98 protein-coding genes, 1 tRNA gene, 2 rRNA genes and 7 pseudogenes (1 of these 108 cut by a window edge) are annotated in these 110,000 nt (G+C 58.7%); 65 read left to right on the top strand and 43 right to left on the bottom strand.

Going from position 1 to position 110,000, the window contains the following annotated elements; genetic code table 11:
• Window positions 1-200 precede the first annotated feature (200 nt).
• The 5 genes from OEG84_RS13275 to OEG84_RS13255 all read left to right on the top strand — a co-directional run bounded on the left by OEG84_RS13275 (window position 201) and on the right by OEG84_RS13255 (window position 4,330).
• Window positions 201-2,998: ribosomal RNA gene (locus tag OEG84_RS13275) — 23S ribosomal RNA — on the top strand.
• 134 nt (window positions 2,999-3,132) lie between these two features.
• Window positions 3,133-3,247 (top strand): 5S ribosomal RNA (gene rrf / locus OEG84_RS13270).
• A gap of 207 nt (window positions 3,248-3,454) precedes the next feature.
• Window positions 3,455-3,531 (top strand) — tRNA-Met (locus OEG84_RS13265).
• Window positions 3,532-3,733: 202 nt separating this feature from the next.
• Window positions 3,734-4,057 carry a hypothetical protein gene (locus tag OEG84_RS13260; protein ID WP_267654102.1) on the top strand — a complete coding sequence of 108 codons (324 nt, stop codon included), beginning with the start codon at window positions 3,734-3,736 and terminating at the stop codon, window positions 4,055-4,057.
• Between the two features lie 3 nt (window positions 4,058-4,060).
• A complete protein-coding gene (locus OEG84_RS13255; RefSeq protein WP_267654101.1) occupies window positions 4,061-4,330 on the top strand; it encodes a hypothetical protein in 270 nt (89 codons plus the stop codon).
• Here OEG84_RS13255 and OEG84_RS13250 read toward each other — a convergent pair.
• Window positions 4,268-4,807: pseudogene (locus OEG84_RS13250) on the bottom strand (recombinase family protein); the annotation flags it as partial. The gene OEG84_RS13255 and the pseudogene OEG84_RS13250 overlap by 63 nt on opposite strands.
• A gap of 128 nt (window positions 4,808-4,935) precedes the next feature.
• Here OEG84_RS13250 and OEG84_RS13245 point away from each other — a divergent pair.
• The 3 genes and pseudogenes from OEG84_RS13245 (at window position 4,936) to OEG84_RS13240 (ending at window position 6,737) form a co-directional block, all read left to right on the top strand.
• Window positions 4,936-6,062, top strand: a protein-coding gene (locus OEG84_RS13245; protein WP_267652815.1) for an IS3 family transposase whose coding sequence is annotated in 2 segments (ribosomal slippage) — window positions 4,936-5,200 and window positions 5,200-6,062 — 1,128 coding nt in all. Because the reading frame shifts where the segments join, the coding sequence is not laid out codon by codon here.
• Between the two features lie 49 nt (window positions 6,063-6,111).
• Window positions 6,112-6,279, top strand: a pseudogene (locus OEG84_RS25535) (class II D-tagatose-bisphosphate aldolase non-catalytic subunit); the annotation flags it as partial.
• A 188-nt stretch (window positions 6,280-6,467) separates the two neighbouring features.
• On the top strand, window positions 6,468-6,737 hold the full coding sequence (locus OEG84_RS13240) for a hypothetical protein (RefSeq protein ID WP_267654188.1): 270 nt from the start codon (window positions 6,468-6,470) through the stop codon (window positions 6,735-6,737).
• Here OEG84_RS13240 and OEG84_RS13235 read toward each other — a convergent pair.
• A protein-coding gene (locus tag OEG84_RS13235) for an IS3 family transposase (RefSeq protein ID WP_267652815.1) occupies window positions 6,734-7,860 on the bottom strand; the annotation gives its coding sequence in 2 pieces (ribosomal slippage) (window positions 6,734-7,596 and window positions 7,596-7,860; 1,128 coding nt in all). The two genes, OEG84_RS13240 and OEG84_RS13235, sit on opposite strands and share 4 nt — an antisense overlap.
• Window positions 7,861-7,926: 66 nt before the next feature.
• On the opposite strand from OEG84_RS13235, the pseudogene OEG84_RS13230 reads away from it, so the two are divergent.
• Window positions 7,927-8,715, top strand: a pseudogene (locus tag OEG84_RS13230) (IS110 family RNA-guided transposase); the annotation flags it as partial.
• 313 nt (window positions 8,716-9,028) lie between these two features.
• Here OEG84_RS13230 and OEG84_RS13225 read toward each other — a convergent pair.
• Window positions 9,029-9,484: pseudogene (locus OEG84_RS13225) on the bottom strand (DDE-type integrase/transposase/recombinase); the annotation flags it as partial.
• A 336-nt stretch (window positions 9,485-9,820) separates the two neighbouring features.
• Window positions 9,821-10,111: a hypothetical protein gene (locus OEG84_RS13220; RefSeq protein ID WP_267656316.1), complete on the bottom strand. Its 291-nt coding sequence runs from the start codon at window positions 10,109-10,111 to the stop codon at window positions 9,821-9,823.
• Here OEG84_RS13220 and OEG84_RS13215 point away from each other — a divergent pair.
• Window positions 10,077-11,209, top strand: a pseudogene (locus OEG84_RS13215) (IS3 family transposase). The gene OEG84_RS13220 and the pseudogene OEG84_RS13215 overlap by 35 nt on opposite strands.
• Window positions 11,210-11,233: 24 nt before the next feature.
• Here OEG84_RS13215 and OEG84_RS13210 read toward each other — a convergent pair.
• Genes OEG84_RS13210 through OEG84_RS13200 form a run of 3 tightly spaced genes read right to left on the bottom strand, consistent with a single transcriptional unit; the run spans window position 11,234 to window position 14,800 of the window.
• Window positions 11,234-12,304, bottom strand: a complete 1,071-nt coding sequence (locus OEG84_RS13210; protein WP_267654186.1) for an ABC transporter ATP-binding protein — start codon at window positions 12,302-12,304, stop codon at window positions 11,234-11,236.
• Between the two features lie 55 nt (window positions 12,305-12,359).
• Entirely contained in the window at window positions 12,360-13,268 is a 909-nt protein-coding gene (locus tag OEG84_RS13205; RefSeq protein WP_267654185.1) for an amidohydrolase family protein, read from the bottom strand.
• Between the two features lie 2 nt (window positions 13,269-13,270).
• Window positions 13,271-14,800 carry a hypothetical protein gene (locus OEG84_RS13200; RefSeq protein WP_267654184.1) on the bottom strand — a complete coding sequence of 510 codons (1,530 nt, stop codon included), beginning with the start codon at window positions 14,798-14,800 and terminating at the stop codon, window positions 13,271-13,273.
• Window positions 14,801-15,126: 326 nt separating this feature from the next.
• Between OEG84_RS13200 and OEG84_RS13195 the strand changes: the two genes are divergently transcribed.
• The 5 genes from OEG84_RS13195 to OEG84_RS13175 all read left to right on the top strand — a co-directional run bounded on the left by OEG84_RS13195 (window position 15,127) and on the right by OEG84_RS13175 (window position 19,678).
• Window positions 15,127-16,071, top strand: a complete 945-nt coding sequence (locus tag OEG84_RS13195) for a Gfo/Idh/MocA family protein (RefSeq protein ID WP_267654183.1) — start codon at window positions 15,127-15,129, stop codon at window positions 16,069-16,071.
• Between the two features lie 119 nt (window positions 16,072-16,190).
• Window positions 16,191-17,483: an ABC transporter substrate-binding protein gene (locus OEG84_RS13190; RefSeq protein ID WP_267654182.1), complete on the top strand. Its 1,293-nt coding sequence runs from the start codon at window positions 16,191-16,193 to the stop codon at window positions 17,481-17,483.
• Window positions 17,484-17,553: 70 nt separating this feature from the next.
• Window positions 17,554-18,471, top strand: coding sequence for a carbohydrate ABC transporter permease (locus OEG84_RS13185; protein WP_267654181.1), 918 nt, complete (start codon window positions 17,554-17,556; stop codon window positions 18,469-18,471).
• Window positions 18,468-19,331, top strand: coding sequence for a carbohydrate ABC transporter permease (locus OEG84_RS13180; RefSeq protein WP_267654180.1), 864 nt, complete (start codon window positions 18,468-18,470; stop codon window positions 19,329-19,331). Before OEG84_RS13185 ends, OEG84_RS13180 begins: the two co-directional genes overlap by 4 nt.
• Window positions 19,328-19,678, top strand: coding sequence for an L-rhamnose mutarotase (locus OEG84_RS13175; protein WP_267654179.1), 351 nt, complete (start codon window positions 19,328-19,330; stop codon window positions 19,676-19,678). Before OEG84_RS13180 ends, OEG84_RS13175 begins: the two co-directional genes overlap by 4 nt.
• Before the next feature lie 11 nt (window positions 19,679-19,689).
• Here the strand turns inward: OEG84_RS13175 and OEG84_RS13170 are convergent, their stop codons facing one another.
• Both OEG84_RS13170 and OEG84_RS13165 read right to left on the bottom strand, forming a co-directional pair.
• Complete coding sequence (locus OEG84_RS13170) at window positions 19,690-20,094, bottom strand: IclR family transcriptional regulator domain-containing protein (RefSeq protein ID WP_267654178.1); 405 nt, start codon at window positions 20,092-20,094, stop codon at window positions 19,690-19,692.
• Window positions 19,983-20,567, bottom strand: a complete 585-nt coding sequence (locus tag OEG84_RS13165; RefSeq protein WP_267654177.1) for a helix-turn-helix domain-containing protein — start codon at window positions 20,565-20,567, stop codon at window positions 19,983-19,985. Before OEG84_RS13165 ends, OEG84_RS13170 begins: the two co-directional genes overlap by 112 nt.
• 118 nt (window positions 20,568-20,685) lie before the next feature.
• Here OEG84_RS13165 and OEG84_RS13160 point away from each other — a divergent pair, with 118 nt between their 5' ends.
• A complete protein-coding gene (locus OEG84_RS13160; RefSeq protein WP_267654176.1) occupies window positions 20,686-21,705 on the top strand; it encodes a succinylglutamate desuccinylase/aspartoacylase family protein in 1,020 nt (339 codons plus the stop codon).
• A complete protein-coding gene (locus OEG84_RS13155) occupies window positions 21,702-22,643 on the top strand; it encodes a threonine ammonia-lyase (protein WP_267654175.1) in 942 nt (313 codons plus the stop codon). Before OEG84_RS13160 ends, OEG84_RS13155 begins: the two co-directional genes overlap by 4 nt.
• A gap of 219 nt (window positions 22,644-22,862) precedes the next feature.
• Here OEG84_RS13155 and OEG84_RS13150 read toward each other — a convergent pair whose 3' ends face one another.
• The 3 genes from OEG84_RS13150 to OEG84_RS13140 all read right to left on the bottom strand — a co-directional run bounded on the left by OEG84_RS13150 (window position 22,863) and on the right by OEG84_RS13140 (window position 25,386).
• Complete coding sequence (locus tag OEG84_RS13150; RefSeq protein ID WP_425602850.1) at window positions 22,863-23,783, bottom strand: ribokinase; 921 nt, start codon at window positions 23,781-23,783, stop codon at window positions 22,863-22,865.
• Window positions 23,784-23,793: 10 nt separating this feature from the next.
• Entirely contained in the window at window positions 23,794-24,246 is a 453-nt protein-coding gene (locus tag OEG84_RS13145) for an RbsD/FucU family protein (protein ID WP_267654174.1), read from the bottom strand.
• Window positions 24,247-24,321: 75 nt separating this feature from the next.
• Window positions 24,322-25,386 (bottom strand): ABC transporter ATP-binding protein, encoded by a 1,065-nt coding sequence (locus OEG84_RS13140; RefSeq protein WP_267654173.1) that lies wholly within the window; start codon window positions 25,384-25,386, stop codon window positions 24,322-24,324.
• A 245-nt stretch (window positions 25,387-25,631) separates the two neighbouring features.
• On the opposite strand from OEG84_RS13140, the gene OEG84_RS13135 reads away from it, so the two are divergent.
• The 3 genes from OEG84_RS13135 to OEG84_RS13125 all read left to right on the top strand — a co-directional run bounded on the left by OEG84_RS13135 (window position 25,632) and on the right by OEG84_RS13125 (window position 29,396).
• Entirely contained in the window at window positions 25,632-27,293 is a 1,662-nt protein-coding gene (locus tag OEG84_RS13135) for a twin-arginine translocation signal domain-containing protein (protein WP_267654172.1), read from the top strand.
• Between the two features lie 63 nt (window positions 27,294-27,356).
• Complete coding sequence (locus tag OEG84_RS13130; protein ID WP_267654171.1) at window positions 27,357-28,463, top strand: carbohydrate ABC transporter permease; 1,107 nt, start codon at window positions 27,357-27,359, stop codon at window positions 28,461-28,463.
• A gap of 15 nt (window positions 28,464-28,478) precedes the next feature.
• Window positions 28,479-29,396, top strand: coding sequence for a carbohydrate ABC transporter permease (locus OEG84_RS13125; RefSeq protein ID WP_267654170.1), 918 nt, complete (start codon window positions 28,479-28,481; stop codon window positions 29,394-29,396).
• A gap of 40 nt (window positions 29,397-29,436) precedes the next feature.
• On the opposite strand, the gene OEG84_RS13120 is transcribed toward OEG84_RS13125, so the two are convergent.
• A complete protein-coding gene (locus tag OEG84_RS13120) occupies window positions 29,437-29,982 on the bottom strand; it encodes an SIS domain-containing protein (protein ID WP_267654169.1) in 546 nt (181 codons plus the stop codon).
• Window positions 29,983-30,415: 433 nt separating this feature from the next.
• Between OEG84_RS13120 and OEG84_RS13110 the strand changes: the two genes are divergently transcribed.
• Window positions 30,416-31,444, top strand: coding sequence for an aldo/keto reductase (locus OEG84_RS13110; protein WP_267656180.1), 1,029 nt, complete (start codon window positions 30,416-30,418; stop codon window positions 31,442-31,444).
• Window positions 31,445-31,457: 13 nt separating this feature from the next.
• Window positions 31,458-32,297, top strand: a complete 840-nt coding sequence (locus OEG84_RS13105; RefSeq protein ID WP_267654168.1) for an amidohydrolase family protein — start codon at window positions 31,458-31,460, stop codon at window positions 32,295-32,297.
• On the opposite strand, the gene OEG84_RS13100 is transcribed toward OEG84_RS13105, so the two are convergent.
• From OEG84_RS13100 to OEG84_RS13090, 3 genes are read right to left on the bottom strand one after another with little or no spacing between them, the layout of a single operon-like run.
• On the bottom strand, window positions 32,279-33,184 hold the full coding sequence (locus OEG84_RS13100) for a ribokinase (RefSeq protein ID WP_267654167.1): 906 nt from the start codon (window positions 33,182-33,184) through the stop codon (window positions 32,279-32,281). The two genes, OEG84_RS13105 and OEG84_RS13100, sit on opposite strands and share 19 nt — an antisense overlap.
• Window positions 33,181-34,164, bottom strand: a complete 984-nt coding sequence (locus OEG84_RS13095) for a TIM barrel protein (protein ID WP_267654166.1) — start codon at window positions 34,162-34,164, stop codon at window positions 33,181-33,183. Before OEG84_RS13095 ends, OEG84_RS13100 begins: the two co-directional genes overlap by 4 nt.
• Before the next feature lie 16 nt (window positions 34,165-34,180).
• Window positions 34,181-34,915, bottom strand: coding sequence for a GntR family transcriptional regulator (locus OEG84_RS13090; protein ID WP_267654165.1), 735 nt, complete (start codon window positions 34,913-34,915; stop codon window positions 34,181-34,183).
• A gap of 82 nt (window positions 34,916-34,997) precedes the next feature.
• Here OEG84_RS13090 and OEG84_RS13085 point away from each other — a divergent pair, with 82 nt between their 5' ends.
• Window positions 34,998-36,524: a UxaA family hydrolase gene (locus tag OEG84_RS13085; RefSeq protein ID WP_267654164.1), complete on the top strand. Its 1,527-nt coding sequence runs from the start codon at window positions 34,998-35,000 to the stop codon at window positions 36,522-36,524.
• 179 nt (window positions 36,525-36,703) lie between these two features.
• Window positions 36,704-36,862, top strand: a complete 159-nt coding sequence (locus OEG84_RS13080; protein WP_267654163.1) for a hypothetical protein — start codon at window positions 36,704-36,706, stop codon at window positions 36,860-36,862.
• Window positions 36,863-37,677: 815 nt separating this feature from the next.
• Here OEG84_RS13080 and OEG84_RS13075 read toward each other — a convergent pair.
• The 13 genes from OEG84_RS13075 to OEG84_RS13015 all read right to left on the bottom strand — a co-directional run bounded on the left by OEG84_RS13075 (window position 37,678) and on the right by OEG84_RS13015 (window position 53,573).
• Window positions 37,678-39,135, bottom strand: a complete 1,458-nt coding sequence (locus tag OEG84_RS13075) for an NAD-dependent succinate-semialdehyde dehydrogenase (protein WP_324288204.1) — start codon at window positions 39,133-39,135, stop codon at window positions 37,678-37,680.
• Between the two features lie 32 nt (window positions 39,136-39,167).
• Window positions 39,168-40,325: an iron-containing alcohol dehydrogenase gene (locus tag OEG84_RS13070; RefSeq protein WP_267654162.1), complete on the bottom strand. Its 1,158-nt coding sequence runs from the start codon at window positions 40,323-40,325 to the stop codon at window positions 39,168-39,170.
• Window positions 40,326-40,356: 31 nt separating this feature from the next.
• Window positions 40,357-42,306 (bottom strand): sodium:solute symporter family transporter, encoded by a 1,950-nt coding sequence (locus OEG84_RS13065; protein WP_267654161.1) that lies wholly within the window; start codon window positions 42,304-42,306, stop codon window positions 40,357-40,359.
• On the bottom strand, window positions 42,303-42,728 hold the full coding sequence (locus tag OEG84_RS13060; RefSeq protein WP_267654160.1) for a hypothetical protein: 426 nt from the start codon (window positions 42,726-42,728) through the stop codon (window positions 42,303-42,305). Before OEG84_RS13060 ends, OEG84_RS13065 begins: the two co-directional genes overlap by 4 nt.
• 56 nt (window positions 42,729-42,784) lie before the next feature.
• Window positions 42,785-44,470, bottom strand: a complete 1,686-nt coding sequence (locus OEG84_RS13055) for a flotillin family protein (RefSeq protein WP_267654159.1) — start codon at window positions 44,468-44,470, stop codon at window positions 42,785-42,787.
• 57 nt (window positions 44,471-44,527) lie between these two features.
• Complete coding sequence (locus tag OEG84_RS13050) at window positions 44,528-45,229, bottom strand: bacteriorhodopsin (RefSeq protein ID WP_267654158.1); 702 nt, start codon at window positions 45,227-45,229, stop codon at window positions 44,528-44,530.
• 50 nt (window positions 45,230-45,279) lie between these two features.
• Window positions 45,280-46,647, bottom strand: a complete 1,368-nt coding sequence (locus tag OEG84_RS13045; protein ID WP_267654157.1) for an ABC transporter permease — start codon at window positions 46,645-46,647, stop codon at window positions 45,280-45,282.
• On the bottom strand, window positions 46,644-48,077 hold the full coding sequence (locus tag OEG84_RS13040; RefSeq protein ID WP_267654156.1) for an ABC transporter permease: 1,434 nt from the start codon (window positions 48,075-48,077) through the stop codon (window positions 46,644-46,646). Before OEG84_RS13040 ends, OEG84_RS13045 begins: the two co-directional genes overlap by 4 nt.
• A complete protein-coding gene (locus tag OEG84_RS13035; RefSeq protein WP_267654155.1) occupies window positions 48,074-49,891 on the bottom strand; it encodes a sugar ABC transporter ATP-binding protein in 1,818 nt (605 codons plus the stop codon). Before OEG84_RS13035 ends, OEG84_RS13040 begins: the two co-directional genes overlap by 4 nt.
• Before the next feature lie 65 nt (window positions 49,892-49,956).
• A complete protein-coding gene (locus tag OEG84_RS13030; RefSeq protein ID WP_267654154.1) occupies window positions 49,957-51,132 on the bottom strand; it encodes an ABC transporter substrate-binding protein in 1,176 nt (391 codons plus the stop codon).
• A 152-nt stretch (window positions 51,133-51,284) separates the two neighbouring features.
• Entirely contained in the window at window positions 51,285-52,055 is a 771-nt protein-coding gene (attM, locus tag OEG84_RS13025) for an AttM family quorum-quenching N-acyl homoserine lactonase (protein WP_267656178.1), read from the bottom strand.
• A 221-nt stretch (window positions 52,056-52,276) separates the two neighbouring features.
• Entirely contained in the window at window positions 52,277-53,125 is an 849-nt protein-coding gene (locus tag OEG84_RS13020; protein WP_267654153.1) for an alpha/beta fold hydrolase, read from the bottom strand.
• A gap of 58 nt (window positions 53,126-53,183) precedes the next feature.
• A complete protein-coding gene (locus OEG84_RS13015) occupies window positions 53,184-53,573 on the bottom strand; it encodes a hypothetical protein (RefSeq protein WP_267654152.1) in 390 nt (129 codons plus the stop codon).
• A 197-nt stretch (window positions 53,574-53,770) separates the two neighbouring features.
• Here OEG84_RS13015 and OEG84_RS13010 point away from each other — a divergent pair, with 197 nt between their 5' ends.
• Window positions 53,771-54,553: an IclR family transcriptional regulator gene (locus OEG84_RS13010; protein WP_267654151.1), complete on the top strand. Its 783-nt coding sequence runs from the start codon at window positions 53,771-53,773 to the stop codon at window positions 54,551-54,553.
• A 346-nt stretch (window positions 54,554-54,899) separates the two neighbouring features.
• Here the strand turns inward: OEG84_RS13010 and OEG84_RS13005 are convergent, their stop codons facing one another.
• Window positions 54,900-55,607, bottom strand: a complete 708-nt coding sequence (locus OEG84_RS13005; RefSeq protein WP_267654150.1) for a GntR family transcriptional regulator — start codon at window positions 55,605-55,607, stop codon at window positions 54,900-54,902.
• A gap of 192 nt (window positions 55,608-55,799) precedes the next feature.
• On the opposite strand from OEG84_RS13005, the gene OEG84_RS13000 reads away from it, so the two are divergent.
• The 11 genes and pseudogenes from OEG84_RS13000 (at window position 55,800) to OEG84_RS12950 (ending at window position 66,368) form a co-directional block, all read left to right on the top strand.
• Complete coding sequence (locus tag OEG84_RS13000; RefSeq protein WP_324288203.1) at window positions 55,800-57,092, top strand: extracellular solute-binding protein; 1,293 nt, start codon at window positions 55,800-55,802, stop codon at window positions 57,090-57,092.
• A 37-nt stretch (window positions 57,093-57,129) separates the two neighbouring features.
• A complete protein-coding gene (locus OEG84_RS12995; protein WP_267654149.1) occupies window positions 57,130-58,077 on the top strand; it encodes a carbohydrate ABC transporter permease in 948 nt (315 codons plus the stop codon).
• Window positions 58,074-58,895 (top strand): carbohydrate ABC transporter permease, encoded by an 822-nt coding sequence (locus tag OEG84_RS12990; RefSeq protein ID WP_267654148.1) that lies wholly within the window; start codon window positions 58,074-58,076, stop codon window positions 58,893-58,895. The genes OEG84_RS12995 and OEG84_RS12990 overlap by 4 nt, the downstream gene beginning before the upstream one ends.
• Window positions 58,892-59,905, top strand: a complete 1,014-nt coding sequence (locus OEG84_RS12985) for a carbohydrate kinase family protein (protein ID WP_267654147.1) — start codon at window positions 58,892-58,894, stop codon at window positions 59,903-59,905. Before OEG84_RS12990 ends, OEG84_RS12985 begins: the two co-directional genes overlap by 4 nt.
• Window positions 59,906-59,926: 21 nt before the next feature.
• On the top strand, window positions 59,927-60,487 hold the full coding sequence (locus tag OEG84_RS12980; RefSeq protein ID WP_267654146.1) for a TIGR00725 family protein: 561 nt from the start codon (window positions 59,927-59,929) through the stop codon (window positions 60,485-60,487).
• A 50-nt stretch (window positions 60,488-60,537) separates the two neighbouring features.
• The gene (locus tag OEG84_RS12975; RefSeq protein WP_267654145.1) at window positions 60,538-61,317 is read left to right on the top strand and encodes an aspartate/glutamate racemase family protein; all 780 of its coding nucleotides are present in this window, start codon (window positions 60,538-60,540) and stop codon (window positions 61,315-61,317) included.
• A 68-nt stretch (window positions 61,318-61,385) separates the two neighbouring features.
• Window positions 61,386-62,471 carry an ABC transporter ATP-binding protein gene (locus OEG84_RS12970; RefSeq protein ID WP_267654144.1) on the top strand — a complete coding sequence of 362 codons (1,086 nt, stop codon included), beginning with the start codon at window positions 61,386-61,388 and terminating at the stop codon, window positions 62,469-62,471.
• Window positions 62,468-63,175 (top strand): annotated as a pseudogene (locus tag OEG84_RS12965) (maleate cis-trans isomerase family protein); the annotation flags it as partial. The gene OEG84_RS12970 and the pseudogene OEG84_RS12965, both read left to right, overlap by 4 nt.
• Window positions 63,176-63,289: 114 nt before the next feature.
• Window positions 63,290-64,681 (top strand): dihydropyrimidinase, encoded by a 1,392-nt coding sequence (gene hydA / locus OEG84_RS12960; RefSeq protein ID WP_267656176.1) that lies wholly within the window; start codon window positions 63,290-63,292, stop codon window positions 64,679-64,681.
• Between the two features lie 11 nt (window positions 64,682-64,692).
• Window positions 64,693-65,598: a polysaccharide deacetylase family protein gene (locus OEG84_RS12955; RefSeq protein WP_267654143.1), complete on the top strand. Its 906-nt coding sequence runs from the start codon at window positions 64,693-64,695 to the stop codon at window positions 65,596-65,598.
• A complete protein-coding gene (locus OEG84_RS12950; protein ID WP_267654142.1) occupies window positions 65,595-66,368 on the top strand; it encodes an aspartate/glutamate racemase family protein in 774 nt (257 codons plus the stop codon). The genes OEG84_RS12955 and OEG84_RS12950 overlap by 4 nt, the downstream gene beginning before the upstream one ends.
• A 103-nt stretch (window positions 66,369-66,471) precedes the next feature.
• Here OEG84_RS12950 and OEG84_RS12945 read toward each other — a convergent pair whose 3' ends face one another.
• The 8 genes from OEG84_RS12945 to OEG84_RS12910 all read right to left on the bottom strand — a co-directional run bounded on the left by OEG84_RS12945 (window position 66,472) and on the right by OEG84_RS12910 (window position 76,217).
• The gene (locus OEG84_RS12945; RefSeq protein ID WP_267654141.1) at window positions 66,472-67,230 is read right to left on the bottom strand and encodes an SDR family oxidoreductase; all 759 of its coding nucleotides are present in this window, start codon (window positions 67,228-67,230) and stop codon (window positions 66,472-66,474) included.
• A 95-nt stretch (window positions 67,231-67,325) separates the two neighbouring features.
• Entirely contained in the window at window positions 67,326-68,756 is a 1,431-nt protein-coding gene (locus OEG84_RS12940) for an NAD-dependent succinate-semialdehyde dehydrogenase (RefSeq protein ID WP_267654140.1), read from the bottom strand.
• A gap of 12 nt (window positions 68,757-68,768) precedes the next feature.
• A complete protein-coding gene (locus OEG84_RS12935) occupies window positions 68,769-70,142 on the bottom strand; it encodes a biotin/lipoyl-containing protein (protein WP_267654139.1) in 1,374 nt (457 codons plus the stop codon).
• A complete protein-coding gene (locus OEG84_RS12930) occupies window positions 70,132-71,127 on the bottom strand; it encodes an alpha-ketoacid dehydrogenase subunit beta (protein WP_267654138.1) in 996 nt (331 codons plus the stop codon). The genes OEG84_RS12935 and OEG84_RS12930 overlap by 11 nt, the downstream gene beginning before the upstream one ends.
• Window positions 71,128-71,137: 10 nt before the next feature.
• Window positions 71,138-72,124: a thiamine pyrophosphate-dependent dehydrogenase E1 component subunit alpha gene (locus tag OEG84_RS12925; protein WP_267654137.1), complete on the bottom strand. Its 987-nt coding sequence runs from the start codon at window positions 72,122-72,124 to the stop codon at window positions 71,138-71,140.
• A gap of 65 nt (window positions 72,125-72,189) precedes the next feature.
• On the bottom strand, window positions 72,190-73,452 hold the full coding sequence (locus tag OEG84_RS12920; RefSeq protein ID WP_324288257.1) for a M24 family metallopeptidase: 1,263 nt from the start codon (window positions 73,450-73,452) through the stop codon (window positions 72,190-72,192).
• A 98-nt stretch (window positions 73,453-73,550) separates the two neighbouring features.
• Window positions 73,551-74,360, bottom strand: coding sequence for an SDR family NAD(P)-dependent oxidoreductase (locus OEG84_RS12915; protein ID WP_267654135.1), 810 nt, complete (start codon window positions 74,358-74,360; stop codon window positions 73,551-73,553).
• Between the two features lie 15 nt (window positions 74,361-74,375).
• The gene (locus OEG84_RS12910; protein WP_267654134.1) at window positions 74,376-76,217 is read right to left on the bottom strand and encodes an ABC transporter substrate-binding protein; all 1,842 of its coding nucleotides are present in this window, start codon (window positions 76,215-76,217) and stop codon (window positions 74,376-74,378) included.
• Window positions 76,218-76,458: 241 nt separating this feature from the next.
• Between OEG84_RS12910 and OEG84_RS12905 the strand changes: the two genes are divergently transcribed.
• The 7 genes from OEG84_RS12905 to OEG84_RS12875 all read left to right on the top strand — a co-directional run bounded on the left by OEG84_RS12905 (window position 76,459) and on the right by OEG84_RS12875 (window position 83,415).
• Window positions 76,459-77,376, top strand: coding sequence for a sugar ABC transporter substrate-binding protein (locus OEG84_RS12905; protein ID WP_267654133.1), 918 nt, complete (start codon window positions 76,459-76,461; stop codon window positions 77,374-77,376).
• Window positions 77,377-77,457: 81 nt separating this feature from the next.
• Window positions 77,458-78,255 (top strand): SDR family NAD(P)-dependent oxidoreductase, encoded by a 798-nt coding sequence (locus tag OEG84_RS12900; RefSeq protein WP_267654132.1) that lies wholly within the window; start codon window positions 77,458-77,460, stop codon window positions 78,253-78,255.
• Window positions 78,256-78,338: 83 nt separating this feature from the next.
• A complete protein-coding gene (locus OEG84_RS12895; RefSeq protein ID WP_267654131.1) occupies window positions 78,339-79,313 on the top strand; it encodes an ABC transporter permease in 975 nt (324 codons plus the stop codon).
• 10 nt (window positions 79,314-79,323) lie between these two features.
• On the top strand, window positions 79,324-80,325 hold the full coding sequence (locus tag OEG84_RS12890) for an ABC transporter permease (RefSeq protein ID WP_267654130.1): 1,002 nt from the start codon (window positions 79,324-79,326) through the stop codon (window positions 80,323-80,325).
• Window positions 80,326-80,378: 53 nt separating this feature from the next.
• Complete coding sequence (locus tag OEG84_RS12885; protein ID WP_267654129.1) at window positions 80,379-81,839, top strand: sugar ABC transporter ATP-binding protein; 1,461 nt, start codon at window positions 80,379-80,381, stop codon at window positions 81,837-81,839.
• A gap of 2 nt (window positions 81,840-81,841) precedes the next feature.
• The gene (locus OEG84_RS12880; RefSeq protein ID WP_267656175.1) at window positions 81,842-82,714 is read left to right on the top strand and encodes an NAD(P)-dependent oxidoreductase; all 873 of its coding nucleotides are present in this window, start codon (window positions 81,842-81,844) and stop codon (window positions 82,712-82,714) included.
• The gene (locus tag OEG84_RS12875) at window positions 82,711-83,415 is read left to right on the top strand and encodes a ThuA domain-containing protein (RefSeq protein ID WP_267654128.1); all 705 of its coding nucleotides are present in this window, start codon (window positions 82,711-82,713) and stop codon (window positions 83,413-83,415) included. Before OEG84_RS12880 ends, OEG84_RS12875 begins: the two co-directional genes overlap by 4 nt.
• An 89-nt stretch (window positions 83,416-83,504) precedes the next feature.
• Here OEG84_RS12875 and OEG84_RS12870 read toward each other — a convergent pair whose 3' ends face one another.
• The 4 genes and pseudogenes from OEG84_RS12870 to OEG84_RS12855 form a co-directional block, all read right to left on the bottom strand.
• Window positions 83,505-84,497, bottom strand: coding sequence for an aldo/keto reductase (locus OEG84_RS12870; RefSeq protein WP_267654127.1), 993 nt, complete (start codon window positions 84,495-84,497; stop codon window positions 83,505-83,507).
• A gap of 161 nt (window positions 84,498-84,658) precedes the next feature.
• Window positions 84,659-86,028, bottom strand: a pseudogene (locus OEG84_RS12865) (aminotransferase).
• Between the two features lie 23 nt (window positions 86,029-86,051).
• Window positions 86,052-87,536, bottom strand: coding sequence for an NAD-dependent succinate-semialdehyde dehydrogenase (locus OEG84_RS12860; protein ID WP_267654126.1), 1,485 nt, complete (start codon window positions 87,534-87,536; stop codon window positions 86,052-86,054).
• A gap of 115 nt (window positions 87,537-87,651) precedes the next feature.
• On the bottom strand, window positions 87,652-88,152 hold the full coding sequence (locus tag OEG84_RS12855; RefSeq protein ID WP_267654125.1) for an Lrp/AsnC family transcriptional regulator: 501 nt from the start codon (window positions 88,150-88,152) through the stop codon (window positions 87,652-87,654).
• A 64-nt stretch (window positions 88,153-88,216) separates the two neighbouring features.
• On the opposite strand from OEG84_RS12855, the gene ehuR reads away from it, so the two are divergent.
• The 10 genes from ehuR to doeB all read left to right on the top strand — a co-directional run bounded on the left by ehuR (window position 88,217) and on the right by doeB (window position 98,414).
• A complete protein-coding gene (ehuR, locus tag OEG84_RS12850) occupies window positions 88,217-89,605 on the top strand; it encodes a MocR-like ectoine utilization transcription factor EhuR (RefSeq protein ID WP_267654124.1) in 1,389 nt (462 codons plus the stop codon).
• A 310-nt stretch (window positions 89,606-89,915) separates the two neighbouring features.
• On the top strand, window positions 89,916-90,935 hold the full coding sequence (locus OEG84_RS12845) for a TRAP transporter substrate-binding protein (protein WP_267654123.1): 1,020 nt from the start codon (window positions 89,916-89,918) through the stop codon (window positions 90,933-90,935).
• An 85-nt stretch (window positions 90,936-91,020) separates the two neighbouring features.
• Window positions 91,021-91,599: a TRAP transporter small permease gene (locus OEG84_RS12840; protein ID WP_267654122.1), complete on the top strand. Its 579-nt coding sequence runs from the start codon at window positions 91,021-91,023 to the stop codon at window positions 91,597-91,599.
• 11 nt (window positions 91,600-91,610) lie between these two features.
• Complete coding sequence (locus OEG84_RS12835) at window positions 91,611-92,894, top strand: TRAP transporter large permease (RefSeq protein ID WP_267654121.1); 1,284 nt, start codon at window positions 91,611-91,613, stop codon at window positions 92,892-92,894.
• A 12-nt stretch (window positions 92,895-92,906) separates the two neighbouring features.
• Complete coding sequence (locus tag OEG84_RS12830) at window positions 92,907-93,344, top strand: universal stress protein (protein ID WP_267654120.1); 438 nt, start codon at window positions 92,907-92,909, stop codon at window positions 93,342-93,344.
• A 58-nt stretch (window positions 93,345-93,402) separates the two neighbouring features.
• The gene (locus OEG84_RS12825) at window positions 93,403-94,200 is read left to right on the top strand and encodes an aspartate racemase/maleate isomerase family protein (protein ID WP_267654119.1); all 798 of its coding nucleotides are present in this window, start codon (window positions 93,403-93,405) and stop codon (window positions 94,198-94,200) included.
• Window positions 94,197-95,198 carry a hydroxyectoine utilization dehydratase EutB gene (eutB, locus tag OEG84_RS12820; RefSeq protein WP_267654118.1) on the top strand — a complete coding sequence of 334 codons (1,002 nt, stop codon included), beginning with the start codon at window positions 94,197-94,199 and terminating at the stop codon, window positions 95,196-95,198. Before OEG84_RS12825 ends, eutB begins: the two co-directional genes overlap by 4 nt.
• A 1-nt stretch (window position 95,199) precedes the next feature.
• Window positions 95,200-96,192: an ectoine utilization protein EutC gene (gene eutC / locus OEG84_RS12815; RefSeq protein WP_267654117.1), complete on the top strand. Its 993-nt coding sequence runs from the start codon at window positions 95,200-95,202 to the stop codon at window positions 96,190-96,192.
• A 29-nt stretch (window positions 96,193-96,221) separates the two neighbouring features.
• Window positions 96,222-97,409, top strand: a complete 1,188-nt coding sequence (gene doeA, locus OEG84_RS12810) for an ectoine hydrolase DoeA (RefSeq protein WP_267654116.1) — start codon at window positions 96,222-96,224, stop codon at window positions 97,407-97,409.
• A 6-nt stretch (window positions 97,410-97,415) separates the two neighbouring features.
• Window positions 97,416-98,414 (top strand): N(2)-acetyl-L-2,4-diaminobutanoate deacetylase DoeB, encoded by a 999-nt coding sequence (gene doeB, locus OEG84_RS12805; RefSeq protein ID WP_267654115.1) that lies wholly within the window; start codon window positions 97,416-97,418, stop codon window positions 98,412-98,414.
• Between the two features lie 159 nt (window positions 98,415-98,573).
• Here doeB and OEG84_RS12800 read toward each other — a convergent pair whose 3' ends face one another.
• Entirely contained in the window at window positions 98,574-98,780 is a 207-nt protein-coding gene (locus OEG84_RS12800) for a heavy-metal-associated domain-containing protein (protein WP_267654114.1), read from the bottom strand.
• 154 nt (window positions 98,781-98,934) lie between these two features.
• Here OEG84_RS12800 and OEG84_RS12795 point away from each other — a divergent pair, with 154 nt between their 5' ends.
• From OEG84_RS12795 to OEG84_RS12740, 12 genes are all read left to right on the top strand, one after another.
• Window positions 98,935-101,451, top strand: a complete 2,517-nt coding sequence (locus tag OEG84_RS12795; protein WP_267654113.1) for a heavy metal translocating P-type ATPase — start codon at window positions 98,935-98,937, stop codon at window positions 101,449-101,451.
• Between the two features lie 285 nt (window positions 101,452-101,736).
• The gene (locus OEG84_RS12790; protein ID WP_267654112.1) at window positions 101,737-102,663 is read left to right on the top strand and encodes a J domain-containing protein; all 927 of its coding nucleotides are present in this window, start codon (window positions 101,737-101,739) and stop codon (window positions 102,661-102,663) included.
• Complete coding sequence (locus tag OEG84_RS12785; RefSeq protein ID WP_267654111.1) at window positions 102,660-102,998, top strand: chaperone modulator CbpM; 339 nt, start codon at window positions 102,660-102,662, stop codon at window positions 102,996-102,998. Before OEG84_RS12790 ends, OEG84_RS12785 begins: the two co-directional genes overlap by 4 nt.
• Window positions 102,999-103,593: 595 nt before the next feature.
• A complete protein-coding gene (locus OEG84_RS12780; RefSeq protein ID WP_267654110.1) occupies window positions 103,594-104,364 on the top strand; it encodes an SDR family NAD(P)-dependent oxidoreductase in 771 nt (256 codons plus the stop codon).
• A gap of 46 nt (window positions 104,365-104,410) precedes the next feature.
• Window positions 104,411-105,811 carry a F0F1 ATP synthase subunit beta gene (gene atpD, locus OEG84_RS12775; protein ID WP_267656174.1) on the top strand — a complete coding sequence of 467 codons (1,401 nt, stop codon included), beginning with the start codon at window positions 104,411-104,413 and terminating at the stop codon, window positions 105,809-105,811.
• 2 nt (window positions 105,812-105,813) lie between these two features.
• On the top strand, window positions 105,814-106,218 hold the full coding sequence (locus OEG84_RS12770) for an ATPase (protein WP_267656173.1): 405 nt from the start codon (window positions 105,814-105,816) through the stop codon (window positions 106,216-106,218).
• On the top strand, window positions 106,215-106,541 hold the full coding sequence (locus OEG84_RS12765; RefSeq protein ID WP_267654109.1) for an AtpZ/AtpI family protein: 327 nt from the start codon (window positions 106,215-106,217) through the stop codon (window positions 106,539-106,541). Before OEG84_RS12770 ends, OEG84_RS12765 begins: the two co-directional genes overlap by 4 nt.
• A gap of 2 nt (window positions 106,542-106,543) precedes the next feature.
• Window positions 106,544-106,837, top strand: coding sequence for an N-ATPase subunit AtpR (locus OEG84_RS12760; RefSeq protein ID WP_267654108.1), 294 nt, complete (start codon window positions 106,544-106,546; stop codon window positions 106,835-106,837).
• Entirely contained in the window at window positions 106,837-107,538 is a 702-nt protein-coding gene (locus tag OEG84_RS12755) for a F0F1 ATP synthase subunit A (RefSeq protein ID WP_267654107.1), read from the top strand. The genes OEG84_RS12760 and OEG84_RS12755 overlap by 1 nt, the downstream gene beginning before the upstream one ends.
• Window positions 107,535-107,825: a F0F1 ATP synthase subunit C gene (locus OEG84_RS12750; protein WP_267654106.1), complete on the top strand. Its 291-nt coding sequence runs from the start codon at window positions 107,535-107,537 to the stop codon at window positions 107,823-107,825. The genes OEG84_RS12755 and OEG84_RS12750 overlap by 4 nt, the downstream gene beginning before the upstream one ends.
• Before the next feature lie 2 nt (window positions 107,826-107,827).
• Window positions 107,828-108,595 carry a F0F1 ATP synthase subunit B family protein gene (locus OEG84_RS12745; RefSeq protein WP_267654105.1) on the top strand — a complete coding sequence of 256 codons (768 nt, stop codon included), beginning with the start codon at window positions 107,828-107,830 and terminating at the stop codon, window positions 108,593-108,595.
• On the top strand, window positions 108,585-110,000 hold the 5' portion of the coding sequence (locus tag OEG84_RS12740) for a F0F1 ATP synthase subunit alpha (protein WP_267654104.1). Its footprint extends 114 nt past the window's final position; only the first 1,416 of its 1,530 coding nucleotides appear in the window; it begins with the start codon at window positions 108,585-108,587; the stop codon falls past the right edge of the window. The genes OEG84_RS12745 and OEG84_RS12740 overlap by 11 nt, the downstream gene beginning before the upstream one ends.

Raw genomic sequence — 110,000 nt, 5'->3', positions numbered from 1 at the left:
ATAATAGGCTGGTCCGAACACGTCGATGACATCTGACATGACCTGAGCCGTAAAAGGTGGCTCTGGTTTTTTTGAATGGCTTTGATCCTTGCAAGGGTCCGGGCCATTCGGTGCTTCCATTCAAGTGGAAGCAGGGTGGTTTTGGTTTGCCGCAAGGTTTGCCAAATAAGCCAAATGGGATGGGCATTGGCAATGAGAACGATCAAGCGTTAAAAGGGCATTCGGTGGATGCCTTGGCATGCACAGGCGATGAAGGACGTGATACGCTGCGATAAGCGTTGGGGAGCTGCGAATAAGCTTTGATCCGACGATTTCCGAATGGGGAAACCCACCTTAGATGCCTAGAAAATCAGAATTGTCAGCAATGGCAATTGTGGTTTCTAGGTATCGTTACAAGGTATCTTATCCTGAATACATAGGGGTAAGAAGCGAACGCGGGGAACTGAAACATCTAAGTACCCGTAGGAAAGGACATCAACCGAGACTCCGTCAGTAGCGGCGAGCGAACGCGGACCAGGCCAGTGGCATTGGTAAGTAAAGTGGAACGATCTGGAAAGGTCGGCCGTAGCGGGTGATAGCCCCGTACACGTAATCCTTATCATTGTCCTAGAGTAAGGCGGGACACGTGAAATCCTGTCTGAACGTGGGGGGACCACCCTCCAAGCCTAAGTACTCGTGCATGACCGATAGCGAACAAGTACCGTGAGGGAAAGGTGAAAAGCACCCCGACAAGGGGAGTGAAATAGTTCCTGAAACCGGATGCCTACAAGCAGTCGGAGGGCGAAAGCCTGACGGCGTACCTTTTGTATAATGGGTCAACGACTTAGTGCATCAAGCAAGCTTAAGCCGATAGGTGTAGGCGCAGCGAAAGCGAGTCTTAATAGGGCGATTAGTTTGTTGCATTAGACCCGAAACCGAGTGATCTAGCCATGAGCAGGTTGAAGGTTGGGTAACACCAACTGGAGGACCGAACCCATATCTGTTGCAATAGATCGGGATGACTTGTGGTTAGGGGTGAAAGGCCAATCAAACTCGGAGATAGCTGGTTCTCCGCGAAAACTATTTAGGTAGTGCGTCGACCGAATACCCTCGGGGGTAGAGCACTGGATGGGCTATGGGGACTCACCGTCTTACTGATCCTAACCAAACTCCGAATACCGAGGAGTACTAGTCGGCAGACACACGGCGGGTGCTAACGTCCGTCGTGAAGAGGGAAACAACCCTGACCTCCATCTAAGGTCCCCAAGTCATGGCTAAGTGGGAAAGGATGTGAGACTCCCAAAACAACCAGGATGTTGGCTTAGAAGCAGCCATCATTTAAAGAAAGCGTAACAGCTCACTGGTCTAATTAAGGGGTCTTGCGCCGAAAATGTACCGGGGCTAAAGCCATGCACCGAAGCTGAGGATGTGCAGTTTACTGCACGTGGTAGCGGAGCGTTCTGTAAGTCTGTGAAGGGAGACCCGTGAGGGCTCCTGGAGATATCAGAAGTGCGAATGTTGACATGAGTAACGATAAAGGGAGTGAGAGACTCCCTCGCCGAAAGACCAAGGGTTCCTGCTTAAAGTTAATCTGAGCAGGGTTAGCCGGCCCCTAAGGCGAGGCCGAAAGGCGTAGTCGATGGGAACCACGTTAATATTCGTGGGCCTGGTGGTAGTGACGGATCTCGTGTGTTGTATCTCCTTATTGGATTGGAGGTGCAGCGAAGAGGTTCCAGGAAATAGCTCCACCGTATAGACCGTACCCGAAACCGACACAGGTGGTCAGGTAGAGAATACCAAGGCGCTTGAGAGAACTGCGTTGAAGGAACTCGGCAAATTGCACGCGTAACTTCGGAAGAAGCGTGACCCTTGTTTACGCAAGTAGATGAGGGTGGCACAGACCAGGGGGTAGCGACTGTTTATCAAAAACACAGGGCTCTGCGAAGTCGCAAGACGACGTATAGGGCCTGACGCCTGCCCGGTGCTGGAAGGTTAAGAGGAGAGGTGCAAGCTTTGAATCGAAGCCCCAGTAAACGGCGGCCGTAACTATAACGGTCCTAAGGTAGCGAAATTCCTTGTCGGGTAAGTTCCGACCTGCACGAATGGCGTAACGACTTCCCCGCTGTCTCCAACGCAGACTCAGTGAAATTGAATTCCCCGTGAAGATGCGGGGTTCCTGCGGTCAGACGGAAAGACCCCGTGCACCTTTACTATAGCTTTACACTGGCATTCGCCAAGGCATGTGTAGGATAGGTGGTAGGCTTTGAAGCATGGGCGCCAGCTCGTGTGGAGCCATCCTTGAAATACCACCCTTATCTTCGTGGATGTCTAACCGCGGTCCGTTATCCGGATCCGGGACAGTGTATGGTGGGTAGTTTGACTGGGGCGGTCGCCTCCGAAAGAGTAACGGAGGCGCGCGATGGTAGGCTCAGACCGGTCGGAAATCGGTCGTCGAGTGCAATGGCATAAGCCTGCCTGACTGCGAGACTGACAAGTCGAGCAGAGACGAAAGTCGGTCATAGTGATCCGGTGGTCCCGCGTGGAAGGGCCATCGCTCAACGGATAAAAGGTACGCCGGGGATAACAGGCTGATGACCCCCAAGAGTCCATATCGACGGGGTTGTTTGGCACCTCGATGTCGGCTCATCGCATCCTGGGGCTGGAGCAGGTCCCAAGGGTTTGGCTGTTCGCCAATTAAAGCGGTACGTGAGCTGGGTTCAGAACGTCGTGAGACAGTTCGGTCCCTATCTGCCGTGGGTGTAGGAATATTGATAGGATCTGTCCCTAGTACGAGAGGACCGGGATGGACGTATCTCTGGTGGACCTGTTGTCGTGCCAACGGCATAGCAGGGTAGCTATATACGGAATGGATAACCGCTGAAGGCATCTAAGCGGGAAACCAACCTAAAAACGAGTATTCCCTGAGAGTCGTGGAAGACTACCACGTTGATAGGCTGGGTGTGGAAGCGCAGTAATGTGTGAAGCTTACCAGTACTAATAGCTCGATCGGCTTGATCGTTCTCATTGCTTGTGCTCATCGAAACAAACTTCGGTGTGCCAGCGATTGTGTTCATAAGACTAAAGGGACTAGCCTCCCGCCAGCTTCTCAATCAACTTGCACATGTAGCCATGTGCAATGTTGCGCTTTGCCGACCTGGTGGTCATGGCGGGGCGGCTGCACCCGTTCCCATTCCGAACACGGCCGTGAAACGCCCCTGCGCCGATGGTACTTCGTCTTAAGACGCGGGAGAGTAGGTCGCTGCCAGGTCTGCAAAGCGCAACACATATCTTCTCAAACTTACGAAACTTGGAACTGCCGCGGGTCGCATTCGCGGCCCGTTTTTTGCTTTTATGCCTCGAGCAACATTCGCTCAAGGCTTGTCGCGGGGTGGAGCAGCCCCAGCCGAACCGCAGAGGCAAAGCCTCGAGGATCGGCGAACAAAAGACCGGGCATGCCCGGAAGCTCAAAATTTATCGCGGGGTGGAGCAGCCCGGTAGCTCGTCAGGCTCATAACCTGAAGGTCGCAGGTTCAAATCCTGCCCCCGCAACCACTGAAACTTGTAAGTCCTGCCATTCTCGGCGCTTACCCTCAAGTTCCTCCGCACACAGCGCGAGGAACTTTTTGCGTTTGGGATCCGTGTCAAGAACGCCCTTGTCGATCAGGTTGTGGAACTCGTACTCCTGAGCCGTCCGGAATTCCGCTTCCATCGCCTTGATCGTGTCCATCGTTGCCAGAATGCTCACGATTGCACCATGGACGAAGAGTTCAATGCCGTTGCCGTTCTCGGCCGGCCCTATCACCACTTGTTGGACCAACCCGCGGATCATGGTGATGAACGGCTGCTTGGTCTCGGCATCTGCATGCTCGCGCATATAGTACATCACCGCATTAATAACCCGTTGGACGACTTCCGGCGTCACATCGTCAGCCAGGTTGATCGGCTTGGTGGTCCTGGCCACTTCCAGTTCCTGCTTCAGGTCCGTGATTTTGCCTTCAAGCTCATCGACCATATCGTCGAGGCTGGCAATGACGGGACGGTTGGCCTGGATGCGATCGGTGATCTGCTTGAGGACTGATTTTTGTTCCTGCTGCTTTGCAACGATCTTTTGTTCGAGTGCAGGGATGCTGGTCCCCGCCTTCGCCTGTCGGGCTGCCAGGCTCTGTTTGGTGGCAGTTATGACGGTCTCGATATTGACCAGATTCCAGAGGGCATTGGGGATACAGGTCAGCACACGGTCTTCAAGTTCCTGCCTGCTGATCGTCTTGGAATTGGTGCAGATGCCTCCGTCGAGGCTGTCGAGGGGCAGCTTCTTGCCGCGGTTTGTGCAGCTGTAGCGATCCTTCCCTGAAATAGCATAGGGACCGCCGCAGTGGGCGCAGCGCAGAATACCGCTCAGCAGATAGCTTGGCCGATGTGTCCGGTTCAGCTTGTTCGTTGTCGTTGACTCGTAATTGTCCCGGACAGCCACCTGGCGCTGCTTGACCCTGTCCCAGAGCGCATCGTCAATGATCCTGAGCTCTGGTTTGTCGACAACGACCCAGGTGGTCTCAGCGTTCATCCGGGCTTCGCGTTTCTCGGTCTTGGGGTTCTTGTGAAAGTTGCGCCGGTTGAAGATGGTGCGGCCGCGATAGCTCTCGTTGTTCAAAATTCCGGTACCTCGATTCACATGCCCACGGATGGCGGTATCGCGCCATTTGTAGCCGCGAGGACCGGGTACTTCTCTTCGGTTAAGTTCCTGGGCGATCTGAATAGGGGACCGCCCATTTGCATATTCCCTAAATATCTCCTGGATGATGGAGGCCTGATCGGTATCGATCTCGCGCATGCCGGGGATACGATCACCCTTGGCATCGTATTGCTGACCAACACGGTATCCATTAGCCATCCTGGAGTTGCCCCCTGAAAGTGGTCCACCAACTGGGATAGATTATCCCTCAAATTGGAGGATCAGCGATGGCTGGAAAACGAGAGAAGCCGGAAGAGATTGTATCGAAGCTTCGGCAGGTTGAAGTTCTGCAAGGGCAAGGTGCGACGATTGCTGACGCGGTGCGCCAGATCGGCGTGACACAGCAGACGTTTTATCGATGGCGGAAGCTCTATGGCGGGATGCAGCGATCTCAACTCACTCGGCTGAAAGAGCTGGAGAAGGAGAACCAGCGGCTTCGGCGGGCGGTGTCTGACCTGACACTGGACAAACTCATCCTGACCGAGGCGGCAAAGGGAAACTTCTAAGCCCTTCGCGTCGGCGCAAGTGCATCGACCATGTGCGGCGGGAGCTCGGCGTATCAGAACGCCGCGCCTGCCGCACGCTCGGACAACACCGATCCACACAGCGCAAGGTGCCACAGGGCCGGGCAGATGAAGAACGGCTGACCGATGATATCATCGAACTGGCCGACAAGTACGGGCGCTATGGGTATCGCATGGTCACCGGTCTGCTGAACAACGCGGGCTGGCAGGTAAACCATAAGCGGGTTGAGCGCATCTGGCGGCGTGAAGGGCTGAAAGTGCCACAAAAGCAGAAGAAAAAGGGGCGGCTTTGGCTGAACGACGGATCATGTGTGCGTCTCAGACCGGAACGGCCAAACCACGTCTGGTCCTACGACTTCGTCCAGGATCGAACCGCTGACGGCCGCGTCTATCGGACGCTGAATATCATCGACGAATACACCAGGGAGGCACTCATGATCCGCGTGGACCGCAAGCTCAACTCAACGGACGTGCTGGATGCTCTGACAGACCTATTCATCCTGCGCGACCCGCCGGAATACATTCGGTCGGACAATGGGCCGGAATTTATCGCCCAGAAAGTGCGGGATTGGATTGCAGCTGTTGGAGCCAAGACGGCCTACATAGAGCCAGGCTCACCATGGGAGAACGGATACTGCGAAAGCTTCAACGCCCGGTTCCGCGACGAGCTGCTGAACGGCGAAATCTTCTACAGCCTAAGGGAGGCGCAAATCCTGATCGAGCAATGGCGTATCCACTACAACACCGTCAGGCCGCATAGCGCTCTGGGCTACCGCCCGCCCGCGCCGGAAAGCATTGTCCCGATGGACCAGACGCCCATGATGCACTAACAATCAAACCGGACCACCTGATGGGGGCACGCCACAGGCACTTGGAGACAGGCATCTGCCTGAGCCATTGATCAGCCAATTCCTGCCCCGGATGTATGATGATGTGTCTGCCAACCGCCTAACTCCGACGGCACGCAACCTCACCATCGCCGCGATCCGTAAAGCGCTTTTGCCCTATTCCAAGGCAAGTAGGATCGACCACCTGCCTTCTGAATGACCGCATCTAATCCGATTTGAAATGTGGTCTGTGAGCAGAATACTCTTTAGGCGAGCTCTCGGGTTGATCTTTTGGCTTGTAAGGTGCGGTTCCCGTGGGACATCTTGAACTGATGCGGTGGATGCCCCCACCCAGCGGCATCGGGTATACCAAGACGGTTCTATATTCACCGAGCGGAGGGCGCATCAATGACATCGAAGATCAGCATTCTGGCAATCGACTTAGCAAAAGGCAGCTTTCAGGCTTGTGCGGTCGGATCTGATGGGAGGGTACTGTATAATCGGGCACTGTCTCGGAACCGGTTGGCGACGCTTCTGGGCGAGCAGCCGGCCTGTGTAGTCGCGATGGAGGCATGCGCCACGTCGCATCACTGGGGCCGGATGGCGCAGTCTCACGGTCATGAAGTGCGTCTGGTGCCTGTGGCGTGCCCCCATCAGGTGGTCCGGTTTGATTATTAGTGCATCATGGGCGTCTGGTCCATCGGGACAATGCTTTCCGGCGCGGGCGGGCGGTAGCCCAGAGCGCTATGCGGCCTGACGGTGTTGTAGTGGATACGCCATTGCTCGATCAGGATTTGCGCCTCCCTTAGGCTGTAGAAGATTTCGCCGTTCAGCAGCTCGTCGCGGAACCGGGCGTTGAAGCTTTCGCAGTATCCGTTCTCCCATGGTGAGCCTGGCTCTATGTAGGCCGTCTTGGCTCCAACAGCTGCAATCCAATCCCGCACTTTCTGGGCGATAAATTCCGGCCCATTGTCCGACCGAATGTATTCCGGCGGGTCGCGCAGGATGAATAGGTCTGTCAGAGCATCCAGCACGTCCGTTGAGTTGAGCTTGCGGTCCACGCGGATCATGAGTGCCTCCCTGGTGTATTCGTCGATGATATTCAGCGTCCGATAGACGCGGCCGTCAGCGGTTCGATCCTGGACGAAGTCGTAGGACCAGACGTGGTTTGGCCGTTCCGGTCTGAGACGCACACATGATCCGTCGTTCAGCCAAAGCCGCCCCTTTTTCTTCTGCTTTTGTGGCACTTTCAGCCCTTCACGCCGCCAGATGCGCTCAACCCGCTTATGGTTTACCTGCCAGCCCGCGTTGTTCAGCAGACCGGTGACCATGCGATACCCATAGCGCCCGTACTTGTCGGCCAGTTCGATGATATCATCGGTCAGCCGTTCTTCATCTGCCCGGCCCTGTGGCACCTTGCGCTGTGTGGATCGGTGTTGTCCGAGCGTGCGGCAGGCGCGGCGTTCTGATACGCCGAGCTCCCGCCGCACATGGTCGATGCACTTGCGCCGACGCGAAGGGCTTAGAAGTTTCCCTTTGCCGCCTCGGTCAGGATGAGTTTGTCCAGTGTCAGGTCAGACACCGCCCGCCGAAGCCGCTGGTTCTCCTTCTCCAGCTCTTTCAGCCGAGTGAGTTGAGATCGCTGCATCCCGCCATAGAGCTTCCGCCATCGATAAAACGTCTGCTGTGTCACGCCGATCTGGCGCACCGCGTCAGCAATCGTCGCACCTTGCCCTTGCAGAACTTCAACCTGCCGAAGCTTCGATACAATCTCTTCCGGCTTCTCTCGTTTTCCAGCCATCGCTGATCCTCCAATTTGAGGGATAATCTATCCCAGTTGGTGGACCACTTTCAGGGGGCAACTCCACCTGCGGCGTATGTGAAACCGTTCGTCAAGCGCCAGAAGAATGACCGCGCGGACGCGGAGGCTATCGCAGAGGCGGCCATGCGCCCGACCATGCGTTTCGTGGCAGTGAAGAGTGCCGAAACCCAAGGCCGTGCTGTGGCGTTCCGCACCCATCAATGCTTGGTCCGGCAGCGCACGCAGCTCATCAACGCGCTCCGCGGACATCTGGCCGAATTCGGGCTGGTGGCGCCGAAGGGACCGGCGAGCCTGAAACTACTCGAGAATGCGTTGGCGGACGAGAGCAGCGACCTGCCTGACCCGGTTCGTGAGATGGGGGCGGTTTATCTCGAGCAGATCGCGCGGCTGACCGACGTGATCGAACGGCTGGCAAACGAGTTGGAAGATGCATCGAAGACAGATTGTGAGTTGCGGCGGCTTTGCACCATCCCCGGGATCGGCCCCGTGACGGCAGGCGCCGTGGCGGCGTTTGCGCCCGACCTCGACACTTTTGACAGTGGGCGGAACTTTGCGGCCTGGCTCGGCCTGGTGCCACGGCAGAGGTCCACGGGGGGCAAGGCCAGGCTGGGGTCGGTCAGCAAGATGGGGCAGACCGACATCCGCCGACTGCTAATCGTCGGAGCGATGAGCGTGATCCGCTGGGTCGTCCGAAAGGGTGGCAGTTCGAATCGCTGGCTCGCTGCTCTCGTAGCACGCAAGCCAAGGATGGTCGCGGCCGTTGCGCTGGCGAATAAGATGGCCCGAATGATCTGGGCCATGTCGACCAAGCAAGAGAATTATCGAATGGCGTGACCTGAAACCGAGAAGGGAAAAGGCACGACATGGCCGCAAGGCCGGGGTGAGCGATCGACGAGGAGTACGCGACACGGACTTCGAAGTTCAAGGCAGGGAAATTCAGACCCGGGGCTCGAGCGCTTGCAGCTCTCTGAACCGATGTGAACCCAGCTTTCCGAACAGCATACCGGCCCGTGGCGTCATCGAAGGCCACAACCTGAGGCCTGACACACGTCCGATCGAAGACCCCGCCGAAAAATCGAAGATAAAGCTTGCCAAACAGGGGGCATCCACACACGCCCCGGGTGTGCTGGAGGCCATTTCGTTTAAGCTATGCGGCCATAGCTGCTTCGTCCAGCATGGCGTAATATCGTTCTTCAGCTTCGGCTGGCGGTATATTCCCGATGGGCTGCAGAAGTCGTCGGTGGTTGAACCAGTCGACCCATTCCAGGGTGGCGAATTCCACCGTCTCGAAGCTCCTCTATCGTCCACGTCGATGGATGACCTCGGCCTTGTAGAGACTGTTGATCGTTTCGGCGAGGGCATTGTCGTAACTGTAGCCGACACTTCCGACAGAAGGTTCGATACCAGCTTCCGCCAACCGCTCGGAATACCGAATGGACACGTATTGGACACCTCGATCCGAGTGATGCGCGAGGCCGCCACCATGAGCGGGACGCCGATCATGAAGCGCCTGCTCCAGAGCGTCGAGGACAAAGCCTGCATGTGCCGTCCTGCTCGCCCGCCAGACAACTATGCGGCGAGCGAAGACGTCGATGACAGACGCCTGATTGAGGCCTTTACCGCCGCTGATCGCCCTGTCGGTGCGTGTGATTGGACCTGCCTTGCGGCGTTGGCGTCATCTGGCGCTCTCATCGGAACCATGAGAGCATTTCAGAGAGTGTTTCAATCGTTCGGCGCTGCAGAATTACAAGTCTCTGTACAATCAGGCCCCCGCAACCAAATTTTACTTCGATACATTCAAAACAATGTCGCTGGCGCAAACGCTTCGCGTCCGCTGGCGAGGTAGCTCCTCGCGCTATGCACCATAAGCTGAAGGTCGCAGGTTCAAATCCTGCCCTCGCAAAACGAAATCATGAAGAATTGTCCCAAATCAACGCCCTCACGGGCGTTTTTTGCGTTCCCATACCAACGCCAAGAAACGGCTGGTCATCACGGCGCGGTGCTTGAACGCTTGAGCAATCCGAAACTCCATGTTTATGTCCTTGATCGGGCCGATTGTGACACGAATGCTCGCGTTGGCAACATGGACGTAGTGTTCAACGCCGCTGCCGACCTTTGCCGGCACGATCACGACTGATCCGTGCCTCTCAAACGTGCGCGATTCGGTAGTCCGTTCCGGCTGAAGAAGACGGACGATGAAGCGATCGCGGTTCGATGAAGAACAGATCATTCATTGCCTGGAAGGCGATTGCGCAGCAATCTGCCAAGAGCGGGCATTCCGAAGGAGCATCAAGCCGGGCTTGGTGCGAAGGAGCTATGCCGAAAACACGGTGTCAGAGACGCGACTTTCTATAAGTGGCGTGCGAAGTTAGCCTGCATGGAAGTGTCGGGCGCCAAGAAACTGAAGGCGCTGGAGGCCGAGAATACCAAGCTTAGAAAGCTGCTGGCTGAGCAGATGATGGACGTGTTCACTCTCAAGGAAATTCTGGGAAAACTTCTCAGGCCTGGTGCGCGGCGGCGCGCCATTACACAGAGGGAATATTGACAGCGACGCGCCTGCGCTTTGGTTGGGCTCGACCCGTGCGTTTATCGACGGTCGTCAACGCCATCGGACGATGCTGAACTGCGGGCGCGACTGAAGGAGCTCCCATCAGAGCGGCGACGGTTTGGCTACCAGCGTCTGCATGTCCTGCTGCGGGGTGAGGACTGGAAGAAACGGTCTTGCCTCTACAAGGAGGAAGGGCTGACCGTGCGCAAACGTGGCGGCAGGAAGCGCGCCTTGGGCACCAGAGTACCGATGGCAGTCCCGCAGGGGCCAAATCAGCGCTGGAGCCTGGACTTTGTATATGACAGTCTGGCCAGCGGACGTCGGTTCCGCATCCTGAACGTGATTGATGACTTCAGTCGGGAATGCCTGGCCGCTGTTGTCGATACGTCCCTGTCAGGCATTAGGGTCGCACGCGAACTGGACCAAATCGCCGAGATGCGGGGCTACCCCTGCATGTTGGTCAGTGACAATGGGACAGAGCTGGCCTCGAACGCGATCCTGAAATAGCAGGAGGACCGTAAAGTCGAATGGCACTACATCGCGCCGGGCAAGCCAAGCCCATGCAGAACGGATTCGTTGAAACATTCAATGGCCGGATGCGCGACGAATTTTTCAACGAACACCTGTTCAACAACCTACGTCATGCCCGCAACCTGGTGGCGGAATGGCGCGCCGACTTCAACTATCACCGCCCCGCACTCAAGCCTCGTGGGTCTGACACCACGGCAATGTGCTAACCGGTCAAACGAAGACAAAAACCTCAACCGAGATAACTTATAAACGGGGGCTCCATGGGGGGCTCAATCACGTCACTGATTGATCGGGTCGAATGTTCGCACCGGTCGCAGCGTCAAAAAGATGGCACATCGATGGGTCCGGGCGAACGGTGATGGTCTCGCCCGGGATGAATGAGCGCCGTTCGCGTAGGGTAAGAATCACAGGCTGCCCGGCGAGACGGATCATCACCTGCGTTTCGGCTCCGGTGGGTTCTACCGCCAGCACGTCGACCTCGATCCCCGCGGGATCGAGCACGAAATGTTCCGGCCTCAGGCCGAGAACAATGTCGCCGGAAACCTGGTTGCGCAGATCCCCAAGCTTGATCGTGGTGCCGTCGGCGGCGGTGAAAAGCCCATCGGCAACCGTGCCTTCGATCATGTTCATCGCCGGAGAGCCGATGAACCCCGCCACGAACAGATTTGCCGGGTGGTCGTAAAGCTCAAGCGGGGTGCCGATCTGTTCGATGCGGCCGTCATTCATCACCACAATTCGGTCTGCCATGGTCATCGCTTCGACCTGATCGTGGGTGACATAGACTGTGGTTGTCTTTAGTCGAGCGTGGTTCTGTTTGACTTCAAAACGCATCTGCACCCGCAGTTTGGCATCGAGATTGGAGAGCGGTTCGTCGAACAGATATACTGCCGGATCGCGCACGATGGCGCGTCCCATGGCAACGCGCTGGCGCTGTCCTCCCGAAAGCTGTTTCGGCATCCGGTCAAGATAGGGGGTCAAGCCCAGTATTTCGGCGACCCGAGCGATCCGATCATCGCGGTCCTTGCGCGGGATCTTCTTCAGCCGCAGCGCGTAATCCATATTTTGTGCCACAGTCATGTGAGGATAAAGCGCATAGGACTGGAACACCATGGCGATGTCGCGATCTTTGGGGGCCAGCTCGTTGATGATCTCACCTTCAATGGAAATGGTGCCGCCGTTAATTTCCTCAAGTCCGGCAATCATTCGCAGCAATGTAGATTTGCCACAGCCCGATGGCCCGACCAACACCAGAAACTCGCCATCGGTAATGTCGATGGAAACACCCTTGAGGACATCCTGCCCGCCATAGTGCTTCCTGACATCGCTGATCGTTAAAACGCCCATGAAATCGCCCCGTCTGCTCTATGGTGGGTCTGGTGAATGTGCATTGGCAATGCTCTCAGGTTGGAATGCGGTAAAACTGTGCGGCATTGCCGGCAAACAACGCATGTTGTTCGGTCCCGGATAACCCGGCAAAGGTCCGGAGAAAATTGTCGTAGGTTTGCTGGAAACTTGCATGGAAAGTGACGACCGGATGGTCGCTGCCCAGCATGCAGCGGGAAATACCAAAAGCGTCGAGGCAGGTCAGCGCAACCGAGGACAGGCTTTCGGCATTCCAGTCCGGGTCATAGGCCACCAGATCCGAAATCTTAAGCACGACATTTGGGACCTCTGCCAAAAGTTTCAGGCCGTTTGCCCAATGGGCCATGCCCTCCGGGCTGCGGTCAAAAGGGGATCCGCAATGGTTGATGGCGAAGCGCTGGTCTGGGAAATTTCGCACCAGATCCAGCGCATCCTCGATCTGCCAGGGCGACATCAACAGATCAAACGACAGATCAAGGGGGGCGAGCCGCGCCAGGCCCGCGCGCCAACTCGGATCGGCCATCCGGTGACGATCAGTGACTGCCGATCGGGTCGGGTCAGGATGCCAACTGACAATGTCGCGGATGCCAACCACCCGCTCGCGGCCGGCGAGCGCTTCAAGATATGGCTCGACCCCGGCGTGGCCCAGATCGGCAAAGGCCACATAGCGCGCGGCGATGCCATCAGGACGGGACAGGGCATCAAGCCAGTCGGTCTCGCCCATCGGATCGGCGGGATCCCAGTTTGCCTCGATATGCACGCTGGCCACCACGTCAAACCCTTCGACTGCCCCCAGGTAATCCTGGGGCAGACATGATTGCCCCAGCACCGGGTCATTTTTGCCGCGCAACCAAGGGTGACGGTCCAGCGTTCGATCCCAAAAGTGATGGTGGGAATCGATGATCGGACCGGTGTAACGTCCCTTGTCGTCCACAAGCGCGGCCATGATCAGTGGCCCATGTAGCGGCGTTGGGTGATCCGCTCGATCAGCGTCAGCCAGCGCCGGGCGGTTTCAGGCGGCGCATTGGTTATCTCGGCCAACGCATTTTCGGCAAGCGTGTCGAGCCGGGCCAGCGGAAGTTGCGCATTGGCGTCAATTTCTTCGGCGATGGCGATGAAGCGATCCGCCTGTTCGCGCGAGTCAAACAACGGTGCGACGTCGCGATCAAGGAATTCTTCCCAACTCAGCGTAGGGTCCCAGCCAAAGCGCGAAAATGCCAGATATCCGATCTCGGTGGTGGCGTTATAGGCAGATACTTCGCCCCAGATCGTCAGGCCCTTCATGCCCATGGCATGACCGCGCTGGCACATGTCGGCAAAGCTGCGGGCATTGAAAGCATAACGTTCGGTCCGACCGTCGCCGTTCCATTGGCAGGCAAATTGGCACCGCAACACGTTGGGTTGAGTTGGCAGAGAGGCAACAAATTCGGCTGTCACCGTGTCACGCAACCGTGCCCAATATGTACGGTTTGCCGTGTGTTGATAGATCGCGCCGGGCGGCAATTTCGCCTGTTCGCTGGCTGCGACAGGTTCGACCAGATTGTCCCATTGCATCTCGCAATAGATCCAAAGATCGGGCTTTGCCGCCTTGGCCGCGCGGTAAAGACGTGGAAAGTTTGCGGCCATGTCGGAATGGGACCAGCTGTCGCCGTATTCGTCCTCGCGGCGGGCAGCCTCGGCTTCATTGGCGCGGCGCGCGACGCATCGATCACAATCGCAAACGCCGTAATCACCGCTTTCGATGTTGATACCACCGATATCAAAGGTTTCGGCCAGCCAGGTTACCGCTTGTTCCATCCATTCCATGGTTTCGGGTGCACTTGGGCAGGCGGTCATGGTGTAATCGGAATGGGGAAAGTTCAGCGGAAAATCGAGATCGGCGATCTGAAAACCGATGTCGCGGCTCATCTTTGCCGTATGTTCGGGATTGCTCTTTAGCCAGGTGGACAGGTTAAAGCGGTGGTTGCCTTCCCAATACACCCCGCCATAGGCGCCGATGGCGATGCCCGGAATGATGCGCACACCCCGTTCCCGCCCATATCGGCACAACTCGTGCGCGGCCTCGATACCGCCGTGACTGTCGCGCAGAAAACCGTAAATAACGACGCCGCCAATCCGGTTCGCAGAACAGAAATCCACCAGGCGCTTGTAATCGGCCAGAAAGCCGCCCGGCGGCTTTTGATAGGGATTGAATACACCGATTTCCTGGTGGCCGATCTGGGACAGTTCCCAGTTTGTCGAGTGATCCCATGTCCAAAAGCTGAGATAGGGCATGCCGGGACCATCGGAAATCGGCGCGTCGCCCAGTTGGCTCAGGTTCAAGTCGGGGCCACAGCGTTTCAAGAGCTCTTGCGCAGCATAGATCACGCCAGAAAATGGTCCCCCGCGAAGTTCGACCCCGTCGGCAACCGGGGTGATGGTGAAATGCCCCTCTGCCAATTCCGGATCGTCAATCAGATGCACCGTCAGGGTGTCCAAGACCCCCGGTGCTGACCCTTCTTGCAGAATTCGCGCAGCGTGTACGTGAAGGGGTGCGCCATTGATTGCCATGCCGTTTTCTCCCTTGGTCTGAATGGTGTCAGTAGACCGGAATGAATATCAAATATCAATAGTTGTTTTCGCTAATGATAATATGTTAGCGTCGAGTGCGAAACAGGAGCGGCCTGACCATGACGCAATTTTCTGATGAGCTTGCTGCACTGCGACAATCGTGGCCGATGCCGTCGCAGCCCCGACCGATCACCATTATCGGGTGTGGCGGGATTGTGCGTGACGGGCATCTTCCGGCCTACCGCAAAACGGGTTTGCCGGTTGCCGGTGTTTTTGATGTGAACCGCGACGTTGCCGATGACTTGGCACGCGATTTCTCAGTGCCTGTGGTGCATGACACATTGGACAGTGCGCTGGCAGCTTGCGGGACCACAGGCGTTTTCGACCTGGCGCTGCCGCCTGCCGTCCTTCTGGATACCGTCAAGCGTCTGCCCAAGGGCGCGACCGCGTTGCTGCAAAAGCCGCTGGGCCCCGATGGCGATGCCGCGCGTGAAATCGTTGCCGCCCTAAAGGCGCGTGACATCACTGCGGCAACCAATTTTCAGTTACGCTTTACCCCGTCCATGCTGGCCATCGAAGACGCTATTCGCAAAGGCCTGTTTGGCGAGGTTGTCGATGTTGATGTGCATCTTGCTGTCTATATGCCTTGGGAGTTGTGGTCGTTTATCCCTCATATGAAAGCGGTCGAAATGCCGCTGCATTCGATTCATTATCTTGATTGGATAAGAGGACTTCTGGGCGAGCCCGACAGCATCTTTGCCAAAGCGGTCAAGCATCCACGCTATCCCGATTTGGCGGACGCGCGCTCGAGCATCATCCTCGACTACGGGGATCGGGTGCGCTGCGCGTTGTCGCTGAACCACACTTACAACTTCGGCCCCGAACATATCGACGCGACAATCCGTGTCGAAGGGACAAGGGGCGCGGCGCATCTGACGGTTGGGTATCTGATCGATTATGTCCAGCCGGTTCCGGAGCGGCTGGAGATTGTGACTGAGGGCAATAGCTGGACACATCTGCCTCTGGCGGGTGAGCGGATGCCAGACTCCTTCGCCTATGTCATGGCCAATCTTCAGCGATTTGCGGCAGGCGAAGATGACTGTCTGGTCACTGACGTCACCGATTCAATGCGAACAATGTTGCTTGTGGATGCCGGCCTTGAATCCAGCCGCAAAGGAGGGGTGAGGCCGAAGTCCTGACGACCCCGGGCACAAAACAAGCCCGCAAAAACAATAAGAACATCAGCCAATTTCGAACCGCTATTGGGCGGCCGAATAAACGGGCGCGGAATGCGCATATCTGATTTGGAGGGAAAGAAATGAACACTAAGCAAAAACGGATCTCGCGCCGCATCGGTGCATTTGTCACGGGGGCTGCCGTGTCGCTATTGCTGTCGTCGGCCACATTTGCTGCTGATGTGACAACAATCAAGGTTTTGAACTGGCAACCGGGCGGACCGGAGTACTGGGCTGCGCTCGTCGAAGCGTTCGAGACAAAGCATCCCGACATCAAGGTTGAATTGGAAACTGTGCCGTTCGACCGCTATGCCGAGGTGCAAGGACCCTATATCGCAACCCGCAGTGGCCCTGACGTGATGGAGCAGAATGCCGGGCTCGAACTGTTTGACCGGCGCATGGGCTATATCGAACTGTCCGACGATGTGTTGGCGGCGGGTGATGATCTGTTGGGGCGTGTTGGCGGCTGCCTGGGCTATGACCTGTCAAACGCCTGTTACGGCCTGCCTTTCGGTTTGCAAGGCAACGTCATGTATTACAACAAGCAGGTTCTGAGCGCGGCCGGACTTGATCCGGAAAATCCGCCCACCACCTGGGAAGACTTTGGGGCTGCCTGCGACGCGATCAATGCCATCGATAAGACCTGTCTTGCGCTGGGGATGACCGGGCCATTCCCCGCCTATTGGTCCTTCCCCGAAATCGCGCGCAACTTCCTGACCGAAGATGACATTCGCGCCGTACTGGCCGGTGACATGCCCTGGACAGACCCCAAGATGGTGAGCATTTTGACCGCCATGGCGGAAATTCCTCAGAAGGGTTGGTCAAATTCCAACGCCCCGTCAATTTCGATGCTGCCCGACGCAACGGACATTTTCGCCAGCGGCAATGCAGGATTTGCCGGGACCATCATTGCCGATGCGGTAAACTGGGCCGCCTTCGGTGAAGCTTTGGGCGATGAAAATCTGGGCGCGATGCGTTGGCCCGCCATCGTTCCTGAGGCACCTCTTGCCAAAAGTTTCAGTGGCGTTGAAAGCAGCGTTTTCGGGGTGACATCCTGGAGTGAAAAACCAGAGGCGGCGGCGGAATTTGTCAAATTCATTGCCGGGGTCGAAAACGGCAATCTGTTGACCAGTTTGGGCGGTGGTATTCCCCTTAACTCAAAGGTTGACCCGGCGCTGTTTCCGAAATCCGAAGCGTTGAGTCAAATTCGGGAAATCATTGCAAAGCCGACGATTCATGTGGGCGTGCTGTTGAGCGGTCAAGAGGTTGATGCGCTGGCTCGAGGTTGGCAGGAGGTCGCGCTTGGCCGTTTGACTGTCGAAGATTGGGTCGGGCGGATGCAGGTGGCCCTCGAAGACAGCCCTGGCAAAAACTGAAGCCTGAGCGGGGCGTATCCGAGATGCGCCCCGCCAATTCGCCAGGTCGAGTTATATGGAAAGCCCGCACATGAATCTTCGTCGATCAGAAAATCCCAAACGCCGCGGGTCCCGACAGGCGGGTATCTGGCTGATCGCGCTTCTTGTGGCTCCGGCGATTATCCTTGCCGTCACGTTCAAATTGGTGCCGCTGATCCGCGTTGTATGGATGAGCTTTCAAAAAACACAGGGCTTTTACGAGCCGAGCTTTGCGGGCTTGGCAAACTACGAGGCCATTTTCCGCGATCCGATGTTTATCACGTCGTTTCGCAATGCCTTTATGGTGTTTCTCAGCCTGCCGGTTTGGGTATTCCTGCCGTTGATCATCGCGATCCTGCTGTTTCAGCGCACGCCGGGCTGGAAGGCGTTTCGCGCGATCTATTTCCTGCCGTATATGATCGCACCAGTCGTGGTCGGGATCATGTTTCGCCAAATCCTGGCCCCGGACGGCCCGTTGAATGCGATGCTGATTGGGGCCGGGCTTGAGGGCTTTGCTATCGAATGGCTGAACGGGCCGAACAGCGCGCTGTTTGCTCTGACGGCCGTCGCCCTGTGGAGCTTTTTTGGTCTGGGTGTACTGACCTATCTGGCCGGATTGTCCACTGTTTCCCAGGAGGTGATCGAAGCCGCCCGTCTCGACGGAGCCGGTTTTTGGCGGCTTTTGTTCAATTTTGCGCTGCCGTTGCTAAAGCCAGTTGTCGGCTATTGGACCGTGCTGTGCATGTCGGGCATGCTGATTTGGATGTTCCCGCTGGTTTACGCCATGACGCGTGGCGGGCCGGGCAGTGCCACGATGTTGCCCGAGTATCTGGTGTTCATCACCACGTTCGAATTCCTCAACCGGGGCAAGGGCGCGGCAATCGGTATGGCGCTTTTCATCTTTGTCGCGGTGATTTCGACCTTTGTTGTGCGCCAGATGTATCGGGATGGCCGGGGGAAATCGCAATGAGCACAATGATGACGGTACGCCGGCGCGCCAGGGCGCGCGCCCGTTCAACATTCGTGCGCTGGTTGGTGACGGGCGCTTTGGTGGTGGTCGCCGTGGCCGCGCTTTACCCACTGTTGTTCACGGTTGTGAACTCGTTCAAATCCCGCAGCGGATATGCGCAAAACCCGCTTGGCCTGCCGGATGCGATCAGTCTGGAAAACTATATCGCCACGTTCAGCCGGATGAACGTGCCTCGTCTGTTGTTGAACAGCATCGTCACCACCGGGGGTGGATTGATCCTGTCGACCATTGCTGCGTTGTTGATAGCCTATGCGGTCACAAAATTGCGGATCAAGGGCGGAAATCTTTTGTTTCTGTTTGTCATTTCGATGCTGGTGATTCCCAGTCAGGTGATCATCTATCCGCTCTATGCCACGATCCTCGATCTGGGGTTCGGCAATTCCTATGCCGGGCTGATCCTGGCCTATGCCTCGTTTGGTCTGCCGATCAGCACCTATTTGCTGGTGGCCTATTTTCGCGCCATTCCTGATGAATTGATCGAAGCCGCGCGTCTGGATGGGGCGGGTGAATTGCGTATCCTGTTTCAGATCCTGCTGCCGGTGTCCGCCCCGGCTGTGGCCGCGCTGTCGATCCTCAATTTCGTCTGGATGTGGAATGATTTGTTGCTGCCGCTTGTCATCATGGGCGGATCTGACAACACCACGCTGATGGTCGGCGTGGCGCTGTTGTCGGGGCAATATGACATCTCGATCCCGCTAATCAGTGCGGGGATGATCATCGCCCTTTTGCCGGTACTGATTGTTTATTTCCTGTTTCAACGGCAGATCCTGAGCGGTGCCATTTCAGGAGCGGTAAAATGAACGCAGCACCGGAGGAACCTCTTGTCTTTATGTACCGGCTGAAGCCCGGCATGGGCGCTGAATATGATCGCGCGCATCGGGCGGTCTGGCCAGAAATACTGGCTTTGCTGGATGCAGCAGGCATTTATGACTATCGCATATGGCGGCGCGGTGATCTCGTCGTGAGTGCGATGCGCACCGTAAAGGGGTTCGATTACGCCAGCCGCGTTACCGCCACAAGTGAGGTTCAGTCCCGCTGGACGGCTTCGTTGGCGCATGTGTTTGAGCAAATCAGTGACGAAGACGGCACGCCGCTTTGGCTGGATTTGGTCTTTGCCCACAGGCCACAAGAGGAGCCGGGCCCATGACGATCCTTCGCCTAGCCGATCCGATCGGGGGGACGTTTGGCTGCAATACGGGCGAGGGGAAAGGTTGGCTCTGCCAGGCGACCGCCCAGCAACTCGGTGATTGTCTGCGCAGCACCAAAGGCTGCCTGACAGGCGGCATCGAAATCCACCAGTTGCCGCGCCGCCTGAAGGAACGGCATGGTCAGCGCCGCCGTGGCAAAGCCGCTGTGATCAATAAGCGGGAAGCTGACATCGGTGATGCCCTGCAAACCTTCACCGGTCACCATTTCGTATCCACGGGCATGAATCCTTTCGGTACGACGGATCAACGCCTCGGCATCTTCAGCCGACTGGTTCTGGCGCAGCTCGTCAAGGATCCACGCCTTGGTCTCCGGCGACTGAAACGCCACCAGCAATCTTCCCGACGCGGTGGCCATCGCCGGATTCTTCGTACCAACGCGCAGTCGAAATCCGAGGGGGCGGGGCTGTCGACCTGGGCAACGACGCGGATATCTGTTTTGTCGAGAATGGCGATGTGCATGGCCTGATCTGCGGCAACAGAGGCGGCATTCATAATCGGCGTCGCCAGATCCACCAGACGCGCCAGCGGCGGATAGCGATGGGCGAGGTCAAATACCCGGTTCGAGAGATAAAAACCGTCTTCTCCTGTGTGCCTCTGAATATAACCGCGCCGCTCCAGAACCATGACCACACGATAGACCTCTTGCAGCGAACGGCCCAAGAGTTGCGCAATTTCACTCTGGTTGACGCCCCGCGAAAGGCCGGCCAAAAGCTCCAGAACATCCAATCCCTTTTCAAGGGCGGGCGCCTCATAAGAGCGTTTTTCAACTTTCTTGGGTGGTTTTTTGACGGGCGGGGCTTTGGCGGTCGGTATCTGTTTCGACGGCACGGGAACATACTCCTGATAGATATTATCAAATATAAAAATATACTTTTACATACAAAATCAATGGTTCGCAAGTGCCACACCGCGAAGGCATTCCATGAAAATCACAGTGAGCGATACAATGACTGAGACACACAAGAAGCAACTTTATCACGTCACGGTTGATTTCGACCGGGACGGAAAACAGATCGGAACCTTTCAGGTGCCGCTTTCGGTTCATGATGACGCTTGGGGAGTGATTCCGGTGCCTGTGGCGGTGATCAAAAACGGAGAGGGCCCGACTGTAATCCTCGAAGGAGGCAATCACGGCGATGAATACGAAGGACCGATCGCCCTTGGCGAGTTGATCCGCGATATCGACGTGGCCGATGTTGCCGGGCGGTTGATAATTATACCTGCGATCAACCAGCCCGCAGTGTTGGCAGCGCAACGCACTTCGCCCATCGACGGGATCAACATGAACCGGGTGTTCCCGGGAGACGCCTTGGGCAGCGCGACCGAACAAATTGCGGCCTTCGTCAATGATGTGCTGTTCCCCATGGGTGACGTGTTTATCGATCTTCATTCGGGTGGATCGTCGCTGAATATCATCCCCAGTGCCGTGATCGAGCCCGGGCTCACGCCCGAACAACATGCCGCCAATGTCAAGGCCGCTTCTGTCTTTGGCACCCCGCTTGCGGTGGTGATCGACAATCGCGGTGATCCGCGCACCGCCACCGCGTCGGCCGCTCGGGCCGGGATGACGGTGATCGGCACCGAGATGGGCGGCGCCGGGACCACGTCAATCGAGGCGCTCGCGCTTTGCCGTCGCGGCATTCGAAATGTTCTGGCCAGCGTCGGTGTGTTGCCGCAACGAATGGCAACGCCGGTACCAGCCCCCAAACTCTACACGCTGTCGCCGCTTGCCCATTTGATCACCGAAGACGACGGTGTGTTCGAAGCGCTGCATCCCCTTGGCACCGAAGTTTCGGCTGGGGACGTTGCGGGACGCGTTCACTTTCTGACCCAACCGGCGCGGTCGCCAGTCGAATTGCGCTATCGGACCAGTGGCATTGTTTATGCACGCCGGCAGCCGGGCAGGGTGCGCCCGGGCAATTGCTGCATCGTCGTCGCATCGCCCCACACGGAGGTTCAATCATGATTTCACTGGATGACATTCGCGCCGCAGCACAGCGCATCGCCCCACATATCAGGCACACACCCGTTATAGAGTTGACGGCGGTCCCCGATCCCGTGACCGAGGCGCAATTATTTCTCAAGCTCGAAAACCTGCAATGCACCGGATCGTTCAAGGCCCGCGGCGCGACCAACAAACTTCTCAGCCAGCCACCCGGCGCAGTGTCCAAAGGGATCGTCACGGCCTCAGGGGGCAATCATGGTTTGGCTGTGGCCCGGGCGGCACGCTCGGCTGGGGTCCCAGCAACCGTTTATGTCACCGAAAGCGCCACCGAGGAGAAGCGCGAAAAGCTGCGCCGCAGCGGTGCAGAGGTTAAGGTGCTGGGCAAAATCTGGAATGAGGCCAACGAAGCTGCGCTGGAGCAGGCTGAACGCACCGGTGCCGCCTATTTCCATCCTTTCGCCGACCCCATGGTGGTCGCTGGACAAGGCACAGTAGCGCTGGAATTTCTTGACGCTGTGCCGAACCTAGACACCGTTATTGTGGCAATTGGTGGCGGCGGGCTGATCTCCGGCATGTCGGTGGCGCTCAAGGCGCTCAACCCCGCTATCCGCATCATCGGGATCGAGCCGGAAGGATCGCCGACGCTCAAGGCCAGCCTGGATGCCGGACGGGTTGTGCGGCTTGAAAGCGTGACCAGCAAGGTGGCGACCATGAGTTGCGGTGAAACCGACCCGGGGGTTTTTGCGCTGGTGCGCGATAACGTTGATGAAATCGTGCTGATTTCCGATGCCGAAATGGAAGACGCGGCCGCCTGGCTTTGGTTCGAACTGGGCATTGCCGCAGATTTGAGCGGGGCTTCGGCCATTGCAGCCCTTCGATCGGGGAAAATATCTCTCCCCGCTGATGCAAGAGCTGGCGCATTGGTGTGTGGTGCCGGGTTGGACGGTGTCGCGCTCTAAAACTGCGAGGCGCGGGATGCCAGCGCGCTGCAGATCACCGTCCTTCCGGAGTTCGTCGAGAATTCCGCTGAATGCGGTGATCTGCAGCGGCCTGCCTGTCAACCGCTCGGTGTTCCGGTCTGTCACCAACTCCGGACTGGATGAAACCGGGTAGGGCGTCGCCGCGACCGGGGCCCAAATGATAAATCTCCGGGCTTCGTTGTTAATCGGCGCCGGGTATCATTGGCGCTGCAGAAGTGCGTTTATCTCTGTTAGCGAAGGCATCGAGGGTGCCGTGCCGGACCGGGTCACCGAAATCGAGGCTGTGGCGCAGCCGAACCTGACGGCAGTCACCGGGTCCAAGCCGGTGGCCAGCGCTGCGGCGAAGCCACCGTTGAAGGCGTCTCCGGCACCGGCGGTTTCTACTACCGGACCGGTATCGAAGGCCGCGACGTGAACGCTTTGTCCGCCGGCATGATAGAGCGCGCCCTTTTCTCCCAGCGTGATGACCACCGCCCGGGCGCCCATGCGGGACAGTTCCACCGCAGCCCTGGTGGCGTCCTCGAGGCTGGTCACAGCGATGCCGGTCAGCGCCTCGGCTTCGGTTTCGTTCGGGGTCACGTAGTCGCACAGCGCCAGCATGCCGTCGGGCAAGGTGGCTGCAGGCGCCGGATTGAGGATGGTTGTTGCACCGCCTTCGCGGGCGATTTGCAGGGCGTGCATCGCCGCATCCATCGGCTGTTCAAGCTGGGTGACGAACACTGCGGCATTGCTGATCAGCTCGGCGCGCGCATCAACGTCTGCCGGGGATATCGAACCGGCCACGCCGGGGCAGACAATGATCGCGTTGTTGCCGGTTCCCGCCTCGACAAAAATGTAGGCAGCGCCGGTGTAGCCGTCTTCATGCTGAGTGATCGCTGGTGTCACGCCCGCATCGGCCCAGGTCTTGAGCGCCATCTCGGCGAACGTGTCGCGCCCAAGCCGGGTGATGAAATGAGTCTCCACCCCAGCTCTGGCCGAAGCCACAGCCTGGTTGGACCCCTTGCCGCCGGGCCCGAGCGCAAACCCCTCGCCCATGATGGTCTCGCCCATTTGCGGCGCGCGCGCCGCGCGGTAGGCCGTGTCGGCAACGAAAACGCCCAGAATGACGACTCTTGTCACGATGTTCCCCTTACTCTTCCGGCGGGATAACGCCTTTGCGGAACATGAAGCAGCCGTAGAACCGTCGTTCACCGGTCTGGATCACTGCGTAGGCTTGCTTGGCCATGTCGTAGAAGGCGAAGCGTTCGATGCCGACCATCGATCGCGACTGACCTTCGGCTGCATCGATCGCCTTCTGCACTTCGGCCTGCACCGGGGGCACCTCGCCGGGATTGCCGACGATCTCCATGCGGCCGGCAAAATCGTCGACGAAGGTGTCGAGCGGCAGCACCGACAAGATGGCTTCAGCAGCTTCCCCGGCGGTCAGGTTGTCCATGCGCAGGAGATCGCCGGTCACCGTTTGGCGGGCGATGGAATCGGACGGAAAATTGGTGTCGGCGATGATCAGCGTATCGCCATGGCCCATGGCGCGAAGTGCATAGAGCACCTCTGCGTTCAATCGCGGGTCCAGTCCCTTGAGCATGCGATCCTCCTTCGTGTGGTTTTGTCAGGCACGTTATCCTGCGTCACCGTTTCGTCGGTTTACGGCGAGGCCTGGTCAATCCAGCCGTAGCCCTGTCTCCGCGTCAAACATGTGCACCATGTCGGGGTGTGGTTTTAACCGGATCACATCGCCCGGCCGGAAGGCGTGGCGTTCTTTGAATACGGCGATGATCTCCCGACCCGCGGCCCGGAGCACGACATGGGTTTCGGATCCTGTGGGTTCGACCACTGCGACCTTGGCCTCAAAGCCTGCCTCATCCAGTTCGAGATGTTCCGGTCGGATGCCGAAAACCACCTTGCGACCCTGCTCCATTCCGGTGCGCTCCGGCGCTGCCAGTGATACGCCCTGAGCTTCCACTGTCAGAGATCCGCCGTTGCCGTCGACGAGGCCTTCGATCAGGTTCATCGATGGTGACCCGATGAAGCCGGCGACAAACACATTGGCTGGCCGATCATATAGCTCCAGCGGCGCACCTTGCTGCGAAATATGGCCGTCACGCATGACCACGATCTGGTCGGCCATGGTCATGGCTTCGATCTGGTCGTGAGTTACATAGACGGTGGTGGTCGACAGCCGCTGGTGCAATTCGCGTATTTCGGCGCGCATCTGCACCCTGAGTTTGGCGTCAAGATTAGACAGTGGTTCGTCAAACAGGAATACCTGCGGTTCGCGCACGATCGCCCGCCCCATGGCAACACGCTGGCGCTGCCCACCTGAAAGCTCTCGCGGGAAACGCGCCAGATAGGGCTGGAGGCCAAGAATCTCCGCTGCTTTGGCGACCCGTTCATCGATTTCCGCTTTTGGCATGTTCTGCATCTTCAGGGCAAAACCCATATTGGCGGCCACTGATTTGTGCGGATAAAGCGCGTAGTTCTGAAACACCATTGCGATGTTGCGCTCAGCCGGCGGCAGGTTGTTGACTACCCGTCCGCCGATACTGATCGTGCCTGCGGTAACGCCCTCGAGCCCGGCAATCATCCTGAGCAGTGTTGACTTGCCGCACCCTGATGGACCGACCAGGACCACGAACCGACCATCGGGAATATCGATATCCACGCCGTGGATAACTTCCAACGATCCATAGGCCTTGTAGAGTTTTTCGATCCTGACGTCCGCCATACCGCCCCCATTGTTTTTTCACGCCTTCCGCAAGTGGTAGCGCACGAAAAAGGCGCTGTCCATGTTGTAGGCATGCTAACATGTTAGATACTTGACAGCTTGGCTGAAGGCTGAAATGTTTTCAATTCTGTCCGGTGAACCGGACCTGGCCGTTGGGGAAAATTGGCGATCAACGACCTGATAAGGTCGGTCGACCTTCCTTGACCGGACCGCCGGAGGAGGCGGGTAACATTGGGAGGTGTTTCATGAAAGTAGAACTGTTTGAACACGCGGTGCGGGTGGCTCTGAGCCGCCGCCGTCTGCTGCAAGGTGCAGCTGCTGTCGGCGGTCTTGCCGCAGTCGGTGGTATTGGCACCAAACACGCCGCCGCACAGGATGATGTGCGCGCTGCAATCCTGAAGATTCCCGGCGTTGGCGCCGGCTCGCCCACAGACGCCGATTGGCAGAAGGTTGGTGAAATGTGCCTGGCGGGGACCAAGGCCACTGTAGCCGAAGGCGAATTCGCAGGTGTTGAACTGACCTTCATGGGGCTCAATAACCAGAACCTGCATAACTTCCTGTTTCGTGGTTTCTTGAAGCCCTGGGAAGCCTACACCGGTGCGAAAATCAACTGGATCGATCTGGCGCAGGCCGATTACAATGCCCGTCTGCAGCAGTCGATCGCCACAGGAACCGTCGATTTCGATATTATCGAGATGGGCTCGCCGTTCGAAGGCGATGTCTGTGGCAAGGGGTTGGCCTCGGAAATGCCCGATTGGGTCAAAACCCTGATCGATATGGACGACTATGTGAGCTACCTCAAGGCGCCTGTCGGTACCTGGGATGGCAAGACCTATCGGATCTCCATCGACGGCGATTGCCACACCTTCGCTTACCGCAAGGATTACTACGAGAACGAGGAGTTCGCCGCAGCCTGGAAAGAATCGGGCGGCGAGGGCGAGTGGAGTGCTCCCAAGACCTGGAAAGATGTGCAGGCGCATTCCAAGTTCCTGGCGGGCAAGAAAGACCCGCTCACCGGACTTGATGCACATGGCTACCTTGATCCGCTGAAGGGGTGGGGCGGCTTTGGCTTCTACTTCCTCGAAGATCGCGCCACCGCCTATGCCAAGCATCCCGACGACCCGGCTTGGCTGTTTGATGCAGACACCATGAAGCCGCGCGTTAACAATCCGGCCTTCGTACGCGCCATTCAGGAAGTCATGGACCTGATCGCTGTTCCGGGAGCTTACCCTGCCGATCAGATCAACGCTGATCCAGGGACAACAGCGTTCTCGCAGTTTCTCGCAGGCACCGGCTCGATGCTGACCTGGTGGGGCGATGTGGGATCATCCGCACGCACGTCAGACACCTCGGTTGTTGGCGATGTTGTCAGCTTCAGCACTTTGCCGGGCTCGGATGAGGTGTACAATTCCAAGACTGGCGAATGGGAACAAAGGGCCAATGAGGCACCCAACATGGCCTATATCGGCTGGGGTGTGTATGTCATGGCCAGAGTTGATGGCGACGAAAAGAAGCACAAGGCTGCCTGGTCGGCTGCCGCGCATCTCGGTGGCAAGGATCTTTCGCTCTGGACTTCGGCCTATCCGTCAGGCTTTCAGCCATACCGCAACAGCCACTTCAACTACGAGGAATGGGAAGCTGCCGGTTATGACCGGGCCTACATCGAGGATTACCTCGGTTCCAACGCCGACAGCTACAATCATGAAAACTCGGCGATTGAACCGCGCATTCCTGGTATTTTCCAGTACTACTCGGTGGCCGAGGATGAACTGGCGAAGGGTTTTGCCGGACAATATGGTTCGGCTCAGGAAACCGCGGATGCCATTGCGGCTGCATGGGAGAAGATCACCGACCAGATTGGGCGGGAAAGTCAGATCGCACTCTACAAAGCCTCATTGGGCATGTAATCCAGTCACGGCCCCGGCGGGTTATTCCGCCGGGGCCATCCTCAAGTCCGGGATGCGCAGAATTTGGCCGAGCAAGGCGATTTCCTTCACGTTGTCACCTCTGATAATCTCTCCGCTCGAAGGGTGGCGTTTGGCCGAGCCTTGATCTGGGGATCGGCGGGGATACTGGCTCTCGTCGCGATTGCGCAGACTCTTCAGGAAACCGGTCAAGCCAGTTTCGGCTTTTCCAGTTGGCGGCCAACGCTCTACGCGTACGTGCTGTGGGCGATTGCGCTGTGCTGGGGGCAGGTCCTGATGCGCGGCGAACAAGGCAAGCGCGTGCTGTTTGTCCTGCCGGCAGCGCTTTTCGTGATTTCCATGGTCGTGTTCCCGCTGCTGTTCGGGCTGGTGATTGCGTTCTCTGACTGGAACCTGTCGTCACCGACAGGTCGCACCTTCAATGGCCTCGATAACATTCGCCAGATGTGGACCGACAGCTTCTATTGGAACGCACTCGGCAACATGGTTCGCTACACGCTGGCGATTGTCGTCGAATATGCCATTGCGTTCGGACTGGCGCTGCTACTCAATTCTCAAATTCGCGCCCGCAAATTCTTCCGCGTCGCATTCCTGATGCCGCTGATGCTGTCACCTGTGGCCGTCAGCTGGATGGTCGGAAAGTCGATGATGGAAATCCGTTTCGGTCCGCTGGCGCGGTTGGCCCGCCAACTGGGCTGGGACTCGCCGTCGTTTTTCGGTTCGCCCGAAATGGCCCGTTTCACCATCATGGTGATGGACGCCTGGACCTATATTCCGTTCATGATGATCATGATTCTGGCCGGCCTTCAGGCGATCCCCAAGGACATTCAGGAGGCCGCCAAGGTTGATGGCGCGCGTGCCTGGCGCGGGTTCTGGGAAGTCACATTTCCCTTGATGCTGCCGGTCTCGATCACCGTGATCCTGATCCGCATCATCTTCAAGCTCAAGCTCGCCGACATTATCATCAACGTGACTTCCGGCGGTCCGGGCGGGGCCACTGACAGTGTCACCAGCTTCATCTTCCGGGAATACCGCGATCGCTCCAATGTCGGCTACGGCACATTGCTGGCGATGGTCTATCTGGTGGTCATCGTGATTGCGATCACGATTCTCATGAAGCTTACCGACCGCTGGGCGCGGCCGCGTTATTGATCGGGGAAGCGACAAATGAGCCAGCAGATTTTCCATGACAGCCCTGATGATTTCGCCCACAAGGCGAAATGGTTCTCAGGCCGTTTTGCGGTCTATGCCGCGTTGATCCTGTGGACAATCATCTGTCTGTTCCCGATCTACTGGACGATCACCACCTCGTTCAAGATGGCGCCCGACGTGATGCGGGGACATCTCGTTCCGTTCTGGGACTTTCAGCCGAAATGGCTTGGCTGGCGATCGCTCGGGTTTTCGCCGGATACGATCTGGGCCGAATCCACGGTGCGTGAGGAATTCGTCAAGCGCTTCTACAATTCGGTGATTACCTCGTTGTCGGCTTCGGCGCTGGCAGTGTTTCTGGGCTCACTCGCAGCCTATGGGCTGTCGCGGTTTTCCTATCGCTTCGGCTTCATGCGCAATTCGGACATCTCGTTCTTTTTCCTCAGCCAGTTGATCCTGCCGCCGGTGGTGTTGGCGCTGCCTTTCCTGGTGCTCTACAAATCGCTGGCGCTGCTTGATACCCGCATCGGCTTGATCCTGCTTTACACGCTCACCGTGCTGCCGATCGTCATCTGGATCATGCGCGACCAGTTTGCCGGCATTCCCAAGGAACTTGAAGAAGCTGCGCTGGTCGACGGACTGTCGATCTGGGGCGCTTTTGCCACCATCGTGTTGCCGATTGCGCTACCCGGCATGGTCGCCGCTTTCATTTTGTCGCTGGTACTGACCTGGAATGAATATTTCTTTGCCGCCCTTTTGACCTCGACCCATGCCAACACGCTTCCGGTGATGGTGGCGAGCCAGACGGGGAGCCAGGGTATCAGCTGGTGGTCGATGGCGGCGCTGTCCTTTGCCGCGATCCTGCCGCTTATTGTCATCGGCATCCTGCTTGAACGTTACATTATCAAGGGAATGGCTGCAGGTGCGGTGAAGTAGATCGCGATCTGAAAACTGTTACGACCAGCCGCTACCGGCATCACTCCATGTTGGTATGCCGCGCCCGCATGCTCCGTGTGTTTTCTCCAAGTTTTTCCTTGAGCATGAGCACCATGATTTCAAACAGCACAAACAGCGCCCCCTCGTAAACTGATCCCATCGGCAGGATCGAGGTGCTGCCAACGTCTCTGGCCATGGTTTGCGCAGGAATGGTGAGCACCTGATCTGCAAGCCTGGCGGTCTCGCAGTCCGGTTCGGCCGTCAGGAACAGAATTTTTGCTCCAGCCCCCTTCGCCACGCCGATCAGGGCAGTTACGGTTGAAAGTTCGCCTGGGCCCGCCGAGCACAAGAACAGATCACCCTGCCCGAGCGGTGGCGTGGCCATGGACCCCTGCATCGAGGCACTGAGCCCGAGATGGAACAACCGCATTGTCAAACCCTGGACCTGCAGGCCCTCGCGGCCGCATCCATATGAGACAATCGTGCCAGCTGAAGCGATCAGATCGACGGCGCGATCAATCTCGCCCGGATCAATGGCGTCGACTACCGATCCAATTTCCGAAAGAGCGTCTCGAAAATTACTCATGTTGCTGTTCCAGTTGGGTCATTACGTTCTTGTTTTGCTCATAGAGTTTCAAAAGCAGCAGATATTGCCGTTCTGTCAACGCCGATGCAAAACCAGGCACGGTTATGGCCTGGCGAAAAAAGCTAGCATTTGTTTGCGATTCATCCGTTTGGCAAGAACCGTTTCGTTATTCTTATCAACGCCATGATCCTGGAAAACGCTCGTGGCCAAATCGAGGCCAATTGTCGTGGACTTCATTTGGGACGCTGCTTTAACAGCGCTCACTGTATGGGGCCACCCGGATGTATCGTTCCGATCACCGGCTTGGCGGGACCTGAAATGTGCATGAAACGGTCTAGTGCAGTCCCCCATTTGCCGCGCTGTTAAAAACAGGGCTATGCGGTTGCGTGGCAATTATACTAACATGTTAGCAGGCGAGGTGGTGCAGATGCAATTGAAGACACGACATTGGGACCGGATCGGAAATGGTGGGCTGACGTTCACCGAACTGGGCTTTGGCACCGCACCATTAGGTAATCTCTACAGGGCGATCAGCGATGATGATGCCCATGCGGTGCTGACCCGCGCCTGGGATTTGGGGACGCGCTATTTTGACACCGCGCCGCTCTACGGACTTGGCCTTTCAGAAACCCGGTTGAACCGGTTCCTGCGCGACAAGCCGCGCGATGATTACGTGTTGTCGACCAAGGTCGGACGCCTGCTCACGCGCTGCGAGAGAGGAGAAGAACGCGATTTAATCGGCAAGTTTTTCGATGTTCCTGCACGCAGGGAGGTATTTGATTACACCTATGACGGGGTGATGCGCTCGCTCGAGTTTTCGCTCGCGCGCCTGGGTGTTGACAGGATCGACATCCTGTTCGCCCATGACCTCGACATCTTCACTCATGGCAGTCAGGCAGCACTCGATGCCAAGCTCAATGAAATGATGGCGGGCGGCTACAAGGCGCTGATGTCCTTGCGTGAGCAAGGTGTGATCAAGGCTTTTGGCGCAGGAGTCAACGAGTGGCAATCCTGCCAATGGTTGACAGAGCATGGCGATTTCGACCTGTTTCTCCTGGCGGGCCGCTACACACTGCTTGAACAAGAGGCGCTTGATAGCTTTCTGCCGCTGGCGGAAAATCGCGGCATCGGCATTGTTATTGGCGGACCCTACAATTCCGGGATTCTGGCTACCGGGCCAAAGCCCGGCGCCTTTTACAATTACGATCCTGCACCGCAGCACATTCTCGATCAGGTCGCCAAAATCGAGGCGATATGCAAGCGTCACGGTGTCCGCATGGTCGATGCGGCATTCCGGTTTCCACTGCATCATCCAGCGGTGGTCTCGGTTATTCCCGGCGGACAGGGCGTCGCGGAAGTCGAGGCCAATTTCACGGCAGCCACTACCGAAATCCCGTCCGCGCTTTGGGCGGACTTGAAAGCCGAACGCTTGATCCGTGATGACGCTCCGGTCCCCGCATGAGGAGGTTATCCGTTTGAAAATCGACGCGCACCATCATCTCTGGAACCCCAGCCGCGGCGACTATGACTGGATGCCGATGGACAACGAGACATTGGCGCGGAGCTATGCGCCGCCTGATCTCGCGCCGCATTTGCGAACCCATGGCATCGACGCCACGGTGCTGGTTCAGGCTGCGGCCACGATACATGAAACCGAGTACATGCTTGGATTGGCTGACGCGACGCCCTTTGTCGCCGGTGTCGTCGGCTGGGTGGATTTCGAAAACCCGTCGGATGTCGAAACGCTTAGCCGACTCTCCAGGCATCCGAAGTTCAAGGGTATTCGTCCGATGATCCAGGACATTCCAGATGATGACTGGATGCTCCGGGACGATGTACAATGGGGATTTGGTGCCGTCTGTGATCTTGATTTGACTTTCGATGCGCTGGGCTTTCCCCGGCATCTGGCCAATTTTCTGACCATTCTCAAACGTTATCCGGACATGCGGGTGGTCGTTGACCACTGCATGAAGCCGCAGATCAGGGATCATTCCGAGGCGAATTTCCGCTTCTGGGCCGATGGCATGACGCGGATCGCAACGGAGACAAAGGCCTGCTGCAAGTTCTCCGCACTCGTTTCCGAGGCCAGTCCTGACTGGACCGTCGAGCACCTCAGGCCCTATGCCGACCATGTGTTCAAGGTCTTTGGTCCATCCAGGGTGATGTGGGGTTCGGATTGGCCGGTTTGTCGTCTGGCTGCGAGCTACCAGGATTGGCACGCGGCCGCGGAAGTACTTACTGAGAATCTGAACACCGAGCAGCGAGCAGAGATCTTTGGCGGCACTGCCGCACGATTTTACCGGATTGGCGGTTGAGCGATTAGGGCTTCCACGCATTGCCGGGTGATGGCTTTTCGCTTGTCGATATCTGTCGAAACATGAAGTGCGGCGGCTGCCTGTCCGAAGCAGGCCGCCAGAGCAAGGCTCTTGCCTGCGTCACGGGCAGCGGCCAGTGCGCCTAAGAACGCGTCGCCTGCGCCATGGGTCGACACCACTTGAACCGGGTGACCGTGCTGCAGAATGGCAGTCCCGGCCGCGTATAGTGCCAATCCGTCGCCACCCAGCGTGATAATCACCGTTTTCGGGCCGAGTTTCGACAGCGATTGCGCTGCAGAAATGGGATCGAGCTTCTCCTCGTCTGTTTCCAGCATGCCGGCGGCTTCGACACGGTTGACCACCAGCACGTCGATCAGAGCCAAAAGGCTGGCGCCAATTGGCCGGGCTGGCGCCGCGTTGAGCACCACTTCCGCGCCGCCGTTCCTTGCGCTTTGTGCGACGATGTAATTGATCTCCTCGGGGATCTCGTTCTGCAGCAATATGATCTTCGCATCGTCGGGGATAGAGATCCGGTTCGGATCAATGCCGAGGTTTGCGGCGGAAACGATCACGGCGCCGTAGCCGCCTCCCGGTTCAACGATGGCAACACTCATTCCTGACGGGCCGGGCTCGCGCTGCACCTGGCTGGAATCGACGCCGATACGGTTCAAGCTCTCAAGCAAGGCGACGCCAGATGCATCATCGCCAATCCGGCCGGCAAATGTTGTCCGGGCGCCCATCTGCGCCGCTGCCACCGCCTGATTGCCGCCTTTGCCGCCCATGGCGTATTTGACCGCTTCGCCTGCGACGGTCTCGTCAAGCCGTGGCAGATGCGGCGCGTTGACAATCACGTCGTAATGCAATGCCCCGCAGACGAAGACGCTCACTTGCCCGCGCCGTAAAGTGCGTCCGCGACAATACCAAGAGAGACTGTTGCGTCCTGTCGGGCAATGGCCTCGGCTAGCTCGGCATTATCCACCAGCCTTGACGCTATCCTTCTCAGCCGTTCGGCCATCATGATGTTGGCGCGCGCCTCGGCAGTCGGATCAAGTCCACCATGATCCGGAAAGGTGTCGAAATAGATCACTCCCTCATATCCCATGCGCTCGAGCTCAACGAACAGTTCGACCGTCTGCACCGGGTGGACCGACCCCACCATCAGACCATCATCGCGCTTGCCATAGCCATCATTGAGATGGACGCCCAAAAGGCGCGAGTGCCGCCCGGTCAATCGCGCCGAATGTGCGGGGATTTCGTCTGCGTAGAGTACGTGGGCGAAGTCCAGCGTCACGCCGAGATTGGCCCGTTCCGCCTCACGGGTGGCCAGCAGCGTCGTGCCGATATCCGGCATCAGCGCATAGGCGCGCGGCTCGTTGGGTTTGTACTCGATGGCGATGTCGATATCTGGATTATGATCGGCCACCTGCTTTAGCGCCGCAATCGTATCGTCCCACATGCGCATGTAATTGCCCTGGAACGAATAGTCGACGCCGTCCTGGCCCATCCATAATGTCATCAATCGACCGCCCATTGCGGCCAGCGCGTCAAGCCCGCGCTTTGTGATATCGAGTGCTGCCTGACGCACTTTCGGGTCTGGATTGGTGAACGCGCCGAGGCGGAATCCGGGGTCGGTGTAGTAGCGCATGGCAAGTCCGTTAAGTGCCAGGCCATTGCTGGTGAGGATCTGTGACAGCTCAGCCGCTGTGTGATCGGCGAAATGGTCGGGATAATTCAGATCTGCGGCGCCAAGGCCTTCGACTTGCGCCGCGCGGGCAATCATGTCCGCAGCAGTCGGGTTGCCTGGTAGGCCGGTCTTGAAAGCATTGAGCCTGGCGGCGTAGCGGTGTCGATTCGACAGATCGGGCATGGCAGGCCTTTCGGAGTCAGTGATTGGCAAACAGCTCGGGACGCTCGTGAACCAGAGGCTCAAGGAACTTGATGAGCTGTCGCAGATGGTGTCGGGTTGCCTCTCGCGCGGCGTGCGGGTCTCGCGCTTCCAGCGCGGCAATGATCGCTTTGTGCTCGGCAAGGGTTGCCTGCATGCGCCCCGGCGATGGCAGATTGAGCCGGCGTGCGCGGTTGACATGCACCCAGGAGGTTTCGGCCAGAAATGCCAGTCGTCGGTAGCCGGTAAATGACAGGATTAGTTCATGCATTTGGGCGTCCATCTCGTAGAAGCCGGCAATATCCTCGTCCCTGACCAAAGCTTCCTGAATGCGCAGGTTTCGCCGCAGTAGCACCAGTTGCTCTTCGGTGATGCTGGTTGCTACGGTTTCAATCGCGGCCAGTTCCAGCGCCTCGCGCAGGAAGGCCCCTTCGTGGATTTCCGCCATCGAAAACCGGGTCACATAGGTCCCGGCTTGTGGAACGATATCGACCAGGCCTTCGCTGGCCAGGCGCGTCATGGCTTCGGTAACCGGAGAGCGCGAGACACCCAACTCCTCGCAGATTTCCGACTTGCGCATCCGCTCACCCGGGCGGAACGCCAGCGACAGGATCGCCTGCTTGAGCGACGCGTAGACTTTCTGGGCCAGCGAGCCAGGCAGGCTATCCAGGGATTGCAGCGGCGGACGGGGAGGGATTACGTCTTGCAGGATACCATCCTTATCTAGTAGCATTCTAACATGTTAGAGAATGCCTTCTTCCTGTCAAGCCGATGCCCGGCCGCATGACTTGGGCTTTATACGCACGGACCTATCCATGACAACCGATCTCCCTCAGACAATTCGTCTCAACCCGCACGACAATGTGATCATCGCGTTGAAGGATCTGGCCAGCGGCGCGGCGGTGTCCGGACTCGATGTCCCCCTCGTGGAATTCGTGGCACGTGGACACAAGATTGCATCACGACCAATCGCCGAAGGCGAGAAGGTCATCCGCTATGGCCAGACTATCGGGGTGGCGAGTCACGCCATCGGCGCTGGCGCGCACGTTCATGTGCACAATCTCGGCATGGGCGGCCACACCGAGGCGCAGGAATTTTCAACTGAGGTCCGGCCGCTTCCTGTTCCAGCCGAAAAACGTCATTTCATGGGCTATCACCGTGCCGATGGCAGCGTCGGCACCCGCAACTATCTAGGCATCCTCACCTCGGTGAATTGCTCCGGATCGGTGGCGCGCTTCATTGCCGAAGCTGTGGAGAAGCAGGGCTGGCTCGATCAGTTCGACAACGTCGATGGCGTGGTGCCGATCGTCCACGGCACCGGCTGCGGCATGTCGGGAAACGATGAAGGATATGACACCCTGTTCCGGACGTTGCAGGGCTATGCCCGCAATCCGAACTTTGCTGGCATTCTGTTGCTCGGGCTGGGCTGCGAAGTCATGCAGGTTCCCGATCTGGTCGGCCGCGGCCGCATGCGCGCCGATGGCAATGTCCGTTACATGACGATCCAGCATTCCGGCGGCACCCGCAAGTCGATTGAACGCGGCGTCGAGCAGCTCAAGGAAATGGCCGCCGAGGCCAACAGGATCACACGTGCTCCCGCAGGGCTTGAGCATCTGATGATCGGCCTGCAATGTGGGGGATCTGACGGTTATTCCGGCATCACCGCCAACCCGGCGCTGGGCGCTGCGTCTGATCTGCTGGTCTCTCATGGCGGCACCACCATCCTATCGGAAACCTCGGAAATCTACGGCGCCGAGCATCTGTTGACCCGCCGTGCGGTGACACCCGAAGTCGGCGCCAAGATTGTCGAGCGCATTCGCTGGTGGGAGGATTACACCGCCCGCAATGGCGGCGAGATGGATAACAATCCCTCGCCCGGCAACAAGAAGGGCGGCCTGACCACGATCCTTGAAAAATCATTGGGCGCAGTGGCCAAAGGCGGCACGGCGCCGCTGACCCAGGTCTATAAATTTGCCGAACTGGTGACCGAGCGCGGCTTCGTGTTCATGGATTCTCCCGGTTACGACCCCTGCTCGGTGACCGGGCAAATTGCTTCCGGCGCCAATCTGATTGCCTTTACCACCGGTCGTGGATCGGTATCGGGCTACAAGCCGACGCCGTGCATCAAGCTGGCCACCAATTCGGAAATGTATGGCCGCATGTCCGAAGACATGGACATCAATTGCGGTGACATCATCACGGACGCTGTCAGTCTCGAAGACAAGGGCCGCGAGATTTTTGAGCTGTTCCTGCGCGTCGCTTCCGGCGAGGAAACCAAAAGCGAAGAGCTCGGATTCGGCGGTGCCGAATTCGTGCCCTGGCAAATGGGTGCGGTGATGTGATCACCATTCATGAAGTATTGAACCGGTAAGGTCGCAGTTATCTTGATCTGGTTGCACCCGCTACGCTGTCATCGGAGCCGACAACCACGGTGAAGCGGCCTTTAGCACTCTGCAATCCAACCGTCGATCTCAGCTTCAATCCGTCGTTGGTGATCATCACATAGACCGGCATCGACGAATTGGATGAGGTTAATGGTGACAATCGCGCTGAACTGCTCGATGGCAGCTTCATCGAGATCACCTTCGATTATCAAATTGATGGCAAGGCCACACTCAAATCCAAGTCACATACTTGGGAGGGGCCACGGACGGGGCAGGCGCTGAACTCCGACGAATGAACCTTGAACTGGTGCTCGTGCCGGAGGAGTGCGACACCTTCCGACAGGCAAAAGCGACTTTCGCGCGAGATGCCCTCCATGGGTTACGTAAACATCGTCTGCCGACAATTCACCTCACACTGGCAAGCCCAGAGGTGTCTGTCCGTGCATGCTCAATCGACCTGGTCTTCAGCCCCGCCGCTACCAGCTTACCGCAACCTCATACGGTCACGCTTTGGAATACGCGTTCAGCCTCTGGGCCGATAACGCTGCCGAAATGGAGCCCTGGCCCACTGATCACCAGTACCTCGAATGCCGCGGTAAATAACGTGGCAATACCACCTTCAAAATGCCGTACTTCGTTGCAAGTCTCCCTGCAATCAGGCCTTCGCAACCAAATCCAAAAAAACCGCATGGTTCAGCCTAGCGGGGCGTTCTGCGTATCCCGATACGGCGCCTTCTCCATACCTCGGTGGGGCGGGATACAAGCATCACTCCATAAGCTACGTCTTTCTCTGCAGCTTTAATCTTCGCGTTGGTTCAGCAGAACGCTGATTACCATTTCGCGTCCCGCCCGTCTGAACTCCCCGGGGATCGGACAGTGACGGAAATTGCGATCTGACGTCTGCTGATCTCCAGAAAAGAGGAGGTTAGAACATGCCAAAACGCCGAACCATGGAGCGGGCTTCAAGGCGCGCGTTGGGCCAGAGACAGTTAAGGATGAGCGCAAGGTGTCGGAAGAGGTGAGGCGGGGGGCTCTATCATGTCCATCTTCTCAACTCGCTCTCAGACCCGCGACAGTGACGGAATGTTCTGCATGAAAAATGGCCACCGTCTTAGTCCTCGACACTCATGCAGAGATACTTGATTTCGAGGAACTCATCGATACCGTATTTTGATCCCTCGCGGCCAAGACCGGACGATTTGATGCCGCCGAAGGGGGCTTCGGCCGTCGAGATCAGCCCGGTGTTGATGCCGACCATGCCGCATTCGAGGCCTTCGGCGACCTTCCAGACGCGGGCGAGGTCGCGGCTGAAGAAATAGGCGGCCAGGCCGAATTCGGTATCGTTGGCGAGCGCAATCGCTTCGTCGACCGTGTCAAATTCTATGATCGGTGCGACCGGGCCAAAAGTTTCTTCGGTGAGGATCTTCATCCCGGCCTTCACACCGGTCAGCACCGTCGGCTCGTAGAAATTGCCGCCGACATTGGAGCGGTTTCCGCCGGTCAGTACCCGGGCGCCCTTTGAGACCGCGTCCTGAACATGATCCTCTACTTTGGCGAGACCGGCCTCGTCGATCATCGGGCCGATGCTTATGCCGTCCCGGGCGCCATCACCTACCTTCAACCTGGCCGTGGCCTCGGACAGTTTGGCCGAGAACGCTTCGAGCACACCGCGCTGCACAAAGATGCGGTTGGCGCAGACGCAGGTCTGGCCGGAATTGCGGTATTTGGCGATCAATGCGCCTTCGACTGCCTTGTCTAGATTGGCATCGTCGAAAACGATGAACGGCGCATTGCCACCAAGCTCCAGCGACAGTTTCTTGATGTCATGGGCGCATTGCCGCATCAGGATCCGGCCGACTTCGGTCGAGCCGGTAAATGTGAGCTTGCGCACCTTCGGATTGGTGCACAGCTCCAGCCCCATGCCCTTGGAATCGGAGCCGGTAACGATGCTGAAGATGCCCTTGGGAATACCGGCTCTTTCGCCCAGCACAGCCATCGCCAGCGCTGACAGCGGCGTTTTTTCCGCCGGCCGTCCGACGAATGCGCAGCCTGCCGCCAATGCCGGGGCGACCTTGCGGGCAATCATTGCATTGGGAAAATTCCACGGTGTGATCGAGCCGACAACGCCGATCGGTTGTTTGAGCACGATTATCCGTTTGTCGCCCTGGTGGCCGGGGATGACGTCGCCATAGACCCGGCGGCCTTCCTCGGCGAACCACTGGATGAAGCTGGCGCCATAGGCGATTTCACCACGCGCCTCCGCAAGTGGTTTTCCCATCTCGGCAGTCAGAATCCGGGCCAGATCCTCGGTGTTATCGAGCATCAGTTCCTGCCATTTGAGCAGGATTGTGCAACGCTCCTTTGCGGTCCGCGCCGCCCACTCTTTCTGTGCTGCATAGGCCGCATCAATGGCAAGGCGCATGTCGTCCGCGCCAAGATCGGCAACACGGGTGAATTCTTCACCCGTGGCCGGATTTAAAACCGGAAAACTGCGCACGCCTGCCTTCCATTCGCCTGCCACATAGGCGCGATGTTCCATCAGGCTCGGGTCCGACAATTGAAGCGTCATGGTGGTTCCTCTCAGCTCTGGGAGCTCAATTATCAGTAGGCGGCGCTGTAGATCGCCAGTGCATCCGCTTCGCTGACTTCGCGCGGATTGTTGACCAGGAGCCGGGTCTGGTTCATGGCATCCGAGGCAAGGCGCGGCAGGAAATCCTTCGGGATGTTCATGGCGCTGAGGGTTTGTTGCAAACCGCAAGCAGCCGACAGTTCCGCCAGCCGGTCACAGAACGCAGCAGCGCGCTCCTGGCCTTCGTATCTCGCCAGTTCGGGAAATGCGTAGGGCGCCATCTCCGCATAGGGCTGAGGCGCTGTGGCAGTGTTGAAGCGCAAGACATGCGGCAGCACCAGCGCGTTGGATAGACCATGCGGAATGTGGAAATGCCCGCCCAGCGGATAGGCCAGAGCGTGGACTGCTGCCACCGGTGAATTGGCAAAGGCCTGGCCTGCCAGCATCGATCCGAGCAGCATGTCTGATCGGGCGGCGATGTCATGGCCCTCATGCACGGCCTTGAGCACGGAACGGCCCATCAGGGTGAGTGCCTGGGTTGCCAGCATTCGCGACAATGGATTATTGTTGGCGCTGGCCGAAGCATAGGATTCGATGGCGTGCACCATCGCATCGATTCCGGTTGCGGCGGTGATGTGGGGCGGCAGCCCGAGCGTCAGTTCCGGATCGAGCAGGGCCACATCCGGCAGTATCACCGGAGAGACCACGCCCATCTTTTCGTTGGTGCCGGTGGTGACGATGGAAATCGGCGTGACTTCCGAACCGGTGCCCGCCGTTGTCGGCACCAGGATCAACGGCAACCGCGGCCCCTTGACGTTGCCGACGCCGTACATCGATTTGAGCGTTTCCTTGCCCAACACCAGTACCGATACCAGCTTGGCCACATCCATCGACGAGCCGCCGCCAAGTCCGATGATGCCGTCGACGGAAGCGCCTCTGGCTTGCTCGACGGCTGCAAGGATGACCGCCTCGGGTGGATCCGCCTGCACATCGGAATACATCTCGACGGCAATGTCGGCCGCCTCAAGCACCGCCAGCGCCTTTTCAACAATCCCCGTTCGCATCATGCCGGGATCGGTGATCAGCATCACCCGTGCGCCCATCTGGGCTTTCGCAAGCTCACCAAGCCTGCCCAATTGGCCTGCCCCGAACTGGATGCTTTTTGAGGTGTTGAAGATGAAAGGCGTCACGGTACTCTCCCTGTTCTCGGCAATAGGTTGTTCAGCCGCCGAAGCTGAATGCGACAAGGACAATCAGAACGAAGGCCAGCGCGCCGGTCACGATCAGTTTGCGCAGTCTTTCGCGTTCGATCGAAGACTGGTCGCGTTTGAGTTTTCTCCTCGGCTCGTAAGCCGCAATTTCCAGCATATGGGGACTGGCCATTTCCATTTTGTAAGACAGGAACCAGACTATCCCAACACCCAAGGCCCAGAACAAAAGCGCCCAGGCCCAGATCGACGGCATGCCCACCGCCCACTCTCCACCCGACGCATCAATTGCGCCGAAAGCGGAATTACTGAATACCAACCCGGGCCCGACCGCAAGGAAAAGCCAGGCCAGAACGACCGACCATGCTACCGCACCGAGTGCCCTTGCGCGCGACCCGATACGCAAGGTGCTGGCCACAAAACGCCGCGCCTCCTGCGCCTCTTCACCAAAGGCATTTCGATTGGTGATGGCCGAAATAATGAGCACAGCGGTGAGGTTGGCGGCCATGCCCCAGGCCGCTGAGTGGATCGTCCAGGGCCAGCGCCCCCAGGGCAATTCCAACCCCAAAAATGACAGGACCTGATAGCCCAGCGGTTCAGTAAGCAGCACGCCGGCGATGCCGAAACCTACCCCAGTGGCTGCTGCTGACCGGGTGATCCAGCGTAGCCATGTTATGCCCAGCAATGGGGTCCAGAGCTGAAACGACAGCGGCAAGGCCAACGCGGCAAGTGCGGACAAGGTCACCGGTGCCAGTGACTGCATCAGCACTGACAACAGCGTCAACAGACCGATTACAATTCGGGTCAGATTGACCGTCGCCATGCGCGAAAGCCCACTGTGGAAATAGGGCTTGTACACATGACGCACGAGGCTTTCACCTGCGGTCAGCAACCCCAGGCCGGCAAGCAGTTGCACGCCGGCGATGGCGCCGAGAAACAGCCAGGCCATGAACCAGGGTGAATCAGTCTGCAACTGCGCCAGCATGCCACCCAGCGACATATTCGCATCGACAAGGCCGGCAGCGCCGATGATAGCTATTCCAAAAACGATGATGCCGCCCACTACACCGGCCATCACCCAGGTCTGGCCGGCAGCGAAGCCGTTTGCATTGCGGGTCGACATAACGATTTTAGCGGTGAGCGGACTGGCCTGAAAGCCCATGAAGGCCAGCGCCAAGCCGAAGCTGGTCAACGCTGTTTCTGCATGTCCGGAGACCGCGCCGCGCCCGAGACCCGCAGAAAACTGGATCACGCCGGACACCATGAACAGCCCGGCGCCGTCCGGCCCCTCAGCCAGCGCCTGCAGCCCATCATTTAGATGAGTAAATCCACCGGTGCTGATCAGCACGAACCCTGCCAATCCCACCACGCCGGTCAAGGCTAGCACGGTTTGAATGACGCCAAAATACCCGACAGCGCGCATGCCGCCGATGCCGACATAGGCAAACAGCACGGCGCCCAGAAACAACCCGGCGATCAATTGCGATATCATGCCGCCGCTCAGTGCGGCGATGATTTCCGACAGGGCGCGCAACTGCAATCCGGCGAAACCAACAGCAAACAAGACCGCAACTGCAGTCGAAACCACCACCAGGAAGTCGCTGTCGAAATAGCTGCGGAACAACTCGGTCTGTGACGAGAGCCGCAAACGCTGACCGATAAACCACATGCGCTTGAAGAACAGAACACCGGGCAAGGCCAACAGGATCCCGCCTTGCAAGATGCCGGGCTGTGTAAAGCCGCGAACCGAAATCTCGGTGCTTCCGCCGAGCAGAAACCAGCCGGACAGGCTGGCGCCCGCAAGTATGATGGCTGAGATCCACGGGGAGAGCGTATGGCCGGCGGAGAAATAAGTCTCGTAATTACGGTTCTCTAGCGCGGCGACGCGTGTCCAGAACAACATCACCGCGACGTAGAACAGAGCGAACAGCGGCAGCCAGATCATGTTTCCGGCATCAGTCATCGACTGCCATCTCCGCTGACCGAAGTCTTGACGTGGAAACGTGAGAAAGCGCCGCGAAGTCCGTGACGCGTCGACAAATAGGCGATGAAGCCCACCACAAGCACGGCGAAAAGGGTCAAGCCGGAATAGTAGTCGACCATCGACATCCCACCAGAGAACACGCCGGCAATAAATGTGAATGTCAGGACTCCGAACAGACCGATCCCGAGCGCAGTTTCACCGGACCTGAACCCCTGCTGATACAAACCATTGACGATGATATGAGCGACAAAGCCAGCCACGATGAATGCTGTTCCCAAAAGAGTAATGAGGTAGGAATTCCGCTTGAAGCCCTCAAGCAGAAATGCGAGCCCGCCAAATCCAAGCACCGCCCAGATTGAAAAGACGAGCAGATCGCGTTCTGTGTTCGGCTTGGCCGACATGGCGGACTCTCCGGTGAGGCGGGCACCCGGGAGCACAGGCCCCCGGGAAATGCGGTTTACTTATCGGCTGGACGTTTGCCGGACTTGGCTTTTGGTTCTGCCTCCGGGGCATTGGGCTCGGAATAGACCACCTTGGACAGATCCTGCAGTGTGTGTGAGCGGTGGATTGAATCTCCGCTCATCCCGATTTCGCCCAGCAGCTGATCGACGAAGGGCGCCTGTGAACGGTAGCGCAGGGCCGAAGAAACCACCTGCTCGGCAAGGTTTCCGTCGCGCGGACCCGCCCCGTCCGGCCCGGGTCCGTCGCCGCCATGGCTCATGTTGCCCGACAGGCCGGGAAGGCCATCGACATGGAGGATCTTGATGCCTTCGATCTTCTCCATAGGCTTGACGCTCTCGCGGATGATGGCCGGCAGGCTTTCCACCAACGCCTTGTGCAAGCCGCTCTTCCTGCTGGCGTCCGAGCGCATGTTTTCTGCAGCATTGAGTTTCTCCTTGCCGGCAGCTTCCACGCGGTAGCGTTCTTCCAGTGCGGAGACGGCGATACGGTCGGCATCGGCGCGATCCTTGGATGCGATCTTGTCGGCCTCGGCAAGGATCTTGATCCTGGTTGCCTCGGATTCCGCAGCCTTTGAGGCTTCGATCAATTCGACCACCTTCTGACGGTTGGCAATTTCGGTGTCGCGAATGGTCTGGACCCGTTCTTGCGCTTCGACCATCTGTGCACGCGCGGTTTCTGCACCGGTCTGTGCTTCCGAGCGCTCCTTCGACTTGACGGAGACAGCAATTTCGCGCGCCTGTTCCTCCAGTTCGAGCGTTTCCCGGCGCTTGATTTCAAGCCGCTCGATCTCGCGCTCCATATCGATCCGCGTGCGCTCGACGGATTCACGCTCTTTGAGCTTGATTGCCTCGATCTCGCGTTCGCGGCCGGCTGTTTCGGTGGCAATCTCGGAACGGCGCTGCGCCCGCTGGATGGCAACTTCGGCTTCGTGGTCGAGGCGGGCATATTCGGTATCGCGCTGAATCTCGAGCGATCGCTTTTCGGCCTCGAGGTTCTTGGTGCGCATGGCTATCTGGGTGTCTTTCTCGATGTCGTTGCGCTTCTTCTTGCGGCTCTCGATCTGTTCGGTCAGGATCGTCAGGCCCTCGGCATCGAAGGTGTTGGAAGGATCAAACAGCTTGATGTCGGTCTGGTCGAGCGACGTCAGCGAGACCGATTCCAGTTCGAGACCATCAAGCTCGAGGCTTTCGGCCACCTCTTTCTTGACCTCTTTGACGAATTCCTGGCGGTGCTCGTGGATGTGCTCCAGCGTCATCTTGGCCGCAGCACCACCCATGGCATCGACGAACCGGCCCTGGATCAGGTCCTTGAGTTGCTCGGCCTTCATGGTGCGGTTGCCGAGCGATCGCGCAGCGGTCGCCACCGCCTCGTTGTTGGGGGCAACACGGACATAGAATTCCACGGTCAGCTCAACCCGCATGCGGTCCTTGGTGATCAGAGATTTTTCCCGCGCCCGGGTAACTTCCAGCCGCAGCGTGTTCATGTTGACTTCGGTCAGGTCGTGCAGGATCGGCAACACCATGGCGCCGCCGCCCATGACCACTTTCTCGCCGCCAAAACCGGTTCTGACAAACGAGACATCCTTGGTCGAACGACGGTACAGCCAATGCAGCAGATATGCGCATACGGCGATAACAATCGCAGCAAGGATAATAATGGCGATGATATCTGCACCCATCATTGGAGTGTTCCTTCACTATTCGTCAGATTGGCGGGCTTGCGTAAGGCGCAAATGAAATCAGGCATCGTCGGGCCTTTCGCTGTCGAGGACTGCGGTGGCCAGAATGGCGAGGCCGAAGGCCATGCGATTGAGGAAATCGGCCAGATTATAGGCAACACTCAGGGCGCCATCATCGACATAGCCGCCGAAGGACGTGATGAAATTGCCCAGCGGGTAGATGGCCCAGCCGACCGTTACGATCAGCCGCAGCCAGAAATAGCCGCGTTGCATCGGCTCGCGCAGGGATCCGCGAATGATTTCGTCCATCTGACCGAAGAACAGTTCACCCAGAATGTAGAGCCAGAACACCAGGCCGATAAGGAAGGCGAGTGTGGCGTGCATAAAACCGGCCTCGCCGAGATAGCGCACGAACACCATCAGCACCGATACAACCACCAGTCGCCAGAACAAGCCGACGCTGAGCCTTCCGGCCTGGCTGGCCATGAAATAGAGTGCCAGAATCTGGAGAGGCATGGAGATAGTCCAGCCGACATAGTGATAGACAATCGGCACATTGCCAGCCGTTGCCCAGGCCGTGCGGGCCTCATGCAGGGCGCCAACGCCAATCAGGGCCGCTACCGCACACAAGGACACGGCGATCTTCCAGCCACGCCCCACCCAGGCCGTTCCCAGCAGCAACAGCACCGACGTCGCCGCCAACCCGTAAAGGGCTACTGAATAGCTCGCGGCGGTCAGATCTGTAGTCTCGAACACTGCCATTTTAGGCTCTCCCTACGAGTAGTATCTTGTGTGTCATTGCCCAGGCGTCCTCATATCTGCGTCCTGATGTGCGGTGAGCGGGCGTAAAGCGCGACCATCGGGAGGATCAGCAGCCCGAAAATGAATTGCTGCCATTCGAAATCGAGACCGATGCCGATGAGAAACGAAGACAGGACCTGCAGAACCAGCACGCCAATCACGGTGAAGCCGTAACCTCCCTGGCCGCCAAGCAGCGATGTGCCTCCGACCACGACAGCCGCCAGCGTGAGGAAAAGATACTGGTCTCCCACTCCGATGAACCCGCCACCGCTCCATCCCAGCAGAAGCCCACCGGTAAGTGCTGCGAAGAAGCCGGAAATCGCATACATCATGACCCAGTACTTCAACTCCGAGATCATCACCCGCTTGGCAGATGTCCGATTGACGCCGAGCGCGTAGAGATAACGGCCGTAGACCGAATAGCGCATGCCGATGGTCAGGATCACGATGATCCCCACCCAGATTACAATCACCGGCGGCAGCGGAATTCCGAACGTCTCGCCGTTCATTGCCGCCAGATTCGACAGCCATCCAGGTACCGTGCCGAAGACATTGCCGCCATAAGCAGTGCCGATCGAGGTCAGTATCTGCACGCCACCCGAAATGGCAAAGCCGGTGCCCAAGGTGACGATCAACGCCTGTCCTTGCAGCCGGTAACTCAGAAGACCATTGATCACCCCGAGCAAGACGCCAATGGCGAGCACGATGATCACTGCAAGCCACGGCGGAACCCCGAGGCTGATGAGATAGAGCAGTCCGACATTGGCCGCGCCGATGATAAAGGGGATCGAAAGGTCGAGCCCGCCCAGGAGCGCCACCAGCGTCTGCCCGACCGAGGCTATGCCCAAAAACGCCGCGAACAACAGCATCGACTTGATGTTCATCGTCGAGGCAAAGCCATCAATGTTCATCGCGCCAATCGAGAACAATCCTGAAAGCACCATGATGCCGATGAAGGCAGAGCGGTTTTCCTGGAATTGACGCCCCAGTGTCCGGGTGATGACAATAATGCTGAGCAGGATCAGCAGCGAGATGACATTCCAGACATTGAAGAAATTTTCAATCGTCAGCGACAACACAAGGAACAGCAGCAGGATCGCAACCAGCCCGATCAGTGCCGGACGGAATTGCAGCCAGACCCGCCGAATTTCGCTGGGGCCTTCCGCGTTTTCCGGTTGCGCTTCGATGAATTGGCCCAGCACATAACGCCAGCCCCAGACAAAGGCTGCCAAAGTTGCAATCGCCGAGAGGATGATGATTTGCACCGAGGTGCCCTGCATGAAGCCGAAGATGACCCCGATAACGGTGAGGATGATCCCGACCACCAGACCGATGATCTTTGCAGGCAAACCGAGAGGCTGAGTGGAGGCGGAATTCATTCTACTGCCTCCGTTGCAGGCGACAGGGCGAGGCCGTCAGGATGGCGCATCATGTAGGCGCCAAGCACCACCAGCGCCAGCACCACCACCGCGACCACAGGAGCCAGGCTGCGCTTTTCAGACATCGAGAACGCAAGCCGCAAGAAAACCGCAATCACCACCATCAACAGCACGAACAGGATCACCGGTGTGGCCTCGGCGCGCAAGGCACGTTCCTGCGGGTTGGGAGCGGCAACTTCGAGCGGTGCGACATAGAGCAGTTCTGGCTCGATCGGCTCGAGCATCTGGGACACAATCACCGGTTCGGTTGTTTCGCTTTGCTGAGGCGTTGCTGCGCCGGATTGATAATCGAATGTCGCATGCAGGATCACGCCAAGCGCAACCACCGAAAGCGCCACAAAATACAGCAGCGGAGAGAAATTGCGCAGATGCCGCTGGATGAAGGGAATGATCAACGTCAGGAGCAACGAAACGACCAGGATCGTGCCATAGGCAAGATTGGTGACAAAACTCTGTACCGCGCCGAAGTTGAAGGTCGCCAGCACGAAGGTGATCAAATAGAGATTGATCGCCCCCAGGAACGAGCCGAACACCCCGCCGCGCCCGCCGGCCAGCGACGCGCCACCAAGAACCAGCGCGGTGACCGCGATCAGCGTGTAGGTGGTTCCCTGCGATGGGTCACCCGATGAAATTAGTGCTGTGAACGCGATGGCTGCCAGACCGGCAAAGCACCCGGAGATCAAATGCGCCCCGATCCTGACCACATAGATGGGAACGCCACTGGTGTAGGCCGCGCGCTCATCCGATCCCATCAGCCGCAGATGGGTGAAGAAAGCCGTCTGGGTGAACAGCATCCAGCCAAGCGAGGCCAGCACCAGAATCAGCAGAACCGGCGAGAAAATCGAGGTGCCGAGCCCCCAATCCGCCATCCATTGCGGGGCAACGCCGCCGGGGCGAGGCAGGATCACAAGATTGAGGCCTGAAAGCGCCAGATAGCCCGACAGCGAGACGATGATCGGCTGTACCCGGACATAGATGACGATCAAGGCAAATATCAACTGATAGGCCGCCCCCACCGCGATGGCATAGGCGAAGACAGCGATCGGGTTCTCCAGAACACCGGCGCCATGAAGTTGGATCAGTGTCACATTGACAAAGCCGATAAGCGGTCCCACCGACAGATCGACGGTTCCACGCCCTGAAATCACCACCGCCATAAGCGCATAAGTGGCCAGGATAAGCGGCGTCGCCACGATAATGGCGCTTCCGATACCGGCGCTGGTGACAAGGCTGGGCGAACGCAGCACGGCCAGACCAAGCAACAGGAAAAACAGGCTGATCGGCACCAGCAAGAAAGGGTTGGACCTCCCGCCGCGGGATGGCTCATCCGTGGAAGCTGCGGCTTCGGGCAAGGGGATGGCCTGGCTCACAGCTTTACCTGCCTTGGCTGAAGTGTATCGGCAGCGAACTCGATGATCTTGATTGGGCGACCTGCGGCCTGGTTCTTGACCGGCGTATCGGTGCGGGGGGGATCAGCAGCAGCGATATCAGCCTTGGGTGCCTGATCCTTGCCGGGTTTGAGCGCGTCGGGGACGACAACGGTGACCCGCACGCCGTCCGCCGATATCGAGGCATCCGACGAACCGGAAGCAATGCGGCCAGGAACCAGCCCATACTCGGTTCCCAGCCCCTGTCCGTCTGTCTGCCCGAACATCGCCTCGAGAATTGTTTTGGGATCAAGCCGGCGGCCATCAAAGGCGTCAAACGGCGCGCCGTCGCGAAAGACGATCACCCGGGTGGCAAATCCCAGAAATTCTTCAAGCTCCGACGACATGTAGATTACGGATTTTCCGTCGCTGGCGAAGCTGCGCAGGTGCTTGTAGAGCTCCGCCTTGGCCCCCACATCGATGCCGCGCGCCGGATCATTGAGAACGATGACATCGGGGCGCATGGCAAAGCCGCGCCCAATCAGCACCTTCTGCTGGTTGCCGCCCGACAGCGAGGTAATCTTGTCATCCCGCATGCCGAACTTGATCATCAGATTGTCGACTTCGCGCTTGAAGATAGCACCCAGCGCTTCGCGATCGATAATGCCGAGAATTCCGGCACGCTTCTTTTCCCGGTAGAGTGGCATGACCATGTTTTCGAAGATCGACAATGACGCAAAAATGCCTTCCTTCTTGCGGTCGCCGGAAACATAGGTGATGCGATGGGCAACCGCTTCAGCCTGATTGCGCACCACATGCAACTCACCATGGTGGTCGCGAACCTGGATCAGGCCGTGAGCCGCTTCCTGCACGCCGGCCAGCACTCGAACGAAACCATCCTGGCCCTGTCCATCGAGGCCTGCGACGCCGACAATCTCGCCACGGCGCAGTTCAAAATCGAACTGACGGCCTTCCGGCCAGATCGCCAGATTACTGGCCTGCAAGGCAACAGTGTTATCGGCGGGCTGTGGGGCCTGAAGCGCGTGATGGGCATCCCCCTGATCTTCACCGGTCATCAGCGCAAGCAGGTTCTTTTCAGTGATCTCATGCTTTTCGAGAACGCCGACATCGCGCCCATCACGCAGCACGGTGGCACGGTCGGAGATGCGGATCAGTTCGGCAATCCGGTGGGTGACGATAAGTACCGTGGTTCCGCCGTCGCGAAGCGCGCGCATCTTGGCAAACAACCGCTCGGTACTGTCGAAATCGAGCGCGGCAGAGCTTTCGTCGAGAATTAGGATTTTAGGCTCGCTCAACAGCGCGCGAGCAATGGTTATCCATTGTTTGAGGCCGAGCGGGAGTGTTCCCACCATGGCGAAGGGATCAACCGATTCGCCGGACAATTCGCGCATCAGGTCTGCCGCACGACGCACTTTCCGGTCTTGTGACATTTTCTTGGTGAAGAGCGAATCTGCCCCCATGAAGATGTTGTCGACGACCGAACTTTCGTCCGCGACCAGCACCTCCTGGTAAACCGTCGAAATGCCGAGGGCCCGGCTCTCGGCCGGCGTCGATGGCGTTTCACCCAAAATGGAGACGGAGCCACCGTCAATCGGCAGGATGCCCGAGACGACCTTCGCCATTGTGCTCTTGCCGCAGCCATTACCACCAACCACGGCGTGAATCTCGCCCGCACGGGCCGAGAAGCTGGCGCCATCAAGCGCGCGCGTCGGTCCGAAATACTTCTTCACATTGCGCACCAGGATCGTGTCGCGACCCGGAGCGGCTGGTGTGATGTCAGTGGGGTGAGGGGTCATCATGGTTCCGGCAAAACGGGTTTGGAAGCTGCGGGGCCACCGCAGGAGTGGCCCCGCTTCAATGGTTACTTTGCGACGTATTTCTTCGGGTCGGCAGGCTTGAGGAAGAAGTCGTCCAGGTATTCGGACGCCCCACCCCAGCGATCGGCGCCAACGGCAAGCCAGTCAGGTGTGTCCAGGCTGCAATCTTCTGCCATCACCTTGGCCAGATCATCGTAGGTCAGCTTGATCGGGTCGACGAGGACGGACTGGATCTTCGGCCCCTGTCCCTGAAGTGTCCGCATCATGATGTTCCAGATCAACTGCATCTCATCAGCTGGCGGCCAGACCTGATAGGAAGCGGTGATGTAGTCGGGGTTCTGGCGCCAGTAGCACAAGGCGCCGAGTTCACCACCGATTGCCACCGGCACATCGCCGCGACCGGACTGCTGAACTGCGCGCAGAACGCCCATTTCAGCGGCTGACTGGACGACAATTCCGTCGAGCTTGCCTGGATGGGTGGCGAGCCATTTCTGCACTTCGCCCTGCGCAACCTGATCGGTCCACATGCCGGCAACCGAGCCAACGACCTTGACGCCAGGTGCCGAAGCAAGACCTGCCTTGACGCCGCGGTCCTGGCTGTCAGATCCGGAAGTTCCGGGAATGCCCTCGACGACCAGGACATTGCCTTCGCCGCCGATTTGCTCAGCCATATTCTTGCCGATCTCGAAACCGGCAACCTGGTAGTTGACCGATGAGTTGATCGCGTATGGCGAGGTAAGGTAGCCGGTCAGCGAGAATACCGGCACGCCCTTGTCAGCCGCGTACTGGACGGTCTGGTTCAAGGCGGTCGGGTTCGAGCAACAGACGATGATGGCGTCCACACCCTGATCAACCAGTTGGCGCATCTGCTGGATCTGGGTTGAATCATTGAGGTTCGACTGGGTGATCACGACTTCATCAAGCAAGCCGAGTTCTTTCCACTCGGGAATGATGACATTTTGCAGTTCGTTCATGGCACCGGCGCGCCAGGTGTTGCCAGCGTAGGAACTGGCATAGCCGATTTTCCAGGGTGGCGGGTTCTTGGCGACGAAATCGCGCCAGGCGCTCGGACCAATCGGCTGAGCCGGGTCAAGCATGTCGGGGTTGTAGAGCCGGGCGGCAACGTCCGGGTTGATTTCATCGATACCTTCGGCGTGAACATTGATGGCACCAAGCGCCAAAAATCCCGCTGCCAAGGCAATTTTGCTGAACGTTCTCATGAATTGCGTCTCCTCTGTCCTCATTGCAGGCACTCACCTCCACAGGATAATCCCGTGGACAGGTTTTCGGGCAATTATCTGATTTTGCTAAGCAAAATCCCTCCCTGCCCCTTGAGCTCTATTCTTCCAGCGCGAACTGCCGCGCCGGCGGATCAATCGTAAAAATCGTATGGAGCCTTCAGGAAAGACTCCCATGTGTCCGGGTCATGGCCGGTGACCACCATGGCGCCGGTGTCCTCTGCTATCCGGTGCAACTTGGCGACCGAATTCGCCGCGTCGGACGAAGACACGACCAGACCGGGCAATGCCTTGTTGTTCCAATGGTCGAGCGTATAGGCGGCATCAATGGTCAGCAGCACCGGCCCGGTGTTCGGTAATGTGATTAGAAAGGACATGTGCCCGGTGGAATGGCCGGGTGTGAAAATCATGCGGATGACGCCATCGCCATAAAGATCGAAATTGTCGGTGTATTCCCCGCCCAGGAACTTCCAGTCCAGACCCGGTCGATCGAAATCGGCCCGGATGTAAGCTCCCGCTGCAAACCAATGTGGCTTGAAGGCATAGTCATATTCACAGCGTTGCACGATGTGTTGAGCCCGTGGGAACCGCCCGATAGCGCCGGTGTGATCGAGATGGAGATGAGACTGCAGCACGTAGCGCACGCCATTCGGCTCAACACCGACGAGACGGCATTGGTCGACACAGTTGTCGGCAATATTCATCACCGGGTCGTAGGCATCAACAACGGCGCCCCAATGTCCGCGCTTATCGATCGCGGCCTCGACGGCATTGCCGCCGTCAATCACCACATTTCCCATGGGATGCTTGATCAGAAACCAAGGCACCGGGATTTCGAAATCCCCATCGCCCTGGTTCATCTTGATGTATTTGACCTTGGTGCGCAGCGTTCCGGTTTGGAACATGTGCAATTCAATACCGGAGGACTTACGCGTCCGGCGCGCCGGATCCGGCGTTCGATGACTGAAATCAGGCCGCGGCGCCAGATTGCTGGCGCTCGATTTCGATGATGCCGCGGCATTCTCGACTTCCACCCGCTGACCTTTATCATCGAATTCTACGATCTTCATAAAGCTTACCCTTGATTTGCGGTCTTGCCGGCGATTGTTCCCGCTGGCGCGAATGATCAGGACTTGGATTCAATGATGCGAAGCGCTTCCTTCAGATACACGGCGAAAAGCGGGTAGTTCTCCGACATCGGGAAATGACCGATATCTTCCATCTCGATGTAAATGCCGCCGGGGATCTGCCTGGCAGTCGCCTCGGTGGCTTCCGGCGGAGTGAGATAATCGTAGGTTCCGGTCATCATGATCACCGGGCAACGGCGAGTGTCGATGTTTCCGAGTTGCCCGCGCATGTCGTGGTCGATCGAATAGAAATGCAGGTCGCCTTTGAATACTTCGGCGCCCTGGGTGTAATAGTGCCAAGTCTGCCAGCGATCCTGTTCCGGGCTTTGCGGGGCCATCAGATCCCAGACGCCCGAGCCGCATACCTGTGCAGCATTGGCGTGGGGATGCCGCCACAGATCGAGGAAAAATCCCGGCGCATGCTCCGCGGCCTCTACCGGAATCACGGCCCGGAACTTGTCGGGGTGATGCAGCGCCAGTTGCAACGCGACATTGCCACCAAATGACGACCCCATGAAAATCGGTCGGTCCAGTTCAAGAGCTTCGCAGAACGCCGTGATGAAATTCATGAAATGCTCGGCAGTCAGAAGGTATTCCTCCTTCCACCATTCGCGGTTGTGGGGCGGATCGGATTTTCCGTGCCGTGCCAGATCATAAGCGATCACGTCGTAGTTTGCCGTGATGTCGGGATCTTCAAGCAACCCCATCCACTGATGATTGTGACATCCCGCTGTGTGCTGACAGACCAGTGGAACGCCACTGCCATTGCGAAGGTAAAATACCTTGTACTCGCAACCGTCGACGTCAATGGTAACGTAACGACCGACTACCGGTGATTGCTTGGCCATACCGGGCTCCATGAGATTTTGGAATTAGTGGGACGCGCGAACTGGGTCAGCGACGAGCTCATACAGGCACACCGACCTTGCGCAACAGTTCGAATTGAACCGTGAAGTTACGCAGGTTCTGCATCAGTGCGAGCGTATTGCCCTCGATCTTCAAGTCGCGGCGAAAGCTCGCCGACCAGATGCCATGGAACATTGGCGCGGGAATCGGTCGCGCAAATTCCCGCCAAGTCTGGGGACTGGCGCGCAGGGCAAAATCATAGGCATCCATCGGTGCGGGATCGACATTAATTCGATAGACTTTGCCATCGATCATTTCGACGATCACCTTCGCCGTCCCCATGTCCCACAGATAGGTGCATGTGAAATACTTGGCCATCGCGCCGATTGTCTGATCGCGGTCAGATGCTTCGCTGAACCTTGTGGCCCAGTCTCTCACGCTCATCACCATGCATCACTCTCCCCGCCGCTCCACCACGGCCATCGCGAATAATGCCTTCCACTCGCGGATCAAATTTAATATCAGGCTAGGTGCCACTGTTGCCTGGTTGGTGTTCAGCATGCTGAACGCTTTCCCGTAGACAGAACGATAAACAATAGGCTAAACACCTGTCAAGAACGATATGATCTTTGCGTCTGGAAATATTCATGAAGCAGGAAGAAACGAAGACAAACCTGGTCCCTGCACTTGAACGTGGGACGCGTATATTGGATTTGATTGCACGTACAAAGGGTTACCCCAGTCTTTCGGAGATTGCCCGCGAGATCGGCATTGCCAAGAGCAGTGCCCACACGCTGTGCAACACTTTGGTTCAACTCGAATTGCTGATTCGGCGCCCCGACCAGACCTTTCAGCTCGGACCTCATGTCATGCGCTGGTCGAATGCGTTTACACAGCAGTCCGATGTCGCCGCGGAATTTGCCGCTTTGTGGGATCAGGAAACGGAAATGCCGGGCGCCACCATCACTCTGTCCGTGCTTGAAGGAACAGAGGTGGTTTACATCGCCGCGCGCAATTCTGCGGTCAGCCATTCATTGATTGAATTTCGTGCAGGCATGCGTCTTCCCGCGCCATTCACGGCCACCGGGAAGGCATTCCTCAGCCAAATGAGTGATTTTGAAGTCCGCCGTCTACTTTCCGACGGGCTGCCAGAGCCGCGCACACCGCACAGTGTTCAAACCCTCGACGCGCTTTTGTCAGAACTGCAAACCATCAGAAAGCACGGCTATTCCTGCGACGACCAACAGGTCGCCGAGGGTCTCGTCTGTTATGGTGCGTCGGTGCTTGATTCACGCAATCGACCCATTGCGGGTATTGCCGTAAGTCTGCAAGCGGAGCAACTCTCCGAAAGTGAGAAGAACCAGATCATTTCGAATGTGCAGCGCATGGCGGCGCGGCTTTCAGTGAGAATGGGTGCGGATCTCAATTAGCGGCTGTATCTTGCCTTGGTCCTTGGTCCTTGGTCCTCGGTCATCAGCATTTCCGCCTTCCCAATTCTGGGCGGTCAATGGAAATGTCTGGCGAGTAACGGCATATCTAAACCTGGTTGGTACTTGAAACGAGAGATAGCGGCGGGTCGGTAGAGATCCCGCCACGCCCTGTCATCTGCTTTTCATCGTATTTCCCCAGCACGGGTGACTGGGCTTGTGGTGCTTCACGGAGAGACGTGAGGAAATACGCGACCGAGGGGGAAGGGGCTGCGATGCCCCTTCGCAAGCGCCCAATCTCGTTCTTCTGTTTGGAAGTGTCCCTTCGTGGAGGCGTAGCGGCGCGACACTATCGATTGGCCGGATCAGCCTTGGAAGATTTGGCAGCAGCAGGGCGGCGCGGGCGTGTTCGTCCCGGCTTCTGATTGTCACGATTTTGCATCTCGACTGCAGCTTTGACCGCTTCCCTGGTCTCGAGAATATGTTGCTCAACCAGTTTTTGCGCAAGCGGGCCGTTGCGGGAAGCGACGGCCGAAAGAATGGCTTCGTGCTGGTCTACCGAATCCGCCCATCGTTGCCCGATGTCCAGTGCCAGGAAACGCGCCCGTTCGACCTGGATGAACAATGTCGAGTGCGCCGAAACCAAAGCGCTGTTGTGGGACATTGCCACAAGTGCGAGATGCAGGTCCTGGTTCAGCGAGAAATACTGGGTCCGATCACGCCGCTCGAAACAGCGGATCATCCGCAGGTGGATTTTCCGGAAGGCTTCGACATCTTCTTCCGTCGCCCGTTCACAGGCCAAAAAGGCGGCTGATCCTTCAATGATTGCCTGGGCCTCGAATAGCTCATCCACATCATTAGGGCGCAGGCTTGCAACCATCGCCCCCCGGTTCGGATGAATTTCGACGAGTTTCTCCGAGGCAAGCACCTTCAGCGCCTCACGCAAAGGCGTTCTCGACACTCCGAGCTTCTCGCAGAGTTCGGATTCAGGCACCCACTCATCAGGTTCCAGCTCATGATGCAGAATCATTTTTCGGATGTGCGCGGTCAGTTCCACGTGCAGACTCGGTCTGAAACTGCGAACCGAGAGCCGATTTGGTTTTCGCATTCTTGTCAATATCTCCAAATAATATACATAAAAATCAATTACATATTCGAAATGTAATTAATTATGCATAATTTCCTTGCGTAAATCCTGATGCCACTCTTTAATCCACTTGTACCCTGAGACAAGCAAAAGGTTAAGCCAATGCCCCTTATTCGCCGCTCTCTGCTCATGACTACAATGCTCGCTGGAATGTCTGTCGTTCAGCCAGCTCTCGCCCAGGAAAACCGCTCCATCACAATCAGTGGCGTGAGCAGTTTTAGCCTTATTGAACCGCTCATCCCCCAGTTTGAAGAGATGACAGGGATCGACGTCGATCTCCAGGTTCTTCCCTATCCGCAGGTTCGTCAGCGTTCGATGGCAGATTTTGTCAGCGGAACTGCGAATTCCGACATTTACGGCCAGGACATTGTCTGGCTCGGCGAGTGGGCGGAAAAGGGTTACGTCGTCCAGCTTGATGATCTGATCAAGCGCGACCTCACTCAGGAAGATCTCGACGACATCCTTCCTGGCGCTCTTGACGCTCTTTCCAAGTGGAAGGGTAAGACCTGGAGCATGCCGTTCGGCGCCTATTATTTCCTTATGTACTACCGTCAGGACCTGTTCGATGCCGCCGGGCTCAAGGCACCCGTCACTCTTGATGATGTAGATGCTGCCGCTGCCAAGTTGACCGATCCGGCCACCAACATGTTTGGTGTGTCGATGCCTTATCAGCGCGGCGCTCCGATCGCTTCCTGGTTCCTGGCAACCTATACCGGTGCAGGCGGCAAGCTTCTCAAGAACCCGCCCGAGAATTTTGCGCCAACGCTTGATTCTCCGGAAGCTCTGGAGGTTCTGACCCATTACGTCGACTGGCTCAAATATGCGCCGGCTGGTGCTATCGGCCACCATTGGAATGATCAGACCGTGGCCATGCAGACCGGCCGGATTGCCATGACGCCGAGCTTCTCGATCAACGGTACCGAATTTGCCAAGCCGGAAAGGTCTGTTGTTGCCGGCAAGGTAGGTTACACGACGATGCCGCGGCTTTCCGCGGAGCAGGAGCCGGTCATTCCGTTTGGCGGATGGGCCGTTGCCATCAACGCCAAGAGCGAGAAGGTCGAGGACAGCTGGACCTTCATCAAATGGCTTACCAGCCAGGATGTGCAAAAGCAGCTTGCGCTGATCAACGGGACACCGGTTCGCTACTCGGCGCTCGAGGAGCCTGAGGTGCAGAAATTGTACCCGTGGGTTTCGGAAATCGTTGCAGCCGAGAAAGAAGGTCAAGTGTTTTCGGACTACCGTCCGCGTTACCCCTTTTATCCGCAGGTGGAAGAAATTCTCGGACTGCAGTTGAACCGGGCGGCGTTGGGTGAAGTTACACCTGCCGAGGCGCTGAAGATCGCCAATGAAGAGATAACCAAGGTTATCAAGGACGCAGGACATCCTGTCGAATAGCCCCCGATAAGCTGCCACGCCTGGAAGGCCGTCCCCTATGGTGAACACGACTACACAACAGACTGGCGTCACGTCCATTGACCCCGACATGTTTGACGATAGCGGACCCGAAACTGCGTGGTGGTTCATAGCTCCGGCTGTGGCGATGAGCGCGTTGCTCATCGCCCTGCCGCTTACCGGGCTGCTCGTCATCAGCCTGTTCGACTGGAACCTGACCAGAAGCGGAGTGATGCGCTTTGTGGGTCTTGGCAATTACGTTGATATCTTCGCAGACAGCAATTTTTGGCATGCGCTCTGGGTGACGATCAGGTTCATCGCCGAAACCGTGGCGTTCCAGCTGATCGCCGGTATAGGCATCGCCTTGCTGCTCAGCCAGCGGCTTTTCGGAATGAGCATCATCAGGACGCTCTTTCTGGCGCCGATGATGATCGCGCCGGTGTTTACGGGCATGATCTGGCGGCTTTGCCTGTCAGATGATTTCGGCATCGTCAAATACGGGCTTCAATCACTGGGCTGGACTCGACCGCCGCTTTGGCTTGCCGACCCCAATTTCGCTCTCCACACGATCGCGGTCATCAATGCCTGGCAGTGGACGCCGTTTGTCGTGCTGTTCGTCATGGCAGGCCTGCAGATCATTCCGGATGATCTTTATGAGGCCGCCCACCTGGATGGCGCTGGATCAATCCGCACATTCTTCTCGATCACTCTGCCGTTGCTGACACCGATCCTCATCAGCGTGCTGGTGTTCCGCACCATCGACGCAGTCAAGGTGTTTGACGTCATCTATTCGACCACGGGAGGCGGGCCCGGAACGAGTACGGAAACGCTTTCCTATCTGGTTTACCAACAGACCGCCAATTTCTTCAATCTTGGATATGGCTCGGCCATCGCGATGGTGATGTTGATGGTTGTCGCGCTGCTGGCACTGGCGCTGGTGGCCGTGGGCAGCCTCGGTGGCCGCAAAGAAAATTCGGAGGCATCATGAGCGGGATTCGCAAGCTACTCGTCTATCTGGCGAGCATCTCGGTCTGCCTGGTGTTCCTGGCGCCGATCCTGTGGGTCATCAACATCTCGCTGAAAGCCCGCGCCGACATTTTCACTTGGCCGCCGTCGGTGATTTCCTTTCAGCCGACGCTGGATAACTACGCCAGTGTGCTGAGCACCTCGGGTCGGTTTTTCGGGTTCCTCACGAACAGCCTGATTGCAGCGCTGATTTCCACCGTTGTGGCACTTGTCATCGGGTCGTTTGCGGCCTTCGGGCTGGGTGGCAGACGTCGCCGCAAATCATTCGCCTGGACCTACTGGATGCTGTCGTTCCGGATGATGCCGCCGATTGTCCTGATCATTCCCTATTACATCATCCTGCAGCGCATCGGCGCACTCGGTGAACTGTGGGCGATTGCGCTTACCCACACCATTTTCAGCGTCGCCATCGTGATCTGGATGATGAAGAACTTTTTCGACGAAATTCCGCCCGAAGTCGAGGAAGCCGCGATTGTCGACGGTGCTAGCCAATGGCAGCTTTTCCGCCTGATCGCGCTGCCGATCTCCAAGGCTGCGCTGGCCGCCTCCGCGATCTTCGCGTTTCTTACCTCCTGGAACGAGTTCATTTTCGCGATCATGCTCTCCAATACCGGCAGCCAGACGGTTCCGGTGGCGATCTCGACCTTTGTCGGCGAAGTCTATGTCAGCTGGGGTGAACTTGCCGCAGCAACAATTGTCGGCATTCTTCCGGCAATGCTCTTTACCTTCATTGGCCAGCGCTACCTGCTTGTCGGCCTGGCTCCCGGAGCTGTGAAATGAGCGAGGGCATGCTGATATGCTGCGGTTCGCTGACACTCGACAACGTGCTGACTGCCGATGGTCGCGCGCTTCCACAGAGTTGGGGCGGCAATGTGCTCTATTCTGCCGCCGCCGCACGCCTCTGGCATGACAATGTCGGAATCGTCAGCCGCATCGGCCATGATTACCCGGCAGAGGTTGCCGAGAGATTCGTCGAGCGGGGGATCGATGTCAGCGGTCTCGTGCCGGTTGACGCACCGCACGGAATGAATGTCGCTTTCAGCTATCGCCCGGATGGCAGCAGGGTTCGCAAGTTTCCGTCTGAAGCGGTTGACCTGATCCCGGAAGCAGATCGGGCCAGGTTCATTGATTACACCACCTTCGGCACCGAACACCGGTTTGCGACCTGGATGGCCTTTGCGCCAGAGGGATCCGATATCCCGGTATCCTGGCGCGACCGGGGACTGGGTTTGCACTGTGCTGCGATGCCGGTCGAAAGGCACATTTCGATAGCTCGCGCCATGCGCCCGGCGCGCAAGAGCGGAGCCTGGATACAGGTTGATTCGCCCTGGTACGATGAGCGTGATCTCACCCGCGATTATTCCGCCGATCTGTTCGCACTCATTGATGCTTTGCTCCCGAGTGAGGCCGATCTCGAAATTGTTGCCGGATCCGGCAGCTTGGCGCACCAGATCGATGGCATGTTGGCCTCAGGGCTGAAGCGTGTCGTGGTCAAGCGCGGAGGCGAGGGATGTACGCTTCATACACGCGGCGAGACCGACAGCCACATACCAATTTATCCGAGTCAGGTCATCGACCTGACAGGTGCGGGAGACGCTTTTTGCGGCGGCTTTCTTGCCGGAATGATCATGACCGGCAACCCGGTCGAGGCGTCACACTACGGCACGGTGTCGGCCTCCTTCGCAATCGAAGGCGTGGGAATATCGCGCTTGTTGAAGACAACCGCGGACGAAGCCCAGCAGCGGCTGGCGCAGTATCGCGATAGCATCAAAGTCCTCCCCCAGACATAGCAATGTAAAGGAACCATCTCCATGCTCGTAACAATCGGCGTAATCGGCAAGAACGAACAGCACGAAAATGACGTGGTCGACGCACGCACCATGCAGGCCGCAGAGGACGTCGGTCGCCTTGTCGCCGAAAAGGGCGGTGTGGTTGTAACCGGTGGCCGCTTCGGCGTCATGGAAGCGGCTTCCCGCGGCGCGAAGATGGCTGACGGCCTGACAATCGGCATTCTGCCGGCGATGGATAAGTCTACAGCCAATGATTACTGCGACGTGATCTTTCCGACAGGACTGGGCCGGGCCCGCAATCTCCTGACCGCCAGGTCATGCGACGCGCTGATCATGATTGGCGGCAGTTGCGGCACCCTCAACGAACTGACCATTGCCTATGCCGAAGCCCGTCCGGTTGTGATCCTGCGCGGCAGCGGTGGATGGGCGGACCGGATCGAACCGGTCCTGCAGAAGGGCAAGTTTATCGACGAGCGCGAAACCGTCGAGATCGACTTCGCCGACACGGCCGAAGAGGCTGTGGCCAAGGCTTTCGAGCGGGCCACCGAGGAGAACCGGACGGCGATGCCCGATCGCCCCTGACCGGGAAGCCCCCCGCACTTCGGCGTAGCACAACAGGCAAAAGAGACCCTATGCGAATATTGCTGCTAAATCCCAACACGACCGTGGCGATGACTGATCGGATGATGGCGGTCGCGTCTCAGGCTGCCCAGCCAGGAACCGAACTGGTTCCGGCCACGGCGCCCCGAGGCGTGCCCTATATCGCTTCGCGATCGGAAGCTCAGATCGGTGGCGCTGTCGTTCTCGAAATGCTGGCGGAGCGCCATCGCTCGATTGATGCGGCGATCGCCGCCGCATTCGGAGATCCAGGCCTGATGGCGGCACGGGAACTGTTTGACGTGCCGGTTGTGGGGATGGCCGAGGCAGCGATGCTGACGGCCTGCATGCTCGGCGGGCGGTTCTCGATCGTCAGCTTCAGTCCCACGCTTGCGCCCTGGTTCAAGGAATGTGTGGAAATGCACAAACTTACTGAACGCTGCGCCAGCATTCGCACCCTTACCGGGCCAGTTGAAGATGTAGTCGCGGTGCAGGAGCAGAAAGAGGATCTTCTTGTCGAATTGTGCCTAAAGGCAGTCGAGGAAGATGGCGCGGAAATCATTGTTCTGGCGGGAGCGCCGCTGGTTGGGCTCGCAAGCCGGATCAAGAACCGGGTGCCGGTGCCAGTGGTCGATCAGATCATTGCGGCTGTCAAGCAGGCCGAAACGCTTGTCGGCATGTCGGTAAGAAGTGCGAGCGTGGGCAGTTTCAGCCGGCCCGGCCCCAAGGCAAGCATTGGTCTGCCCGAAGCGCTATGCGGATGGATCGGCAATGACGAGCGGCGGGCAGTGCAGTTGGATCTGGTAAATCCGTGAACAACAATCTCGCGAGCCGGAAAACCCGGTTCCGCGACGCAAAAACGCATCTGTAAGGAGAATGGGCCATGGCGAACGTTCTGATCGAAAGCGCAGCGAAATACTACGGCACCATGCAGGTGCTGCATGATGTCGACATCACGGTGGCTGACGGTGAGTTCGTCGTGTTGGTGGGCCCTTCAGGCTGCGGAAAATCCACGCTTCTGCGGATGATTGCCGGGCTTGAAAGCATCAGTGGCGGCACGATCCGGATTGATGGCAAGTCGGTGAACAATGTGGCGGCGAAGAACCGCGATATCGCCATGGTGTTCCAGAGCTATGCGCTCTACCCGCACATGACGGTGCGGGAGAACATGAGCTTCTCGCTCAAGCTGAAAGGCGTCAGCAAAGATGTGATTTCCGAACAGGTGGACCGGGCCGCCGGAATTCTGGGCCTGGGGGAATTGTTGAACCGGTACCCGAAGCAGCTCTCAGGGGGCCAGCGTCAGCGGGTAGCGATGGGTAGGGCCATTGTCCGTGATCCATCCGTGTTCCTGTTTGACGAACCACTGTCCAATCTGGATGCCAAACTCAGAGTCGCCATGCGCGCCGAAATCAAGTCCCTGCATCAGCGTCTCAAGACGACGGTGGTCTATGTGACACATGACCAGATCGAGGCGATGACGATGGCTGACAAGATCGTCGTGATGAGTGGTGGCCGCGTCGAGCAGGTCGGCCCGCCGCTGGAGCTTTATGACAACCCGGCAAACCGTTTTGTGGCCGGCTTTCTTGGCAGCCCATCCATGAATTTCGTCGAGGGTTCGGTCAAAGACGACGACTTCGTTTCCGATAGTGGTTTGCGTTTGCCGCTGCCCGAGAACACCCATTCATCGGCCAAGGGGCGTCGCGCGGCTTATGGCATCAGGCCTGAGTATTTTACCGTCACGGGTGAAGGCCTGCCACTGATTGTCGATGTGGTCGAGCCTACGGGATCGGAAACCCAGATCGTTGGACATATTGGCGAGGATGTGCTGGTCGCGACCTTCCGTGAGCGTGTCGAAACCAGACCCGGAGATACATTGCACATCCTGCCTGACTACACTCACGCCCAGCTTTTTGACCACGAGACCGGGCGCAGGCTGGACGGTGCAATCGCGCTGGAATCTGCGGCATGAATGAAGCCCATCCTGTCCGGTTGGGGATGCTGACACCTTCATCCAACACGGTGCTGGAGCCGGTGACCGCGGCCATGATCGCCGGATTGCCGCATGTGAGCGCGCATTTTTCGCGGTTCCGCGTCACCGAAATCGCCTTGAGTGAACGCGCCAACAGCCAGTTTGCCGAAGACGAGATCTTGCGGGCAGCGGAATTGCTGGCGCATGCGAAGGTGGACGTGATCGGCTGGAACGGAACCTCGGCAAGCTGGCTTGGCTTTGAAAAGGATGAACGTCTCTGCGAGCGCATTCTGGCTGAAACAGGTGTGAAAGCCTGCACATCGGTGCTCGCCTTCAGAGAAATTTTTCAGATCACAGGTGCGCGCAGGATTGCGCTCGTCACCCCCTATACAAACGATGTTCAGTCGAGAATCATGCAGACTTGGAGCGAAGCAGGATTTGACTGCGTTGCAGAACGGCACATCGGCCTGAGCGACAACTTTTCTTTTGCTGAAGTCGAAGCCGAACGTGTGACGGAACTGCTGCGCGGGGCTCTCAACGAGACGCAATGCGATGCCGCTGCGGTGGTCTGCACCAACATGCGCGGCGCGGCGAATGTTGCGATGCTGGAAGAAGAGATGGGTATTCCGATCTACGATTCCATCGCAACGACATTGTGGAAAAGCCTTCTGGTCGCAGGAGCCGATCCGGCCAGTGTCAAAGGTTGGGGCGTGCTCTTTTCGTCCGTGACTCCCCCATTTCCGGCAACACGTCCGCCTAATCGCGCGAATCCATTCTCTGTTCAAAACCGTGAAAAGTCAGCTTGCAGGAGTTGCCGAATGGCCTTTGACACCATCATCAAGAACGGAACCATTGTCACGGCAGCTGACGTGTTTGTCGCCGATATCGGGATCGAGGCAGGCAAGATCATTGCCATGGGTACGCAGTTGGGACCGGCGCCCGAGATGATTGATGCGACCGGGCTGTTGGTGATGCCCGGTGGGATCGATAGCCATGTGCATCTCGCTCAGCCATCGCCGCCGGGCATTGTCATGGCCGATGATTTTGAAACCGGCACGCGCTCGGCGGCGGTCGGGGGTAACACCATGGTGCTGCCCTTCTGTTTGCAGCAACGCGGCCAGTCCCTGCGTGAGGCGTTGCTTGATTATGGCCGCAAGGCCGACCAGGCCTGCCACGTCGATGTCGCCATGCATCTCATTGTTACCGACCCGACGCCGCAGGTGCTTGGGCAGGAGCTTCCGGCGCTGATTGCCGAAGGCTACACGTCGATCAAGATCTTCATGACATATGACGACATGAAACTGAATGACCGGGAAATCCTGCAGGTGCTTGATGTCGCCCGCCGTCACAAAGCGTTGGTGATGGTCCATGCTGAGGGCTATGATGCGATCCAGTTCCTGACCGAGCATCTGGAAAGCGAAGGCAAGACCGCACCTTATTATCATGGGCGTTCGCGCCCCGTCGCAGTCGAGCGTGAAGCCACGCACCGGGCGATCAGCCTGGCGGAAATTGTCGATACGCCGGTGATGATTGTTCACGTCTCCAACCGTCAGTCGATGGATGAGATCAAGCGCGCACGCGAGCGTGGGCTTCCTGTTTTTGGTGAAACCTGCCCGCAATATCTGGTTCTGACTGAACAGGACATGAGACGGGACGGCATGGAGGGCGCCAAATATGTCTGCAGTCCGCCGCCGCGCGACAGCGAAAGCCAACATGCCTGCTGGGAAGGGCTGCAGCAGGGCATCTTCGAGGTGGTTTCTTCCGATCACAGTCCGTTTCGCTATGACGATGTTGCCGGAAAACTGGCACCCGCAGGACGGCGGAGCTTTCGCTACGTCCCCAACGGAATACCGGGGGTGGCGGCGCGAATGCCGATCCTGTTTTCTGAAGGTGTGGTCAAGGGCCGTATCGACCTCAACCGGTTTGTCGCCCTGACTTCCACAAACCACGCAAAACGCTACGGGCTGTATCCTAAGAAGGGCACTATCGCGATCGGCAGCGATGCCGATATCGTCCTGTGGGACGCGGGGCGAAGAGTGACGATAACCCACGATCTGTTGAAGGATGGCTGCGACTACACTCCTTATGAAGGGCTGGATGTGACCGGTTGGCCGGTCCGCACCATTCTGCGCGGCAAGACAATTGCCGAGAATGGCGATGTTTCCAGCGACCCTCTTGGTGAGGTTGTCACCCGTACCCACAAAGCTTGATGAGGTCGGATATGGTGCAAGCAGATTTCGATCGGGACTATCTCGGCTACCGCGGCAATCCACCCTCGATTTCATGGCCGGGCAATGCGCCGCTGGCCGTGTCCTTTGTCGTGAATTTCGAGGAGAGCGCGGAATATTCAATCCGCAGCGGCGATCAGAAAAACGAAGCCGTTCACGAGGTGAACAAGCTGGTTGAGGGCGCCGACACCTGTGTCGATCGACATTTCGAGTACGGAACCAGATCTGGGTGGTGGCGCTTGATGGATTGTCTTGATCGTCACCATGTGAAAGCCACGGTCAGTACTTGCGGCATGGCTGCGCAGAAACTGCCCGAACTTGTCGCCGACGCGGTAGCCCGCGGGCACGAGATATCGGCCCATGGTTGGCGCTGGGAGAGCCATGCCGGCATGGCTGCGGAGGAGGAAAGAGGCAACATCAGAAAAACCGTTGATGCCATCACCGAGGCCGCTGGCCGAAGGCCTGTCGGGTGGCACACCCGGTCCTCGACTTCGCTGAATACCAGACGCCTGCTGGTTGAAGACGGTGGCTTTCTTTACGACAGCGACGCCTATAATGACGATGTGCCCTATTTCACCCGCGTTGGCGATCATCGGCATCTGGTGCTGCCGTATGCGTTTGATACCAACGATATGCAGTTCTACGACAGCAACCGCTTCAATGGCCGTGATTTTGCGGCCTATGTGATCGATGCTTTCGACTGGCTTGTCCGGGAAGGTCGGACGCAACCGCGGATGCTTTCGATTGGCCTGCATTTGCGCATCATTGGGCGCCCGGGGCGGATGGCGGCGCTCGAGCAGATCCTGGAGCACATCACAGATTCGCAGAAAGCCTGGGTCACAACGCGCGAAGAAATTGCGCGCCACTGGATCGCCGAGACCGATGGTTCTGCTCGATGAGCGCGGTCTCGCCTCGGCGCCGAATACTGCTGGTCAATCCGAATACGTCGCAGGTGGTAACCGCAATTCTCGAAAAAGCCGCGCGGTGTCATCTGCCGGCTGGGGCAGATTTGCGATGCGTCACCGCGCCATTTGGCGCGGCTTCCATTGAAGGCCCGGCGGAGTTGGCGATTGCCGCTCACGCCACGCTTGAGGCAATCGCAGACAATACCGAGTGTGATGCCGCCATTATCGCCGCTTTCGGCGATCCGGGTCTTGAAGGTGCACGTGAAATCGCCCCGATGCCGGTCTTCGGCCTGCGCGAAAGCGGGTTGCAGGCGGCGGCAAAGAATGGACGCCGTTTCGGAGTTCTTACTCTTGGCCCGGCACTGTTGCCGGCCTTGCATTCGGCGATTTCGGAGGCGGGGATAGCCGATCGATGCACATCGGTTCGATTGCTCGACAGCAGTGTTTTGCAATTGGCAGAGGACGCAGGCTCATTCGCTCGCCGGATAGCCGGTATTGTCGACGAAATGGCTGATGCTGGTGCACAAGCGGTGCTCCTGGGTGGTGCCCCGTTTTCGGAACTGGTGGCGACCTCCGGTCTGGATACCCGGGTTCCTGTCATTGACGGGCTTGAAGAGGCGTTGGCGGAGGCGCTGGGCGCAACTCTGTCTGTGCATGCCCAGATGGATGATGAAAATCGACCCAAACCACATAAAGGCATTTCGCCTGCCCTGAGCAGGCTGCTTAATCGAGGACGCCTATCGATCTTAGCCACAGAGAGGTGAATGGATCGGGTGATTGGTTCCGATTGGAAACAGTGGTGATCCGGGTCACAAAAAGCGTCAAGTGCACGCCCGTCCGCTCTGCGGTTGCTGCAGTTGCCGGCAGCTATCTGCTGAGCCATCCGCCATCGACAGCCAGGATCGTGCCGTGGATGAAGCGCGCAAGATCGCTGCACAGGAACGCCACCGGTTCGGCAATTTCGTCGGGTCTGCCCCACCGCCCTGCCGGCACACGCTCCAGCAGCGCGGTTTCGCGTGCCTGATCAGCTTGCAATGCAGCCGTGTTGTCGGTGGCGATATAGCCGGGAGCAACGCCGTTGACGTTGACACCCCCTGCAGCCCATTCATTGGCCAAGGCCTTTATAAGCTGGGCCACAGCGCCCTTGCTGGCGGCGTAGCCGGGAACAGTGATGCCGCCCTGATAGCTCAGCACCGAGGCGATGAAGACGATCTTGCCATGACCGCGATCGAGCATCCCGCGACCGAGCGCCTGACTTAGAATGAAAGGCGCGTCGCAATTGACCGCCATGACGTCGTCCCAGTCTTCGATCGGGTGCTCGGCGGCGGGGGCGCGACGGATGGTCCCGGCGTTGTTGATGAGGATTGAAACATCGCCGCGTTCTGCCATCCGGGCGGAAAAACTGCGGGTTTGCTGGCGGTCGCTGAAGTCGCAGTCTTCGGCCGTGAATTTGCGCCCCGTAGCCTGCACCAGCGAAGCGGTTTCGCTTCCACTGGTTATCGATGTTCCCGTGCCGATGATGTCTGCCCCGGCGTTGGCAAGCGCCAGGCAGATCGCCTTGCCGATGCCACGGGAAGCCCCGGTTACAAGAGCGGTCTGCCCGGAGAGATCAATCGTTAGTGCCATAGGTCATCCAATCATTCTGCGTGGGTCGATCCGCAACCCTATCAGCAATGCCACCAAGCGGGCAGCGCCTGCCGTTGTGGTCCGTGCAACACCCGTTACCATTCGGCTGATATGTATTGGGTTTCCATGAATTCCATCATGCCTTCATGCCCGCCTTCACGGCCAAGACCCGATTGCTTGACGCCGCCGAAGGGGGCCGCCGGATCTGAGACAAGGCCGCGATTGAGGCCGACCATGCCATATTCGAGCCGCTCGCAAACCTGCATGGCGCGGCGCATGTCTTCGCTGAACACATAGGCAACAAGACCATATTCGGTATCGTTGGCGCGGCGGATGACATCTTCCTGATCGTTGAAAGACTGTATGGCGGCGACCGGACCAAAAATCTCGTCATCCACGCAATCGGCATTCTCGGGCACATTGGAGAGAACCGTTGGCGGATAGAAATAGCCCTTGCCATTGGGGATCGTACCGCCCAGTTCGATCCTGGCGCCCTTGGCCACGGCATCCTCGACAAATGCGGCGACCTTGTCGCGGGTTGCAGCGTTGACCAGCGGTCCGACGTCGATGCCCTCGTCCGATCCGTTGCCCATCTTCAGCGCGGCCATGGCTGCGGTAAATTTGGAGATGAATTCGGCACTGACCGCTTCGTGCACATAGAAGCGGTTGGCGGCGGTGCAGGCTTCGCCAAGGTTGCGCATCTTGGCGAGCATGGCGCCTGACACTGCCTTGTCGATGTCGGCATCCTCAAAGACGATCAGCGGGGCATTGCCGCCCAGTTCCATGGCCGGCTTGAGCACCTGGTCGGCGGCTGAATGGAGCAGCTTGCGCCCGACTTCGGTGGAGCCGGTAAAGGAGATCACGCGCACGCGGGGATCGTGCAGCATGTGATCGACCAGCTTGCCCGACCGTCTGGATGGCAGCACGTTGACAAGTCCCTTCGGCACGCCGGCTTCTTCGAGAAGCGGCATCAAGGCCAGCATGGTGAGCGGGGTTTCCGAGGCCGGCTTGATGATCACCGGGCAGCCTGCGGCAAGGGCAGGGGCGATCTTGCGGGTACCCATGGCGGCTGGATAATTCCACGGCGTGACCAGCACGGCAATGCCTGCCGGCTTGTGCTGCACAATGATGCGGGCGCCCGATGATGGGGCGTGGGTGACAAGCCCGTCGGCGCGCACCGCCTCTTCCGAGAACCAGCGGAAGAACTCTGCTGCATAGGCTGCTTCGCCCATGGCGTCGGCGCGCGCCTTGCCGTTTTCAAGGGTGATGAGGCGGGCGAATTGATCGAGCCGTGCGGTCATGAGTTCCCACGCCTTGCGCAGGATTTCCGAGCGTTCGCGCGGTTTCCTGGCGGCCCACAAAGCGGAAGCCGCTTCGGCGGCATCGAGTGCCGCATCGGCGTCGGCGATGTCGGCTGATGCCACCGAGGCGATTACCTCTTCGGTGGCCGGGTTGATCACATCGAACCGCTCGCCGCTTGCCGCGTTGCGCCATTCGCCGTCGATGTAGAGATTGGTGTGGTCCATTTTGGGCTCCAGTCAGACAAGGTAATGCAGCGGATCGCCGAGACGTTCCGCAAAGCCGGTTACAAAGTCGATCGCCTGGTCTTCGTCAAAATGACCGGCATGATAATCGAGAGAGATCACATAGGTGTCCTGCTCGCGGCCGATCGACAGCACGGGTGCGTGGGCAATGGAGGCTGTCACCGAGATGACCGGCGAACCGGTCAGGTCGCGAATGACAAGCGAGGGTGGCTGATCGCCATTGTCCGCATCCGGTTGAGACAAACGCGAGCGGTCGGGATCACGGAATCGTCCATCGGTGTTGCCCAATGTTCCCGTTTCGATAACCAACTGATCATTCTCCCGGGCTGTCGCCTGACGTAGTGCGGCTGTTGCAAACCGCAACCACAGAAGCTGCGGTTGGAGATCAATGTTGCCGTCATCGGCCATCCAGGCGATGAACCCGTCGCATCCGTTCGCTGCCATGCGGGCAGCAATGTGCAGTGGCACCGGTGGTTTTGATGTCGCGGGGGCAGGCGATTGCGGCGCAGACGCCGGTTCCGCGCCGAGGGTTCTGAATGTTTCAAGATCGGCGACATGGAAAGGCTGTGGCACACCATGGGTGACAAGGCGTGCGAGATCGAGCCCCTGTTCGAGCGCCAGACGACGGGTCTTCGGTGAGGCTAGAATGCGGCCGTTAGCATCGGCGTGGGACGTTGCGCTCAAAGGAGGAACAGTTCGGGTGGGCGTAGAAGCGGAGACGGTTGCTAACGGAGCCGGGCCGGGTTCCGGAGTTTCCGATTTGCTCGAAGGTGCACCTTCGGCAGGCGCGGGCGCGGCACTTCGCGTTATCGCTTTTGCTGGTTTATCGGTGGAAATGATGGCAATCACAGAACCGACCGGAACCGCCTGCTGTGCATCAGCAAGAACGGCCGCCAGATAGCCGTCATGACCGGCCTCTACTTCCATCACCGATTTGTCGGTCTCGACCTCGAACAGGACGTCGGTTGCCGCCACCGGGTCGCCGGCTTTCTTGCGCCATGCAACGATCAGGCCGGTGTCCTGCGCCATGCCGAGCGCCGGCATGATGATGTTCTTGCCCTCGGGCAAATCCCCCTCCGGTTCAACAATGGACGCGGTTGGCTGCTGTGGCGTTGCGGCGGATGCTTCTGCGGTGTCAGTAATCAGGGCGACCACCTGGCCTACCGGAACATGGTCGCCTGCGGCAGCGGTAACGCTGGTCAGGAAACCGTCGGCCTGCGCCTCCACCTCCATGACCGCCTTGTCGGTTTCCACTTCCATCAAGGCGTCACCGGTCTTGATCGCATCGCCGGGCTGCCTGAGCCAGGAGACGATCAGGCCGGTGTCTTGCGCCATGCCCAGCGCCGGCATGATGACCTCATGCGGCATGGATCAACTCCCCGCCGACGAGCATGCGGGCTTTGGCGGCAACGCCTTCTGGTGTCGGAACAGTCAGATCTTCCAGCGCCGGGCTGAAGGGTACCGGCACGTCCATCGCTCCCATCCGCAGCACTGGCGCGTCGAGATAATAAAAGGCCTTTTCATTGAGCCGCGAAGCGATTTCCGAGGTCACGCCATAGCTCTGATGGCCTTCATCAATGACAATCGCGCGCGAGGTCTTCTTGACCGACCGGATCAGGGTTTCCTCATCCAGCGGCACGATGGTGCGCGGGTCGATAACTTCGGCGCTGATCCCCTCGCGGGCAAGGATGTCGGCCGCCTTTTCGGCAACCTGAACCATCGAGGATGTGCCGATCAGCGTGATGTCGGTGCCTTCACGCTTCACATTAGCCTGGCCGAAGGGGATCAGATATTCCTCTTCGGGTACCGGCGCCTTTTCCTGGTACATCAGCTTGTCTTCGAAAATGACGACCGGGTTGTTGTCGCGGATTGCCGTTTTCATCAGCCCCTTGGCTTCATAGGCAGAGGATGGCAGGGCGACCTTCAGTCCGGGAATGTGGGCTACCAGCGCATGCAGCGATTGCGAATGCTGGGCCGCGGAACGGCGTGTCGCCCCGAGATTGGTGCGCAGAACCAGCGGAACCTTCAGCTTGCCGCCGGACATGTAGTGGGTCTTGGCGGCCTGGTTACAAAGCTGATCCATGATCAGAAAGATGAAATCGCCAAACATCAGGTCGACCACCGGCCGCGTTCCTGTCATCGCCGCGCCGACGGCAATTCCCATGAAGCCCGGCTCGGCGATCGGCGTATCAACCACGCGCGCTGTGCCGAATTCCTCGACCAGACCAGAAAGGACCTTGAACGGTGTTCCGGCTTCGGCCACGTCTTCGCCGATGATGAACACGGTTTCATCGCGCCGCATTTCTTCGGCCAGCGCTTCGTTGACGGCTTGGGAAAGAGTGATTTCACGCATGGTTTTCTCCTCAAGCCGCAAAGACGTGCATGTTGACTTCGGATGCATCGGGATATTTGGCCTTCAGGGCATAATCGACGGCAGCAGCGGCATCGGCCCTGATTTCGGCCTGCATGGCGTCGAGATCCTCAACGGATACGATGCCTTCACTCGTCAGGTAGCGGCCAAAGAGAGTGATCGGGTCCCTGGTGTCCCGCCATTCCTTCTCCTCGGCCTTTGACCGGTAATATTCGCGGTTGATGTCGCCGACGTGGTGGCCGTGATAGCGGTAGGTGATCAGTTCGATGAAGAACGGGCCTTCGCCCTTGCGGCAGCGCTCGACCAGTTGCTGGGTCAGCGCATTGACTGCGACCACGTCCTGACCGTCAACCGTATGGGCCTCGATGCCGAAGGCCTCGGCGCGGGCGGTAATCGACCCGGCGGCGATTTCATCGGTGCGGGTATATTCGGAATAGCCATTGTTCTCACAGGCATAGATGACCGGCAAATGCCAAAGGGCGGCCATGTTCATGACCTCGTACATCAGACCCTGCGCGGTGGCGCCGTCGCCGAAAAAGCACACGGTGACATCGTCGTTGCCGAGCATTTTGGCGCTAAAGGCGGCGCCCGTGGCAATGCCCATCGAACCGCCGACAATTGCATTTGCGCCAAGATTGCCGTTGGATTGATCGGCAATATGCATGGAGCCGCCCTTGCCGCGGCAATAGCCTTCCTCCTTGCCGAGCAACTCGCAGAACATCTCCTTGAAGTCGGCGCCCTTGGCGACACAATGGCCATGGCCCCTGTGGGTGGAGGTGATCTTGTCGGTGACCTTGAGCGCTTCGCAGATGCCGACCGCGACCGCCTCCTCGCCGGAATACATATGCGTGAGCCCCGGCATCTTTGCGGAAAGATAGAGCTGGTTGGCAGTGTCCTCGAAGCTGCGAATGCGCACCATCTGGCGGTACATGCGCAAATAGCCTTCGGTATTGTGCTTGGCTGTTTTGGCGGCGTTCATTTGATGTTCCCGGAGACCTGGACCGACCCGGCAGCGTTTGCGCAGCCGGACCGGTGAGACAGTGTTCAGTAGCGGTTGGCGATCGGCAGTTCTTCGGCGGGGAACAGCGAAATAACCTCGCAGCCGGTGTCGGTGACGACCACTTCTTCCTCGATGCGGGCGGCCGAAAAACCGTCTGAGGCCGGGCAGTAGGTTTCCAGCGCGAAAACCATGCCGGTCTGGATTTCCATCGGGTTGTCGAGGCTGACCGCGCGCGAAATGATCGGACGCTCGTGCAGGGCCAGTCCAAGGCCGTGTCCGAATTGCAGACCGAAAGCGCTGAGTTCGTCAGGGAACCCGAAATCCTGCGCCTTTGGCCAGAGCTTGGCGACCTGATCGGTAGTCACGCCGGGCTTGATTGCCTGGATCGAGGCGTCGATCCACTCGCGGGCTTTGACATAGGCGTCCACTTGCGACGGCGTGGATTTGCCGATGTTGAAGGTCCGGTAGTAGCAGGTGCGATAGCCTTGGTAACTCTGCAGGATATCGAAGAAGGCCTGATCGCCGGGGCGGAAGTACCGATCCGTGAAGTTGTGCGGGTGCGGGTTGCAGCGCTCGCCGGAAATGGCGTTGATCGCTTCCACGTCATCCGAGCCCATTTCGTAGAGCATCTTGTTGGACAGCGCGACGATGTCGTTCTCGCGTACGCCCGGCTTCAGCTCCTCGTAGATCATGTGGTAGACGCCATCGACCATCGCCGCAGCCTGAGTGAGAAGCTGGATCTCGTCCCAGTTCTTGATCTCGCGGGCTGACAGCATGATCTGTTGGCCGTCGACCACGTTGATTCCGGCTTCCTTGAGCGCGAAGAACATCGCCGTCTCCGCATAATCGACGCCCACCGGCATGTCGATCATGCCCGCATCGCGGATCAACCCGGCGATCTCCTCGGCGTATTTCTTCATCAGGCCAAAGGACGGCGGGATGGTGCCGCGCATGCCGACAACACCGGCACGGCAATGGTCGGGCACCAGCCAGTCTGAATATTTCTTGTGGTGAACCGCAGCCGAGCCGAAGTCCCAAACATAGGGTGCATCGTCGCCGGTGAGCAGGCAGAAGCGGCACATCTTGTCCCGCTCCCACTCGCCAATCTTCGTCGACGAGACGTAGCGGATGTTGTTGACGTCGAACAGCAGCAGGGAGCCGGCATCACTCTTCTTCAAGGCCTCAACCGTCCGTGACAAGCGGTAGCGGCGCAACCGGTCGTGGTCGATTCGGCGTTCGAAATCAACAGATGAGTGCCCCCATGCGGGAAGCCGTCCCTCCCATTTCCATTGTGGCTCGAGGTCCAGGGGGTGAGGATGTTCGGGGTGAGTGCACGCGTCATGTCATTCTCCTTCGGCAGCGGGGGAGTTGCAAAAAATTCAATTTAAAACAGCGGTGTAGAGCGCTACTGGATGCACCATCCGCCATCGATGTGGAGCATCTGGCCGGTCATGTAGTCGCTGTCATTGCTGGCCAGGAAGGAAGCTGTGCCGACGATATCTTCGGGGTAGGACACCCGTTTGATCTGAAGCGCTTCGCGGACGATGTCCTCGTAGGCCTGGCCGGCTTTTTCCTTGAAGCCGATCTCGACCAGGTCCTTGTCGAGTTGTTCCCAGAGCGGCGTGACGACGACGCCGGGTGCATAACCGTTGACGGTGATGTTGTGCTCCGAGAGCGCCACCGCACCGCAATGGGTGAGCGCCAGGCAACCATATTTCGATGTGCAGTAGACGGTGACATCCACCAGCGGCTTGCGCGACGCGATAGAGCCGACATTGATGATCTTGTAGGGGTGGTCCTCCATCGGACCCTGGGCGATCATCTGCCGGGCGGTTTCCTGCATGCCCAGCCACATCGCCTTGGTGTTGACGTTCATGATCATGTCCCAGTTCTCTTCATCGATATCCATGAAGAAACGGGGCTTGTTCAGGCCGGCATTGAAGACGCCGATATTGATGGATCCGAATGCGTCGACGGTCGCGGCAACGGCGTCGGCGTTATCCTGCCTTTTGGTGACGTCCATCCTGACCGCGATCGCCTTGCCGTTGCCGGCCTGGTTTATGCGGTCGGCGACTTTCTGCGCTTCATCAAGGTCGAGATCGCCGAGGCAGATATTGGCGCCCTGTGCGGCAAAATTCTCCGCATTTGCCGCACCCATGCCGCGCGCTGCACCTGTGATTAGGATATTCTTGCCTTTGAGCCGATCGGGGTCCATCTCATTCCTCCATTGTCATGTTTTGAAGCGTTTGCGCATCGCGTCGTCCGCCCGCTTCTGGGCGTTATGCAATGCTGTTTTTGGCGGGATGATCCCGCGGAGCATGTCGTGAAATTCTTCGCCGCAGATCTGGACGATTTCGCCGATTTCAGGGATTGGCGGCCGCGGCCAGAACTGCAGCTCGTCGCGCCAGGACATTGCATCCACGGCCTCAAAAATTGAGGATTCCCGGCGTACTTCCGGGTCTGCTGCCACTGAATAGCGCGGGTTGGTCCGGCTGCCATTCTGGATGAAGAGTTTTTGTGCTTCCGGCGAGGTAAACACGATCAGCGCCTCTGCTGCCGCGGCGATCCGTTCGGGCGCGAGATTGCGTGGTATCCCCATCACATAACCGCCGACCGGAGCGACGGGGGATGCGGACGGCCCCGCAGGATGCGGCAGAAACCCGGTCTGGCCATGGGCTGGGGAAGATGGGTCGAGCTCGAAATAGGGTGCCAGCAGTGTGTAGCCATAGGCCATGGCCACTTCACCGGCGGCGTAGGGACGAATCCGTTCGTACCAGGACATCGAAAGGATGTAGGGCGGCGAATAGCTCAGCAATTCCATCAGGTATTCGGCTGCTGCCAGTCCGGCGTCGCTGTCGATCATCATCCGATGCTCGTCGGCATCCAGGCGGTCCGTATTGAAGCCGCCGGCCGCAGGCGGAAGATCGACCAGCGGTTGGCCGAAGTCGGCCAGGGTCATCAAAAATGTATGGCCCAGAGCGGTGCCGCGCGCGGCGTTCCAGGCTATGCCGTAAAAACCGTGCTGGGGATCGTGAAACGAACGGGCAGCGTCGATGACATCGTGCGTCGTCACCGGTGGCTCGAGTCCGGATTCGGCAAACAGGTCCTTGCGGTAAAATAGCAATTCCGGGGTTGTCTGTGCGGGGACACCATAAGGGCGACCGCCCCAATGGGCCGCTTTCCAGCCGGCGGTATGAAAATCAGCCGGATCGAGTCGGGCGATGTCGAGCGCTTCGTCCAACGGCATCAAAACATTCTTCTCGGCGAATTCGCCGATCCAGGGCAGGTCGACGGCAATGATGTCGTAACGGCTGGATTTTCGCTCCGCGTTCTTCAGTGCCTCTTGATGCAGCCGGTCAATGGAGAAAGCACGTTGGTGGATATCCGTACCGACGACCTGTTCGAACTGCCGCTTGAGATTGTCCATCACCATGAATGTCGGATCGCCGTGAACCAGGACACGGATCCCGCCCGGTACCCGCAGTGGCTCGGGCAGCACCTGCAAGGGCGGAATTGAGGACGCCTGCATGTAGGAGCCGCCGAAATAGTATTCGTGATTATCCGCGTGTGCGCCCTTTTTGCCGAAACGGTTTTCGGCAATCCGCTGCAGGCGACCGGTCAGTTGCATCCACGATTCCAGCAGCTTTTCGCTTGGATGCATGGAAAAGGTTTTGCCGCTACGGGTGCGGGGGCGTTGCTCGATCAGGCCATCATCAAGCATTTCGCGAATGCGGCGCGAGGCCGTGGCATAGGGAATGCCGGAAACGCCAATGAGAGATGTCGGCGTAACGGTTTTTGCTTCGAGATGGCTTCTGATCAGGTGCAGTGACATGCGGATATAGGGATTGGGCGCGAATGCCATGGATGCATCTGAGAGCTCGTCTTCCAGATCCTCGAGAAATGCCACCACATTGAGCAGTTCGGTTTTCTCGCACTGGGAAACCGGCTGTTTTCGCGCGTCAGATCCTCCCTTGTTGATCGAAAGCATGGCGTTGGCTCCTGTCCAGCCGACTGCAGCGCCCATTCGCGAGCGGAGATGGTCAGCGCCGGACCCTGGTTTGCCCTTGTTCATGGCGGCCTCTCATAAGATGTTCAGTTTGGGGGTTTCAGAATACGAGCAAAAAGCCCAATCTGGATATCGAATTATCCAAAATGGATATAATGTTGACTCTCCTGGACGGAACTTGTCGGCAATCTGATCAGGTGTTTTGCAGAGTTGCGGGAGAAAATCCGCCTCTGGTCCCATTGCTCGCTATGCGGACGGAGTGCGAAACAGACTTTGAAGTGAGAGACGCAATTCGGGAGGAATTCAAATGAAACTTCGTACCATTCTTGCTGCCTCGGCAGCCGAATACAAAATCGGCATTACCCAGAACAATGTGGGCGTCGACAGCTATCAAACGACCTACGACAAGTCCTTCAAGGAAGCGGCCGAAGCCAATGCCGAAGTCGACGCGGTCGTGCTCGATGCAGGCGGCGATGTGGCTCGCCAGATCGCCCAGATCGAAGACCTTATCCAGCAAAAGGTTGACGCCATCATCATCTGGCCCACCAATGGCGAGGCGGTCATTCCGGCTGTGCGCAAGGCTCACAAGGCTGGCATTCCGGTGATTGTCACCAACTCCAACATTGCCGAAGCCGGTTTCGAGTTCGTCAAGTCCTTCTCCGGTCCGGACAACATCACCCAGGGATCGCGCTCGGCGGAAATCATGTGCGACAAGTTCAAGGACATGGGCATCGACAAGACCGCACAGGTCGTCCAGATCTCCGGTCAGCCCGGTTACACGACTGCAATCGAACGTCAGAAGGGTTTTGATGACCGGCTTCCGGAAGTCTGCCCCGATGTGACCGTGGTCGAGACCCAGCCAGGCGACTGGAATCGTGAAAAATCCCAGAAGGTGATGGAAGCATTCCTGGTCAAATACGACAAGATCGACGGCGTTTATGCCGGCGACGACAATATGGGCGTTGGCGCGCTCAATGCAGCAAAAGCTGCCGGTCGCGAAGGTATCATCTTCGTTGGTGCCACCAACTTCGCCGTTGGTTACGAAGCCATGGAGAAGGGCGATTACTGGGGATCGATCTACCAGTCACCCGTCGATGATGCCAAGGCAGCGCTGAAGACCGCGCTCGATGTGCTCAGCGGCAAGGAAGTGCCGTTCCTGAACTATTTCGATACGCCAAAGATCACTCAGGACAACATGAAGGATTACACCAAGCCGGTGTTTTGATCCGAAAAGACCTGCTCCGGGCGCGGAGGTTTCCGCGTCCGGATTTATTCTTATGAAGACCATGTAACCAGGGAGGTAAGCATGGGGCGGGTTTCCGGGCGGTCTTGTATCGTCACCGGTGCGGCACGTGGCATTGGCCGCGCCATCGGAGAGGCGTTGCTTGATGAAGGCGCCGACGTTTGTTTCGCTGATATTGACGGGGCGAAGGTTGCCGAGGTGGCAGAGCAAAATGCCGCTCGTGCCATGGCCGGCGGTGGCAAGGTTACCGATGCGACCGTCGATGTTACCGATCGTTTCCAGGTTCGCGCGATGATCGCCCACGCGGTCGACAGGTTCGGCAAGCTGGATGTCTGCTTCAACAATGCCGGCGTCAACAAGCCAATGAATTTTCTCGACGTTACCGAGAGCAACTGGAATTTCATCATGGGCGTCAACGGGCTTGGATGCATGATCGGCATGCAGGAAGCCGCGCGCCAGATGATTGCCCAGGGAACCGGTGGCAAGATCATCAACACCGCCTCGGTCGCAAGCCGCCAAGGGTTCGACAATGTAGCGCCCTATTGCGCCAGCAAATGGGCGGTTGTGTCCCTGACGCAATCGGGCGCCCGTGATCTGGCAAAGCACAACATAACCGTCACCGGATTTGCGCCTGGCGTCGTGGCGACGGAAATGTGGGAACAGGTGGATCAGGATCTGTTGAGTATCGGGGCTGCGGAAAAGCCGGGCCAGGCGATGGAGGAATTCGCCGCCGACATTCTCAAGGGGCGGGTCGCCAACCCACGTGACATAACCGGAACGACGACTTTTCTTGCGTCGCCGGACAGTGACTACATGACCGGGCAAATCGTCATGATTGATGGCGGTATGGTTCTGGTCTGACGACTTCAGATTGATACGAAGCGAGCAGGTCACGGTTATCTATGTGCCATGCAGGGGAGATGGAAATTGGAAGGAAGGACAACATGGCTGGTTTGACCAGATCGGATATCGGGGCTCTTCTGGCAAAACAGGGAATTCTGGTTGCGTTTGTTCTCTTCATGATCGGGTTCACGATCGCCAATGAACGCTTTGTCTCTCCGGAAAACATCATGGGTGTGGTGCGCTCATCGGCGATTCTTGGGGTGATGGCGCTTGGGGTGACTTTTGTGGTGATCAGCGGAAACCTAGATCTTTCTGTTGGCTCCATGATGTCGTTTTCGGCGATCGTGGTGCTCGACCTGCATGACACGCTGGGCCCGGCCTTGGCGATTCCGGCGATGTTTGCGATGACGCTGTGTCTGGGCGCGTTCATTGGATTTCTTGTCGGTTATCTCAAACTCAATTCCCTTATTGTCACCCTGGGCATGTTGTCGGCGATACACGGCCTGACGCTGACCTATTCGGGCGGCAAGAACATGGACATCGCCGACAAGGGCCGAACCTGGTTTTCGGTGTTCGGACAGGGCGATTTCCTGGGAATCCCGGTGCCCATCCTCATTTTCGGCCTGATCGCATCCGTGCTCGGGATTGTTCTGGCAAAGACGCCATTCGGCCGGAAAGTCTATGCTGTGGGGGGCAATGGGGTTGCCGCGACCTTCTCCGGCATTCGCCGGGCGCGGATCGTGTTTGGCTGCTATGTGCTTTCCTCCTTCTGCGTAGCAACCGCAGGATTGATCCAGGCGAGCCGGAGCCTGGGGAGCCAGAACACGGTCGGGCAGGGGCTGGAACTTGAAGTTCTGGCCGCTGTTATTCTGGGTGGCACCTCCCTGCTTGGCGGGTCCGGAACCATCTTCAAGACCATCATCGGGGTTTTAATCCTGGGCTTCATCCAGAATGGACTGCTTCTCGTGGGGCTGCAGTTTTATGCCCAATATGTGGTGACCTGGATCATCATCATTCTGGCCGTCTGGCTCGATATTGCGGCCAAGCGTGGCCGGCTCTGGTCACCGATCGCATGAGGACGGATTGATGCAAAACGAAACCAAATCCCGTCTTCTCAAGCAGGGCGCCATCTGGGGCTTCATCGTCTTCGAGCTGATTTTCTTTTCGATTACCGGCAAATATCTCTCGCTGTCTGAAGGCGCCTTCATGGATGCCGACAACATGCTGCTTCTGTTCAAGCAATCCGCACCGATCGGCATCATTGCGCTGGGCATGACGGTGATCATGATCAACGGCAATATCGACCTGAGCGTAGGCGCCACCTATGCCTTGTCGGCGGTTGTGCTGCTCGACAGCATGACCTGGCCGATTTTCGCGGGACTGGGCGACTGGGTGATCCCGATTTCCTGGGCGCTGGCGCTGTTGACGGGAACAGTCCTCGGAGCCGTCAACGGGCTCATCGTCTGGAAAACCGGCGTCGACGCGTTCATCGTTACCCTCGGTTCAATGCTCGGCTTTCGGGGGCTGGTGTTCATGTATAATGGCGAGAATCCGACCTCGAACCTCAACTGGACACTGGTCGATTTCGCCGAAGCGCAATTTCTCGGGCTGCACACGGCGACCTGGTTTCTGGTGGCGGCCACCGCCGCACTCTGGTTCCTGATGAACCGCACGGTGCATGGCCGCAACGTATATGCCATCGGCGACAACCGTGATGCTGCGGTCAATGCCGGCATCCGGGTGGGCCCGCACATGATGATCAACTTCATGCTGATCGGGTTTCTGGCCGCACTCTCGGCGGTGGTGTTCTACTCCGAGAGCGGATCGGTCAATCCCAATGATGGTGAACTATTCGAGCTCTGGGCGATCACCGCGGTCGTGCTTGGTGGCACCAAGCTCGCCGGCGGATCCGGATCGATCATCTCGACACTTGGCGGCATCATCGCCATCCAACTGTTGCGCAAGGGGCTTGGCTATATCGGTGCCGGAACCGAGACCGTTAATCTGGTGATCGGCCTGATCCTGGTTGCGGTGCTGTTTCTCGACCGGCAACTCAACGTCAAGGCCAAAGGGGAGTTGAAGGTATGAGTGTACAGTAAGCTGCACTTCGTCTGGAGAATATCGTCAAGACCTTCCCCGGTGTGCGTGCGCTCGATGGCGTTTCCTTTGAGGTGATGCCCGGCGAAGTGCATGCTCTGATGGGCGAGAACGGCGCCGGAAAATCAACACTGATGAAGGTTCTTGGAGGTATTCATCAACCTAATGAGGGCCGGATCATCGTCAGCGAAAAACCGGTGGTCATGGCCTCGCCGCTGGATGCAAAACACAAAGGTATCGTGTTCATCCACCAGGAACTCAGTCTCGCCAAGGAACTGACGGTCGCCGAGAATATCTATCTCGGCGAATTGCCGCGCAAGCGCTTCGGGCTTGTCGACTGGCAGACGCTTTTCAATCAGACCAATGCGATCCTGCAGCGTCTCAAAGTCTCTTTCGATGCCAAGACCAAGGTCGGCGACCTGTCGATTGCCAACCAGCAGATGGTGGAAATAGCTCGTGCACTGACCCATGAGGCCAAGGCGGTCATATTCGATGAGCCGACCGCATCGCTGACGGACGCGGAAAAGGTGGTGCTGTTCGAAGTTATCGATGCCCTGAAATCCCGAGGTGTGGCGATCATCTATATTTCCCATCGAATGGAAGAGATTTTCAAGATCACCGACCGGATCTCGGTGCTGCGCGATGGCCAGTATCGCGGCACGCTCGAGACGGCCAAGACCAGTGAAGAGGACGTCACCCAACTGATGATCGGGCGCAAGCTCGATCTGTCCCGTAACGTCAGGGACCATGAATATGGCGAGGTTGCGCTTGAGGTGCGGGGGCTGTGCTGCGGTACGCTGTACAATGACGTCACTTTCAAAGTACGCGCCGGTGAAGTCCTGGGCTTTTACGGACTGGTCGGCGCCGGCCGTACCGAGATCGCCGAGACGCTTTTCGGGTTGCGAACCCCCACCGCGGGGCAGATCTTTCTGGACGGCAAGGAAGTGGATATCACCTCGCCGGTCGATGCCATCAGTCAGGGTATTTCACTGGTGCCCGAAGACCGGAAGGAACAAGGCCTGGTGCTCGGCATGAACTGCCGCGATAACATGACGTTGCCGCAAGTCGGCGACCTTACCGCAGGGCCTTTCGTCTCGGACGGCGCAGAGATCGCAATCTTCGACCAATACCGCGACAGGCTGGAGATCAAGACACCTAGCTGGAAACAATTGGCCGGCAATTTGTCGGGTGGCAATCAACAGAAGATCGTGATCGGCAAATGGCTGTCAATGCGCCCCAGGGTGCTGATCGTCGATGAGCCGACGCGCGGTATTGATGTGGGCTCGAAATCGGAGATCCACAACCTGATCCGCGATCTGGCGTCGCAAGGTTATGCCGTCATTGTCATCTCATCGGAAATGCCGGAAGTGCTGCATGTCTCGGACCGGATCGTCGCCATGTATAGCGGCCGGATCATGCGTGAATTCACCTCGGAGGAAGTTACCGAGGACAGCCTTGTTCAGGCGATTTCCGGCCTGAATGGCAGCGATACACGGGCGGCTTGACGGTGGGGCTCGGCTTTGCAGGCCTAGGTCGCATGGGCCGCCGAATGGCTGCAAATTGCGCGCGCGCCGGGTTTGAGGTTTCAGTCTGGAACCGCAGCGCGGCTGCAGCGGAGGAACTGGCCGCGCAATGCGGAGTGGGGGTGGCGGGGTCACCTGCGGATCTGGCATCGCGTTGCGACGTGGTTGTCTCCATGCTGGCCGATGACGCGGCGGCGCGGACGGTCTACCTCGGAAACTCGGGACTGATCGCGACACAAGGCGCTGCGACCCTTGTTGAAATGGGGACGATGAGCCCGGCGCTGGTTGCAGAGTTGGCAGCCTGTGCCGAGACTTGCGGTAAGCGGTTTGTCGATGCTCCGGTATCTGGTGCGACAGAAGCGGCAGGCGTCGCCCAACTGTTGATCATGGCCGGTGCCAGTCAGGAAGACTTTCCGGAGTTGGAAGCTGTGTTTGCGGCCATGGGGCGCAAGACCATCTGGCTGGGAGCCAGCGGAAATGGCGCCATCATGAAGCTTGCGGTCAACATGCTGATCCATGGGCTGAACCAGACGCTGTGCGAAGCGCTCGCGCTGACGGCGCGCGCGGGGATCGGCGAAGCCACGGCCTATGACGTGATCGAGAATTCCGCTGCCGCCGCGCCCATGCTGAAATACCGGCGCTCGCTGTATCTCGACGAGCGCGCGCACGATGTCTCGTTCACCGTCGATCTCGCGGCCAAGGACATGGGCTTCGCGCTCGATCTGGCACGACAGCTTGGCGTTGCCATGCCGCAATCGGAAATTACCCTGTCCGTTCTCAAGGAAGCAATTGCCGCCTGTTACGGTGGGCGCGACATGGCATCGATTTTGAGTTTCATGAAGGAGAAATCGGTATGAAAGCAGCGCTTTTTGTCGGCGGTTGGCAAGGCCATGCGCCGCATGAATTCAGTGACTGGTATCGGGTACTTCTCCGTGAGAACGGGTTCGAGGTTGATGTCTACGACACGCTCGAACCGCTGGAGAATCCCGATAATCTCGCGGATCTGGATTTGATCACGCCGATCTGGTCTTCGGCGCGGTCTGGCCACAGGCCGGAATTCGGCACCATGACCAAGCCGCAGGAAGACGGACTTCTGGCGCTGATCTCTGCGGGCTGCGGCATTGCCGGGTGGCATGGCCATATGGGCGACGCCTTTCGCGACCGGCCGACCTACCATTTCCTGATCGGCGGTCAGTTCGTTGCCCACCCGCCGGGCTGGCCGGATAATCTGCAGCCACGTGAGGATTACATCGATCATGAAATCACGATCTGCAAGCCGGCCGACCCGATTGTCGAGGGCATTCGCAGCTTCCGTCTGAAAACCGAGCAGTATTACATGCTGGTCGATCCCTCCAACGATGTTCTGGCCACCACGACATTTTCCGGTGAGCATCTCTGGTGGATCGAGGGCACGGTCATTCCGGTGGTCTGGAAGCGGCGTTGGGACAAGGGGCGGGTGTTCTATTGCTCCATTGGCCACGAACTGGATGATCTGAAAGTGCCTGAGGTGACAGAGATCATCCGCCGTGGTGCGCTGTGGGCTGCACGACAGAATTGAGCACCTGCCTACTCATTTCACGAGGCGGAAAACGGTGCGAGAGCAGCGGTTCTATTGGGCGACGCGTGCTGCTTCGATTGGTCGGATTGTCAGCAGTAGCCTTCGACGCCGCTCGACTGATCGCGTGAATAGCGCTCGCCATGGGCAAAACCTGCGGGCAGGATCCGCTCTATTTCTGCCAACTGGGCTTGATTAAGTTTGAGATCGGCGCCTTTTGCGCAGTCTTGGAGGTGAACGGCAGAACGTGTGCCCGGAATCGGGATCACGTGTTGACCGCGCGAGAGAAGCCAGGCGATTGCCAGGGCTATCGGTGTGGTTCCCAGGTCGCGGGCATAGTCCTTGAACGGAGCCACCACGTTGATGTTGCGGGTCAGATTGGGTTCGAGGAACCTCGGATTGGCTATTCGGAAATCGGCTTCACCGAAATTCGCCCGATCTGGAGCCTGGGCGGCGAAGATGCCACGTCCGAGCGGGCAAAAAGCTACGAAGGCAACGCCGAGGTCGTTGCAGGCCTGAACCATTCCAAGTTCCGGCTGACGGCTCCACAGTGAATATTCGCTTTGCACTGCCGTTACCGGAGCCACAGCATGGGCCAGTTTGAGCGAGGCGGGAGCAATTTCCGAAAAGCCGAAGCCGCCAATCTTGCCTTCCTGCTTGAATTGCAAAAGCGTTTCAACGACTTCCTCGATCGGGAGGTCTGCCTCGCGGCGGTGGATATAGAAGAGATCGACATGATCGACGCCGAGCCTCTTGAGAGAGCCTACAAGCTCGCTTCTGAGATGTCCTGCCGAGTTGTCAAAGTGCCGGGCGCCGGTGGAAGAATCGCGGCAAATGCCGGCTTTGGTGGCAATCTTGAAGTGTCCCGGGTTCTTGCGGAGATAATTGCCGATCACCGTCTCGGAGACGCCCATGCCATAGACGTTTGAGGTGTCGATCAGGCTTACCCCAAGATCCTTGGCACAGGCCAGGGTCTCATGGCTTTCCTGCTCGGTGGTGGGCCCGTAGGGCCCCGCAAAGTTCCAGCATCCGAGCCCTATTGCCGAAACCCTGAGGCCCGATTTTCCTAACTGACGCTGTTCCATCGGGCCCTTCTATAGACAAACAACAATTCGGACAATTCGTCTGCGGCCATAATTTCTATCGGGATGCAGTCGTGGTGCGGCGCGCGGCGCAGATAAAAAAGGACCAGCTCCGGGGGGAGCTGGCCCTTGGTTTCTTTGCACTGGTTGAGATCAACTCAGGTTCAGCCGCAGACTTCCTTGATGGCGTCGGCAGACGCGGCGATGACCGTGTCGGCTTCTTCGCGGGTGAGGCAAAGCGGCGGCGCAAAGCCGATGATGTCGCCCTGTGGCATGGCCCGGCCAATAACGCCGCGCTTCAGCAGGGCAGCGGCAATCGACGGGCCGATTTTCTTTGCCGGATCGTAGAAAACGCGGTTGTCCTTTTCCTCGACAAGTTCGACAGCGCACAGCATGCCTTCGCCGCGGATGTCGCCGACATTCTTGTGGCTGCCGATGGCATCAGCCATGCCCTTGTTGAAGTAGGCGCCGATATCATTGGCGTTGGCGACGAGGCCGAGCTTGTCAATCAGCTTGAGGTTGGCAACGCCGGCTGCAGCCCGATCGGGTGGGCGGAATAGGTCCATCCATGGCCGATAGCACCAAATTCGTCAGTGCCTTGTTCGAGCACTTTCCAGACCTTTTCGGAAATGATCGAGCCCGACATCGGCGCATAGGCTGAGGTGAGACCCTTGGCGATGGTGATGATATCCGGCTCCATGCCGTAATGGGTCGATCCCATCATTGACCCCAGACGTCCGAATGCAGTCACCACCTCGTCAGCGACCAGAAGGATGTCGTGCTTCTTCAAGACAGCCTGAATCGCAGCCCAGTAGCCTGCGGGCGGCGGTACGATGCCGCCAGTACCAAGCACCGGTTCGCCGATGAAGGCGGCAATGGTGTCGGCGCCTTCACGTTCGATCATGGCTTCGAGTTCACTGGCGCAATGGGCGACAAAATCGGCTTCCGACATCGAAAGATCTTCGCGGCGGTAATAATACGGTGCTTCGGTGTGGAGCACCTGCGATAGCGGCAGATCGAATTTCTTGTGAAACAGCTCAAGCCCGGTCAGCGAGCCGGTCATCAGGCCCGAGCCGTGATAGCCGCGCCAGCGCGAGATGATCTTCTTCTTCTGCGGCCGGCCGAGAATATTGTTGTAGTACCAGATCAGCTTGATGTTGGTCTCATTGGCATCCGAACCCGAGAGGCCGAAATAGACCCGGCTCATGTTTTCGGGCGCACGGTCAATGACCATCTTGGCAAGCGTCACCGATGCTTCGGTGCCGTGACCGACATAGGAGTGGTAATAGGCCAGCTCCTTGGCCTGAGCGGCAATCGCGTCCGCAACTTCCTGGCGGCCATAGCCGATGTTGACGCAGTAGAGGCCGGCAAAGGCATCGAGTAGACGGTTACCGTCGCGATCGGTGATGTAGACCCCTTCACCGCCGGTGACGATGCGGTTTTTCAACTCACCGCGGGCGAATTGCCCCAGATGGGTCGATGGGTGGAAGAAATGATCGTGATCCCACTGGTCAAGCTGGTCGTTGCGCAACATTGTCGTTTCCTTTCGAATTTGCGTCATGCCCAATCGCGGCAGACATATTTGACGTCGGTAAATGCTTCCATGCCGAGCCGCGAGCCTTCTCGCCCGAGCCCTGATTGTTTCATGCCGCCAAACGGTATCGGCGCGCCGGTGACCTTGGTGCGGTTGATCGCGACCATGCCAAACTGCAACGACCGGCTGGCCCGGTATATCCGGCGCGGGTCTTGGGTGTGGAGATAGGCGACGAGCCCGTACTCGGTATCATTAGCGCGGGCGATGACCTCCTCCTCGCTGTCGAAGGGCGCAATGGCGGCAACCGGGCCGAAGGTTTCCTCATTCATGATGAGCGCCTCGGCGGAAACATCGGCAAGCACGGTCGGCTCGAAAAACAATGGGCCAGCCTGGTGACATTTTCCGCCGGTGAGAAGTTTTGCGCCCCGGGCGATGGCGTCCGCCACATGTTCTTGCTGCTTGGCAATTGCGCTTTCATTCATCAAGGGGCCGAGATCGGGATCGTCGAGGCCGTTGCCAACCGTCAACGCCTTGGCGGCGGCGGCAAAACGGGCGCAGAATGCGTCATAGATTGACCGCTCGATAAAGAAACGGTTGGCGCCCAGGCAATCCTGTCCTGAAGTGGCGAATTTCGCCTTGATGGCTTCTCCGACGATCTGGTCGAGATCGGCGTCGGCGAAGGCGATGAACGGGGCGTGGCCGCCGAGTTCGAGCACCAGCCGCTTTACGGTGTCTGCGCCCTGGCGGTAGAGCAGCTTACCGATTTCGGTCGACCCGGTGAACGAGACAGCGCGGATTCGCTTGTCCTTCATCCACGGCTTAACGACGGTGGCGGCATCGCCGGTGACGACATTGAAGACCCCGGCGGGAAAACCCGCGCGCTCGGCAAGTTCGGCCAGCGCCAGCGCCGAATAGGGCGTTTGTGCGGAAGGGTGGGCGACAATGGTGCAGCCGGCGGCAAGCGCTGCGCCTGCCTTCCGTGTCAGCATTGCGGACGGGAAATTCCACGGTGTGATCAGCGCTGCGACACCCACCGGCTCGCGCCAGACCTCGACCTCGGCATCGGGCAGATGCGAGGTGACGCTTTCGATGTTGGGGCGCTTGGCTTCCTCGGCGTAGAATTCGGCAAAGGATGCGCCGTAATCAATTTCACCACGGGCTTCGGAGATCGGCTTGCCCTGTTCGAGCGTCATGATCTGCGCGAGGTCTTCCTTGTGCTCAATCATCAATTCATACCAGCGGCGCAGCAGGCTGGAGCGTTGCTGCGGCAACAGGCCAGACCAGGCGCCAAAGGCGTTCTGTGCGGCATCGATGGCTGTTGCGCTGTCGGCGGACGAAAGGCTTGCTACATCGCCGAGATGGCTGGCGTCGGCCGGATTGGTGACAGCAAATGTGCGCGCTTTGGCACCAGCCGACCAGCGGCCGCCGATATAGGAAAATCCGCGCAGCAAGGCGGGATCCCGCAGGTTCCAGGAAGTGGTTTTGAAATAGGATGGATCAGCTGACACGGCGGCGCCCTCGGGTTCATCGACAGGGCTTGAGCGTAGCGGTGAACCGGCAGAGGTTCTTTCTTAAGCGGTGGCTATTGCCAGAGAGTTCGTCTGATTTTCGCCGTGTGGGAGGTTATTTCCTCTTCGGGGGTGCGGCCAGCAGCACATCAAGCGGCGGCAGCACCGCCTGTTTCACGGGTTTGGTAACGATGTAGGTAAAGTACCGGGCAAGCCCCGCGCGGCGTTGCAAGAGGTCGTCAATCAGCCGCTGATAGCTGTCGATGTCGCGGGTGACGACTTGAAGCAGATAATCAAAGCCACCGCCGAGCGCCCAGCAGGCGGTGATTTCCGGATAGCTATCGATGGCTTTCTCAAACGCCTGGAATGTTGAAGCTCGATGATTTTCCAGCTCGGCCATAACGAACACCGATACATGCGGTGCGATCTGCCGCAATTCGATCTGTGCATGATAGCCCGATATGATGCCGGCCTTTTCCAACCTGCGGAGCCGTTCCCAGCAGGGTGTGGCGCTGAGATTGACCCGTTTGGCCAGTTCGGATTTTGACAATCGGCCTTCCCGCGACAGCGTGGCAAGGATCTTGATGTCGCGCTCATCGAGTTTGATTGGGCTCATAATAGCTGTTGTGAGGCAGCATTAGGGGCTTGTCAATTGTCCCGATTACCGGCATCACTAAATCATGACAATATGGCCCCCCAACCCGAGTGACCTGCGACGCCCCGTCTACAGATCACTGGCGGAAACGTTGATCCGTGCTGTCAATGCGGGCGAATTGCGCGATGGTGACCGGCTGCCGACGCACCGCAATCTTGCCTATGATCTGGGGCTCAGCGTGCAGACCGTAAGCCGGGCTTATGATGAATTGATCCGTCGCGGCGTGATTGCCGGGGAAGTGGGTCGCGGTACCTTCGTCAAATCCGGCCGCAGCGATGCGCAGACACCGTTTCTGTCAGAAGGGCGCTACGGCGAACTGATCGATTTTTCGATGCTGAAGCCGGTGTTCGTGCCGATGCATCTTGAAACCATGCGGCGCGCACTGACCAAGCTGGGTACGGACCTGCCGGCCTCGGCGATCTCCTCGTTCCGGACATCCGGCGCCTTGCGAAACTACACCAAGCCGGCGCTGAAATGGTTGAAACTGTGCGGGCTGGATCAGCCGTCGCAGGGGTTGCTTTTGACCAATGGTAACACTGCGGCGATGACCGTTGCACTGATGACTGTTGCCAATCCCGGGGATCTGGTGGTGACCGAGGAGCTGGGGCACCACACGCTAAGGCCGCTGTCGCGTTACCTCGGGCTGCGGATCCAGGGGCTGGAGATTGATGCGCACGGGGTTGTGCCGGCGGCATTTGCCAAGGCGTGCGAGAAATCCACGGTCAAGGCAATCTACCTGATGCCGACGGGATTGAACCCGTGCGCATTGACGATGCCGCTTGAACGCCGCAAGGAACTGGTTGCCGTGGCGCGACGCCATGATGTGCTGATCATTGAGAATGATGCCTGGGGACCGCTGCAACCGAACCGGCCTGAGCCGATCGCGGCGATGGCGCCAGAACGCACCTTCTATTTCACCAGCCTGACGAAGTGCATCATGCCGGGGCTGAGATTCGGGTTTCTGACAATGCCCGAAACCTACCAGTCGGCGGCGGCCAACCGGCAATTGGTGACCAACTGGATGGTGACGCCGCTGATGGCCGAACTTGCCAGCCGGTGGATCACCGACGGTACCGCTGAGTATCTGTTGAAATGGCAAATGGAGGCACTGGGCGAGCGCAACAAACGCGGCGCGGCGATCCTGGGCAATGTCCCATTCAATTCCAGTCCCAACGGAATGCACTTCTGGCTGCCGATGCCCGGTGGCTGGACCGAGGACGGCTTTGTGGCGCACGCCCGGCTCAACAGCGTGGCGCTCGCGCCGGGGGCCTCGTTCAAACTGTCCGACAGCGTGCATAAGCCCGGCGTCCGGATCTGTCTTGGTGCGGAGACCACGGAAGCGCTCGAGCGTGGCCTGACTGTAATATCGCGTCTTGCGCGCAGCAATCCCGAGCCGCCGCTGCTGACTTTGTAAGTTTTCTTCTTGCTGATTTTGATGCTTTCAAACCGCCATCGCCGATGCCGGTAGGACAGGTGTACTTGATCTCGAAATATTGTCATGATTTAATAATCGGATTGACTCTTAATTGTCCTTGTTGGACGGTTGCAAATCATAACAATAATAAAAACACGGGAACGAAGTGAAGCTCACCTCATTGCCATATTGCATAGTCTGATTTTGGTGACCCGAGGTGAAGGGATGTCCTGAATTGATCTGCTTCACTTTCACCGACCTTCAGGCCGGAAGCTGTAATTCGAGAATTCACCAAGAGAGGAATATGAATATGAAGTCGACAATCCGTACTTGCATGGCCAGCGTCGCGATCGCGGCCGTTATGGCCGCCGGGACCGTCGCTGCGCAGGCTGACACCTGGAAATATGCTTTCGAGGAATCGCTGACCGAGGTCCAGGGCGTCTACGCCACCAAGTTCAAGGAAGCGATTGAAGCCAATTCCGATCACACGGTCGAGCTGTTTCCCTACGGTACACTGGGCGAATCTGCTGACATCATGGAGCAGGCACAGGCCGGAATCTTGCAATTCGTTGACCAGTCGCCTGGCTTTACCGGCGCGCTGATCCCCGAGGCACAGGTCTTCTTCGTGCCCTATCTGCTGCCCACCGACCAGGCGCATCTGGCGCGTTTTTACAAGCAGAGCAAGGCCATCAACGAAGACTTCGAGAGCCTGTATGAAGAGAAGGGTCTCGAGCTTCTGGTGATGTTCCCGGAAGGCGAAGTGGCGATGACCACGAAAGAGCCGGTCAGGAGCTGCGCCGACCTCAATGAAGTCAAGTTCCGGGTCATGACCAATCCACTGCTGGTCGAATCCTACAAGGCTTTCGGTGCGACGCCGACTCCGTTGCCTTGGGGTGAAGTCTATGGCGGGCTGCAGACCAACATCATTCAGGGACAGGAAAACCCGACATTCTATCTGTTCTCGACCAAGATTTACGAAGTGACCGACCACATCACCTATACGGGTCACAACAATTTCACGACTGCGGTGATGGCCAACTCGGACTTCTACAGCGGGCTGAGCGACGCCGACAAGAAGGTGGTCGAGGACGCGGCCGTCAGCGCCTATGATTATATCGTCGATTACCAGAAGGGATTGGCCGAGTCCGAGCTCAAGAAGATCAAGGAAGCCAAGCCGGAAATGACGATCACCGTGCTTTCCGAGGAAGAACGCGCCTGCTTCAAGGAAGCTGCCTCGGTTGTTGAAGCCAAGTTCATCGAAATGACCGGTGACAGCGGCAAGGCGATCCTCGATCAGCTCAAGGCCGATCTGGAAGCTACCAAGAACTGATCCTTGCGGAATCGATAACCCGGGGGCCGGAGAAATCTGGCCCTCGGAAACAATCGGAAAAACAGCCGACAGCCGGGAGCTTGCCTTGGACGAGATCGATAAAAGCAATCCCCATGCATCGTCACTTCCCGGCTTTCTCGGGACCATGGATTCGACGATCAGCCGGGTAGAATCAGTTTTGCTCGCCGCCGGCGTGCTGATGATGGCGTTCAACACCATTGCCAATGTAGTGGGACGGTTCGTGTTTCAGTACAGCCTGTTCTTTACCGAGGAGGTGAACCGGATCCTGATCATTCTGATCACGTTCGCCGGGATCAGCTATGCGGCGCGTCAGGGACGGCACATCCGCATGTCGGCGATCTACGATGCCCTGCCGTCAAAGGCGCGCAAGGGCTTCATGGTAGTCATCGCCTCAACCACCGCATTGGTGATGCTGGCGCTGTGCTATTTTTCGGTCGGCTATATACTCAAGGTGGCGACGTCCGGGCGAGTGCTGCCGGCGCTGCAGATCCCGGTCTACTGGATCTTCCTCTGGGTGCCGGTCGGGTTTTTCATGACCGGGCTGCAATACGCGCTGACAGCTTTCAAGAACCTCGTCGAGCCGGATATCTACCTCTCGACCCGTGTGCTCGAAGGCTATGACAACGACGAGATCGAGATCTAGGGGAGATACGCATGGCCACGACTATTTTCCTGATCATGATCGGCTTGCTGCTGCTCGGCTTTCCAATGATGATCCCGCTGCTTGTCGCCACCTTTGTCGGCTTTCTGTTCATGTTCGGCGACATTTCCAAGATGGACTTCATGGTCCAGCAGATCATGGCCGGTATTCGACCTGCCTCGCTGATCGCGGTGCCGATGTTCATTCTCGCGGCCGACATCATGACCCGGGGCCAATCGGCCAACCGGCTGATTGATATGGTGATGAAGTTTGTTGGCCACATCAAAGGCGGCCTGGCCGTCAGTACGGCTGTTGCCTGCACTCTGTTTGGTGCCGTGTCTGGCTCGACCCAGGCCACAGTTGTGGCGGTGGGTTCGCCGCTGCGTCCGCGGATGCTCAAGGCCGGCTACAAGGATTCCTTCGTGTTGGCGCTGATCATCAACGCCTCTGATATTGCCTTCCTGATCCCGCCGTCGATCGGCATGATCATTTATGGCGTAATTTCCAGCACGTCGATTTCCGAGCTGTTCATTGCCGGCATCGGGCCGGGCCTGCTGCTGATGGTGCTGTTTTCCGCCTACAGCATGATCTATGCGAAGATCAATGGCGTGCCGACCGAACCCAAGACAAGCTGGTCGGAACGGGGCCAGGCTGTTCGAAAGGCGCTCTGGCCGCTCGGTTTCCCCGTCATTATTGTCGGCGGCATTTATGGCGGCATCTTCAGCCCGACAGAAGCGGCCGCGGCCTGCGTGCTTTATGCAATCATTCTCGAATTCATCGTGTTTCGATCGCTGACGATGCCGGACATCTACCGGATCGCCAAGTCGACCGGGCTGATCACTGCGGTGGTCTTCATCCTTGTCGGCGCGGGGGCTGCGTTTTCCTGGGTGATCTCGTTTGCGCAGGTGCCGCAGGAGATCCTTGCCGCGGTCGGGGTTGCCGACATGGGGCCAAAGGGGGTTCTCGGGGTGATTTCGGTCGCCTTTTTCATTGGCTGCATGTTCGTTGACCCGATCGTGGTGATCCTGATCCTAGTGCCGATCTTCGCCCCGGTGGTCAACGCCGTCGGCCTTGATCCGGTGCTGGTGGGCACGATCATCACGCTGCAAGTGGCGATCGGTTCGGCAACGCCACCGTTCGGCTGCGATATCTTTACAGCGATCGCCATCTTCAAGCGACCCTATATCGAGGTGATCCGCGGCATCTTCCCGTTCACGGTGATCTTGCTGTGCGTCTCGGTCGCCCTGATCTTTTTCCCGCAGATTGCGCTGTTCCTGCGCGACCTGGCATTTCATTGAGGGATGAGCGCCATGTACGAAACAATTCTGGTTGCCATCGATGGCTCGGAGGGATCCCGTAAGGCGTTGCAGCATGCCGCATTGTTGCAGAAAACCTGCGGCAGCGACCTGCTGATACTTACGGTGTTTCGCCATCATTCGATGTTGGAAGCCTCGATGTCGATGGTGCGGCCGGATGATCCTGAAAACATGGACGACGCCATGCGCGGCCACGCCAAGGAGGTAGCCGAGGAAGCCAAGCGGTTGGCCGCGGAAGCCGGCGCCACGAAGATCCGGGCATTTGTCAAATCGGGTCAGCCGGCGCGAACCATCGTCAAGTTTGGCGAGGAGCACAAGGCTGACCTGATCATTGTCGGCAGCCGCGGGCTTGGCGACATGCAGGGCTTTTTGCTGGGCAGCGTGTCACACAAGGTGACCAGCCTGGCAAAATGTCCGGTGATGGTCGTCTAACACAAACCAACATTCGGGAGCGCAGCGCGTCTCCCCTGGTCGAGCAGGAAACCGCCCCATGAATACACCTTCAGTCATGCTTTCCGCTCAACGTATCCAGTTCGACGCGCCCGATGCGACCGCGCGCTTCGGACTCATCGCGCTCGCCACCGACATGACCAGCGAGCGCGATCTGTACCGGCAATTGCCGCAGGACAATGTCGCTATCCACGTTGCCCGCATCGCTTATGAAAACCCGACAACGCCTGAAAATCTTCGCAAGATGGGGCCACGGCTGACCGAGGCTGCCGGCTTGTTGCAACCGCTGCAGCCGCTAAAGGCGATCTGCTACAGTTGCACGGCGGCATCGGTTGCCATCGGTGATGCTGAAATACGCGCTGCGATCGAGAAAGCCACCGGGCCGGTTCCCGTGGTCACTCCGACAGGAGCTGCGCGGATTGCGTTTTCAACTTTCGGGGTTATACGGCTAGCGGTGCTGACGCCCTACACGGTGGCCACCAGTGAACCGATGGCTGCGTATTTCGCCGGGCATGGGCTGGATATCACCCGCTTTGAATGTCTTGGCCTTGAAGATGACCGCGACATGGCGCGGGTCAGTGGCGACACCATCATCAACGCGGCTGTCGCCGCCGACACGGCAGATGCACAGGCGCTGTTTATCTCCTGTACCGGCTTGCCGGTCGTCAGCGTGATTGCCGAGATCGAACGGCGCATCGGCAAGCCGGTGATCACCTCGAACCAGGCCAGCGCCTGGGTGATGGCGCGTCTGGGCGGGTTTGGCGATCATCAGCCGGCTCAATTTGGCAGGCTGTTTCAACAGGCGCTGCCTGCCGATGCGTTCGGTGAAGCGGCATGAATAATCAAGCTTTTGTAACCCTTGAAGAGATCGAACAGGCGCGGCTGGCGATTGCCGGGACCATTCGCCCGACGCTGCTCAACGCTTCTCCTTCGCTTGAGGAATTGCTTGGTGTTCCCGTGTCTTTGAAACTCGAACACCAGCAGATTACCGGCAGTTTCAAGTTGCGCGGCGCGTCGAATGCCATTGCCGGGCTCTCGGACGAAGAGAAGCGTCGCGGGGTGGTTGCAGTATCGACCGGCAATCATGGCCGCGGTCTCGCCCATGCAGCCAGAAAGGCTGGGGTTAGGTGCATCGTCTGTATGTCAAAACTGGTGCCACAGGCGAAAATCGACGGCATCAAAGCCCAGGGCGCCGAGGTGCGCATTATCGGCAATTCGCAGGATGAGGCGCAGTTGGAGGTCGACCGGCTGATTGAGGAAGACGGCATGACGATGCTGCCGCCCTTCGATCACCGCGCCATCATTGCCGGACAGGGGACGCTTGGGCTGGAACTACTGGAGCAGATTGGCGACGTCACAACCGTGCTCGTGCCGCTGTCAGGTGGCGGACTGATTTCAGGCGTTGCTGCGGCGATCAAGGCGAAGCGTCCCGAGGTCAGGATTATCGGCGTCTCAATGGAGCGCGGAGCGGCAATGCATGCCTGTCTTGAAGCTGGCAAGCCGATCCAGGTCGAGGAGCTTGCGACGCTCGCCGATTCGCTCGGCGGCGGCATAGGGCTCGACAACCAACTGACTTTCGCGATGACCCGGGATCTGGTCGATGACGTGGTTCTGGTCAGTGAAACCGAAATTGCTGCCGCCATCCGGCACATCTACTGGCAGGAGCGCCAGATCGTTGAGGGCTCCGGCTCTGTGGGCGTGGCGGCGATGCTTGCCGGCAAGATCAAGAGCGCTGGTCCGGTCGCGGCCATCCTGAGCGGCGGCAATATCGACATGAAGCAGCACCATCGAATCATCTCCGGTGAGGATGTTGATGTGACGCAGGAGGACACGTGACATGGCCGGCATCAAGATCCTGACCGAAGCCGATCTGCGTCAGGCCGTGCAGCTTGATCTCGCGGCGGTCGAGTGTATCGAGCAGGCGTTCTCGGCGCTCGCCGGGGGCGATGTGGTGATGCCGCCGATCCTGTCGATGGCGATTGCGCCGTTCAATGGCGAGGTCGATGTCAAGACCGCTTTCGTGCCGGAGATCGATAGCTTTGCCATCAAGGTTTCACCGGGATTTTTCGACAATCCGAAGATCGGCCTGCCGAGTACGTCGGGGCTGATGGTGCTGTTTGCGGCCAATACCGGGATGCTGGAGGCGTTGCTGCTCGACAATGGCTATCTGACCGATGTGCGTACGGCCGCCGCCGGGGCGGTTGCAGCCCGACATCTGGCGCGGCAGGATGCATCGCGCGCCTGCATTCTGGGGGCGGGCAGCCAGGGCAAGTTGCAGCTCAAGGCGCTTTGCCTGGTCCGGCCGATCACGTCGGCAACAATCTGGGCGCGTGATCCGGCGAAGGCCGCGGCTGCGGCCCGTCAGATGACTGCTGAACTCGGAATTGACGTGACTGCTGCCATCGATGCTGCGGTTGCTGTTTCAGCGGCGGATATTGTGGTTACCACCACGCCGGCGACCGAACCGGTGCTCATGGCCGAGTGGTTGCGGCCGGGCCAGCACATCACTGCCATGGGCTCGGACCAGCACCACAAGAACGAGCTCGATCCCGGCTGTTTTGCGCGGGCCGCGCTGTATGTGCCCGACCGGCTTTCACAGACCCGAAGCCTTGGCGAATTGCGCACGGCAATTGCCGCGGGTGTCGTCAAGGCTGACGCAGACTTTGCCGAACTTGGCGCGATTGTCGCGGGGACGGCCAGCGGTCGCCCGTCCGATGACGCCATTACCATCGCCGATCTGACCGGCACCGGAGTGCAGGACACGGCAATAGCCACCTTCGCCCGAAAACGCGCGCTGGCATCGCATGCCGGCACCGATTTCACCAATTAGTCAACACCAGCCAAAAGGAAGCCGTCCAAATGTCCGCGCCAGTTCTAAGTTTCAGCCGGGATGAGTATCAGCGCCGCGTCGCCAAGACGCGCAAGGCCATGGCAGCCGCCGGTGTTGATGTCATTATTGTCTCCGACCCTTCCAACATGGCCTGGTTGACCGGCTATGATGGCTGGTCATTCTATGTGCATCAATGCGTGCTGGTGGGGCCGGATGGAGATCCGGTCTGGTTCGGGCGTGGTCAGGACGCGAATGGCGCCCGGCGCACATCGTATTTGTCTAATGCCGACATTATTGGTTACGCGGACAATTATGTGCAATCGACCGAGCGTCATCCGATGGATTATCTGTCGACGCGAATTGATGAACGCGGCTGGTCGGCGATGCGCATCGGCGTCGAGATGGATAATTACTGGTTCTCGGCGGCGGCATTCGCCTCGCTGCAGAAACATCTGCCCAATGCGAAATTCTCTGACACCACCGCGCTGGTGAACTGGCAACGCGCCGTCAAGTCGAGCCAGGAGCTTGACTATATGCGCAAGGCGGCACGGTTGGTCGAACGAATGCATCAGACGATTTTTGAGAAATGCGAGCCGGGTTACCGCAAGTGCGACTTGGTGGCCGACATCTATGAAGCGGGCCTGCGCTATGACGACACGCTCGGATTTGGCGGCGATTACCCGGCGATCGTGCCGTTGCTGCCATCGGGCGCGGACGCCTCGGCGCCGCATCTGACCTGGGACGACAAGCCGATGAAAAGCGGCGAGGGCACGTTCTTCGAGATTGCCGGCGTCTACAAGCGTTATCATTGCCCGTTGTCGCGCACCGTGTTTCTGGGCAAGCCGACCCAGACCTTCATCGATGCCGAGAAGGCCGTGCTGGAAGGCATGGAAGCAGGACTGGAGGCAGCCAAGGCCGGCAACCTGTGCGAGGACATCGCCATTGCCTTTTTCGGTGTGCTCAAGAAGCACGGAATCAACAAGGACAACCGCACCGGCTATCCGATCGGTCTGTCGTATCCGCCGGACTGGGGCGAACGCACCATGTCGCTCAGGCCCGGCGACAAGACCGTGCTTGAAGAGAACATGACATTTCACTTCATGACCGGTCTGTGGATGGATGATTGGGGATTCGAGATCACCGAGAGCATCGTGATTGGCGCCAATGGACCCGAGTGCCTGGCTGATGTGCCACGCCGTCTTTATGTGAAGGATTGAGCCGCCATGCCTGTCAATCCGATAGTTCCGACGATCCCGCTGACCGAAGATGGCGAGCACCACGGCTTCCTCCGCCTGCCGTACAGCCGCGATGATTCTGCCTGGGGGTCGGTGATGATCCCGCTTACCGTCATCAAGAACGGGGAGGGGCCGAGCGCGCTGCTGACCGGGGCCAATCACGGCGATGAATATGAAGGCCCGGTGGCGCTGATGGATTTGGCGACGACTTTGAAAGCCTCCGACATCACCGGGCGGGTGATCATCGTGCCGGCTTTCAATTATCCGGCATTCCGTGCCGGCTCGCGAACCTCGCCAATCGACAAGGGCAACATGAACCGGTCGTTCCCGGGCAAGCCGGATGGAACGGTCACCGAAAAGATCGCTCATTTCTTCAACAGCGTGCTGTTGCCTGAGGCGAATGTCGTGGTCGATTTTCATTCCGGTGGCAAGACACTGGATTTCGTGCCGTTCGCCTGTGCCCATGTGCTCGAAAATGCCGACCAGCAGGCGGCCTGCGTCGCCGCCGTCGAGGCCTTCAATGCGCCGTACACCATGATGCTGCTGGAGATCGACAATGTCGGCATGTACGATACGGCGGTGGAGGACCAGGGCAAGATCCTGGTCACCACCGAACTTGGCGGCGGGGGCACCGCATCGGCCCGGTCGATTGCTATCGCCAAGAAGGGCGTGCGCAATGTGCTCAAGCATGCCGGAATCATGAACGGTGAGCTCGACACCAGACCATCGGTGATGCTCGATATGCCCGATGATGATTGTTATGTGTTCAGTGAAGATGACGGCCTGATCGAGCCGACAAGGGATCTGGGCGATGTGGTGGAGAAGGGCGAGGTTGTCGCCCGCGTCTGGCTGCCTGATCGTACCGGCCGCCCGCCAATTGATTACCGCGCCAAGCGCTCAGGCATATTGGTATCACGGCATTTCCCTGGGCTGGTAAAGGCCGGCGATTGCATGGCGGTTCTGGGGGTTGTTGTCGACAGCCTCTGAACCCCGAATAAAACAAGCCGATGTCGCCTGCTTTAATCGGGTGGCATTGGCTTGCAAACGGCCACAGCGTCGGGGTCCTGCAATGAGGTCCGGACTTGAGGCGAGTCCCGATGGTCGAGTATTGCTGTCGCCTGGGCTTTATGGCCTTAACAGCGACGATTACGCAGTCGTTGTACCGCGCACGTCGTAGCCGGCTTCGTTGATCGCTGCGATCAGCGCCTCATCGGCAAGCTTGCTGTCGACCCCGACAGACAGGGCAGTAAGGTCGCATTCGACCATTGCGTTGGGATCAGCGGCCTTGATCGCCTTTTCTATCGCTGAAGTGCAATGTTCACAGCTCATGTCCGGTACATTGAATCTGGTCATCGGATAATTCCTTTCTGGTTAAGCTGACGGTGAACTGTCCAGCGGCCGGAAGGTCAAGCTCTTTTGCCGCACGACGATATTTTTTTCGCAAATTCTTGACCTTCCAGCGGATGGAAGCCCTATGTGAAGCGGGTTCTCGAAACCGGAGTGTTCCATGTCCGACCTGCACCATTTCAGACTGTCGATTGAAGGCATGTCCTGCGCTTCGTGCGTGGGCCGCGTGGACAAGGCATTGAAAGCGGTGCCGGGGGTGACCGGTGCTTCGGTCAATCTGGCGAGCGAAACGGCGCAGTTTGACCTCAGTAATCAGGGAAATCTGTCTGATGTCGCCGAGGCGCTCGAGACCGCTGGATATCCGGCGCGGATACAGAAGGTGACGCTGAGCATCGCCTCGATGTCCTGCGCATCCTGTGTCGGGCGCGTGGACAAGGCGATTGCCGCAGTAGCCGGTGTGCTTGATGTCAACGTCAACCTGGCGTCGGAAACCGCAACAGTAACCTATCTGGAAGGGGCGGTAGAGGTATCGGACCTGATCGCCGCCGCCACTGCCGCCGGGTATCCGGCCGAACTGGTAGAGGGCGAGGCGGTGACCGGCCGGTCGGCGCGAAAACAAGCCGAGGCAAGTGCCCTGGCGGGCAGGATGGCATTTGCCGCGGCGCTGGCGTTGCCGGTTTTCGTGCTCGAAATGGGCAGCCATGTCATTCCGGGCATGCACGAGCTTATCGGCCGGACTATCGGCCATCAGACCAGCTGGATCCTGCAATTCGCGCTGACCACGCTGGTTCTGGTGGGGCCGGGACGCAGCTTTTACACGAAAGGCTTCCCGGCGCTGCTGCGTGGCGCGCCGGACATGAACAGCCTGGTGGCTGTGGGCACTTCGGCGGCTTATCTTTATTCGGTGATCGCGACCTTCCTGCCGGCGCTGATCCCTGCGGAGGTCCGGGCTGTCTATTTCGAAGCAGCGGCAGTGATCGTGGTTCTGATCCTTTTGGGTCGGTATCTTGAAGCGCGCGCCAAGGGCCGCACAGGCGCGGCGATTGAAAAACTGCTGGGGCTGCAGGCCCGAACGGCGCGGGTCGTGCGCGACGGTGAAATCAGGGACGTTCCGATCGAGGAGATCCGCGCCGGCGAAATCCTGGTGGTGCGGCCGGGAGACCGGATTGCCGTCGACGGCGAGGTCACCGAAGGCACAAGCTATATCGATGAAAGCATGATCACCGGCGAACCGGTGCCGGTGGCCAAGGCTGCGGGCGATGCGGTGACCGGCGGCACGGTAAATGGGGCCGGGAGTTTCCGGCTGAAGGCAACGCGTGTGGGTGGCGACACGACGCTGTCGCAGATTATCCGCATGGTGGAACAGGCGCAGGGAGCCAAGCTTCCGATCCAGGGAATGGTGGACAAGATTACGCTGTGGTTCGTGCCGGCGGTAATGGCAGCGGCACTGCTGACCGTCCTTGTCTGGCTGATATTCGGTCCCACCCCGGCATTGTCGCTGGCGCTGGTTGCGGGCGTATCGGTGTTGATCATTGCCTGCCCCTGCGCGATGGGTCTGGCGACGCCAACCTCGATCATGGTCGGCACCGGCCGGGCCGCAGAAATGGGCGTTCTGTTCCGCAAGGGCGATGCCCTTCAATTGTTGGCTAATGTCGATGTTGTCGCTTTCGACAAGACCGGCACGGTGACCGAAGGTCGGCCGGAATTGACGGATCTTGAACTGGCTAAGGGTTTTACACGAGCCGATGTTCTGGCTCTGGTTGCCGCGGTCGAGGAACAATCCGAGCATCCGATTGGCGAAGCCCTGGTTCGTGCCGCCCGATCCGAGGAATTGCCGCGCCACGCGGTGACGGAATTCATCTCGATCACCGGGTTTGGTGTGAAGGCCCGGGTAAACGGGCACGATGTGATGGTTGGCGCAGACCGGCTGATGGAGCGGGAGAGGCTGGATCCGGGCGCGCTGCGCGACAGTGAACAATTGATGGCCAAACGTGGCCGCACCGCTCTCTATGCAGCGATTGACGGCCAGGTGGCAGCGGTGATCGGCGTGGCGGACCCGGTAAAACAGGCAAGCGCTGCGGCAATCGCAGCACTTCATGATCTGGGTCTGAAGGTGGCGATGATTACCGGAGACAAGCGCGAGACCGCCGAAGCCATCGGCCGTGAGGCGGGGATAGACGATGTCATCGCCGGTGTTCTGCCTGATGGCAAGGTGGCGGCACTGGACCGGCTTCGCGAAGGTGGACGCAAGGTGGCCTTTGTCGGTGACGGCATCAATGACGCGCCGGCGCTGGCGCATGCCGATGTCGGCATTGCCATTGGCACGGGAACCGATGTGGCGATTGAATCGGCCGATGTGGTGTTGATGTCAGGCGATTTGCGCGGCGTCGTTAACGCGTTCGAGGTGTCACGCCGCACCATGGCCAACATCAAGCAGAACCTGTTCTGGGCATTTGGTTACAATGTCGCGCTGATTCCGGTGGCGGCAGGGGTGCTATACCCGGCCTCGGGCGTGCTGCTTTCGCCAGTGCTGGCTGCGGGCGCGATGGCGCTGTCGTCGGTATTCGTTCTTTCCAATTCGCTGCGGCTGCGCCGCATCCGCCCGTTGATGGATGAGAGAATCAAGCTGGCAACAACCGACATTGCGCAGCCAGCGGTTCCGGTGCCGGCGCAATGAACGACCGGCTTCGCCCTCAGTAGTTGATGAGCGGTTGGCGTGGCGAAGCATGACCTTGAAAATTCGGAAAGACCAACAAATATAATGGATAACAGTATAAATTGACCTTTCTCCCGGCGTGCGGACTGCGCGTTGTTACGGGCATGATGTGCCCAACCCGGTGCTGCCAGATGCCCGTGCCCGAGCGGAAACGGTTGTGCTATTCAGGAGCATCGCGGTGAATTGCGGATTACGGATCAATATCTGCTACAGTCCGACGGCTGACAGAGGCGGAAACAGCTGCACATGAGTAATGACCCCTATAAAATTCTCGGCGTTGCCAAGGACGCGGCACAGGCTGAAATCAAGAAGGCCTACAGAAAGCTGGCGAAAACCTTGCATCCCGACCTGCACCCCGGGGACAAGTCCAAGGAAACCGAGTTTCAAAAGGTTTCCAGCGCCTACGGTATCGTCGGCGACCCGGATAAGCGGAAGCGCTTCGACGCCGGAGAAATCGACGCCAGCGGCCAGGAAAAGCCCGAGCGGCAATATTACCGGCAACATGCCGGCGCCGACCCGCACGGACGCTATGAATCGGCGGCGGGCTTTGGTGATTTCGAGGATGCGTCGGATATCTTTGCAGATTTGTTCAAAGGACGCGGCCAGGCTTGGGGAGGTGGTGGTTTCGCCGCGCGTGGCGCGGATGTGCGCTACCATCTTGACGTCGATTTCATGGATGCAGCACGCGGCGCCAAGCGCCCGATCCCGTTGCCTGATGGCGGCACGATCGAGCTGTCGATTCCGGCCGGTGTTGATGATGGCCAGACCTTGAGACTGCGCGGCAAGGGACGACCGGGCATCGGCGGCGGGCCGACCGGCGACGCTTATGTCGAGATCGCCGTGAAACCGCACTCGCTGTTCCGGAGGGAAGGCAATGATATCGAAATCGACCTGCCGATCGGTTTCGATGAAGCCGTGCTCGGCGCCCGTGTCGAGGTGCCCACGCTTTCGGGGAAGGTGGCAATGGCCATTCCCAAGGGCGCGTCGTCGGGGCACCGGATGCGGCTCAAGGGCCAGGGCATCAAGCCGGCGAAAGGTGCGCCCGGCGACCAGTATGTGCGGCTCAAGATCGTTCTGCCAGAGAAGATTGACGACCAGATGCGGTCGATCGCCGAGGGCTGGCGCGATGCTGCCAAGGAAGATCCCCGTGCGAAACTCTGGAGGATGACATGAAGTTTGGCGAACGCGAAGTTGTCGCGACAGTGCGCCGGCTGCAATTGCGCGAACTCAGGCTGTGGGTGCGTGAAGGCTGGCTTAATCCCGCTGAAAGCGAGGATGGCCTGCTGTTTGACGAACTGGATGTTGCGCGCATCCGGCTGATCTGCGACCTGCGCAAAGAAATGGCGTTGTCAGCTGACGCGATACCGGTGGTGCTGTCGCTGCTTGATCAAGTGCATGGATTGCGGCGCGAATTGCGCGGACTCGCCGAAGCCGTCGGGCAGCAGCCGCACGAAACTCGGCGAGCGATCGTTGACGCCTACCGGATCCGGCTGTCCTCACAATCCTGACGGGGCCTGATCGGGTCTGATCCGAGCCGGTTTCGGTCCTTACCGGTGAGCAACCGGTCTTCCATGCCAGGCGACCGGCGCTGGCGCCCGTCGTCAGCCATATGATGCCGGGCGCGTTTTGGCACGACCGCTCTGTCCACAAGTACTTTCCAAACCTTTTTCTGATCGCAATTCCCGACTTTCGCTGACCGGGACAGCGAAAGTGGTGTAGTGCGCCCTCTGCACCGCGGCGAAAAATCTGGAAGGCTGTTGTCGCGCCCTCCGACCGGTCACGCGGATGCCGGCAAGGCTCCATCATTCGAGTGCAACTCCCGCCTATTGACCCAAATCAATGCCGATGGCCGCGAACCCGCCTTTATTGGAGCCGCTAGGTGTGTCGGCCTGGTTGTCACGGGTTCATACCGTGGAATGTCATTGGCTGTCGTACCGCTCGCGGTCGCGGACATGGTGCTTCCGGCGGCAGGACAGATCGAAAGCGCCGGCAATATTTGCAGTAAAACGGTCACCGGGGCCGCTTGAATGAACTGAAGGTGCGCGTGCCCTTCTGGCGCCGGCACGAAATCTGGTGATGCAAGAATAACAAAGGAGATGAACGATGAAACGTCTGCAGGACAAGGTGGCGCTGATAACCGGTGGCGCAGCAGGTATCGGCCTCGAAACGGCCCGACTGTTTCTGACCGAAGGCGCCAAGGTTGCCCTGGTTGATCTCAAGAAGGACGATCTGGCAAAGGCTGAGCGCGAACTGGGTGGTCTGGGGGATGTGATCGCGATAGCTGCCGATGTGTCATCGCCGGAAGATGCCGCGCGCTATGTCGCGGAAACCGTAACTAAATTTGGGCGGATCGACGTGTTCTTCAACAATGCCGGCATTGAAGGCAAGGTTGCGCCGCTGGTGGAACAGCGGATCGAGGATTTTGACCGGGTCATCGCCGTCAATGTGCGCGGCGCCTTTCTCGGGCTTCAACATGTATTGCCGGTGATGATCGGCCAAAAATCCGGCAGCGTTATCAACATGTCGTCCATTGCCGGGTTGAAAGGCAGCCCCAATGTTGCGCCCTACATCACCTCGAAACACGCCGTTGTCGGCTTGACGCGTGCCGCGGCGATTGAGGTTGCCTCCAGCAATGTGCGGGTCAACTCGGTGCACCCGTCGCCGGTGAATACGCGGATGATGCGTTCGCTCGAAGATGGCTTCAATCCGGGCCATGGTGATGATGTCAAGCAGGCGCTGCAGGCATCGATCCCGCTGGGGCGTTATGGCGAGGCGTCGGATATCGCCAAACTGGTTCTATTCCTGGCTTCCGACGATTCGGCCTTCATTACCGGGGCCCAGTACCCGGTCGATGGCGGTATGGCGGCCGGGTAATGATCCGGCTTGGAGCGCCAACATGACCAGGGCTGAAAAAGTGCCGATGCGCGGCCCGGACGGGAAGCTTCGGGATGGGCAGCAGCTCGCCGAAGGCTCCATCGTGGCGATCCGCGGCGGCGTTGTCGATGTGGCGTTCTCAGCCCCGGTGCCGCGGGTACATGCGCTCGTGCGGGCCGGGTCGGTCGCCATGGAGGTTGCGGCACTGCTGGAGAACGGGGTGGTGCGTTGCATTGCGCTCGGCTCAACACGCGGCTTGGGGCTGGGCATGCGCGCCAGCAGCACCGGTGGCGGCATCGAGGTGCCGGTTGGCGAGACTGTTCTGGGGCGGATGCTGAACATGTTTGGCGAACCGCTTGATGGATTGCCGCCGCCTGCGGCGATCGAACGCCGACTGATCCATCAGCCGCCGCCGCCGCTTTCCGAGCGGGTGTTGCGCGCCGAAGTGCTTGAAACCGGGATAAAGGCCATCGACCTGCTGTCGCCGATCGAGCGCGGCGGCAAGACCGGGCTTTTCGGCGGCGCCGGGGTCGGCAAGACCGTGCTGCTCAGCGAGTTGATCCACAATACGGTCGAGCATCACCACGGCGTCAGCCTGTTTTGCGGCATCGGTGAAAGATCACGCGAAGCCGAGGAGCTTTGGCGCGAGATGGGCGAGGCCGGGGTGCGCGAGCAGATGGTGATGCTGTTTGGCCAGATGAACGAAGCGCCCGGCGTGCGCTTTCTGATCGGCAATTCCGCCCTGACGATGGCCGAATTTTTCCGCGATGATCGCGGCCAAGACGTGCTGCTGCTGATCGACAACATCTTCCGGTTCGTCCAGGCGGGGTCGGAAGTCTCGGGTCTTTTGGGACGGATGCCGTCGCGCGTGGGTTACCAGCCAACGCTCGCCACCGAACTTGCGTCCCTGCAGGAGCGGATCTCGTCGACCCGGAGAGGGTCTATCACCTCGATCCAGGCGGTCTATGTGCCCGCCGATGATTTTACCGATCCGGCGGCGGCGCACATCTTTTCGCACCTGTCGGCGTCGGTGGTGCTGTCGCGCAAGCGCGCCAGTGAAGGCCTTTATCCGGCTGTTGATCCGTTGGCCTCGTCATCGGTGATGCTCACGCCCGCCGTGGTCGGCCAACGGCACTATGACATCGCCCGCGCAGTGCGGCGGACGCTCGCCGAGTACGAGGAATTGCGCGACATCATCGCCATGCTGGGGATCGAGGAGCTGTCAGCGCATGACCGAGCCACGGTTGCCCGCGCGCGCAGACTCGAGCGGTTTTTGACACAACCATTCTATACTGTGACGGCCTCGGTGGGCACGGAAGGCAAACTGGTGCCGATCGCCGAAACCCTGGATGGCTGCGAGGAGATTCTCGCCCAGACCCATTTTGACCTGCCTGAAAGCGCTTACTACATGATTGGCGGGCTTTCCGAACTGGAGGCTGTGGCGTGAGCATGTTTACGCACATGCAGGTTCACTTGCGGCTACCCGCGCGTACCCTGTTCGAGGGGCCGGCGGTTAGTCTGACCGCAACGGCGGCCAATGGCAGCTTCGGCATGCTGCCCAACCATATCGATTACGTCACAGCGCTGGTGCCTTCGGTGCTCTTGATTGTGATGGCCGGCGGTGAAGAGAAAATTTTCGGTATCGACGAGGGGCTGCTGGTCAAGAAGGGCCAGGATGTTGATCTCGCGGTTCGCCGCGGTGTGCCGGGAGATGATCTGGAAACCCTGCGGCAGACCGTGGACGCAAGTTTTACCGAGATGGAAGAAGAAGAACGCGTGGCCCGTGCCGCGCTGTCACGGCTTGAGGCCGACATGGTGCGGCGGTTCACAAGTCTGCGCAGGCCGCACCCATGAGTGAGGATCAAGACAAGGGCAGCGGCGACGAGGCCGCTCGCGACAAGGACCTCCGAGACAGGGCCACGCAAGATATCGGCGACCGGGCGCGACGCATGAAAGCGGCCCGCGACAATCCCGGACCAAGCCCGCTGCGCGGTATCGGCACTTTCGGCATGATCGGCTGGACCGTCGCCGTGCCGACCGTGGCTGGCGCGTTCCTGGGCATATGGCTTGATAAGGTGGCCCCGCAAGATTTTTCGTGGACCATCGCACTGATCCTTGGCGGGGTGGCCCTGGGGGCCATCGTCGCTTGGGTGTGGATTGACAAGGAAGGAAGCTGAAAATGATCGCCATTGACTGGACTTCTTTCGCACTGGGCGCCGGCGCCGGATCGCTGATGGGTGTGTTGTTTTTCGCCGGACTGGCTCTGGGCATACAACTGGCGCTGCGCACGGAGCGTGCCGCGCTGGTGCTGGCGCTCAGTGCCGCGCTGCGCATAGCCGCGCTGCTGGTCGCCGGATGGCTGGTCGCGGGGGCGGGCGTGACAGCTCTGGCGGGCTTCGGTTTGGCGTTCATGCTGGTTCGCCTGATCGCCATCTCGATCATGCGCATTTCCCCGCCGGCGGAGGCCTGCTGATGGAACTGACCCCTGACAGCAGCGTCGTCTTCACGATCGCGGGCCTCGCCATCAACAAGACCATTTTCAACACCTGGCTGATCATGGCGCTGCTGACCGGCGCCTCCCTTATCATTACGCGTAAGCTGCGTCCGGATGTTCCGCCAAACCGGTGGCGGACAACGCTTGAAGTGATCGTTCAGGGCATTGACGGGCAGATCGCCGAGATCACTCGGAGGCACGACCGGCGTCTTCTGTATTTTACCGGCACGCTGTTCCTGTTCATCGTTACCTCGAACCTGTTGATGGTGGTTCCGGGCTTCGATCCGCCGACGGCTTCGCTGTCGACGACGGTGGCATTGGCGCTGTCCGTGCTGGTGGCGGTGCCGCTTTTCGGCATCGGCAGCCGCGGGCTGGCGGGTTATCTTCGCACCTATCTGGAACCGTCGGTGATCATGCTGCCGTTCAATATCATCAGCGAGTTTTCACGCGGCATTTCACTCGCCATTCGGCTTTACGGCAACATCATGAGCGGGGCGGTGATCGCGGCGATCCTGCTCGGTATCGCCCCCTTCTTCTTTCCCGTGGTGATGGACATGCTCGGTCTGCTGACCGGCATCATTCAGGCTTACATCTTCGCCATCCTGGCCACCGTTTACATCTCTTCGGCTACAGCCCCGGTAAAGCCGGATGCCGATGAAGCAGCAAAGGACCCGTCATGACCGAACTTTCCATCATAGCCGTGATCTCGATTTTCACCGCTGGCCTCACCGTGTCGTTCGGCGCGCTTGGCCCGGCGCTCGGCGAAGGCCGCGCGGCTGCTACTGCGCTTAGCGCCATTGCCCAGCAACCCGATGCCGCCTCGACCTTGTCGCGAACGCTGTTCGTCAGCTTGGCGATGATTGAATCGACCGCGATCTACTGCTTTGTCGTGGCGATGATCCTGCTGTTTGCCAACCCGTTCTGGAATGCGGCGCTGGAGGCTGCACAACAGCAAGTGGGCGGCTGATCATGTCGATTGACTGGATCACGGTGGCCGCGCAGGTCGTCAATTTCCTCGTTTTGGTGTGGCTGTTACGGCGGTTTCTCTACCGCCCGATTCTCGACGGCATTGATGCCAGAGAGGCAGAAATAGCGGACCGGATGGGAGAGGCGAAGGCCATTCGGGAGGCGGCCGAAGCAGCCGAAGCGAGCTACAAGGCCGAGGTTGCAAAGCTCAGCGCCAGCCGGGCGGAGATGCTCAAGGACGCGCGCAAGACGGCCGAAAAACAGCGGGATACGCTGCTTGCCGAAACCCGCAAGCGGCTGGCCGCGGAGCAAGCCGACTATGAGGCCCAGCGCGCCGAGGATGCGCGACGCTACGCCGAGGAACTGCACCGTGCGGGCGCCAAGGCGCTTTTGTCGCTGACCCGCAAGGCGCTCGAAGATCTGGCTGACGAGACGCTGGAACAACGGATCGTCGCCAATGCGGCAGCGCGGCTGAGCGGTCTGGCAGAAGACATGCGTGATGCGGCAGGAGATGACCGCGAAGCCGTGGTGTTGACCCAGGCGCCCTTGCCGGAAGCATCGGCCAGCAAACTGCGCACGGAACTGGAAGCGATCCTTCCGGGTTTCAGTTTTCGCTTTGCCACCGATCCCGGGCTAGCGCCCGGCCTGACACTTCGGCTTGGCGGCGCCCAGATTGCCTGGACGGTCGACAGTTATCTCGCCGGTCTGGATGCGGTGCTGGAGGCGCAGTCCGGGCTCACAATCAGCAAGGCGGTTGCCGATGCCAACTGAATCCGGAGCAGACGCCATGATGCCGGATCTGGTCCAGATGTTGCTGGACGCGCCTGCGCCTGCGCCAGAACTCAGCGAGATTGGCCGCGTGGCCGAGGTCGGCGATGGCATTGCCGTCGTGACCGGGCTGGCGCGGGCACTGGCCGATGAGCTTGTCGAGTTCGCCTCGGGCGTGCGCGGCATCGTATTCGATCTTGAGCCCGGCCGCCTCGGCGTTGTGTTGCTGGGGCCTTCGGAGGCGATTTCACTGGGCGAGGACGTGCGCCGCACCAACCGGGTAATCAGCGTGCCGGTCGGGCCGGCGCTGCTCGGACGTGTGGTCGATGCGCTGGGCCGCCCGCGTGACGACAAGGGGCCAGTCGGCGCCAGCATGATCCACCCGATCGAGGCCGAGGCGCCGGATATTCTGCACAGGTCCGCCGTGCACCGGCCGCTTGCTACCGGGCTCAAGGCGATCGACGCCACGGTGCCGGTGGGGCTGGGGCAACGGCAGTTGATTATCGGCGATCGCCAGACCGGAAAGACCTCGATCGCCGTCGATGCCATCCTCAACCAGCGTGAAACGGGGGTGCTCTGCATCTATTGCGCCATTGGCCAGCGCGGCGATGCGGTGGCCAAGGTGATCGGGGCGCTGCACGATGCCGACATGATGAAGAACACCGTCGTCATTGCCGCCGGCGACGAGGACGCGCCGGGGCTCGCCTATATTGCTCCTTACGGCGCCATGTCGGTGGCAGAATCCTTTGCCGCCAAAGGCCGCGATGTGCTGGTGGTGATGGATGACCTGACCCATCACGCGCATGCGTACCGCGAGTTGTCGCTGCTGTTGCGTCGCCCTCCGGGGCGCGAGGCGTTTCCCGGCGACATCTTCTATGTTCACGCGCGTCTGCTGGAACGGGCGGGGCAGTTTACCCAGAGTGGCGGTGGTGGTTCGATCACCGTGCTGCCGGTGGTCGAGACCCAGGCCGAAAACCTCTCGGCCTATATTCCGACCAACCTGATCTCGATCACCGACGGACAGATCTACCTGTCGCCGCGACTGGTTCAGAAAAACCAGTTCCCGGCTGTTGATCTGGGTGTGTCGGTGTCGCGGGTGGGCGGCAAGGCGCAATCGCGCGCTTTCCGCGCGGTGGCAGGCAATTTGCGGGTGACGCTGTCGCAGTTTGAAGAACTCGAGGAATTTGCCCGGTTCGGCACCAGACTGGATGATCGGACGCGGGCGCGGTTGCAGCGCGGCGCCGCCGTGCGTGCTGCCTTGCGCCAGCCCGAGCGCGACCCGGTTTCAGCCGCTGTGCAGCTTTCGGTCTTGCTGGCGGCAATGGAAGGGCTGTTTGACGGGATGAGCGAAGCGAAGGTGGCGACGTCAATGACTGCCATCCGGGTGGCGATCGAGGCCGACGATGGC

It is taken from the genome of Hoeflea algicola (assembly GCF_026619415.1).
In the GTDB taxonomy this organism is placed as follows: Bacteria; Pseudomonadota; Alphaproteobacteria; order Rhizobiales; family Rhizobiaceae; genus Hoeflea; species Hoeflea algicola.
Note: the sequence above shows the minus strand (reverse complement) of the source record. Positions and strands in the feature narration are given on the sequence as shown.

Bases quoted from the DNA above. Each gene is read 5' to 3' on its own strand.
- OEG84_RS13260 (WP_267654102.1), top strand. From the start codon at position 3,734: ATGGACGAAGAGTTCAATGCCGTTGCCGTTCTCGGCCGGCCCTATCAC.
- OEG84_RS13240 (WP_267654188.1), top strand. From the start codon at position 6,468: ATGACATCGAAGATCAGCATTCTGGCAATCGACTTAGCAAAAGGCAGC.
- OEG84_RS13220 (WP_267656316.1), bottom strand. From the start codon at position 10,111: ATGATCTGTTCTTCATCGAACCGCGATCGCTTCATCGTCCGTCTTCTT.
- OEG84_RS13210 (WP_267654186.1), bottom strand. From the start codon at position 12,304: ATGGGCGTTTTAACGATCAGCGATGTCAGGAAGCACTATGGCGGGCAG.
- OEG84_RS13205 (WP_267654185.1), bottom strand. From the start codon at position 13,268: ATGGCCGCGCTTGTGGACGACAAGGGACGTTACACCGGTCCGATCATC.
- OEG84_RS13190 (WP_267654182.1), top strand. From the start codon at position 16,191: ATGAACACTAAGCAAAAACGGATCTCGCGCCGCATCGGTGCATTTGTC.
- OEG84_RS13185 (WP_267654181.1), top strand. From the start codon at position 17,554: ATGAATCTTCGTCGATCAGAAAATCCCAAACGCCGCGGGTCCCGACAG.
- OEG84_RS13180 (WP_267654180.1), top strand. From the start codon at position 18,468: ATGAGCACAATGATGACGGTACGCCGGCGCGCCAGGGCGCGCGCCCGT.
- OEG84_RS13175 (WP_267654179.1), top strand. From the start codon at position 19,328: ATGAACGCAGCACCGGAGGAACCTCTTGTCTTTATGTACCGGCTGAAG.
- OEG84_RS13170 (WP_267654178.1), bottom strand. From the start codon at position 20,094: ATGGCCACCGCGTCGGGAAGATTGCTGGTGGCGTTTCAGTCGCCGGAG.
- OEG84_RS13160 (WP_267654176.1), top strand. From the start codon at position 20,686: ATGACTGAGACACACAAGAAGCAACTTTATCACGTCACGGTTGATTTC.
- OEG84_RS13155 (WP_267654175.1), top strand. From the start codon at position 21,702: ATGATTTCACTGGATGACATTCGCGCCGCAGCACAGCGCATCGCCCCA.
- OEG84_RS13145 (WP_267654174.1), bottom strand. From the start codon at position 24,246: ATGCTCAAGGGACTGGACCCGCGATTGAACGCAGAGGTGCTCTATGCA.
- OEG84_RS13140 (WP_267654173.1), bottom strand. From the start codon at position 25,386: ATGGCGGACGTCAGGATCGAAAAACTCTACAAGGCCTATGGATCGTTG.
- OEG84_RS13135 (WP_267654172.1), top strand. From the start codon at position 25,632: ATGAAAGTAGAACTGTTTGAACACGCGGTGCGGGTGGCTCTGAGCCGC.
- OEG84_RS13125 (WP_267654170.1), top strand. From the start codon at position 28,479: ATGAGCCAGCAGATTTTCCATGACAGCCCTGATGATTTCGCCCACAAG.
- OEG84_RS13120 (WP_267654169.1), bottom strand. From the start codon at position 29,982: ATGAGTAATTTTCGAGACGCTCTTTCGGAAATTGGATCGGTAGTCGAC.
- OEG84_RS13095 (WP_267654166.1), bottom strand. From the start codon at position 34,164: ATGCCCGATCTGTCGAATCGACACCGCTACGCCGCCAGGCTCAATGCT.
- OEG84_RS13090 (WP_267654165.1), bottom strand. From the start codon at position 34,915: ATGCTACTAGATAAGGATGGTATCCTGCAAGACGTAATCCCTCCCCGT.
- OEG84_RS13085 (WP_267654164.1), top strand. From the start codon at position 34,998: ATGACAACCGATCTCCCTCAGACAATTCGTCTCAACCCGCACGACAAT.
- OEG84_RS13075 (WP_324288204.1), bottom strand. From the start codon at position 39,135: ATGACGCTTCAATTGTCGGACCCGAGCCTGATGGAACATCGCGCCTAT.
- OEG84_RS13065 (WP_267654161.1), bottom strand. From the start codon at position 42,306: ATGACTGATGCCGGAAACATGATCTGGCTGCCGCTGTTCGCTCTGTTC.
- OEG84_RS13060 (WP_267654160.1), bottom strand. From the start codon at position 42,728: ATGTCGGCCAAGCCGAACACAGAACGCGATCTGCTCGTCTTTTCAATC.
- OEG84_RS13055 (WP_267654159.1), bottom strand. From the start codon at position 44,470: ATGATGGGTGCAGATATCATCGCCATTATTATCCTTGCTGCGATTGTT.
- OEG84_RS13050 (WP_267654158.1), bottom strand. From the start codon at position 45,229: ATGGCAGTGTTCGAGACTACAGATCTGACCGCCGCGAGCTATTCAGTA.
- OEG84_RS13045 (WP_267654157.1), bottom strand. From the start codon at position 46,647: ATGAATTCCGCCTCCACTCAGCCTCTCGGTTTGCCTGCAAAGATCATC.
- OEG84_RS13035 (WP_267654155.1), bottom strand. From the start codon at position 49,891: ATGACCCCTCACCCCACTGACATCACACCAGCCGCTCCGGGTCGCGAC.
- OEG84_RS13030 (WP_267654154.1), bottom strand. From the start codon at position 51,132: ATGAGAACGTTCAGCAAAATTGCCTTGGCAGCGGGATTTTTGGCGCTT.
- attM (WP_267656178.1), bottom strand. From the start codon at position 52,055: ATGTTCCAAACCGGAACGCTGCGCACCAAGGTCAAATACATCAAGATG.
- OEG84_RS13020 (WP_267654153.1), bottom strand. From the start codon at position 53,125: ATGGCCAAGCAATCACCGGTAGTCGGTCGTTACGTTACCATTGACGTC.
- OEG84_RS13015 (WP_267654152.1), bottom strand. From the start codon at position 53,573: ATGGTGATGAGCGTGAGAGACTGGGCCACAAGGTTCAGCGAAGCATCT.
- OEG84_RS13010 (WP_267654151.1), top strand. From the start codon at position 53,771: ATGAAGCAGGAAGAAACGAAGACAAACCTGGTCCCTGCACTTGAACGT.
- OEG84_RS13000 (WP_324288203.1), top strand. From the start codon at position 55,800: ATGCCCCTTATTCGCCGCTCTCTGCTCATGACTACAATGCTCGCTGGA.
- OEG84_RS12995 (WP_267654149.1), top strand. From the start codon at position 57,130: ATGGTGAACACGACTACACAACAGACTGGCGTCACGTCCATTGACCCC.
- OEG84_RS12990 (WP_267654148.1), top strand. From the start codon at position 58,074: ATGAGCGGGATTCGCAAGCTACTCGTCTATCTGGCGAGCATCTCGGTC.
- OEG84_RS12985 (WP_267654147.1), top strand. From the start codon at position 58,892: ATGAGCGAGGGCATGCTGATATGCTGCGGTTCGCTGACACTCGACAAC.
- OEG84_RS12980 (WP_267654146.1), top strand. From the start codon at position 59,927: ATGCTCGTAACAATCGGCGTAATCGGCAAGAACGAACAGCACGAAAAT.
- OEG84_RS12975 (WP_267654145.1), top strand. From the start codon at position 60,538: ATGCGAATATTGCTGCTAAATCCCAACACGACCGTGGCGATGACTGAT.
- OEG84_RS12970 (WP_267654144.1), top strand. From the start codon at position 61,386: ATGGCGAACGTTCTGATCGAAAGCGCAGCGAAATACTACGGCACCATG.
- hydA (WP_267656176.1), top strand. From the start codon at position 63,290: ATGGCCTTTGACACCATCATCAAGAACGGAACCATTGTCACGGCAGCT.
- OEG84_RS12955 (WP_267654143.1), top strand. From the start codon at position 64,693: ATGGTGCAAGCAGATTTCGATCGGGACTATCTCGGCTACCGCGGCAAT.
- OEG84_RS12950 (WP_267654142.1), top strand. From the start codon at position 65,595: ATGAGCGCGGTCTCGCCTCGGCGCCGAATACTGCTGGTCAATCCGAAT.
- OEG84_RS12945 (WP_267654141.1), bottom strand. From the start codon at position 67,230: ATGGCACTAACGATTGATCTCTCCGGGCAGACCGCTCTTGTAACCGGG.
- OEG84_RS12940 (WP_267654140.1), bottom strand. From the start codon at position 68,756: ATGGACCACACCAATCTCTACATCGACGGCGAATGGCGCAACGCGGCA.
- OEG84_RS12935 (WP_267654139.1), bottom strand. From the start codon at position 70,142: ATGCCGCATGAGGTCATCATGCCGGCGCTGGGCATGGCGCAAGACACC.
- OEG84_RS12930 (WP_267654138.1), bottom strand. From the start codon at position 71,127: ATGCGTGAAATCACTCTTTCCCAAGCCGTCAACGAAGCGCTGGCCGAA.
- OEG84_RS12925 (WP_267654137.1), bottom strand. From the start codon at position 72,124: ATGAACGCCGCCAAAACAGCCAAGCACAATACCGAAGGCTATTTGCGC.
- OEG84_RS12915 (WP_267654135.1), bottom strand. From the start codon at position 74,360: ATGGACCCCGATCGGCTCAAAGGCAAGAATATCCTAATCACAGGTGCA.
- OEG84_RS12910 (WP_267654134.1), bottom strand. From the start codon at position 76,217: ATGAACAAGGGCAAACCAGGGTCCGGCGCTGACCATCTCCGCTCGCGA.
- OEG84_RS12905 (WP_267654133.1), top strand. From the start codon at position 76,459: ATGAAACTTCGTACCATTCTTGCTGCCTCGGCAGCCGAATACAAAATC.
- OEG84_RS12900 (WP_267654132.1), top strand. From the start codon at position 77,458: ATGGGGCGGGTTTCCGGGCGGTCTTGTATCGTCACCGGTGCGGCACGT.
- OEG84_RS12895 (WP_267654131.1), top strand. From the start codon at position 78,339: ATGGCTGGTTTGACCAGATCGGATATCGGGGCTCTTCTGGCAAAACAG.
- OEG84_RS12890 (WP_267654130.1), top strand. From the start codon at position 79,324: ATGCAAAACGAAACCAAATCCCGTCTTCTCAAGCAGGGCGCCATCTGG.
- OEG84_RS12875 (WP_267654128.1), top strand. From the start codon at position 82,711: ATGAAAGCAGCGCTTTTTGTCGGCGGTTGGCAAGGCCATGCGCCGCAT.
- OEG84_RS12870 (WP_267654127.1), bottom strand. From the start codon at position 84,497: ATGGAACAGCGTCAGTTAGGAAAATCGGGCCTCAGGGTTTCGGCAATA.
- OEG84_RS12855 (WP_267654125.1), bottom strand. From the start codon at position 88,152: ATGAGCCCAATCAAACTCGATGAGCGCGACATCAAGATCCTTGCCACG.
- ehuR (WP_267654124.1), top strand. From the start codon at position 88,217: ATGACAATATGGCCCCCCAACCCGAGTGACCTGCGACGCCCCGTCTAC.
- OEG84_RS12845 (WP_267654123.1), top strand. From the start codon at position 89,916: ATGAAGTCGACAATCCGTACTTGCATGGCCAGCGTCGCGATCGCGGCC.
- OEG84_RS12835 (WP_267654121.1), top strand. From the start codon at position 91,611: ATGGCCACGACTATTTTCCTGATCATGATCGGCTTGCTGCTGCTCGGC.
- OEG84_RS12830 (WP_267654120.1), top strand. From the start codon at position 92,907: ATGTACGAAACAATTCTGGTTGCCATCGATGGCTCGGAGGGATCCCGT.
- OEG84_RS12825 (WP_267654119.1), top strand. From the start codon at position 93,403: ATGAATACACCTTCAGTCATGCTTTCCGCTCAACGTATCCAGTTCGAC.
- eutB (WP_267654118.1), top strand. From the start codon at position 94,197: ATGAATAATCAAGCTTTTGTAACCCTTGAAGAGATCGAACAGGCGCGG.
- eutC (WP_267654117.1), top strand. From the start codon at position 95,200: ATGGCCGGCATCAAGATCCTGACCGAAGCCGATCTGCGTCAGGCCGTG.
- doeA (WP_267654116.1), top strand. From the start codon at position 96,222: ATGTCCGCGCCAGTTCTAAGTTTCAGCCGGGATGAGTATCAGCGCCGC.
- doeB (WP_267654115.1), top strand. From the start codon at position 97,416: ATGCCTGTCAATCCGATAGTTCCGACGATCCCGCTGACCGAAGATGGC.
- OEG84_RS12800 (WP_267654114.1), bottom strand. From the start codon at position 98,780: ATGACCAGATTCAATGTACCGGACATGAGCTGTGAACATTGCACTTCA.
- OEG84_RS12795 (WP_267654113.1), top strand. From the start codon at position 98,935: ATGTCCGACCTGCACCATTTCAGACTGTCGATTGAAGGCATGTCCTGC.
- OEG84_RS12790 (WP_267654112.1), top strand. From the start codon at position 101,737: ATGAGTAATGACCCCTATAAAATTCTCGGCGTTGCCAAGGACGCGGCA.
- OEG84_RS12785 (WP_267654111.1), top strand. From the start codon at position 102,660: ATGAAGTTTGGCGAACGCGAAGTTGTCGCGACAGTGCGCCGGCTGCAA.
- OEG84_RS12780 (WP_267654110.1), top strand. From the start codon at position 103,594: ATGAAACGTCTGCAGGACAAGGTGGCGCTGATAACCGGTGGCGCAGCA.
- atpD (WP_267656174.1), top strand. From the start codon at position 104,411: ATGCGCGGCCCGGACGGGAAGCTTCGGGATGGGCAGCAGCTCGCCGAA.
- OEG84_RS12770 (WP_267656173.1), top strand. From the start codon at position 105,814: ATGTTTACGCACATGCAGGTTCACTTGCGGCTACCCGCGCGTACCCTG.
- OEG84_RS12765 (WP_267654109.1), top strand. From the start codon at position 106,215: ATGAGTGAGGATCAAGACAAGGGCAGCGGCGACGAGGCCGCTCGCGAC.
- OEG84_RS12760 (WP_267654108.1), top strand. From the start codon at position 106,544: ATGATCGCCATTGACTGGACTTCTTTCGCACTGGGCGCCGGCGCCGGA.
- OEG84_RS12755 (WP_267654107.1), top strand. From the start codon at position 106,837: ATGGAACTGACCCCTGACAGCAGCGTCGTCTTCACGATCGCGGGCCTC.
- OEG84_RS12750 (WP_267654106.1), top strand. From the start codon at position 107,535: ATGACCGAACTTTCCATCATAGCCGTGATCTCGATTTTCACCGCTGGC.
- OEG84_RS12745 (WP_267654105.1), top strand. From the start codon at position 107,828: ATGTCGATTGACTGGATCACGGTGGCCGCGCAGGTCGTCAATTTCCTC.